The 108,220-nt window shown below is 64.3% G+C and carries 109 protein-coding genes and 1 riboswitch (1 of these 110 running past the window's edge); of the genes, 53 read left to right on the forward strand and 56 right to left on the reverse strand.

The window, feature by feature from the left end; genetic code table 11:
• On the reverse strand, positions 1–644 hold the 5' portion of the coding sequence (locus IVA74_RS00895) for a tlde1 domain-containing protein (protein WP_247338921.1). 421 nt of this gene lie to the left of the window's left edge; 644 of the gene's 1,065 nt are visible here — the first part of the coding sequence; it begins with the start codon at positions 642–644; the stop codon falls past the left edge of the window.
• A gap of 654 nt (positions 645–1,298) precedes the next feature.
• On the opposite strand from IVA74_RS00895, the gene IVA74_RS00900 reads away from it, so the two are divergent.
• Both IVA74_RS00900 and IVA74_RS00905 read left to right on the forward strand, forming a co-directional pair.
• A complete protein-coding gene (locus tag IVA74_RS00900; protein ID WP_247338934.1) occupies positions 1,299–1,823 on the forward strand; it encodes a FecR domain-containing protein in 525 nt (174 codons plus the stop codon).
• Between the two features lie 77 nt (positions 1,824–1,900).
• Positions 1,901–3,787 (forward strand): adenylate/guanylate cyclase domain-containing protein, encoded by a 1,887-nt coding sequence (locus IVA74_RS00905; RefSeq protein ID WP_247338936.1) that lies wholly within the window; start codon positions 1,901–1,903, stop codon positions 3,785–3,787.
• Positions 3,788–3,814: 27 nt separating this feature from the next.
• Here IVA74_RS00905 and IVA74_RS00910 read toward each other — a convergent pair whose 3' ends face one another.
• From IVA74_RS00910 to IVA74_RS00925, 4 genes are all read right to left on the reverse strand, one after another.
• Positions 3,815–5,317, reverse strand: a complete 1,503-nt coding sequence (locus IVA74_RS00910; protein ID WP_247338938.1) for a glycosyltransferase family 39 protein — start codon at positions 5,315–5,317, stop codon at positions 3,815–3,817.
• 6 nt (positions 5,318–5,323) lie between these two features.
• Positions 5,324–6,469, reverse strand: a complete 1,146-nt coding sequence (locus tag IVA74_RS00915; RefSeq protein WP_247338940.1) for a glycosyltransferase family 2 protein — start codon at positions 6,467–6,469, stop codon at positions 5,324–5,326.
• Positions 6,470–6,727: 258 nt separating this feature from the next.
• Entirely contained in the window at positions 6,728–6,931 is a 204-nt protein-coding gene (locus IVA74_RS00920) for a hypothetical protein (protein ID WP_247338942.1), read from the reverse strand.
• 91 nt (positions 6,932–7,022) lie between these two features.
• Complete coding sequence (locus tag IVA74_RS00925) at positions 7,023–7,403, reverse strand: hypothetical protein (protein ID WP_247338945.1); 381 nt, start codon at positions 7,401–7,403, stop codon at positions 7,023–7,025.
• A 113-nt stretch (positions 7,404–7,516) separates the two neighbouring features.
• Here IVA74_RS00925 and IVA74_RS00930 point away from each other — a divergent pair, with 113 nt between their 5' ends.
• Together IVA74_RS00930 and IVA74_RS00935 are read left to right on the forward strand one after the other, a co-directional pair.
• The gene (locus IVA74_RS00930; protein ID WP_247338947.1) at positions 7,517–8,338 is read left to right on the forward strand and encodes a DUF72 domain-containing protein; all 822 of its coding nucleotides are present in this window, start codon (positions 7,517–7,519) and stop codon (positions 8,336–8,338) included.
• 8 nt (positions 8,339–8,346) lie between these two features.
• Positions 8,347–8,808: a DUF488 domain-containing protein gene (locus tag IVA74_RS00935; RefSeq protein WP_247338951.1), complete on the forward strand. Its 462-nt coding sequence runs from the start codon at positions 8,347–8,349 to the stop codon at positions 8,806–8,808.
• A gap of 204 nt (positions 8,809–9,012) precedes the next feature.
• On the opposite strand, the gene IVA74_RS00940 is transcribed toward IVA74_RS00935, so the two are convergent.
• The 6 genes from IVA74_RS00940 to IVA74_RS00965 all read right to left on the reverse strand — a co-directional run bounded on the left by IVA74_RS00940 (position 9,013) and on the right by IVA74_RS00965 (position 15,212).
• Positions 9,013–9,927, reverse strand: a complete 915-nt coding sequence (locus IVA74_RS00940) for a PhzF family phenazine biosynthesis protein (RefSeq protein ID WP_247338953.1) — start codon at positions 9,925–9,927, stop codon at positions 9,013–9,015.
• 225 nt (positions 9,928–10,152) lie between these two features.
• Complete coding sequence (locus IVA74_RS00945) at positions 10,153–11,460, reverse strand: adenylate/guanylate cyclase domain-containing protein (protein WP_247338956.1); 1,308 nt, start codon at positions 11,458–11,460, stop codon at positions 10,153–10,155.
• Between the two features lie 29 nt (positions 11,461–11,489).
• Complete coding sequence (locus IVA74_RS00950; RefSeq protein ID WP_247338958.1) at positions 11,490–12,653, reverse strand: ABC transporter permease; 1,164 nt, start codon at positions 12,651–12,653, stop codon at positions 11,490–11,492.
• On the reverse strand, positions 12,650–13,582 hold the full coding sequence (locus tag IVA74_RS00955) for an ABC transporter ATP-binding protein (protein ID WP_247338960.1): 933 nt from the start codon (positions 13,580–13,582) through the stop codon (positions 12,650–12,652). Before IVA74_RS00955 ends, IVA74_RS00950 begins: the two co-directional genes overlap by 4 nt.
• Complete coding sequence (locus IVA74_RS00960) at positions 13,579–14,520, reverse strand: efflux RND transporter periplasmic adaptor subunit (protein WP_247338962.1); 942 nt, start codon at positions 14,518–14,520, stop codon at positions 13,579–13,581. The genes IVA74_RS00955 and IVA74_RS00960 overlap by 4 nt, the downstream gene beginning before the upstream one ends.
• The gene (locus IVA74_RS00965; protein WP_247338964.1) at positions 14,517–15,212 is read right to left on the reverse strand and encodes a TetR/AcrR family transcriptional regulator; all 696 of its coding nucleotides are present in this window, start codon (positions 15,210–15,212) and stop codon (positions 14,517–14,519) included. The genes IVA74_RS00960 and IVA74_RS00965 overlap by 4 nt, the downstream gene beginning before the upstream one ends.
• Positions 15,213–15,319: 107 nt before the next feature.
• On the opposite strand from IVA74_RS00965, the gene IVA74_RS00970 reads away from it, so the two are divergent.
• From IVA74_RS00970 to IVA74_RS00980, 3 genes are read left to right on the forward strand one after another with little or no spacing between them, the layout of a single operon-like run.
• A complete protein-coding gene (locus IVA74_RS00970; protein ID WP_247338966.1) occupies positions 15,320–15,655 on the forward strand; it encodes a metalloregulator ArsR/SmtB family transcription factor in 336 nt (111 codons plus the stop codon).
• On the forward strand, positions 15,652–16,116 hold the full coding sequence (locus IVA74_RS00975) for an SRPBCC domain-containing protein (protein WP_247338968.1): 465 nt from the start codon (positions 15,652–15,654) through the stop codon (positions 16,114–16,116). The genes IVA74_RS00970 and IVA74_RS00975 overlap by 4 nt, the downstream gene beginning before the upstream one ends.
• A 24-nt stretch (positions 16,117–16,140) precedes the next feature.
• Positions 16,141–16,554 carry a GFA family protein gene (locus tag IVA74_RS00980; protein ID WP_247338971.1) on the forward strand — a complete coding sequence of 138 codons (414 nt, stop codon included), beginning with the start codon at positions 16,141–16,143 and terminating at the stop codon, positions 16,552–16,554.
• Between the two features lie 166 nt (positions 16,555–16,720).
• Here the strand turns inward: IVA74_RS00980 and IVA74_RS00985 are convergent, their stop codons facing one another.
• The 10 genes from IVA74_RS00985 to IVA74_RS01030 form a co-directional block, all read right to left on the reverse strand.
• Entirely contained in the window at positions 16,721–17,131 is a 411-nt protein-coding gene (locus IVA74_RS00985) for a DUF2000 family protein (protein WP_247338973.1), read from the reverse strand.
• 65 nt (positions 17,132–17,196) lie between these two features.
• On the reverse strand, positions 17,197–17,586 hold the full coding sequence (locus tag IVA74_RS00990; RefSeq protein WP_247338975.1) for a DUF4189 domain-containing protein: 390 nt from the start codon (positions 17,584–17,586) through the stop codon (positions 17,197–17,199).
• 190 nt (positions 17,587–17,776) lie between these two features.
• The gene (locus IVA74_RS00995; RefSeq protein WP_247338977.1) at positions 17,777–19,381 is read right to left on the reverse strand and encodes a molybdopterin-binding/glycosyltransferase family 2 protein; all 1,605 of its coding nucleotides are present in this window, start codon (positions 19,379–19,381) and stop codon (positions 17,777–17,779) included.
• Positions 19,378–20,079 (reverse strand): XdhC family protein, encoded by a 702-nt coding sequence (locus IVA74_RS01000; protein ID WP_247338979.1) that lies wholly within the window; start codon positions 20,077–20,079, stop codon positions 19,378–19,380. The genes IVA74_RS00995 and IVA74_RS01000 overlap by 4 nt, the downstream gene beginning before the upstream one ends.
• 2 nt (positions 20,080–20,081) lie before the next feature.
• Entirely contained in the window at positions 20,082–20,405 is a 324-nt protein-coding gene (locus IVA74_RS01005) for an XdhC family protein (protein WP_007602422.1), read from the reverse strand.
• 9 nt (positions 20,406–20,414) lie between these two features.
• Positions 20,415–21,617, reverse strand: a complete 1,203-nt coding sequence (locus IVA74_RS01010) for a VWA domain-containing protein (RefSeq protein WP_247338981.1) — start codon at positions 21,615–21,617, stop codon at positions 20,415–20,417.
• Between the two features lie 70 nt (positions 21,618–21,687).
• The gene (locus IVA74_RS01015; protein ID WP_247338983.1) at positions 21,688–22,611 is read right to left on the reverse strand and encodes a MoxR family ATPase; all 924 of its coding nucleotides are present in this window, start codon (positions 22,609–22,611) and stop codon (positions 21,688–21,690) included.
• A gap of 62 nt (positions 22,612–22,673) precedes the next feature.
• On the reverse strand, positions 22,674–23,480 hold the full coding sequence (locus IVA74_RS01020) for a xanthine dehydrogenase family protein subunit M (RefSeq protein ID WP_247338985.1): 807 nt from the start codon (positions 23,478–23,480) through the stop codon (positions 22,674–22,676).
• A 32-nt stretch (positions 23,481–23,512) separates the two neighbouring features.
• A complete protein-coding gene (locus IVA74_RS01025) occupies positions 23,513–23,998 on the reverse strand; it encodes a (2Fe-2S)-binding protein (RefSeq protein WP_247338997.1) in 486 nt (161 codons plus the stop codon).
• A gap of 149 nt (positions 23,999–24,147) precedes the next feature.
• Entirely contained in the window at positions 24,148–24,594 is a 447-nt protein-coding gene (locus IVA74_RS01030; RefSeq protein ID WP_247338999.1) for a carbon monoxide dehydrogenase subunit G, read from the reverse strand.
• Positions 24,595–24,765: 171 nt separating this feature from the next.
• On the opposite strand from IVA74_RS01030, the gene IVA74_RS01035 reads away from it, so the two are divergent.
• The 3 genes from IVA74_RS01035 to IVA74_RS01045 all read left to right on the forward strand — a co-directional run bounded on the left by IVA74_RS01035 (position 24,766) and on the right by IVA74_RS01045 (position 27,443).
• The gene (locus tag IVA74_RS01035; RefSeq protein WP_247339001.1) at positions 24,766–26,121 is read left to right on the forward strand and encodes a 3-carboxy-cis,cis-muconate cycloisomerase; all 1,356 of its coding nucleotides are present in this window, start codon (positions 24,766–24,768) and stop codon (positions 26,119–26,121) included.
• A gap of 36 nt (positions 26,122–26,157) precedes the next feature.
• The gene (gene pcaD, locus IVA74_RS01040) at positions 26,158–26,940 is read left to right on the forward strand and encodes a 3-oxoadipate enol-lactonase (RefSeq protein WP_247339004.1); all 783 of its coding nucleotides are present in this window, start codon (positions 26,158–26,160) and stop codon (positions 26,938–26,940) included.
• Positions 26,941–27,050: 110 nt separating this feature from the next.
• The gene (locus tag IVA74_RS01045; RefSeq protein ID WP_247339006.1) at positions 27,051–27,443 is read left to right on the forward strand and encodes a carboxymuconolactone decarboxylase family protein; all 393 of its coding nucleotides are present in this window, start codon (positions 27,051–27,053) and stop codon (positions 27,441–27,443) included.
• Here IVA74_RS01045 and IVA74_RS01050 read toward each other — a convergent pair.
• Both IVA74_RS01050 and IVA74_RS01055 read right to left on the reverse strand, forming a co-directional pair.
• Entirely contained in the window at positions 27,405–27,929 is a 525-nt protein-coding gene (locus IVA74_RS01050; protein WP_247339008.1) for a hypothetical protein, read from the reverse strand. The genes IVA74_RS01045 and IVA74_RS01050 overlap by 39 nt on opposite strands.
• 186 nt (positions 27,930–28,115) lie before the next feature.
• Positions 28,116–28,286 carry a hypothetical protein gene (locus IVA74_RS01055; RefSeq protein WP_247339010.1) on the reverse strand — a complete coding sequence of 57 codons (171 nt, stop codon included), beginning with the start codon at positions 28,284–28,286 and terminating at the stop codon, positions 28,116–28,118.
• Between the two features lie 277 nt (positions 28,287–28,563).
• Between IVA74_RS01055 and IVA74_RS01060 the strand changes: the two genes are divergently transcribed.
• The 5 genes from IVA74_RS01060 (at position 28,564) to IVA74_RS01080 (ending at position 33,685) form a co-directional block, all read left to right on the forward strand.
• Positions 28,564–29,481 carry a branched-chain amino acid ABC transporter permease LivH gene (locus tag IVA74_RS01060; RefSeq protein WP_247339012.1) on the forward strand — a complete coding sequence of 306 codons (918 nt, stop codon included), beginning with the start codon at positions 28,564–28,566 and terminating at the stop codon, positions 29,479–29,481.
• Positions 29,482–29,492: 11 nt separating this feature from the next.
• Positions 29,493–30,812, forward strand: a complete 1,320-nt coding sequence (gene livM / locus IVA74_RS01065) for a high-affinity branched-chain amino acid ABC transporter permease LivM (protein WP_247339014.1) — start codon at positions 29,493–29,495, stop codon at positions 30,810–30,812.
• Positions 30,809–31,642 (forward strand): ATP-binding cassette domain-containing protein, encoded by an 834-nt coding sequence (locus tag IVA74_RS01070; protein WP_247339016.1) that lies wholly within the window; start codon positions 30,809–30,811, stop codon positions 31,640–31,642. Before livM ends, IVA74_RS01070 begins: the two co-directional genes overlap by 4 nt.
• On the forward strand, positions 31,639–32,382 hold the full coding sequence (locus IVA74_RS01075; protein ID WP_247339018.1) for an ABC transporter ATP-binding protein: 744 nt from the start codon (positions 31,639–31,641) through the stop codon (positions 32,380–32,382). Before IVA74_RS01070 ends, IVA74_RS01075 begins: the two co-directional genes overlap by 4 nt.
• A gap of 184 nt (positions 32,383–32,566) precedes the next feature.
• A complete protein-coding gene (locus tag IVA74_RS01080) occupies positions 32,567–33,685 on the forward strand; it encodes a branched-chain amino acid ABC transporter substrate-binding protein (RefSeq protein ID WP_247339034.1) in 1,119 nt (372 codons plus the stop codon).
• Between the two features lie 81 nt (positions 33,686–33,766).
• Here the strand turns inward: IVA74_RS01080 and IVA74_RS01085 are convergent, their stop codons facing one another.
• Positions 33,767–34,153: a response regulator gene (locus IVA74_RS01085; RefSeq protein WP_247339044.1), complete on the reverse strand. Its 387-nt coding sequence runs from the start codon at positions 34,151–34,153 to the stop codon at positions 33,767–33,769.
• 239 nt (positions 34,154–34,392) lie between these two features.
• On the opposite strand from IVA74_RS01085, the gene IVA74_RS01090 reads away from it, so the two are divergent.
• Together IVA74_RS01090 and IVA74_RS01095 are read left to right on the forward strand one after the other, a co-directional pair.
• Complete coding sequence (locus IVA74_RS01090; protein WP_247339057.1) at positions 34,393–37,203, forward strand: PAS domain S-box protein; 2,811 nt, start codon at positions 34,393–34,395, stop codon at positions 37,201–37,203.
• Positions 37,204–37,261: 58 nt separating this feature from the next.
• Complete coding sequence (locus IVA74_RS01095) at positions 37,262–38,260, forward strand: P1 family peptidase (RefSeq protein ID WP_247339059.1); 999 nt, start codon at positions 37,262–37,264, stop codon at positions 38,258–38,260.
• A 164-nt stretch (positions 38,261–38,424) separates the two neighbouring features.
• On the opposite strand, the gene IVA74_RS01100 is transcribed toward IVA74_RS01095, so the two are convergent.
• On the reverse strand, positions 38,425–39,231 hold the full coding sequence (locus IVA74_RS01100; RefSeq protein WP_247339061.1) for an EF-hand domain-containing protein: 807 nt from the start codon (positions 39,229–39,231) through the stop codon (positions 38,425–38,427).
• A gap of 252 nt (positions 39,232–39,483) precedes the next feature.
• On the opposite strand from IVA74_RS01100, the gene rpe reads away from it, so the two are divergent.
• The 3 genes from rpe (at position 39,484) to IVA74_RS01115 (ending at position 40,860) form a co-directional block, all read left to right on the forward strand.
• Positions 39,484–40,185, forward strand: a complete 702-nt coding sequence (gene rpe / locus IVA74_RS01105) for a ribulose-phosphate 3-epimerase (RefSeq protein ID WP_247339073.1) — start codon at positions 39,484–39,486, stop codon at positions 40,183–40,185.
• A gap of 249 nt (positions 40,186–40,434) precedes the next feature.
• Entirely contained in the window at positions 40,435–40,656 is a 222-nt protein-coding gene (locus tag IVA74_RS01110; RefSeq protein WP_247339075.1) for a hypothetical protein, read from the forward strand.
• 21 nt (positions 40,657–40,677) lie between these two features.
• Entirely contained in the window at positions 40,678–40,860 is a 183-nt protein-coding gene (locus IVA74_RS01115; RefSeq protein ID WP_247339077.1) for a hypothetical protein, read from the forward strand.
• Between the two features lie 25 nt (positions 40,861–40,885).
• On the opposite strand, the gene IVA74_RS01120 is transcribed toward IVA74_RS01115, so the two are convergent.
• The 5 genes from IVA74_RS01120 to IVA74_RS01140 all read right to left on the reverse strand — a co-directional run bounded on the left by IVA74_RS01120 (position 40,886) and on the right by IVA74_RS01140 (position 45,222).
• The gene (locus tag IVA74_RS01120) at positions 40,886–42,310 is read right to left on the reverse strand and encodes a bifunctional serine/threonine-protein kinase/universal stress protein (protein WP_247339078.1); all 1,425 of its coding nucleotides are present in this window, start codon (positions 42,308–42,310) and stop codon (positions 40,886–40,888) included.
• 5 nt (positions 42,311–42,315) lie between these two features.
• Positions 42,316–43,056 (reverse strand): metallophosphoesterase family protein, encoded by a 741-nt coding sequence (locus tag IVA74_RS01125; RefSeq protein ID WP_247339079.1) that lies wholly within the window; start codon positions 43,054–43,056, stop codon positions 42,316–42,318.
• Positions 43,057–43,170: 114 nt separating this feature from the next.
• Positions 43,171–43,776, reverse strand: a complete 606-nt coding sequence (locus tag IVA74_RS01130; protein ID WP_247339080.1) for a hypothetical protein — start codon at positions 43,774–43,776, stop codon at positions 43,171–43,173.
• Positions 43,769–44,455, reverse strand: coding sequence for a hypothetical protein (locus IVA74_RS01135; RefSeq protein WP_247339081.1), 687 nt, complete (start codon positions 44,453–44,455; stop codon positions 43,769–43,771). The genes IVA74_RS01130 and IVA74_RS01135 overlap by 8 nt, the downstream gene beginning before the upstream one ends.
• A complete protein-coding gene (locus IVA74_RS01140) occupies positions 44,452–45,222 on the reverse strand; it encodes a MotA/TolQ/ExbB proton channel family protein (RefSeq protein ID WP_247339082.1) in 771 nt (256 codons plus the stop codon). The genes IVA74_RS01135 and IVA74_RS01140 overlap by 4 nt, the downstream gene beginning before the upstream one ends.
• 199 nt (positions 45,223–45,421) lie before the next feature.
• Between IVA74_RS01140 and IVA74_RS01145 the strand changes: the two genes are divergently transcribed.
• The 3 genes from IVA74_RS01145 to IVA74_RS01155 all read left to right on the forward strand — a co-directional run bounded on the left by IVA74_RS01145 (position 45,422) and on the right by IVA74_RS01155 (position 47,896).
• On the forward strand, positions 45,422–46,792 hold the full coding sequence (locus IVA74_RS01145) for a histidine kinase (protein WP_247339083.1): 1,371 nt from the start codon (positions 45,422–45,424) through the stop codon (positions 46,790–46,792).
• Between the two features lie 7 nt (positions 46,793–46,799).
• Positions 46,800–47,450: a response regulator transcription factor gene (locus tag IVA74_RS01150; RefSeq protein WP_247339085.1), complete on the forward strand. Its 651-nt coding sequence runs from the start codon at positions 46,800–46,802 to the stop codon at positions 47,448–47,450.
• A gap of 143 nt (positions 47,451–47,593) precedes the next feature.
• Complete coding sequence (locus IVA74_RS01155; protein ID WP_247339087.1) at positions 47,594–47,896, forward strand: hypothetical protein; 303 nt, start codon at positions 47,594–47,596, stop codon at positions 47,894–47,896.
• A gap of 54 nt (positions 47,897–47,950) precedes the next feature.
• On the opposite strand, the gene IVA74_RS01160 is transcribed toward IVA74_RS01155, so the two are convergent.
• Positions 47,951–48,535, reverse strand: coding sequence for a TetR family transcriptional regulator (locus IVA74_RS01160; RefSeq protein WP_247339089.1), 585 nt, complete (start codon positions 48,533–48,535; stop codon positions 47,951–47,953).
• A gap of 518 nt (positions 48,536–49,053) precedes the next feature.
• Between IVA74_RS01160 and purB the strand changes: the two genes are divergently transcribed.
• Positions 49,054–50,361, forward strand: coding sequence for an adenylosuccinate lyase (purB, locus tag IVA74_RS01165; protein ID WP_247339090.1), 1,308 nt, complete (start codon positions 49,054–49,056; stop codon positions 50,359–50,361).
• 125 nt (positions 50,362–50,486) lie between these two features.
• Positions 50,487–51,659, forward strand: coding sequence for a M20 aminoacylase family protein (locus tag IVA74_RS01170; RefSeq protein WP_247339091.1), 1,173 nt, complete (start codon positions 50,487–50,489; stop codon positions 51,657–51,659).
• Between the two features lie 341 nt (positions 51,660–52,000).
• Here the strand turns inward: IVA74_RS01170 and IVA74_RS01175 are convergent, their stop codons facing one another.
• The 4 genes from IVA74_RS01175 to IVA74_RS01190 form a co-directional block, all read right to left on the reverse strand.
• Positions 52,001–53,809, reverse strand: coding sequence for a caspase family protein (locus IVA74_RS01175; protein ID WP_247339175.1), 1,809 nt, complete (start codon positions 53,807–53,809; stop codon positions 52,001–52,003).
• An 85-nt stretch (positions 53,810–53,894) separates the two neighbouring features.
• Complete coding sequence (locus IVA74_RS01180; protein WP_247339092.1) at positions 53,895–55,703, reverse strand: caspase family protein; 1,809 nt, start codon at positions 55,701–55,703, stop codon at positions 53,895–53,897.
• Positions 55,704–55,736: 33 nt separating this feature from the next.
• Positions 55,737–57,566, reverse strand: a complete 1,830-nt coding sequence (locus IVA74_RS01185) for a caspase family protein (RefSeq protein WP_249804519.1) — start codon at positions 57,564–57,566, stop codon at positions 55,737–55,739.
• Positions 57,567–57,756: 190 nt separating this feature from the next.
• Positions 57,757–59,664, reverse strand: coding sequence for an acyl-CoA synthetase (locus tag IVA74_RS01190; protein ID WP_247339094.1), 1,908 nt, complete (start codon positions 59,662–59,664; stop codon positions 57,757–57,759).
• 240 nt (positions 59,665–59,904) lie between these two features.
• Between IVA74_RS01190 and IVA74_RS01195 the strand changes: the two genes are divergently transcribed.
• Positions 59,905–61,002 carry a preprotein translocase subunit SecD gene (locus IVA74_RS01195; protein WP_247339095.1) on the forward strand — a complete coding sequence of 366 codons (1,098 nt, stop codon included), beginning with the start codon at positions 59,905–59,907 and terminating at the stop codon, positions 61,000–61,002.
• 249 nt (positions 61,003–61,251) lie between these two features.
• Complete coding sequence (locus tag IVA74_RS01200; protein WP_247339096.1) at positions 61,252–62,058, forward strand: cyclic nucleotide-binding domain-containing protein; 807 nt, start codon at positions 61,252–61,254, stop codon at positions 62,056–62,058.
• Between the two features lie 18 nt (positions 62,059–62,076).
• Here the strand turns inward: IVA74_RS01200 and IVA74_RS01205 are convergent, their stop codons facing one another.
• The gene (locus IVA74_RS01205; protein WP_247339097.1) at positions 62,077–62,718 is read right to left on the reverse strand and encodes a glutathione S-transferase family protein; all 642 of its coding nucleotides are present in this window, start codon (positions 62,716–62,718) and stop codon (positions 62,077–62,079) included.
• Between the two features lie 64 nt (positions 62,719–62,782).
• Positions 62,783–63,331: a cytochrome b gene (locus IVA74_RS01210; RefSeq protein ID WP_247339098.1), complete on the reverse strand. Its 549-nt coding sequence runs from the start codon at positions 63,329–63,331 to the stop codon at positions 62,783–62,785.
• Positions 63,332–63,504: 173 nt separating this feature from the next.
• Here IVA74_RS01210 and murI point away from each other — a divergent pair, with 173 nt between their 5' ends.
• From murI to IVA74_RS01250, 8 genes are all read left to right on the forward strand, one after another.
• Positions 63,505–64,302 carry a glutamate racemase gene (murI, locus tag IVA74_RS01215; RefSeq protein WP_247339100.1) on the forward strand — a complete coding sequence of 266 codons (798 nt, stop codon included), beginning with the start codon at positions 63,505–63,507 and terminating at the stop codon, positions 64,300–64,302.
• 61 nt (positions 64,303–64,363) lie between these two features.
• A complete protein-coding gene (locus IVA74_RS01220; protein ID WP_247339102.1) occupies positions 64,364–65,137 on the forward strand; it encodes an aldolase/citrate lyase family protein in 774 nt (257 codons plus the stop codon).
• Positions 65,138–65,196: 59 nt separating this feature from the next.
• Complete coding sequence (locus IVA74_RS01225; protein WP_247339103.1) at positions 65,197–65,580, forward strand: cupin domain-containing protein; 384 nt, start codon at positions 65,197–65,199, stop codon at positions 65,578–65,580.
• A 105-nt stretch (positions 65,581–65,685) separates the two neighbouring features.
• Positions 65,686–66,453 carry an acyltransferase gene (locus tag IVA74_RS01230; RefSeq protein WP_247339104.1) on the forward strand — a complete coding sequence of 256 codons (768 nt, stop codon included), beginning with the start codon at positions 65,686–65,688 and terminating at the stop codon, positions 66,451–66,453.
• Between the two features lie 198 nt (positions 66,454–66,651).
• On the forward strand, positions 66,652–67,269 hold the full coding sequence (gene rpsD / locus IVA74_RS01235; RefSeq protein ID WP_247339107.1) for a 30S ribosomal protein S4: 618 nt from the start codon (positions 66,652–66,654) through the stop codon (positions 67,267–67,269).
• Positions 67,270–67,383: 114 nt separating this feature from the next.
• Entirely contained in the window at positions 67,384–67,611 is a 228-nt protein-coding gene (locus IVA74_RS01240; protein ID WP_247339109.1) for a hypothetical protein, read from the forward strand.
• On the forward strand, positions 67,608–67,901 hold the full coding sequence (locus tag IVA74_RS01245; RefSeq protein ID WP_247339111.1) for a type II toxin-antitoxin system RelE/ParE family toxin: 294 nt from the start codon (positions 67,608–67,610) through the stop codon (positions 67,899–67,901). Before IVA74_RS01240 ends, IVA74_RS01245 begins: the two co-directional genes overlap by 4 nt.
• Before the next feature lie 26 nt (positions 67,902–67,927).
• A complete protein-coding gene (locus IVA74_RS01250; protein ID WP_247339117.1) occupies positions 67,928–68,995 on the forward strand; it encodes a threonine aldolase family protein in 1,068 nt (355 codons plus the stop codon).
• A gap of 19 nt (positions 68,996–69,014) precedes the next feature.
• On the opposite strand, the gene IVA74_RS01255 is transcribed toward IVA74_RS01250, so the two are convergent.
• Genes IVA74_RS01255 through grxD form a run of 4 tightly spaced genes read right to left on the reverse strand, consistent with a single transcriptional unit; the run spans position 69,015 to position 72,489 of the window.
• Entirely contained in the window at positions 69,015–70,274 is a 1,260-nt protein-coding gene (locus IVA74_RS01255) for a serine hydrolase domain-containing protein (RefSeq protein ID WP_247339121.1), read from the reverse strand.
• A gap of 1 nt (position 70,275) precedes the next feature.
• Positions 70,276–71,562, reverse strand: a complete 1,287-nt coding sequence (locus IVA74_RS01260; RefSeq protein WP_247339122.1) for a serine hydrolase domain-containing protein — start codon at positions 71,560–71,562, stop codon at positions 70,276–70,278.
• 45 nt (positions 71,563–71,607) lie between these two features.
• Positions 71,608–72,159 carry an O-acetyl-ADP-ribose deacetylase gene (locus IVA74_RS01265; RefSeq protein ID WP_247339124.1) on the reverse strand — a complete coding sequence of 184 codons (552 nt, stop codon included), beginning with the start codon at positions 72,157–72,159 and terminating at the stop codon, positions 71,608–71,610.
• Between the two features lie 3 nt (positions 72,160–72,162).
• Positions 72,163–72,489, reverse strand: coding sequence for a Grx4 family monothiol glutaredoxin (gene grxD / locus IVA74_RS01270; protein WP_247339126.1), 327 nt, complete (start codon positions 72,487–72,489; stop codon positions 72,163–72,165).
• Between the two features lie 240 nt (positions 72,490–72,729).
• On the opposite strand from grxD, the gene egtB reads away from it, so the two are divergent.
• Together egtB and egtD are read left to right on the forward strand one after the other, a co-directional pair.
• The gene (gene egtB, locus IVA74_RS01275) at positions 72,730–74,028 is read left to right on the forward strand and encodes an ergothioneine biosynthesis protein EgtB (protein WP_247339130.1); all 1,299 of its coding nucleotides are present in this window, start codon (positions 72,730–72,732) and stop codon (positions 74,026–74,028) included.
• 50 nt (positions 74,029–74,078) lie between these two features.
• Positions 74,079–75,050: an L-histidine N(alpha)-methyltransferase gene (egtD, locus tag IVA74_RS01280; RefSeq protein WP_247339131.1), complete on the forward strand. Its 972-nt coding sequence runs from the start codon at positions 74,079–74,081 to the stop codon at positions 75,048–75,050.
• 25 nt (positions 75,051–75,075) lie between these two features.
• On the opposite strand, the gene IVA74_RS01285 is transcribed toward egtD, so the two are convergent.
• Positions 75,076–76,269: a low temperature requirement protein A gene (locus tag IVA74_RS01285; RefSeq protein WP_247339133.1), complete on the reverse strand. Its 1,194-nt coding sequence runs from the start codon at positions 76,267–76,269 to the stop codon at positions 75,076–75,078.
• Between the two features lie 25 nt (positions 76,270–76,294).
• Positions 76,295–76,540 (reverse strand): BolA family transcriptional regulator, encoded by a 246-nt coding sequence (locus IVA74_RS01290; RefSeq protein WP_212487351.1) that lies wholly within the window; start codon positions 76,538–76,540, stop codon positions 76,295–76,297.
• A 204-nt stretch (positions 76,541–76,744) separates the two neighbouring features.
• On the opposite strand from IVA74_RS01290, the gene IVA74_RS01295 reads away from it, so the two are divergent.
• A complete protein-coding gene (locus IVA74_RS01295; protein WP_247339137.1) occupies positions 76,745–77,104 on the forward strand; it encodes a DUF427 domain-containing protein in 360 nt (119 codons plus the stop codon).
• 132 nt (positions 77,105–77,236) lie between these two features.
• Here the strand turns inward: IVA74_RS01295 and IVA74_RS01300 are convergent, their stop codons facing one another.
• A complete protein-coding gene (locus IVA74_RS01300; RefSeq protein WP_007612121.1) occupies positions 77,237–77,410 on the reverse strand; it encodes a DUF1328 domain-containing protein in 174 nt (57 codons plus the stop codon).
• Positions 77,411–77,595: 185 nt separating this feature from the next.
• Between IVA74_RS01300 and IVA74_RS01305 the strand changes: the two genes are divergently transcribed.
• The gene (locus IVA74_RS01305) at positions 77,596–78,774 is read left to right on the forward strand and encodes an acyltransferase (protein ID WP_247339177.1); all 1,179 of its coding nucleotides are present in this window, start codon (positions 77,596–77,598) and stop codon (positions 78,772–78,774) included.
• Between the two features lie 122 nt (positions 78,775–78,896).
• Here IVA74_RS01305 and purL read toward each other — a convergent pair whose 3' ends face one another.
• A complete protein-coding gene (gene purL, locus IVA74_RS01310; protein ID WP_247339139.1) occupies positions 78,897–81,107 on the reverse strand; it encodes a phosphoribosylformylglycinamidine synthase subunit PurL in 2,211 nt (736 codons plus the stop codon).
• Between the two features lie 183 nt (positions 81,108–81,290).
• On the opposite strand from purL, the gene IVA74_RS01315 reads away from it, so the two are divergent.
• Both IVA74_RS01315 and IVA74_RS01320 read left to right on the forward strand, forming a co-directional pair.
• Complete coding sequence (locus IVA74_RS01315) at positions 81,291–81,770, forward strand: PaaI family thioesterase (RefSeq protein ID WP_247339141.1); 480 nt, start codon at positions 81,291–81,293, stop codon at positions 81,768–81,770.
• A 74-nt stretch (positions 81,771–81,844) separates the two neighbouring features.
• The gene (locus tag IVA74_RS01320) at positions 81,845–82,801 is read left to right on the forward strand and encodes a DMT family transporter (RefSeq protein ID WP_247339142.1); all 957 of its coding nucleotides are present in this window, start codon (positions 81,845–81,847) and stop codon (positions 82,799–82,801) included.
• Between the two features lie 9 nt (positions 82,802–82,810).
• Here IVA74_RS01320 and IVA74_RS01325 read toward each other — a convergent pair whose 3' ends face one another.
• Complete coding sequence (locus tag IVA74_RS01325; RefSeq protein ID WP_247339143.1) at positions 82,811–83,785, reverse strand: tripartite tricarboxylate transporter substrate binding protein BugD; 975 nt, start codon at positions 83,783–83,785, stop codon at positions 82,811–82,813.
• Complete coding sequence (purQ, locus tag IVA74_RS01330; RefSeq protein ID WP_247339144.1) at positions 83,782–84,483, reverse strand: phosphoribosylformylglycinamidine synthase subunit PurQ; 702 nt, start codon at positions 84,481–84,483, stop codon at positions 83,782–83,784. Before purQ ends, IVA74_RS01325 begins: the two co-directional genes overlap by 4 nt.
• Positions 84,484–84,646: 163 nt before the next feature.
• Between purQ and IVA74_RS01335 the strand changes: the two genes are divergently transcribed.
• Positions 84,647–85,663 (forward strand): magnesium and cobalt transport protein CorA, encoded by a 1,017-nt coding sequence (locus tag IVA74_RS01335; protein ID WP_247339146.1) that lies wholly within the window; start codon positions 84,647–84,649, stop codon positions 85,661–85,663.
• A gap of 10 nt (positions 85,664–85,673) precedes the next feature.
• Here the strand turns inward: IVA74_RS01335 and purS are convergent, their stop codons facing one another.
• Positions 85,674–85,916 (reverse strand): phosphoribosylformylglycinamidine synthase subunit PurS, encoded by a 243-nt coding sequence (gene purS, locus IVA74_RS01340; RefSeq protein ID WP_007602264.1) that lies wholly within the window; start codon positions 85,914–85,916, stop codon positions 85,674–85,676.
• 12 nt (positions 85,917–85,928) lie between these two features.
• Positions 85,929–86,696: a phosphoribosylaminoimidazolesuccinocarboxamide synthase gene (gene purC / locus IVA74_RS01345; RefSeq protein ID WP_173015815.1), complete on the reverse strand. Its 768-nt coding sequence runs from the start codon at positions 86,694–86,696 to the stop codon at positions 85,929–85,931.
• A 320-nt stretch (positions 86,697–87,016) separates the two neighbouring features.
• On the opposite strand from purC, the gene IVA74_RS01350 reads away from it, so the two are divergent.
• Positions 87,017–87,340, forward strand: coding sequence for a DUF1476 domain-containing protein (locus IVA74_RS01350; protein ID WP_247339149.1), 324 nt, complete (start codon positions 87,017–87,019; stop codon positions 87,338–87,340).
• Positions 87,341–87,349: 9 nt separating this feature from the next.
• On the opposite strand, the gene IVA74_RS01355 is transcribed toward IVA74_RS01350, so the two are convergent.
• On the reverse strand, positions 87,350–88,309 hold the full coding sequence (locus IVA74_RS01355; protein WP_247339151.1) for a LysR family transcriptional regulator: 960 nt from the start codon (positions 88,307–88,309) through the stop codon (positions 87,350–87,352).
• A gap of 132 nt (positions 88,310–88,441) precedes the next feature.
• On the opposite strand from IVA74_RS01355, the gene IVA74_RS01360 reads away from it, so the two are divergent.
• Entirely contained in the window at positions 88,442–89,269 is an 828-nt protein-coding gene (locus tag IVA74_RS01360) for an isocitrate lyase/phosphoenolpyruvate mutase family protein (RefSeq protein ID WP_247339179.1), read from the forward strand.
• Here IVA74_RS01360 and cynS read toward each other — a convergent pair.
• Positions 89,256–89,744 (reverse strand): cyanase, encoded by a 489-nt coding sequence (cynS, locus tag IVA74_RS01365; RefSeq protein WP_247339153.1) that lies wholly within the window; start codon positions 89,742–89,744, stop codon positions 89,256–89,258. The two genes, IVA74_RS01360 and cynS, sit on opposite strands and share 14 nt — an antisense overlap.
• Positions 89,745–89,834: 90 nt before the next feature.
• The gene (locus tag IVA74_RS01370) at positions 89,835–91,403 is read right to left on the reverse strand and encodes an alpha/beta fold hydrolase (protein ID WP_247339154.1); all 1,569 of its coding nucleotides are present in this window, start codon (positions 91,401–91,403) and stop codon (positions 89,835–89,837) included.
• Between the two features lie 148 nt (positions 91,404–91,551).
• Here IVA74_RS01370 and mddA point away from each other — a divergent pair, with 148 nt between their 5' ends.
• Genes mddA through IVA74_RS01390 form a run of 4 tightly spaced genes read left to right on the forward strand, consistent with a single transcriptional unit; the run spans position 91,552 to position 94,741 of the window.
• On the forward strand, positions 91,552–92,322 hold the full coding sequence (gene mddA / locus IVA74_RS01375; protein WP_247339155.1) for a methanethiol S-methyltransferase: 771 nt from the start codon (positions 91,552–91,554) through the stop codon (positions 92,320–92,322).
• Positions 92,319–92,990, forward strand: a complete 672-nt coding sequence (locus IVA74_RS01380) for a helix-turn-helix transcriptional regulator (protein WP_247339156.1) — start codon at positions 92,319–92,321, stop codon at positions 92,988–92,990. The genes mddA and IVA74_RS01380 overlap by 4 nt, the downstream gene beginning before the upstream one ends.
• Positions 92,987–93,964 carry an NADPH:quinone oxidoreductase family protein gene (locus tag IVA74_RS01385; protein ID WP_247339157.1) on the forward strand — a complete coding sequence of 326 codons (978 nt, stop codon included), beginning with the start codon at positions 92,987–92,989 and terminating at the stop codon, positions 93,962–93,964. Before IVA74_RS01380 ends, IVA74_RS01385 begins: the two co-directional genes overlap by 4 nt.
• Positions 93,965–93,988: 24 nt before the next feature.
• Positions 93,989–94,741 carry a hypothetical protein gene (locus IVA74_RS01390; protein ID WP_247339158.1) on the forward strand — a complete coding sequence of 251 codons (753 nt, stop codon included), beginning with the start codon at positions 93,989–93,991 and terminating at the stop codon, positions 94,739–94,741.
• A gap of 113 nt (positions 94,742–94,854) precedes the next feature.
• Here IVA74_RS01390 and IVA74_RS01395 read toward each other — a convergent pair whose 3' ends face one another.
• Positions 94,855–96,054, reverse strand: coding sequence for a TrmJ/YjtD family RNA methyltransferase (locus IVA74_RS01395; RefSeq protein ID WP_247339159.1), 1,200 nt, complete (start codon positions 96,052–96,054; stop codon positions 94,855–94,857).
• Positions 96,055–96,388: 334 nt separating this feature from the next.
• Here IVA74_RS01395 and IVA74_RS01400 point away from each other — a divergent pair, with 334 nt between their 5' ends.
• Both IVA74_RS01400 and IVA74_RS01405 read left to right on the forward strand, forming a co-directional pair.
• Positions 96,389–97,600: an NADP-dependent isocitrate dehydrogenase gene (locus IVA74_RS01400; RefSeq protein ID WP_247339160.1), complete on the forward strand. Its 1,212-nt coding sequence runs from the start codon at positions 96,389–96,391 to the stop codon at positions 97,598–97,600.
• A gap of 92 nt (positions 97,601–97,692) precedes the next feature.
• Positions 97,693–98,187 (forward strand): DUF3455 domain-containing protein, encoded by a 495-nt coding sequence (locus tag IVA74_RS01405; RefSeq protein ID WP_247339161.1) that lies wholly within the window; start codon positions 97,693–97,695, stop codon positions 98,185–98,187.
• 20 nt (positions 98,188–98,207) lie between these two features.
• On the opposite strand, the gene alaS is transcribed toward IVA74_RS01405, so the two are convergent.
• Positions 98,208–100,880, reverse strand: a complete 2,673-nt coding sequence (gene alaS / locus IVA74_RS01410) for an alanine--tRNA ligase (RefSeq protein WP_247339182.1) — start codon at positions 100,878–100,880, stop codon at positions 98,208–98,210.
• A 222-nt stretch (positions 100,881–101,102) separates the two neighbouring features.
• Positions 101,103–101,193: riboswitch (glycine riboswitch) on the forward strand.
• Between the two features lie 166 nt (positions 101,194–101,359).
• On the opposite strand from alaS, the gene gcvT reads away from it, so the two are divergent.
• From gcvT to gcvP, 3 genes are read left to right on the forward strand one after another with little or no spacing between them, the layout of a single operon-like run.
• Entirely contained in the window at positions 101,360–102,508 is a 1,149-nt protein-coding gene (gene gcvT, locus IVA74_RS01415) for a glycine cleavage system aminomethyltransferase GcvT (protein WP_247339162.1), read from the forward strand.
• A gap of 10 nt (positions 102,509–102,518) precedes the next feature.
• Positions 102,519–102,887, forward strand: coding sequence for a glycine cleavage system protein GcvH (gcvH, locus tag IVA74_RS01420; RefSeq protein WP_247339164.1), 369 nt, complete (start codon positions 102,519–102,521; stop codon positions 102,885–102,887).
• A gap of 17 nt (positions 102,888–102,904) precedes the next feature.
• The gene (gcvP, locus tag IVA74_RS01425; RefSeq protein WP_247339166.1) at positions 102,905–105,769 is read left to right on the forward strand and encodes an aminomethyl-transferring glycine dehydrogenase; all 2,865 of its coding nucleotides are present in this window, start codon (positions 102,905–102,907) and stop codon (positions 105,767–105,769) included.
• 141 nt (positions 105,770–105,910) lie between these two features.
• Here gcvP and IVA74_RS01430 read toward each other — a convergent pair whose 3' ends face one another.
• A complete protein-coding gene (locus IVA74_RS01430) occupies positions 105,911–106,825 on the reverse strand; it encodes a hypothetical protein (protein ID WP_247339169.1) in 915 nt (304 codons plus the stop codon).
• Between the two features lie 114 nt (positions 106,826–106,939).
• Positions 106,940–108,007, reverse strand: a complete 1,068-nt coding sequence (locus IVA74_RS01435; RefSeq protein ID WP_247339171.1) for a hypothetical protein — start codon at positions 108,005–108,007, stop codon at positions 106,940–106,942.
• Positions 108,008–108,220 lie beyond the last annotated feature (213 nt).

Raw genomic sequence — 108,220 nt, forward strand, 5'->3', positions numbered from 1 at the left:
TTCGGCGCGATGGAAGCGGTCACGCTCGCATCGGCCGAGGCATAGGCGAGCAGGCCGCCGGACGGCTCACGCTTGCCCCAGAGCTTTTCCACCATCGACTGCCGCGGCCTTGTAACCGACATCACCGCGGCCTTGGCACGATCGGCGAACGATTTTGGCTTCGCCTCCGGCGCCGGCACGATTTCGGCCGGATCTGCCGAGGCAAGCTGCACCGGCGCGTCGGCGCGCTTGGACTTCGCAGCGTCAGCGATCTTGGCGGGACCTGACTTCAGGACTTCCGCGACCCTCGCGATCACGCTCGGCTTCGCCGTGGCTTCGGCTATCTTGGTTGCGGGCGCGGCGCTCGCTGCATTCGATGTCACGCCTTGGGTCGCAGCGGCGGCAAAGCGATCGTTGAACATCTCGCGCGAGATTGGCGCGGCCACCTGCAACCGGTCGGGCAAGAGCGCAAAGGCTTCCTTGACGGCCTCACCGGCTTCGCGCAGTGCGACCCTGGGCGCCCGCTTGATCACGGGCTCGTCGTAGGCGCTGCTGCCGACGGTCGGATAGACGCTGGCGGCAAAAATGTTGCTGTAGACGGTCCAGCCCGCACCAAGCACGACGCAGCCGATCACGGCGGCGCCAAGCGCGTTTTGGGTGGTCATTTTTCGGGAAGGCTTCCGATAAGAATTGCTCGATAATTCTTTGGACTTCCGTGCCGCGATACCTTGCGCAGCGATACTCGTACTCATTCGCCTTGCGTCCAGAACGGTGTCACTCAATCCCCCTTCGAAGCGCCGCTGGTCACGATCCGGGAACAGCATCTCGCAGAGGGTCGGAGCGTCATTAGGGCCACTTTTAGTTAAATGCGGATTAAGTTCGGGCGAATGTGGGGCAATGCATTAACGTCGTCCCATTTCGAGAAAAAAGCCCGCAGAACTACGGACTTAAGCGCATCTGTTAACTATAATTCTCGGCCGGATCGGTGCGGTCAGCGAACGTCTCCGACCGCATTTCTAAGCGCATCCAACCAAGTCGTTTTCGTGGTCTTCAATGCCGCCGACCATAGCGGCGAAGCGTTGCGCCAGGCTGGTGGACGCCGCCTTTGTCACTCCGCGCGTGATGCGATGTGCTTCGCCTCTCCCCGTCAGAACGGTGGGAGGAGAAAGACCCTGACCGAAAGTTGATCGCACCGGTCTGGAAAAAACCGTGCCGAGAAAATAGCTGCTGCCTCGGCACTTTTCAGCAGCCTCTGCGTACGATACGGTACCGTATCAACATCGCCTTGAACTGCGCCGGGCACGCAAACGGAGGCTGGCATGAGAGCGATCGCACGCGCTGGATTTTTCACTCTGGCATCGTCGTTTCTGTTGATCGGATCTGCGATTGCGCAGCCTGCTGCCAATGCCGGCTGCACCGCGTCACCGTCGGCCGCAGGCACACAGACCTGGCGTTGCGACAACGGCATTACGATCGTTGCGGAAAGCGGCGCCAGATTTGAACTTAAGGACGCCAACCGCGACGGACATATAGACTCCGTGGAGTTGAGCAGCAAAGCGCTGCTGGTCGAGGTCCCCAAGAAGCCCGGCGGCACCCCCTTCAAGGTGCTGACGCCGCAGGCGATCGCCGCGGTGCGCGGCACGAAATGGGCGGTCGATGTCACGGAGGCCAAGACTTCCGTCTTCGTCGCCGACGGCCGTGTCGGCGTCAGCCGCAGGAGCCGCGGACGCGGCGTCGTTTTAGCCCCCGGTGAAGGGGTCGACGTGGAAGCGACCGGTCCGTTGACCGTCAAGACATGGGGCCAGCCGCGCGTCGATGCGCTGATGGCAAGACTCGGTCAATAGGATTTGGCCAATAAGGCTTGGTCGACACGGCCCGATCAGTCAGGCCCTGACAACAGAGAAGATTGCAGTACGACGTGATGAAAAGACGCGTTCAGATCCTGGTGGCACTCGCCCTTACCGCCCTGTGGGGCGCGGGCATCTATGCCAGTCACGCCAACGGTCATCTTCGCTTTCTCGATCGCCTCGAGGCGACGCTGACGGATTGGCGGACGCAGGTCCGCGGCGTACAGGCTCCACCCGATCTCGTCACCATCGTCGCGATCGACGACACCGTGGTCAAGCGCGGCGGCAGCTATCCGCTGCCACGCGCCGATCTCGCCCGTGTCGTCGACACCATCGTGCAGTTCAAGCCGAAGGTCGTCGCGATCGACCTGCTGCTGGTCGACCGCAGCGCTGCGATCGGTGACGCCACGCTGGCAAATACGCTGGCTACCGGTCCCATGGTCCTCGCCGCTGCGGCAATCTTCCCGTCCGCCAGCGAGACCGTGGCACCCAGCAGTCAGGGCCCCCTCGCCGTGCTGCCGCAGGCCGAGCGCTTCCTGCTGCCCTTGCCGGCATTCGCCGACCACGCCGAGGTCGGCGTCGTCAACGTTGCGACCGGACAATCCGGTTCGCCGCTCTCGGTGCCGATGCTGTTCCGGACGAGCGACAAGGTCGAGCTGTCATTTCCGCTGCGCGTCGCGATACGCGCGCTCGACAAGCCGCTGACGATCGCGCCGGACCACCTCCTGCTCGGCGACCGCACGGTGCCGACCGACACCGATTTCGCGCTGCCGATCACCTATTACGGCCCGCGCCGCACCATCCGCACTGTCAGCGCGCAGAGCATCTTCGACGGCACGCTCAATCGCTCGGCGATCGAGAACCGGATTGTCGTGATCGGCGCCTCGGTCGCAGGCGGCGGTGACTTCTATCCGACACCGTTCGATTCCCTGATGCCCGGCGTCGAGGTGGTCTCGACCGCGATCACCCATCTCGTCGCCGGTGACGGCATCGTGCGTGACCGCAAGGTCCACATCGCCGACGCGCTCATCGCGATCCTGTTGCCAATGCTGCTGGTGGGCCTGCTCGCCTGGCGGCGCAGCGCGCTCGGCCTCGTCGCGGCGGCCGGGGTGATGATCGCCTGGGCCGGGCTCAATCTGTTCGCGTTCACGCACGGCGTCTGGCTGAATGCCGCGACCACGCTCGCCGCGGCAGTGCCGCCGGTGGTGGTCTTCGGCGGCGTGCAGCTGTGGGCGGGAGGCCGGCGCACGCAATATCTTGCCGCGAAGAGCCGGTCGCTCGCGCAATTCCAGGCACCCGCCGTGCAGGACTGGCTGGCGCGCGATCCGAATTTCCTGTCAAAACCCGTCCGGCAGGACGCGGCCGTGGTTTTCATCGATCTCTCCGGTTTCACGGCGCTGAGCGAGCGGATCGATCCGGACGAGCTCCAGGACATTCTGAAGGCGTTTCACGCATTGATCGACAAGGCCGCGGTCGATTGCGGCGGCATGATCAGCGGCTTTCTCGGCGACGGCGCCATGATCCTGTTCGGCCTGCCCGGCGCGATGCCCGACGACGCCGCACGCGCGCTGAAATGCGCGATCGACCTGCACCGCGGCGTCGAACGCTGGATCGTGTCATTGCCCCCTGCGATCAGGGATCAGCTCGACTTCAAGATCGGCGCGCATTTCGGCCCGATCGTCGCCTCCCGCCTCGGCGAAAGCCATCAGCACATCACGGCGACGGGCGACACCGTCAATGTCGCGAGCCGGTTAATGGAGGTCGCCGTCCAGAACGACGCGCGCCTCGCGCTCAGCGATGTTCTGCTGGATACGGCCGACTTCCACGGCGCTCCCGACGGCATTCTGACGGGCCCCCTGCTCACGCAGGTCCGCGGCCGCTCCGGCATCGTGACCGTGTGGTTCTGGCGCGACCAGAACAGGCCGAACCAGGCCATGACCAAGGCTGAGATGATCGACTGAAGGCTCCGCCGTCGTCCCGACGAAGAGCTACCGCGCTTCCGGCGGCGGCGAGCGGTCCAGCACGTCGCCCTTGGCGCCTTCGAGCAGATCGATGCCGTAGGTCTCGACCACGAGCGGACCGCGCTTGCGCTGCAATTGCGCAATTTGCGTCACCTTCGCAAAAAGGTCGTGGACGGCGGGATGGCCGTCGCTGCGCAGCTCGTCGACATAGATCAGCTTGCGTGCAAGCAGCTTTGGATCTGGCTCGGCCATGTTGACCCAGCGGATGCGCTGGTTCTGCTGGGCCACGCAGGTGCCGCGCGGCAAATAGAAAGCGAGCCAGCCCGTGGTGCCGTAGTCAGGCGCAAGCACGCAGGTCGCGCCATTGCGGGCGCGCACGGCTTCGATCTCCGCGGCAAGCTCGCGCCAGCCGACGCCGACGCTGCGCACGGTCGCATCGCGGCGATAGAGGGACAGCCAGCCGGTGTTGGCCTGCACGATCAGCGCGGCAAACATCACGATGCCCACGGGCGCAGCCCAGCGCAGGCAGAAATCCGCCAGGCGCCGCTGGCGCGGCTTCCACTGCACGAGATTGGCGGCGGCGGCGGCCGCGATAACGAAGGGCGGATAGACCGGCGCGAACCAGTTGGCCTCGACGCGGGCATGCAGCGAATGCCAGACGAAATAGGCGACAACGGTCCAGAACATCGTCTCGATCAGCACGCGCGAGGCCAGCGCGCCGGCGCGGCGCCAGGTCAGCGCGTGCAGCCCCATTGCGCCGAGGATGAAGACGAGCGGAGTTGCGAACGCGATCTGGGTCGGAATCAGCTCGGCGATAAAGACCGGCCGAAAGTCCTCGATCTTGGCGCGGCCGAGCTGCTTTGCGAACGAGACCCATTGATGGTCCGCATTCCAGAGGATCACCGGCGAGAACAGCGCGAGCGCAACGAGGCCACCGAGATAGGGCCAGGGCGACAGAAACCAATGCCGCAGTTTCGGCACGGTCGCGAGCCAGATCAGGATCGCCAGGCCAAAGAACATCGCGGTGTATTTCGACAACAGCGCCGCGCCGACGGCTACGCCGACCGCGAGCCACCAGGCGCCGCGACCGGTTTCCAGCACTTTTGCGAGAAAGAACAGCACGAAGCTGGAGGCAACCAGAAGCGGCGCATCGGGCGTGACGATCAGCGTTCCGACCGAGGCCAGCAGCGTCACGTTGAGCAGGATGGCGCTGGTCGCCGCCACCCGCGCGCCGCCGAACAGGATTGCGGCGGAGCGATAGATCGCGTAGCTCATAGGCAGCGCAAGCAGGATCGATACCAGGCGGACGCCGAGCTCGGTGTCGCCGGCGATCATGGTGCCGGCGCGGATGACGTAGGCAACCATCGGCGGGTGATCGTAATACCCCCCGGCGAGGTTCTTCGACCACATCCAGTAATAGGCTTCGTCGAAGGTGATCGGCGTGAATGCGGCTGCGACGAGCCGCAAGCCGACCAGCGCAAGGATCACCAGCGCCGTATTGCGGACGATCCGCGCGTCAGCCCCGCCCATCGTGAGCTACTTCTTGCGCCAGACGAACAGTCCGGACATCGCGTAGTTCCACACCACGCCCATCAGCGCACCGGCCGCACCCGCAAGCCACCAGATCGGCTCCTGGTCGTAGACCGAGAAGGCGACGCCGACATTGGCGAGCAGACCGACGCTGCACACGATGTAGAACGCGATCAGGCCGCGCAGCAGCGCAAAGCCCTTCAGCCGCTGGTCGCGATAGGTGAGGAAGTTGTTGAGGACGAAATTGCTGGTCATCGCGATGATGGCGCCGGAGGCCTGCGCTTCCGCGAACGGCTGCTTGAACAGCTCAAGCGATATGAACAGGGTGGTGAGATGCACCACGAGGCCGATGCCGCCGACCATTGCGAACAGCAGGAAGCGTAGCGAGACAGCATCGTTGGTGAACTTCGCCAGCACCAGGCCGAGAAAATCCAGCGCGACCATGGAATCGAGTTTGCTTTCGCCGTGCTGGCGCTCTCCGAACGTGTAAGGAATTTCGATGGCGCGCAAGGTGCCGTTCGCGCTCGCGACGAGGTCGAGCAGGATCTTGAAGCCGTGCACGGAAAGTTTCGGCGCGAGCTGCTCGAAGCGGTCGCGGCGAACCATGAAGAAGCCGCTCATGGGATCGGCGATCTCGACCCGCAGCGCCTTCCTGGCGAGTTCGGTCGCCAATGCACTGGCGCCGGCGCGCTGCTTGTTGAAGCCTTCGCTCTTGTAGCCCTCGATGTAGCGGCTGCCGACCACGAGCTCGGCCTGCCCGCTCGCGAGCAGCGACAGCATTTTCGGCAGCTGCGTCTCGTCGTGCTGGAGGTCGGCGTCGATCACGGCCGCATAGGGCGCGCTTGAGGCCAGGATGCCCTCGATGCAGGCCCCCGACAGGCCGCGGCGGCCGATACGGCGGACACAGCGCACGCGGCTGTCGCGCCGGGCCAGCGCGCGCACGACGTCCCAGGTGCCATCAGGCGAATTATCATCGACGAACACGACTTCCCAGGCGATGCCGGCCAGCGCTGCCTGCAGCCGCCGGTACAGCACCGTGACATTGTCCCGCTCGTTGAAGGTCGGGACGACGACCGACAATTCCGGCGATGGGGAAGCCGCCTGCGGGGCCTGCGGCGTGTTGTCGGAGCCCGGTCTGATCGCTTCGTTCATGAGGGCAGCGTATATCCGCCGCGTCTTGCGCTGCCAAGAACTTGCGCTACCAAGCCGGGGGTTCTCTGGAGAACGGCCCAAAAGGGGCCCTAAAATGCCAACGACCCCGGAACGGCGGGCCGCGCGTACATCCGGCGCAGCCTGAGCTATCCCAAGGTCGTTCCAGCGCCGGAGTTTTTCGCTCAACGTCGCCGTTAGAAACTAAATAGGAACGACAAAGCCGGTTTGCAAGGGGCGAAAGGCGCCCTTTTCAGGCCTTTATTGGTTCGGGACTTCCTTGATCACCGGCCCGCGTGGCGCGGGCGCGGCAGGGGCCGCCGGCGCCGTAGCCGAGGCCGGGTCAACTTTCACGGGCTTGGGCGGCTTGCCGTACTGGCCGATTGGCCCGAAGACGACGGCGACCGCAAGCACGATCGCCGCGACGATCGCCCCCAAAATGCCACCCACCGACTCAGACGACATGGAAACCCATCCCTGTTCCAGATGCCCCCACTGATACCATGGATCAGCGCACAGCCGGAAGGGCTTGCGGGACGCCAACGCTCAAGGGGGGCTATTTCTGGGGCGGCCTATGCTTGACGAAGGCCGTCACGATGTCCTTCTGCGCCGCTTCCACGGCCCTGTTCGCGGTGGCGAGATGGGCGCCGCCATCAATGGTCGGATACTGCGTGGTGAGAAAGTCGAGCAGCGCCACACGGTAATATTGCCGCTCCGACGGACAGGCGCCGGCGACCGAGCGGCCGAAATCCTGCTCCGACTTGCCCTGATTGCTATCACGCGAATATTCCCGCGCCAGGCAATGCCAGTAATCGTCGCGGCCCTGCATGGCGAGCTTCTGCGCACCCTTGGCATCGTCATCGTCGGCCATGACTGAAGATATCATGGCAGCAGATGTCATCATAACGAGCGCCGCTCCCACCATCAGCATCCGCATCTTGTTCTCCTTTTTTTGCGGGTCCTGTCGCGACCTTAGACGGGGCGTCGCAACTGGCCAATCACATCTGGTTTGACTAGGATGAGGTCCCTCCCCTCGATGCGAGTCCTCCCGTGGCCAAAGCAAAAACCGCGTCCAAAAAATCCGGCAACATCTTCATCGGCATCGGCGGCTGGACTTTCGAGCCCTGGCGCGGCGTGTTCTATCCGGAGAAGCTGACGCAGGCGAAGGAGCTATCCTACGCGGCCTCGAAGCTGACCTCGATCGAGATCAACGGCACCTATTACGGCTCGCAGAAGCCGGAGAGCTTTCGCAAATGGGCAGGCGAAGTACCGGAGGGTTTCGTGTTTTCATTGAAGGGACCGCGCTTCGCCACCAACCGCCGCGTGCTGGCGGAAGCCGGCGATTCCATCAAGCGTTTCTATGATTCCGGCGTACTGGAACTCGGCGATCATCTTGGGCCGGTGCTGTGGCAGTTCGCGCCGACCAAGAAATTCGACGGCGCCGATTTCGGCAAGTTCCTCGAGCTGTTGCCGCGCAAGCTCGAGGGGCGCGCACTGCGCCATGTCGTCGAGGTCCGTCACGACAGTTTTTGCACGCCAGACTTCGTCGCGCTGATCCGCGAATTCGAGACGCCCGTCGTGTTCGCCGAACACGGCAAATATCCGGCGATCGCCGACGTTGCCGGCGATTTCGTCTATGCGCGGCTCCAGAAGGGCAATGACGAGATCAAGACCTGCTATCCGCCGAAGCAGCTCGATGCCTGGGCCAAGCGGTTTCAGGACTGGGCCGAGGGAAGTGAACCCGATGACCTGCCGAAGGTCGACCAGGCCAAGCCGAAGAAGGAGCCGCGCGACGTGTTTGCCTATGTCATCCACGAGGGCAAGGTGCGCGCGCCGGCCGGCGCCATGGAACTGATCGCGCGAGTGACCTGAGGTGTTTCATGGCAAAGGCAAAAAAACTCTTCACCATCGGCTATGAGCAGACGCCGCCCAAGGCCGTGCTCGACGAGCTGGAGCGAGCCGGCGTCAAGCTCGTTGTCGACGTGCGCGCGGTGACGTCATCGCGCCGGCCCGGCTTTTCCAAGAATCAGTTATCCGCAGGCCTCGGTGAACGCGGCATCGCCTATGTCCATCTCGCCGCCCTCGGCACACCCAAGGAAGGGCGCCTCGCCGCCCGCAGCGGGCAATACGATGTGCTGGAAAAGATCTACGCAAAGCACTTGAAGACGCCGCAGGCCAGGGAAGAGATGGACGAGCTTGCGGCGCTCGTGAAGAAGGCAGGCCCCGTGTGCCTGCTCTGCTACGAGCGCGACCACACCCACTGCCACCGCCAGATGATCGCGGAGGTGATCGAGGAGCGGGATGGGGTAGAGGTGAGGAATTTGGCGGGCCGGCAGGTCTAGCCCTCTTCGCGCGGGAGGACGAAACGACGGCTTTAACCGTAGCCGTCATCCTGAGGTGGCCGCTTCCTCAGCGGCCCTCGAAGGACGACGGCGTGACGCCAATGCAGCAGCCGTGCATTCTTCGAGGCCCGCAAGTGCTCGCACCTCATGATGACGGGCTTAGCTTGGGCTGTGGCGCGAGCCCGAAATGACGGGTGGACAGGCCTATCCCTCACCCGCCAACCGGAACGTCCCTTCCATCATCTGCACGCAGCTGCCGCCGACATGGGCTGAGACGATCTTGCCGTCCTGCTTGCGCACGCGCGTCAGCAGGATGCTCGGCCTGCCCATGTCAAAGCCCTGGCCGACCGTCAGCTTCAATTCACCGTCGCGCGCTGAATCGAGATCGGCGAACAGCGCGGCGGCTGCGACCGTGGCACTGCCGGTGGCGGGATCCTCCACGAGGCCGCTGGCGCCGCGCATGAACATCCGCGCCTGGCGCTCGCAAGGCGCCTCTGCCGCAGGCACATCGCGCGTATAGAACCACGCCGAGAATGCGCCATCGCGCGGAAATACCCTGCCGAAGGCCGCCGCGTCGGGCCTCGCCCGTTTGAGCGCATCGCGCGAATGCACCTCGATCACCAGAAACGGCGTTCCAACGCTGACGACCTGCGGCGCGTGACGGTCGACCTTGATGTCCTCAGCGCTGAGCGAGATGCAGCGCGCGGCATCAGCGGCAGACAATTGCGACAGCCGAGACAGCGGCTGCGGCGCTGTGAGCTCGGTGCTGATGACCTGGCCCTGTTCTCGAAAGATATCGACCGGCACCAGCCCGGCCTTCTCCTCGAACCGCAGGCACGACTTCGGCTCCTTCGCGATCGTCGCCAGCACGAAGGCGGTACCGACATTGGGATGGCCAGCGAAAGGAAGCTCCCTGACCGGCGTGAAGATGCGCACCTCGGCATCATTCGCCTTGTCGCGCGGCGGCAGCACGAAGGTCGTCTCGGAATAGTTGAACTCGGTCGCGATCGACTGCATCTGCGTGGTCGACAACCTGCCGGCATCGAGCACCACGGCGAGCTGGTTGCCGCCGAAGGCGCGGTCGGTGAACACGTCGACGGTGATGTAGCGGCGCTGCATCTTCATTTCCTCATGCAAGTCGCGACCACAACCGACCGCATCGCCGGCAGTCTACAAGCCGGCGGCATCGCTCGTCATGCCCCAATATTCGGAGCAATCGGAGCAATCGCGGAGACGTGTTGGAAGCCGAGAAGCGGCTTCCACAAATGCAAGGGTAGTTCATCACGCGCCTTCACCGAAGCACGACCCGCTTCAACGAAAAGGCGGCTCGTATTTGTCGGTGCGTTATCCCAATTGAAACACCGCCACTGGCTGGTCATAGCCGCGCACCTCGACCTCGCCGAGCGCGACGGCATCGCTGCCGTCCTCGCCCAGCGCTTCGCGAACGGACGCGGAGATCAAGAGCTGCGAGCCGAACTCCTTGTTCAGGGCCTCCAGCCGCGAGGCGAAGTTCACGGTGTCGCCAATGACCGTATATTCCTTGCGCCGGGGCGAGCCGATATTGCCGGCGACGACCTCGCCGAAATGGATGCCGATTCCGATTTTGAGCGGCCAGCTCGTCTCGGCGTTGATGCGGCCCATCGCGGTCAGCATCTCGCGGCCTGCGGCGACCGCGCGATGCACGGCGTCGGAGGCCTCCAGCGGCGCGCCGAACAGTGCGAGAAAGCCGTCGCCCAAAAATTTGTTCACGATGCCGCCCTCGCGATCGAGGATATCGACGAGCACGGCGAAGGCGCCATCGAGCCGGTCGACCACCTCTTGCGGGGTGCGCGTCTGCGCGCCGGCAGTGAAGCCGCGGAAATCGACGAACATCACGGCGACGCGGCGAAGGTCGCCGCCTGCGCTGGTTCCCGCCGCCATCAGCCGCTCCACCACCTGAGGAGAAACGTGCTGGCCGAACAGGTTCGTCACCCGGTCGCGCGCGGTGGCAGCGGCAATGCTCGCAGCAAACTGACGCCGGAGTTGCGCACCGACCGCGCCCGCGAGCACGCCGCAGACCAGGATGATGGTGCTGCGCACCGCATGGAAATAGGTCTGCGGCTCACCGACGCCGCTGGCGCGATCGTAGATCAGCGCCACGGCGAGCAGCTCGGCTGCGGCGACAAAGCCAGTGAAGGTCGAAAGCCGAAAATCAAGCCGCAGTGTCGAGAGAATGATGAAGATGAAGTACATCAGCGGCACGGCAAAGCCGAGCGCCTGGCTCGCGCCCATGGTCCGGATCTGCAGGATCAAGATCAGCGTCGGCAGCGACGTTTCGATCAGTGCACCGATATAGCGCCTGATCACCGGGAGGTCGCGATCGAGCCGGAGGTTCCTTCTGATCTGGACGTGGACCCAGACCTCGAACAGGATGAAGCCGACCAGCAGGCCGTAGACCTCGGCCAGGCCTTCCGTCCCGCGCCAGACCCGGTTCACGACGGCTGGATCGACCAGATAGATGGCAGTGAGAAACACGGTCATGACGCAGCCCGTGAGGATCAGCGTCCGCACCCGCAACAGCTCGGTGCGCAGCACCTCTCGCGTCAGCTCGCGCTCAAAATCCTCCGATAGCGCGGCGTGCTGCCGCGTCTTCCTGCTCGCGAACCTGACCATTCCACCCCTCGATTCCGGGGCATTGTGCCTTAATCCAACGTGCGGCGGAAGCGCGTCACGGCAATGGTCATGGCGAGCAGCATCAGGACCGCTAATGCCAGCGCATCGAAACGCAAATTCTGCATGGTCGCGCCCTTCAGCATGATGGCGCGGACGATGCGCAAATAGTGCGTCAGCGGCAGGCACTCGCCGACATATTGCGCCCAGACCGGCATGCCCGCGAACGGAAACATGAAGCCCGACAACAAAATGCTCGGCAGGAAGAACATCATCGACATCTGCATGGCCTGGAGCTGGTTCTGCACTAGGGTCGAGATCGTGTAGCCGATCGCAAGATTAGTGCTGATGAACAGGGTCGACAGAACGGCCAGCAGGAACAGGTTGCCGAGTATCGGCACGCCAAACAGGACGACGCCGATGCCGATGATCAGGAAGGCCTGGACGAACCCGACCAGCACGTAAGGGATGATCTTGCCGAACATCACCTCGACTGGCTTGATCGGCATCGACAGCAGGTTCTCCATCGTGCCGCGCTCGACTTCGCGCGTGACCGAGAGCGCGGTGAAGATCAGCATGGTCATGGTGAGGATGGTGCCGACGAGACCGGGAACGATGTTGAGGCTCGACGCCGCGGCGGGGTTGTAGCGCGCATGTGCGCGGATCTCGAACGGCATCTCCGGGGGATCGCCGATGTAGAGATCGTGCTTGAGTGCGGTCTGCACGACCATGCCGAGTGAGCCGATCGCCGCGCTCGCTGCGACCGGATCGGTCGCGTCGGCGGCGACCAGCAGCGCCGGTCTGTCGCCGCGCCGCACCGCCCGCTCGAAGCCGCGCGGAATCTCGACGCCGAACAGAACCTTGCCGGATTTCAGGAGATTGTCGAAATCCTCGACGTCGTGCACCTCGTAGAGGAAGCGGAAATATTTGGTGTTCTCCAGCGCCTTCAGAATCGAGCGGGCGAGATCAGAGTCCTCCTGGAGCAGCACCGCACTCGGCAGATTGTGGGGTGTGGTGTTGATGGCATAGCCGAACAAGAGGAGCTGCATCACCGGCAGCATCACGATCATCGCGAACGACACGCGATCGCGCTTGAGCTGGATAAACTCCTTGACCAGCATCGCATAGGAGCGTGTCCAGAAACCAAAGCGCTCCCGGATCGCGTGCTGTGGTTCGGGATGATCGACGGCGCTCATTGGAAATTGTCCTTGGAACGGCCCATCAATTCGATGAACACGTCCTCCAGTGACGGCGACGATTTATTCCAGTGCAGCCCGCTTTTCGCCTGCCACGGCGCGACGCTGGCTTCGAGCGCGGCGACGTCGCGCCCCGAAACGTGCAGCGAGGTGCCGAACGGCGCCACCATGTCGATTCCGGGCTTGCCGGTGAGCCCGGCCGCGAGCTCGTTCAGCCCCTCGCCTGTCACGGTGTAGGTCGTCAGCGCGGATTTGGCGATCACCTCCTCCACGGTGCCGTGCACCAGCAGATGGCCATAGGCGATGTAAGCAATCTCGTGACAGCGCTCGGCCTCGTCCATGTAGTGGGTCGAGACCAGCACGGTGAGACCGTCGGCCGCGAGCGCATGGATCTCGTTCCAGAAATCGCGCCGCGCCTTGGGATCGACGCCGGCGGTCGGCTCGTCCAGCAGCAGCAATTTTGGACTGGACAGCGTGCAGGCGCCTAGCGCCAGCCGCTGCTTCCAGCCGCCGGAGAGTTCGCCCGCGAGCTGCTCCTCGCGGCCCGAGAGCCCCAGCCGCTTGATCATGTCGCGCGCGGCGCCGCGCGCATCGCGAAGGCCATACAGCCGCGCGACGAATTCGAGGTTCTCGCGGACAGAGAGATCCTGATAGAGGCTGAAGCGCTGGGTCATGTAGCCGACCTGGCGCTTGATCTTGTCAGCGTCGCGCCGGATGTCGTAGCCGAGACAGGTGCCCTCGCCGCTGTCGGGCGTGAGCAGGCCGCAGAGGATGCGGATGGTCGTCGTCTTGCCCGAACCGTTCGGGCCGAGGAAGCCGTAGATCGAGCCGCGCTTCACCTGCATCGACAGATCGTGCACGACTTCGCGTCCGCCGAACGACTTGGTCAGGCCCTTGACGTCGATCGCGATGCCGTTGTCGCCGCTCATCGCTTGTCCGCCACGGGCGTTTTTGGAGTGAGATAGACGTCGATCGGCTGTCCGACCCGCAACGCGTCGGGCCGCGACGGCCGCGCCTGAATCAGGTAGACGAGCTTGTTGCGCTCCTCGAGGCTGTAGATGACGGGCGGGGTATATTCGGCCGAAGTCGCAATGAAATAAATCTTTGCGGTGAGATCGGCCGCGCAATTGTCGCACGCGATCCGCACCGTGTCGCCGATCGCAAGCTTCGGCAGCTCGGTCTCCGGCACGAAGAAGCGCAGCTTCATGTTTCCGGGCGGCATGATCGAGAGCACGGGCCGCTGCGCCGCCACCATCTCGCCCTCACGAAAATAGATCTGCTGGACGGTGCCGGCGACTGGCGCAAAACCTTTGCGCCGCGCCATCCGCGTCTCCGAGGTCGCCACCCGTGCCTCGGCAACGCGCAAGGAGGAGACCGCGGAATCGAGATTGGCCTGCGTGCCCGAGCCGGTCTTGCTCAGCGAAGCCGCGCGATCATAGGTTTGCTGCGCATTCGCCAGCGTCGCCTTGTTCTGGTTGAGGTCGGCAAGCTGGAGATCGTCGTCGACGGAATAAAGGTGATCGCCGACCTTGACCTCGTCGCCCTCGCGGATGTTCAGCTTCGTCACGCGGCCGGCCTCGTCCGGGCTGACATAGATCATGTCGGCCTCGACCCAGCCCTGGAAGCCGGGATCGCGCTTCTCCTTGCAACCGGCAAGTCCGGTTGCGAGGGCTAGAATCGCGATCGAACAGAACCGCGCCGAAAACTGAATCGCGTTTGGCGGCAGCAACCGCTGTCGACCGCTCAACCTGAGGAGCCGCGAAGCGGCGTCTCGAACGGCGAAGGGCCACAGCCGGGCCTGCATCCTTCGAGACGCGCGTTCCGCGCTCCTCAGGATGAGGTGAGAGATGTTCTGCGACGACCTCATGTCGTCCTCCGTTCGCCAAAAATCAAATCGAGATGGACCCGCAGCATGTCCTGCGCATCAAGCGGCGCGTGCCGCGCAAACAGGCTCTGCCAGATCACCGCGATCATCGCCGGCGCGACCAGGATTTGCGGGTAGCGCGCGAGGTTCTTCTCGCGGATCTCGCCGCGGGCAATGCCGAGCTCGATCAGCGCGCGCATGCCGGCCATTCCGCGCGAGACGACCTCGCGGTAGTAGAAGTCGGCGACGGAAGGAAAGCGCGGCCCCTCCGCTACGATCAGCCGCACGAGATCGCCGCGCCTGGTGCCGATGACCTCCTTCAAAAAATTGCTGGCAAAAGCCTCGACGAGATCGCGCACCGAGCCTGTCGGCGGCGGCAACGCATTCAGCTTCGTCACGACGGGCACGATCACGGTGCGCACCAACTCCTCGAACATCGATTCCTTGTCCTTGAAGTGCAGATAGATCGTGCCCTTCGCCACGCCCGCGCGCTTCGCGATGTCGTCGAGCCGCGTCGCGGTAAAGCCGCGCACGATGAACTCCTCCATCGCCGCGTCCACGATCGCCGCGCGCCGTTCCGCGGCACGCGTGGCGCGGCTCGACGCGGGCGCCTCGTCGCTTCTGGCGACCACAGAGGCCTTCGCATTGGCTCGAGCTGCGGACGGGGTGGCGGTTTTGGTCGGCTTCCTTGTCATGCCAGATTTGTGACTGACTAGTCAGTCATTGTCAAGTCAGGGCCAGACGTAAACTGGCTAATGAATTAGTCTTGACTAATTCATTAGCCGATGCTAATTGAACTACTATGATTGAAACCGCCCGAAACCCAGTCACCAGCGTCATGCGCGCCCTCGCCGATCCAACCCGGCGCGCGGTGTTCGAGCGCGTGTTCGAGAGCAAGGAGATCAGCGTCGCCGAACTCACGCGCGGCAGCGGCGTGACCCAAGGCGCGATCTCGCAACATTTGAAGTCCCTCAAGCAGGCCGGCCTGGTCGCCGAGCGCGCCGAGGGCCGCAACGTCTATTACCGCGCCGCGCCGCAAGGACTCGAGCCGCTGGTCACCTGGATGGACCATTACGGCGTGTTCTGGCGCGAGCGTTTCCAGAACCTGCGTGACCTCTTGAAGGAGATCGATCCGTGAGTGCTGTTGAATTGAAAGCCGAGACAAAAGACATCGTCATCGACGAGGTGCTCCCTCACGCGCCGGAGACGATCTGGAAGGCGCTGACCAGCGCCCAGCTGATCGCGCGCTGGCTGATGCCGCCGACCGGTTTCGAGGCCGTCGAAGGCAACACTTTCACCTACCAGACCACGCCGGGCGGCGCCTGGGATGGCGTCATCCATTGCCGCATCCTGGAAGTCATGCCGAACCGGCGCCTCGTCTATGCCTGGAAGGGCGGGGATGAGCGCAACACCGGCTACGGCGCGCCGCTCGACACTGTCGTGACGTGGTCCCTCACCCCGGTCGAGGCCGGCACGCGGATCCGTCTGGTTCATGCGGGCTTCGTCATACCCAGGAACGAATCGGCCTACACGGGCATGAGCGGCGGCTGGAAGAAGGTCGTCCGCCAGCTCGACGAGATCAGCGGCGAAGACAGGTAAGAAGACAAGTAAGGAGTTATCGCAATGACCAAGCCCTTTACCGGCGGCTGCGCCTGCGGCTCGATCCGCTATTCGATTCTGGGCGAGCCCCTGTTCAGCAATCACTGCCAGTGCCGGGACTGCCAGCGGGAAAGCGGCAGCGGCCATGGCTCGTACATGACCTTCGCGCGCGCCGGTGTCACAGTGATGGGCGAGGCGAAGCACTGGGACATGGTCGGCGACAGTGGCAACGTGAAGACTCGCGGTTTCTGCTCCGTCTGCGGCTTGCCGGTCTACATGACCTTCGCGGCGATGCCTGACATCTTCACCATCCGCGCCGCAAGCCTCGACGAGCCCGCCCGCTACAAGCCGCAAGTGGTGACCTACGCCGCGCGCGGTCATGACTGGGATCGCCTCGACCCGGACCTGCCGAAGTTTGAGGGCATGCCGCCGGGGTGAGGCACTGGCCCCACGTGGGGGTGTGCTCCCTCTCCCGCTTGCGGGAGAGGGTTGGGGAGAGGGTGTCTCACCAACGGGACAATCCCCTAGTGGAGAGAACCCTCACCCGGCGCGTTGCGCCGACCTCTCCCGCAAGCGGGAGAGGTGAAACCAACCAGCACCTACGTCAGCTATGGAATTTCAAGCCATCGACGATCTTGTCGATCACCTTGCGCTCGGCGCGCATTGCGAGACCGACGAGATTGAGGTCAGTGCGCGCCACCGCCCTCACCGCCTCGCGATTGGCGGCATCGTGCGTGGTCCTGAACATGTCCTCGGTGTAGACCGCCGCCGCGACGTTGCGCGTCAGGGCCCGATCGAGCGCGCGCGCGAGCGCCTGACCGTCGGCGCCGTAGATCAGGATCGGCTGGCCGATCAGCGCGTGATATTTGGTGCCTGATGCATCTTCATAGGGTTCGCCGATGCATTCCGGAAAGGCCGCGGCGATGCCGCTTGTGAGGAAGGACGCGACGTTGAGCTTCTGCCAGGCCGCAAGATCGGCGCGGATCACGATGGCGACCTTGGTATCGAACTGCATGCATATCCCTAACTGTTATTCCGGATACGATGCTACGCATCGCCCCGGAATGACAGCAAGAGGAATTACCCCTTGACGTCGCAGGCCCAGGCGCGGATCACACATTCCTTGCCGCCGAACTTGTAGCATTCGCGCGTCGCGGCATTGAGCGAGGCCGAGATCTTCGGCTTGACGGCATAGCCATAGGCGCCGCAGGGATTGGAAAGGTCGACCGACATCGCCGCGCAAGCACGCTTCATCGTCACGGTCGTGCAATCGCCCTTGCATTGCTTCTGCGCCGCCGCACGCGCTTCGTGCTCGGCACCATAATCGAAGGCTTGGCCGTAGGCGCCGCACTTGCCGACTGCAAATGCGCCGGCGGCGTGCGCATCCGTGATGTGGCGCGCGCCGGCGACAAAAACCGACAGCGCAAAGAAAAACATCGCGCAACGGCGCGCGACGACGTTCGAAGGCATGGAAATCCCCTCCCCCCAAGGCAGGTGAAGGCGACTGTAAGCCGCGGTCGTTTCCAGATGGTGAACGGGGGGTTGAAAACAGCCGTGCAGGGCGGATTGGCCGAGCGCAATCCACCAAAGTACCTCACCGCGGAAGCAGAAGTGGTGGGTTACCCTAGCGGACTGCGCTAGCGCGCAGCCGCAAGGCTAACTATCCCCGTCTTGCCGCTTCCAGCGCCTGCGGCGTGTCGATATCGAGGAAGGCACTCTTGCCGTCGACCGGCACTTCGGCAACCGCTTCGGTATGCTTGACGATCAGGTGGCGCGCGCCGACATCGCCGTCGAGCGTCATCAACTCCTTGAAGAAGCGGCGCGACCACAGCACGGGGTTGCCGCGGCGGCCTTCGCTGACGGGCACGACGATGAGATTGCCGCGGTCCGGCGCAAAGCCGTCGATGAGGCGGTCGATCAGGCCGGCATCGATCAGCGGCATGTCGCCGAGGCAGACCACAGCACCGTCGGAAGCCTCGGGGACGGCCGCGATGCCTGCCTTGACCGAGCTTGCGATGCCGCCGGCAAAATCCGGGTTCTTGACGAACCGCACCTTCAGGCCTTGCAGTGCCTGCTCGACCAGCTCGGTCTGATGGCCGGTGACGACGATCACCTCGGATGCTTTCGACGCCAGTGCCTGTTCGGTCGCAATCCGCACCAGCTTCCTGCCGTCGAGCTCGGCGAGCAGCTTGTTCGGTCCGCCCATGCGGGTCGAGCGTCCCGCCGCGAGCACGATGGCCGCGATATTGCTGTTGCCTTCGATCTCCGGCTTGGCGCGCGGCTGCGGCCGCGTCACGATCTCCATCAGAAGGCCGCCGACGCCCATGCCCATCAGCTCGGAACGCGTCACCTTGATGCCGGCAAGGAGCCGCATCAGCACCCAATCAAAACCGTTCTCGACCGGCGAACGCGCGCAGCCGGGCGCCCCCAGCACCGGCACGCTGCCGGCACGGGCGATCAGCAGCAGGTTGCCGGGATCGACTGGCATGCCGAAATGCTCGATCTCGCCGCCGATCCCGGTGACGGCCGCCGGAATCACGTCGCGGCGGTCGGCGATCGCAGACGCGCCGAACACGATCACGAGTTCAGCGCCAAGAGCGAGCAATTCCTTGATCGCGGCTGACAGCGCCTGCTCCTCGTGCTGGACCCGCCGCTCCGCGATGATGCCGGCGCCGGCCGGCGCGAGCCGCTCGGCGGTGACGCGCAACGTCTTGTCGATCACCTTGGAGGACAGGCCTGGCAGCAGCGTCGAAACCACGCCAACGCGCTTGATCACGTACGGCGCGATCTTCAGCACGTCGCGGCCCGCAGCCTTCACCGCGGCATCGCGCAAGTTTCCTTCGACGCCGAACGGGATGATCTTGACGGTGCCGACCATCTCGCCCTCGACCACCGGCTTGAAGGCGGAGAGCGTCGCGAAGGTGATGGCCTCGTCGATATTGTTGATGCGGTCGACCGCGCCGCGGTCGATCACCAGCACGCCCGGGCGAGCCGCAAACAGATTGGCGCGGCCGGTGAAGGCGCGCTCGACATGAATGCCCTCGCCGCCGACGGCGAGCGCGATGCCGGCGGCGGCAATGTCCTCGGAGACATCGCCCTCTTCCATCCGCACCACCACGACGTCCTTGATGCCGGCCCGCTCCAGCGCCTCGATCTCGGCCGGGCCGATCGTCGTGCCTTTCTTCAGCACCAGCGGTCCCTGGCGAAGGGTGTGGACGGTCACCCCGCCGATCGCATCCTTGGGGCTCGCCGGGCCGAATTTCATGCCGCTTCTTCTTTTTCTTTGGGCGGCAGGCGGAGCACCGCCGTGATCTCGGCCATGATCGACACCGCAATCTCGGACGGCGAGACCGCGCCGATTGCAAGCCCGATCGGCGCGTGGATGCGCGCGATGTCGGAGTCATTGGCGCCTTGCGCCCGCAGCCGGTCGCCGCGCTTGGCATGCGTCTTCCGCGAGCCGAGCGCGCCGATATAGAAGCACTTGCGCTCGAAGGCGTGCAACAGCGCGGGGTCGTCGATCTTTGGATCGTGCGTCACCGCGACGAAAGCCGTGTAAGCATCGACGTTGAGCGGCGGCAGCGCCGTGTCAGGCCATTCCGCGACCAAGGGAACGTCGGGGAAGCGCTCGGGGCTTGCAAAGGCCGTGCGCGGATCGACCACCGTGACGTCGTAGCCGAGCGAGCGCGCCAGCGGCGCCAAGGCCTGGCTGATATGGACCGCGCCGACGATGACGAGCTTTGCAGTCGGCGCGTAGACGTTGAGGAAAATCTTCTTGCCGCCGGCTTCGACACTGGCGCTCTTGCCCATGCGCAGTTGTTTGTCGAGCTCAGCTCGCAAGGGATCCTTGGCAAAATCGTTGGCCTTCACCAGGCGCTGCTCGCCGCTCTCGGTGTCCGTCACCAGAATGACTGGCCGGCGCGCGGCGCGCTCGGCATTGAGTTCGTGCAAAATTGCGAGCTTCACGGCTAGCCGACCTTCTCGACGAAGACGCGAATGGTGCCGCCGCAGGACAGGCCGACATTCCAGGCAGTTTCGTCGGCCACGCCAAACTCCAGCATCCTGGGCTTGCCGCTCTGGATCACATCCATGGCCTCGGTCACCACTGCGCCCTCGACACAGCCGCCGGAGACCGAGCCCAGGAACGTGCCCTCATCGTTGATGACAAGGCTTGAGCCTGCCGGGCGCGGTGCCGAGCCCCAGGTCTCCACCACGGTTGCGAGCGCGACGCCACGGCCGGCCTTTTGCCAGTCTTCGGCGGCCTTCAGAATATCCTCGTCGCGATCGAGCATGGCTACCTCTCAAGCTGCGGAGCGGATCAGGCTGCGGTGATGCGGCGGCAGCGGCCGGGAGAGCGTGCTGATCAGCTCGTGGATCGAACTCAAATTATGCACGGGACGGAATTCGTCAACGTGCGGGAGCATCATTTTGATGCCCTGCGCCTTGGCCTCGAATCCGCCGAACCGCAGCAGCGGGTTGAGCCAGATCAGCCGCCTGCAGGAGCGGTGCAGCCGGTCCATCTCGAAGGCGAGCTTGGAATCGGCTTCCCGCTCCAGCCCGTCGGAGATCAGCAGCACGATGGCCCCCTGGCTCAGCACGCGCCGCGCCCACAATTTGTTGAAATTGTGCAGCGAGGCCGATATCCGCGTGCCGCCGGCCCAGTCCTCGACCGAGGCCGAGCAGCTCGCCAACGCCTCGTCAGGGTCGCGCTGGCGGAGCGCCCGGGTCACGTTGGTGAGCCGGGTGCCGAACAGGAACACCGAGACTCGCTTGCGGGCGTCGCCGACAGCATGGAGGAAATGCAGGAACAGGCGGGTGTACTCGCTCATCGAGCCCGAGATATCCAGCAGCGCCACGATCGGCGCCGGTTTCTCGATCCGCCCGAGGCGATTGATGTCGATGATCTCGCCGCTGGTGCGCAGGGACGCGCGCAGCGTGCGGCGCAAATCGATGCGCAGGCCGTGGGGATCGGGCCGGTGCCGGCGCGTGAGCAGTTCGGCCTGCGGCAGCCGCATCCGCTCGATGGCGCGCAACGCCTCGGTAATCTCCGCCGCGCTCATCTGCGCAAAGTCCTTCTTCTGGAGGATCTCCTTGTCCGAGACCGACAGGCGCAAATCCTGCTCCTGGTGCTGCGGTGTCTCCGTCATGCGCGGCTGCGACATCGCCTCCTGCACGCGGCGCGAGCCGGCTTGCGGCTTCTTCTTGGCCTGCTCCGGCAACGGCACCGAATCCAGCATGTGCTTCCACTCTTCCGACGCGCGGAAGAAAAGGTGGAAGGCCTGTTTGAAGATCAGCGCATGCTCGTGGCGCTTGACGAAGATCGCCTCCAACGTGGTGAAGACGTCGGCGCGGTTGCCGATGTCGATTACCTGGAGCGCGCTCATGGCATCGATGACGGCGCCCGGCCCAACCGGCATGCCCGCCGAACGCAATGCGCGGGCGAAGCCGACGATATTGTCGGCGAACTGCTCGGTTTGCTCAGGTGCCAAGTGATTGATGGCCATGGTTCAGTACTCTCACTCGTCATCCCGTCGCGGCGCGCCGAATGACGAGCTCAGTCGTGACGCGGAAGCGTCAATTCTCGCTCGTCGCTTCCTTCAGCACCTTCTGCAAGGTGTCGCCCTGCATCCGCGTGATGTCGTCCTGATACTTGAGCAGCGCACCCAGCGTGTCGCCGACCACTTGCGGGGTCAGCGAGCGGGCGTCGAGCTCGGACAAAGCGGTGGCCCAGTCGATGGTCTCGGCGACGCCGGGAGATTTGTAAAAATCCTGGTTACGCAGCGCCTGGACGAAGCGCACGACCTGCTGCGACAGTTTTGCGGAGATGCCGGGCACGCGCGACTTGACGATCGCGAGCTCGCGATCGGCGTCGGGATAATCGACCCAATGATAGAGACAGCGCCGCTTCAGCGCGTCGTGAATCTCACGGGTGCGGTTGGAGGTGATGATGACGATCGGCGGGTTCGGTGCCTTCACCGTGCCGAATTCGGGGATCGTCACCTGGAAGTCGCTGAGGATTTCGAGCAGATACGCTTCGAATGCCTCGTCGGCGCGGTCGAGCTCGTCGATCAGCAGCACCGGCGGCCCGGCGACGTCAGGCTCGAGCGCCTGAAGCAGCGGCCGCTTGATCATGTAGCGCTCGGCGAAGATGTCGGACGACAATTGATCGCGATCGGTGTCGCCGGCGGCTTCCGCCATCCGGATCGCGATCATCTGCGCGGCGCTGTTCCACTCGTAGACTGCCGAGGAGACGTCGAGGCCTTCGTAGCATTGCAGGCGGATCAGCTTCCGTCCCAACGCCGCCGACAGCACTTTTGCAATCTCGGTCTTGCCGACGCCGGCCTCCCCTTCCAGAAACAGCGGCCGGCCCATGCGCAGCGACAGATAGGTCACCGTGGCCAGCGATCGCTCGGAGAGATAGCCGCGCGACGTCAGGAGTTCGAGCATCGCATCGACCGATGCCGGCAAGGCACCGGACGTATTGGCCGTTGAAGTCATGAAAAAGCCAGTCTCGCTACGCCCTCACCGGGGACAAGTTTGGGCCGAGGCGTGAGGATCACTCACTCCTTGGCGTTGGCGGCGTCGAGGGCACGCCGCGTCAGCACTCCGATGAGGTGCGCGCGGTATTCGGCACTGCCATGGATGTCGCTGTTGAGGCCGTCCGCCGGCACCTCGATGCCATCAAGCGCCTTCGCGGCGAAGCGCTTCTTCAGAGCTTCCTCGAAGGCGGTGACACGGAACACGCCATCCGAACCGGCGCCTGTGACCGCGACCCGCACGTCGGAGGGACGCCGCGCCACGAACACGCCGACCAGCGCATAGCGCGAGGCCTGGTTGCGGAACTTGATATAGGCCGCCTTCTTCGGCAGCGGGAACATCACCTTGGTGATGATCTCGTCGGCTTCGAGCGCGGTCGTGAACAGGCCCTGGAAATACTCTTCCGCCTTGAGGCGGCGCTTGTTGGTGACGATGGTGGCGCCGAGCGCCAGCACCGCAGCCGGATAGTCCGCGGTCGGATCGTTATTGGCGAGCGAGCCGCCGAGCGTGCCCTTGTGGCGCACGGCCGGATCGCCGATCTGGCTTGCCAGATCGGCCAGCGCCGGGATGGCTTCACCGACGATCGCGGAGCTTGCGACCTCGGCATGCCTGGCGGTGGCGCCGATCACGAGCGCGCGGCCCTTCATCTCGATCGTGTTGAGCCCCTCGATGTGGGAGAGGTCGACCAGATGCGGCGGGCTGGCGAGGCGCTGCTTCATGACCGGAATCAGCGTGTGACCGCCGGCGATCACCTTGGCGTCCTCGTTCTTCACCAGGAGGTTGGCGGCCTGCCGCACGGTCCCGGGGCGATGGTATTTGAAATCGTACATCTGAATGTCCTGATCGCAGAGTGCGCGCGCGGTTACGCGAGGTCGGATTTCGCCATCGCCTTGGCGCCGGCGGAGATCGAGGTGACGATATTCTGGTAGCCGGTGCAGCGGCAGAGATTGCCTTCCAGCTCCTCGCGGATGGTGTGATCGTCGAGCTCGTTGCCCTTGCGATGGACGAGGTCGATCGCGGTCATGATCATGCCGGGCGTGCAGAAGCCACACTGCAGGCCATGGTGCTCGCGGAAGGCCTCCTGCATCGGATGCAGCGGCGCGCCGTCGGCGGCCAGCCCCTCGATCGTCTTGACCTCGTGGCCATCAGCCATCACGGCCAACGTGGTGCAGGACTTCACGGCCTTGCCGTCGAGATGGACGACGCAGGCGCCGCACTGCGAGGTGTCGCAGCCGACATGGGTACCAGTCAGGCGCAGATTTTCGCGCAGGAACTGCACCAGCAGGGTACGGGGATCGACATTGGCCGTTACAGGATTGCCGTTCACGATGAGGGAGATTTTTGCCATAAGCACTCTCTATCAGCGCCCCGACGAGTCCCGTCGAAGCGGTTCTTATAATTATTCCAACCCATCATATGGGCCATTATGCCCCGGGGCAACATCACAGGGAACGCAAGGCGCCATGCCGAAAGGCGCAATGCTTAAGGTATCGGCCTTCAGCCCTGTACCGCCTTGGCGAAGTTCGCGAAAAATTCGTCGCCCAGTTTCTTGGCGGCGCCGTTGATCAGGCGCTGGCCCAGCTGCGCCAACTTGCCGCCGATCTGCGCCTCGACCTCGTACGACAAAAGCGTGCCGCCGTCCTTCTCCGCAAGCTTGACCACGGCGCCGCCCTTGGCGAAGCCGGCCACCCCGCCCTCGCCTTCGCCGGAGATCTTGTAGCCGTTCGGCGGGTCGAGATCGCTCAGCGTGACCTTGCCTTTGAAGCGCGCCGACACCGGGCCGACCTTCATTTTCGCGGTCGCACGAAAGCCGCCGTCGTCGGTCTTCTCCAGCTCCTCGCAGCCGGGGATGCAGGTCTTCAGCACCTCGGGATTGTTGAGCTTCTCCCACACGGCCTCGCGCGGCGCCGCAAGCTGGACTTCGCCGTTCATCGTCATGGCCATGGGGTGCCTCCCGGGATGCGTCACTATGATGCTGCTCAAGTAACGCACGGAGGCCACAAAGGAAAGGGTGGCACCCGGTCACGTGCAATGCATATTCGCACCTGCAAAAAGCCTGCGCCCGATGGTTGGGGATTGGCAGAGCCGAGGCATGGTGATTAGGTCCCGCACGATATGAGCACATCCCTCTCCCCCCTGCTCGCGCCGATGCTGTCGAGCGCGGCCATGCGTGCAGTCTGCGACGACCGGACGACCCTTCAGAATATGCTCGATTTCGAGGCAGCCTTGGCCCGGGCCGAAGCGGCCACGGGTGTGATTCCCGCATCCGCGGTGGGCCCGATCGAAGCCGCATGCAAGGCTGATACCTTTGATATGGCTGCGCTGGCCGAGGCCGCGACGCGATCCGGCAATCTCGCGATCCCTCTGGTCAAGACGCTGACCTCCAACGTCGGCAAGGCCGACGCGGAGGCCGCGCGCTACGTGCATTGGGGCGCTACCAGCCAGGACGTCATCGACAGCGCGACCATGCTCACGCTGCGCGCCGGCATCGATGCGCTGGACGCCGACCTCAGCCGCGCCATCAAGGGCTTTGCCGCGCTGGCACGGAAGCACCGCAACACCGCGATGGTGGCGCGGACCTGGCTCCAGCACGCGCTGCCGATGCCGTTCGGGCTGAAGGCCGCCGAATACGCCGCAAGCCTTGCCCGCGCCCGCTGCCGCCTGCGGCGGCTCTCCCGCGAGGGCCTCGCGCTGCAATTCGGCGGAGCGGCCGGAACGCTCGCAGCACTCGGCGACAAAGGGCTCGTGGTGGCCGAACGGCTGGCGCAGGAGCTGAACCTGCCGCTACCGGAAGCGCCCTGGCACACCCATCGCGACCGGATCGCGGAGGCGGCATCGAGCTTTGCGATTCTCGCCGGCAGCTGCGGCAAGATCGCGCGCGATGTCTCGCTGCTGATGCAGACCGACGTTGCCGAAGCGTTCGAGCCCGCCGGGGAAGGCCGCGGCGGCTCCTCGACCATGCCGCACAAGCGCAACCCGGTCGCCGCCGCGAGCGCGCTGGGCTGCGCGACCATGGCGCCGCAGCTCGCCGCGACGATATTCGCTGCTCAAGTGCAGGACCACGAGCGGAGCGCCGGGCCCTGGCATGCGGAATGGCCGACGCTGCCGCAACTGATGCTGGTCACCTCGGGCGCGCTGGCCGCGATCGTCGACATCGCCGAAGGGCTTGATGTCGATGCGGCGCGCATGCGCAGCAATCTCGATGCCACCCACGGCCTGATCATGGCGGAAGCGGTCACCTTTGCGCTGGCCGAGACAATCGGCAAGAGCGATGCGCATCATCTCGTCGAAGCCGCGAGCAAGCGCGCGGTTGCCGAGAGGAAGCATCTGCGCGAGGTGCTGTCGGCCGATTCGCAGGTCACCGCGCATCTTTCGCCGGAAAAAATTGCGGCATTGTTCGAGCCGATGGCCTATCAAGGGGCTTCCCAAACCCTGATCGACCGCTTGCTCGACAGCCTCGAGCGCGAATAGAGCAGCCCTGAGCGGAAACAAGACGGAGACGCCCGCATGCCCATGATCGATGCCGACGGTTGCCTGATCAACGTCTCCGTCGAGGGCCGCGACGGCGGGCCGACCTTGATGCTCTCCAACTCGCTCGGCTGCACGCTGCAGATGTGGGAGCCGCAGATGAAGGTGCTGACGCAGATATTCCGCGTCATTCGCTACGACCGCCGCGGCCACGGCAAGTCCAACGTTCCGGCCGGCCCGTACACGATGGAGCGCTTCGGCCGCGACGTCCTGGCGATCCTCGACGACCTCAACATCGAGAAGGTGCATTGGTGCGGCCTCTCGATGGGCGGCATGGTCGGGCAATGGCTGGGCGCCAACGCGCCGGAGCGGTTCGGCAAGCTGATCCTCGCCAACACCTCCTGCTACTACGCCGAGCCGACCAAGTGGCTCGAGCGCATCGACGCCGTGAAGAAAGGCGGTATCGCGGCGGTCGCTGATGCCGTTATCGCCGGCTGGCTCACCCAGGATTTCCGCGAGCGCGCGCCTGACGTCTCCGCCAGGATGAAGTCGATGCTGCTCGCCACTCCGGTCGAAGGCTATCTCGCGTGCTGCGAGGCGCTGTCGACGCTCGACCAGCGCGCGCTGCTGCCGAAGATCAAAAGCCCGACTCTGGTGATCGCCGGCCGCCACGACATGGCGACGCCGATTTCGGCGGGTGAATTGATCCGCTCGAACATTCCCGGCGCGAGCATGACCATCATCGACGCCGCCCACATTTCCAATGTCGAGCAGCCCCACGCGTTCACTGACGCGGTGGTGGGCTTCTTGACGCAGCGATAGCCACAGCCGTCATTGCGAGCGCAGCGAAGCAATCCAGAAAATCCCTCCGCGGTGACAGACTGGATTGCTTCTTCGCTTCGCTCCTCGCAATGACGAAGGAGGAGAACAGCATGGACGACCAGAAACGCCGCGATGCCGGCACGAACGTGCGCCGAAAGGTGCTGGGCAATGCCTGGGTCGACAAGTCGATCGCAGGTCGTAATGCGTTCAACACCGACTTCCAGGACATGATCACCCGCTATGCCTGGGGCGAGATCTGGACGCGGCCGCATTTCGACGAGCGCACGCGGCGGGTGCTGGTGATCGGCACCATGGTCGCGCTCGGGCAATGGGACGAATTCCGCCTGCATGTGCGCGCGGCGCTCGCCGAGGGCGGCTTCACGCCCGACGACATCAAGGAAATCCTGCTGCAGCAGGCGATCTATTGCGGCGTGCCGGCGACGAACCACGCCGTCAAGGAAGCCTCAGCGATTGTGCAGGAGCTCGGCCTGTTCAAGACCTAGCGGCGGAGTAGCCTCGACGGTCTGCGGGACCGCTGCCGGCCGCTCGATCACAATCACGATGGCGGCACCGAGCAAGAGCAGGAGCTCGGTGGCGTGCAGCCGCAGCGCGGCCATCTCGCCGACCTTCGAAGCCATGATCATGCTGGCAAACGAGATCAGGCTGCCGATCGCAAGCGCAATGCCGAGCGCCTCGTCGCTGCCGCCGTTCTTGCGAATGCGGGGAACGCAGAGCAGCGCGAGGTAGATCGCAAAGAACGCCACCACGGTCGCTCGGCCCAGCGCCAGCAGCCAGGCGGCGCGCACGGTGTCCATTCCCGCCATTTGAAGATGGTCGCTGAGGAAAAGAGCCACTGCGACGCTCGGCCGCTCATAGAGGCCGTGCACCGGCGCCACCATGATGTTGAAGGCAACGAGGGTCCAGGCCGGGATGAAATAGGCCGCCAGAAGTACGCCGTTGACCGAACCGATCCGCCAATTTCCGAACATGCCGCTTCCCGTTTCGCTTGGCCCGCGCCTTCGAAGGCTTTGCCGAGAGCTAACTCGCATCAGACCGTGGCGGCAATTTAAACCCTTTGTTTACCTTAACTGCCCGGCCGGGCGACGCGGCCCACGGAAAAAGCCCCGCCTCCCGGCGGGGCCTTCTGCGATGGCCATTGTTCTTGGCTCTCAACTCTACTTGTTGTCCTGACCGTGCTGGCCGGACTTACCACCCTGTTGCTGGCCCGGCTTGTCACCCTGGCGCTGCGGACTCTGTTGCTGCTGGCCCGGTTTCTGGCCGCCGCCCTGCTGCTGACCGGGGTTCTGGCCCTGCTGGCCGGGATTCTGGTTCTGCTGGTTCGTCATATCGGGAAACTCCCTTGTCGGACGTCCGAGGTGAGATAACGGCCGGCCCCGATTTTGGTTGCCCCGCGGAACCCGGTTCCTCGCGCGTGTCGGAACCGGATCATGACGTCCGTAACGAAATCAGTTCTGTACAAGCCTTTATGCCGAGGCGATGGCCAGTTGCAGCCGCCAGTTCCCTCCTGTTACAAAACCAGGAGAATGCTCAGGGGTTGCCGGGGCCCGAGAACTCTTCAAAGAGCTCCCTTTGAGCCCTCGTCAGGTTTGGTAACGGCAGCCCATGGATTATTTCGCCCAGCAGCTCATCAACGGCCTCGTGCTCGGCTCCATCTACGGCCTGATCGCGATAGGCTACACGATGGTCTACGGCATCGTCGGCATGATCAACTTCGCTCATGGCGACATCTTCATGATCGGCGGGTTCATCGCCCTCATCACCTTTCTGCTCCTGATCTCGACCGGCCTGACCGCGATCCCGGTGATCCTGCTGATCGTGCTTCTGGTCTCGATGGCGATCACGGCACTTTACGGCTGGACCATCGAGCGCATCGCCTACCGACCGCTGCGCCACTCCTTCCGCCTCGCTCCGATGCTGTCGGCGATCGGCATGTCCTTCGTGCTGACCAACTATTCGCAAGTGGCGCAAGGCGCCCGCGTCAAGCCGATCCCGCCGCTCATCACCGGCGGCTATACGCTGCATGAGAGCGCGGACGGCTTCGTGATCCAGCTCTCCAACATCCAGATCATGGTTGTCGTCACCACCATCGTGCTGCTGGCGATCTTCACCTGGCTGGTCTCGCGCACCCGGCTCGGGCGCGACATGCGCGCCTGCGAGCAGGACCAGACCATGGCGGCACTGCTCGGCGTCAACGTCGACCGCACCATCTCCATGACCTTCGTGATCGGTGCTGCGCTCGCCGCGGTGGCCGGCCTGATGTACCTGCTCTATTACGGGCTGGTCGATTTCTTCATGGGCTTCGTCGCCGGCATCAAGGCGTTCACCGCTGCCGTGCTCGGCGGCATCGGCTCGCTGCCGGGCGCGATGCTCGGGGGGCTCGCGATCGGGCTGATCGAGACGTTCTGGTCGGCCTATTTCTCGGTCGAGTACAAGGACGTCGCCGCCTTCTCGATCCTGATCGTCGTGCTGATCTTCATGCCGACCGGCCTGCTCGGCCGCCCCGAAGTCGAAAAAGTCTGACGGTCGCGCGCGTGAAAACTCCCTCGATCAATACGGCCAAAGCTCCATCGGGCATCCCCGCTCTCCTGAAGACCGCCTGCTTCAACGCGTTGATCGCGCTGGTGCTGTTCTCGCTGATGATCGGCATCCGCACCGAGGCGGGTTCCGACGGCCAGCTCACCTACTGGACGCGTTTCGGCGACCTCGCATCCATCGTCGCCGCCGTGTTCGGCGGCTCGATCGTGATCGAGCTGCTCAGGCAATGGATCGGCCCGACCGGCGCCGAGAAGCTGGTGCCGCCTGCGTTGCAAAGCGGCATGTCGTTCGTCGGCCGCTATCTCGCACCGGCGCTCCTGATCTTCACGCTGCTGGTGCCTGTGATCTTCTATGACCAGCGCTACATCCTCGACCTCGCAATCCTCGTGCTCACCTATGTGATGCTGGGCTGGGGACTGAACGTCGTGGTTGGCCTCGCCGGCCTGCTCGATCTCGGTTACGTCGCCTTCTATGCGGTGGGCGCCTATTCCTACGCGCTGCTCGCCACCAATTTCGGCTGGTCGTTCTGGGTCTGCCTGCCGCTTGCCGGCATCCTTGCCGCATTCTGGGGCGTGCTGCTCGGCTTCCCCGTGCTGCGCCTGCGCGGCGATTACCTCGCCATTGTGACGCTTGCCTTCGGCGAGATCATCCGCCTGGTCATCATCAACTGGCAGGACCTCACCGGGGGCCCCAACGGCGTCTCCAGCATTCCTCGCCCCTCCTTCTTCGGCATCCCGCTCGACAACAGCGACAACGGGCTCGCCGCCAAACTCGGCATCGAGTATTCGCCGACCCACCGTATCGTCTTCCTGTTCTATCTGATCCTGGCGCTTGCGCTCCTCACCAACTGGGTGACGATCCGGCTGCGCCGCCTGCCGATCGGCCGTGCCTGGGAGGCGCTTCGCGAGGACGAGGTCGCCTGCCGCGCGCTCGGCATCAACACCACGACCACCAAGCTCACGGCATTCGCGACCGGTGCGATGTTCGGCGGCTTTGCCGGCGCGTTCTTCGCAACCCGCCAGGGCTTCATCAGTCCGGAATCCTTCACTTTCCAGGAATCGGCGCTGGTCCTCGCCATCGTCGTGCTCGGCGGCATGGGCTCGCAGCTTGGCGTGGCACTCGCCGCGCTCGCCATGATCGGCGGCTTCGAACTGTTCCGCGGCCTCGAGAATTACCGCATGCTGGTGTTCGGCATGGCGATGGTGCTGATCATGATCTGGCGGCCGCGCGGCCTGATCGGCCATCGCGCACCGACCGTGTATCTGACCAAGGCGCAGGCGATCTCCTCCGACCTCGTCAAGGAAGGGCACGGATGAGCGCCGACGAGATTCTCAGCGTCGACCGGCTGACCATGCGCTTCGGCGGGATCGTCGCCGTGCAGGACCTGTCGTTTGCAGCCGAGCGGAAGAAGATCACCGCGCTGATCGGGCCGAACGGCGCCGGCAAGACCACAGTCTTCAATTGCATCACCGGCTTCTACAAGCCGAGCGGCGGCGCCATTCGCCTCACCCATGGCGACGGCAAGGTGATCGCGCTGGAGCGATTGAACGATTTCCGTATCGCCAAGCAGGCCAAGGTCGCCCGCACCTTCCAGAACATCCGCCTGTTTCCCGGCATGACGGCGCTGGAAAACCTGATGGTGGCGCAGCACAACGTACTGATGCGCGCCTCCGGCTTCACCTTCCTGGGCCTTGTCGGCGCCCCCGTCTATCGCGACGCCGAAAAGCAGGCGATCGATCTCGCCACCGACTGGCTCAAGCGCATCAATCTGCTCGATCGCGCCGACGACGCCGCTGGCAATCTCGCCTATGGCGACCAGCGCCGGCTGGAGATCGCGCGCGCGATGTGCACCGAGCCCGCGCTTCTGTGCCTCGACGAACCCGCCGCCGGCCTCAACGCGCGCGAGAGCGCGGCCCTGAGCGAGCTGTTGCTTTCGATCCGCAACGACCTCGGCACCTCGATCCTGCTGATCGAGCACGACATGTCGGTCGTGATGGAGATCTCCGACCATATCGTGGTGATGGACCATGGCGTGAGGATTGCGGAAGGCTCCCCGCGCGAGGTTCGCGACGATCCCAAGGTCATCGCCGCCTATCTCGGCACCGATGAGGAAGAGGCCGTGGCCGTGATGGAGAGCGGGTCGTGACGCCGGCCCCCGCTCCCCTGCTCGCGATCCGCAGCCTTCGCGCCGCCTACGGCAAGATCGAGGCGCTGAAAGGCGTCGACGTCGAGATCAACGCCGGCGAGATCGTGGCGCTGATCGGCGCCAACGGAGCCGGCAAGTCGACGCTGATGATGACGATCTTCGGCAAGCCGCGCGCCCGCGCCGGCCAAATCCTGTACGAAGGCCGCGACATCACCGGCGTTCCCACCCACGAGATCGCGCATTTGCGCATCGCGCAATCGCCGGAAGGCCGCCGCATCTTCCCGCGCATGAGCGTGGCGGAAAACCTCCAGATGGGGGCGGACGCGACCGAATGTACCGACGGCGAACGCGAGGCGACGCTCCAACGCGTGTTCGCGCTGTTTCCGCGGCTGAAGGAACGCTACGCCCAGCGCGGCGGAACCCTGTCCGGAGGCGAGCAACAGATGCTGGCGATCGGCCGCGCCTTGATGAGCCGTCCTCGCCTGCTCCTGCTCGACGAGCCTTCGCTTGGGCTGGCGCCGCTGATCGCGCGCCAGATTTTCGACGCGATCCGCACTCTGAACCGGCAGGACGGCTTGACCGTGCTGATCGTCGAGCAGAACGCCAACCATGCGCTCAAGCTCGCCCATCGCGGCTATGTCATGGTCAACGGCCTGATCACGCTGGCCGGGACCGGCGCCGAGTTGCTGCAGCGCCCCGAGATTCGCGCCGCCTACCTGGAAGGCGGGCGGCACGGCTGAGGCGCCCGAGAACGAACCCTCAAGAGCCAAGTCTGCGGACCCGCGTGCGGCTGAATGTGGCGAGATATCTGCGCCAATGCCCGTATTTTGCCGGTGACTTCTCCCAAGATTCATTCAAGAATGGCGCCGGTTTGAACCGGGCATGCCCGGCAACGTCCACAGGCGACCACCCTCGAGGTATCTCATGAAATCACTGAAGCTCATCGGTCTGGCATTCGGCGCTTCGATCGCGCTGTCGAGCGCGGCGTTCGCGCAGGATGTCAACATCGCAGTCGCAGGTCCGATGACCGGCGGCGAGTCCGCCTTCGGCCGCCAGATGAAGAACGGCGCCGAGATGGCCGTGGCTGATATCAACGCCGCCGGCGGCGTCAACGGCAAGAAGCTCGCGCTCTCTGTCGAGGACGATGCCTGCGATCCCAAGCAGGCGCGCTCGGTCGCCGAGAAGATCGCCAGTGCCAAGATGCCGTTCGTCGCCGGGCACTATTGCTCGTCGTCGTCGATCCCGGCTTCGGAGGCCTATGCCGACGGCAACGTGCTCCAGATCACCCCCGCCTCCACCAATCCGAAGTTCACCGATAGCGGACTGTGGAACGTGGCGCGCGTCTGCGGCCGCGACGACCAGCAGGGCCTGGTCGCCGCCCAGTACATCGCCAAGAACTACAAGGGCAAGAACATCGCCATCCTCAACGACAAGACCACCTACGGCAAGGGTCTTGCGGATGAAACCAAGAAGGCGCTGAACAAGGCCGGCGTTACCGAGAAGATGTACGAGTCCTACAACAAGGGCGACAAGGACTTCAACGCGATCGTCTCGCGGCTGAAGCGCGACAACATCGATCTCGTCTATGTCGGCGGCTACCACCAGGAGAGCGGCCTCATCCTTCGCCAGATGCGCGACCAGGGCCTCAAGACCGTGCTGATGGCCGGCGACGCGCTCGCCGACAAGGAATACGCCTCCATCACCGGCCCGGCCGGCGAAGGCACGCTGTTCACCTTCGGCCCCGATCCGCGCAACAAGCCGACCGCGAAGAAGATCGTCGACGCCTTCAAGGCCAAGAACATCGACCCCGAGGGCTACACGCTCTACACCTATGCGGCGATGCAAGTCTGGTCGCAGGCGGCCAAGAAGGCCGGCACCACCGACGCCAAGAAGGTCATGGCGGCCATCAAGGCCGGCAAGTGGGACACCGTGATCGGGCCGATCGAGTATGACGCCAAGGGCGACATCAAGCAGCTCGACTACGTCGTCTACAAATGGGACGCCAAGGGCGGCTACGCCGCGATCAGCGGCAACGGCACCTGAGCGCACTTGCCGGGCCCGAAGGCCTCCTCCAATCATCATCGCGCCCCGGGTTACCCCGGGGCGTTGCTTCCTGCGGCAAGGTCAGACGGCTGCGGGCAGTTCGCCGTCCGCCGCGGCCTGGGCCCTCCGCAGCGCTTGCAGAAGATCGTTCGGCCGAAATGGCTTTTGCAGGCAGACCACGTTGGCGAGGTGGGGCGATTGTTCCATGAAGTCCAGCGCGGTCATCCCCGACACGGCAATGACCGGGAGGCGCGGTGCAAGCTCGCGCAGAGTCGAGATGACCTCGACGCCGCTGGTGTCGCCGAGGAAAATGTCCACGATGGCCGCGTCGAAGGAGGCCGCGCTGAACGCTTTCACCCCTGCCGCGCCGCTGTCGGCCTCGACGACCTCGTAACGGTTGACGCGCAGCACGATCGCGACCATCGCACGGACGTCCTTCTGGTCGTCGATGATGAGAACGCGGGCCATAGGGAACAACTCCCGGATCCTGAAATCAAAATGCCTGATTCAAACCTGGAACCCATAGCAGTGGGAGGCATTATGGCACCGTCCAGTAAAGCGCATCTTACCCGATCCCTAGTGCGCGTTCCCAACAAGATTAAGTAAGCTGTAACCTTCGGTTGAGTCGCGGTGGGTTTTGTCATGATGCGTGCCCAGAACCAGCTACCATGGACGGAATTTCATTGGGCCAAATGAGACTGGCGAAGATGCTCAAGACCGATTCGCGAGAGCTGGACCTGTCCGCGACGACCGAGCGAAACACATTCCTGTCGACCTTGCCGGCCACCGCGTCGGACCGCACCGCAGCATTGGCGATCGTCGGCGTCGCCTCGATCCTGTTCGCACTGGCCGTACCGTTCGCAGGTATCCCGCTGCTGCCTGTGCCAGCCTTCGTCGCGAGCTATCAATCCGCCCTCGCCGCCGCGGACATCATCACCGCGCTCCTTCTGCTGTCGCAGTTTGCGGTGCTCCGGACCCGCGCACTACTCGTGCTAGCAACGGGCTATCTGTTCACTGCCGCGGCGGCCACATGCCATGCCCTCACCTTCCCGGGACTTTTCTCGCCGACGGGGTTGCTGCGTGCCGATCAGCAGACCGCGGTCTGGCTCTACATGATCTGGCACGGCGGCTTCCCGCTCTGCGTGCTGGCCTATGCCTGGCTGAAGGAGGCCGACGGCGGCACCAGGATCTCAGGCTCGGCAAGCAAGGCGATCTGCGCCAGCGCGCTCGGCGTCGTTGCGGTCACGATCGTCTTGACCTGGATCGTCACTGCCCAGCACGATCTGCTGCCGGTCCTGCTGCGCGATGGCCGTTATACGCAGCTCATGATCGGCGTGGTGTCCTTCGTTTGGTCCCTGAGCTTCGCTGCACTGGTCTCGCTGTGGTTCCGGCGTCCGCATTCGATCATCGACGTCTGGCTCATGGTCGTGATGTGCGCCTGGCTGTTCGACATCGCGCTGTCGGCGATCGTCAACGTCGCGCGCTTCGATCTCGGCTTCTACGCCGGCCGCTTCTACGGCCTCTGCGCAGCTACCTTCGTGCTTGCGGTGCTTCTGATCGAAAATGTCCGCCTCCAGGCCCACACGGTGGGCCTGGTCGGCAGGCTGCGCCAGCAGTCGGCATTGGATCGCGACTACTACGGCAAGCGCCTTGCCCTGTACGGCGCCGTCGTCGAATCCGCCAATGACGCCATCATCACGAAGACGCTCGACGGTGTCATCACCGGCTGGAACAAGGCCGCCGAACATCTGTTCGGCTATGCCGCCACGGAGGCCATCGGCAAGCCGATCGACATCATTGTGCCGGACGACCGCAAGGCCGAGGTCAGGGGTATCCTGAACCGGGTCGGCGGCAACGAAACGATCGCCCAGCACGAGACGGTCCGCATCCGAAAGGACGGCCGTCGGCTCGACGTCGTGCTCAATATTTTTCCGCTCAAAACAGCTGGCGGAGAGATCATTGGCGCCTCCAAGATCGCCCACGACATCACGGAGGAGAAGCAGTCACGGGAGAAACTGCGCCGCGAGATCGAGGAGCGGCAGCGCATCTTCGAGACCTCGCAGGATCTCATCCTGGTCACCGACGGTTTTGGCAATTTCGTCCAGGTCAGCCCCAGCGTGAAGGATATCCTCGGATTCGGTCCGGAGGACATGGTCGGACACAGCGCAACCGAGTTCATCCATCCCGACGATCTCGACAGGACACGAAGCGAGATGCGCGCGGCGCGGCGCGGCGCCGTCAAGCGCAGTTTCGAGGCGCGCTACTACCACTACGACGGTCACGAGGTCACGCTGAATTGGATGGGCACCTGGTCCGATCCGGTCAAGCGCCATTTCTTCATCGGCCGCGACCTCACCGAGAAGCAGGCGGCCGAGGCGCAGTTCAGGCACGTCCAGAAGATGGATTCCATCGGTCAATTGACCGGCGGTGTCGCGCACGACTTCAACAATGTGCTGACCGTCATCACCGGCACGATCGGCATTTTGGCGGATGCGGTCGCTGACCGTCCCGAACTCGCCGCCATCACCAAGTTGATCGACGATGCGGCCGAACGCGGCGCGCAACTGACCAAGCATCTGCTCGCCTTCGCCCGCAAGCAGCCGCTCCAGCCGCGCGAAATCGACGTCAACGCCCTGACGCTCGAGGCCGCAAAGCTCCTGCATCCCACCCTCGGCGAGCAGATCACCATCCTGCCGCAGCTCACCGAGGATGCATGGCCGGCACTGATCGACCCGGGTCAGCTTTCCACCGCGATCCTCAATCTCGCGCTGAACGCGCGCGATGCCATGCCCGACGGCGGCACGCTGGTGCTGGAGACCCGCAACATCTTCCTCGACGACGGTTATGCCAGCATGAATCCCGACGTGCTGGCCGGCAATTACGTGATGATCGCCGTCAGCGACACCGGCTCCGGAATCCCGCCGGAGTTGATCGACCGGGTGTTCGATCCCTTCTTCACCACCAAGGAGGTCGGCAAGGGCACCGGCCTCGGGCTCAGCATGGTGTTCGGCTTCGTCAAGCAGTCCGGCGGCCACGTCAAGATCTACAGCGAGGAAGGCCACGGCACGAGCGTGAAGATCTACCTGCCGCGCTCGAGCGGCGTGCAGGAGACCGAGTTCGAGGCGCTCCAGAACGCGCCCGTCACCGGTGGCGACGAGAAGATCTTGATCGTCGAGGACGACGCGCTGGTGCGGCAATATGTCGTGACCCAGATCAAGCGCCTCGGTTATGCCGCCCTCGAGGCCGGCAACGCGGCCGAGGCCCTCATCATCATCGACTCCGACAAGGACATCGACCTGCTGTTCACGGACGTCATCATGCCGGGCAACATGAACGGCCGCCAGCTCGCCGATGAGGCGGCGCGCCGGCGCCCCGACCTCAAGACGCTGTTCACTTCGGGCTACACCGAGAACGCCATCGTCCACCACGGCCGGCTCGATTCCGGCGTGCTGCTGCTGGCAAAGCCCTACCGCAAGTCCGAGCTCGCCAAGATGCTCAGGACCGCGCTCGCCGGTTGAGCCTGCGGCATCCCTGCGATATCGCTGAAGCGATCGCCTTTCAGCCTGCGGAGCCGTCTTGAAAAACCTTCTCACCGATATCGCCGGCGTCCGCGTCGGCCATGCCGAGGATGCGAAACTCGCCTCGGGCGCGACCGCGATCATCTTCGACCAACCGGCGGTCGCGGCGATCGACATCCGCGGCGGCGGACCGGGTACCCGCGAGGATGCCCTGCTCGATCTTGCCAGCACGCAAGAACGGGTCGATGCGATCGCGTTGTCCGGCGGCTCCGCCTTCGGGATCGAGACCGGCGGCGGCGTGCAGGCCTGGCTCGCCGAGCAGGGTCGCGGTCTTAATATCCGCGGCGCGGTGATCCCGCTCGTGCCGGGTGCGATCGTGTTCGACCTCCTCAATGGTGGCGACAAGGCCTGGGGGCGCTTCGCGCCCTATCGCGATCTCGGTTACGCCGCGGCCTTGGCCGCAAGCCACGATTTCGCGCTGGGCAGCGTCGGCGCCGGCCTGGGTGCCACCACCGCGACCTTCAAGGGCGGGCTGGGGTCAGCTTCCGCGGTCCTGGCCAACGGCATCAAGGTCGCCGCGATTATCGTCGTCAACGCGGTCGGCAGCGCCACCGTCGGCGACGGGCCGTGGTTCTGGGCAGCGCCATTCGAGGAGAACGGCGAGTTCGGCGGGCGCGGCCTGCCGTCCGCGTTCACACGGGACATGCTGGCGATGCGCATCAAGGGCGGGCTCGCCGCGACCGCGCGCGAAAACACCACGATCGGCCTCGTCGTCACCGACGCGACGCTGACCAAGGCACAGGCCAAGCGGCTTGCAATGATCGCGCATACCGGGTTTGCCCGCGCGATCTATCCGGTGCATGCCCCGACCGACGGCGACGTGCTGTTTGCCGCCGCGACTGGCGAGAAGCCGGTCGAGCCGTTGGTCGGCCTCACCGAACTCGGCACGGTCGCCGCCAACGTGGTCGCGCGCGCGATCGCACGTGGCATTTACAATGCGACAGCACTGCCGTTCGCAGGGGCACTACCGGCGTGGAAGGATCGCTTCGGCGCGTAAGTAGCACTCGCATCTCGCAACACGTCACACGTCATCGCCCGGCGAAGACCGGGCGATCCAGTATTCCAGAGACGATAAATGATTGAACCGAAAGGCCGCGGCGTACTGGATGCCCCGTCTCCGCGGGGCACGACGACGCAATTTGCGGAGGGAGAGCTTCTCGCTCACACGCTCATCGACATGGACGAGCCGGCAGCCGCTGAGGCGCCTTGCCCGTGCCCGCCTTGCCGCTGCATCAACTGCGCAAACAGATCATAAGCCGAATTACCGGAGGCGCTGGGGGCGCCCGGGACCGTTGTCGACATCTTGAAGCCGTCGGTATAGGTGACGGTGGTGGTGGACGAGCCGTCGGCGCCGGTTGTCGTGGTCGAGGTCGAACCGCCGCTCGACTGCGAGGAAGCATCCGAACCGGTGCCGGACGCATCGCCCGCACCTTGCGCGCGATGGTGGCCGTGATGGCCGCTCTTCAGCGCCTTCGACATCTCGTCGAGGCTGACGCTGCCGTCGGAATTCGAATCCAGCTTGGAGAACACGTCGTCGGCCTGCGCCGTGTTGGTGCCGCCGGCACCCAGCGCATTCTCGAATTCGGACTTGGTGATCTTGCCGTCGCCGTCTCCGTCGATCTGCGAAAAAAGGTCCTTCAGCGCGGCGTCACGGCTCGTCGAGGACGTCGACGTGGAGGACGTGGGGTTCGACGAGGTCGAGCTGGCTGTGCTGCTCGTACTGTCAGAGGACTGGCTCTGCGCGGCGAGCAACGCGTTCATCGTCTCCGGCGAGATCTTCGGATATTTGCCCGAATTGACCGAAGAGGTCGCGCCGCTGGTCGTGCTGTTGCTGCCGCTGTCGATCGCGAACGGATTGGTCGCGCCTTTCGAAGACCCCGTCTTCTGGGTCGACGAGGACGATTTCGAATTCGTCAGCGACTGGATCGCGTCGAGCGCACTCGATGCGGCACCAAGGGCAAACAACATCGCAAAAACTCCAACCGATGCGGCATGCCGCGGCCAATGTCCTGGAGGTGACGTCAGCAAGCGCCGTGCCAGCGAAAAAAGCTCAATGAAATCCGCCTTCGCCGCACTTTGCACGGCCCGGGAACACCGGCAATTCATGCCGATCGCGGCAGAAATTTCCGCCCACAGAAAGCTCGCCACCCCTGCATTGCCCGGCTGAGAGGCCCATGTTAGGCGAGTTCATCTTTCACGGCCGCCACGGGAAACCGCGCTATGACCCAAGCCTTCGCCCCCCGCCCCCTGGCAATCGCGCCCTCGATCTTGGCCTCGGATTTCTCCAAGCTTGGCGAGGATGTGCGCGCCGTGGACGCCGCCGGCGCCGACTGGATCCATCTCGACGTGATGGACGGGCACTTCGTTCCGAACATTTCCTATGGCCCCGACATCATCAAGGCGATGCGCCCGCATACGAAGAAAATCTTCGACGCCCATCTGATGATCTCACCGTGCGACCCCTTTCTCGAGGCCTTCGCGAAAGCCGGCTGCGACCACATCACCGTGCATGCGGAGGCAGGTCCGCATCTGCACCGCTCGCTCCAGGCGATCCGCGCGCTCGGCAAGAAGGCCGGCGTTTCGCTCAATCCAGGCACGCCGATCAGCGTGCTCGAATACGTCATCGACCTCGTCGACCTTGTGCTGGTGATGTCGGTCAATCCCGGCTTCGGCGGCCAAGCCTTCATCCCCTCCGCGATCGGCAAGATCCGCGATATCCGCGCGATGACGGCAGGCCGTCCGATCGACATCGAGGTCGATGGCGGCGTCGGTCCCGACGTCGCAGGTCTCCTGGCCGCGGCTGGCGCCAACGCCTTCGTCGCCGGCACGTCCGTGTTCAGGGGCGGCACGCAGGAAGCGTACAAGACCAACATTGCCGCGATCCGCAACGCGGCCGCAGGCGCACGCGGCGAAGCGATCTGAGGCGTCACGCGCTTTCCGCGAATGAGCGGCTTCTACGGATGCTGCGACGCGCAATGCCTAAAATTGCAATCTTGATCCGTACTCCTCCGGGCTTCCCTGATTCGCGCAAATCACCGCTAGTGATTCTTGCCTGTTTTCGCGGGAGCACATCATGACGACGACCCTGGTTTGGACTGGCGTGGCGTTGTGGCTTGGTTTCAGTGCGTTTGTTGTGTTTGGGCCGTCGGCCGGACCGGTGCAGGTCCCGGCATGTTCGTTGCGTACCACCCGTCGCCATTGGATCTGACGCAAGTGCAATTCGCGCTCGTGAAGCGTCAGCCGAAGCGCAGGCGCCGCATTCCGCGGCGCCCGCACCCGGACCTCGATTATTTCTTCGGCCGGCTCGAACGCTCCGAAGGCGAGATGCGCGACGACACCGGGCCCGAAGCGGCGGACCTGGATCACCCGCTCCGGTCGCCGCGCCGGCATTGAATTCTTTTCTGGACCAAGCACATGAAGCCGCACTGCCCGAACTGCCTGAAGGAAATGACCAAGGCATCCGCGTCGCGTAACCTCTTCAACTGCGAGCCCTGCCGCGAGCTCATCCAGTTCTTCGGCGGCAGCGCGGATCACGGCGAGCCCGGCCCCCAGTTCTCCTGGCCGATCCGCCGCAAGCGCTCCGCCCACGCGGCCTGAACCTTCCAGCATCCAGAGCACGGCCCTATCTGGCCTCCTCGCCCGCATCCGCAGCCAGCCGCGGCGGCCGCACCACGGTGACAGTGCAGGCCGCTTCCGAGGCCACCTTGGCCGAGACGCTGCCGAGCAGCGTGCGGCGGAACGAGCTCTGCCGCGCGCCGATGATGAGGTGGTCGACCTGGTTGACCTCGGCGAATTCCAGGAGCGCCGCAGCGGGATCGACCGCTTCCAGCACATGAACCGACAGCCGGCTCTCATCCAGCTTGAGCGGCGTCGCCCAATGCCTCAGCGCCACCAGGCGGTCAATATGCTTGTTGGAGCCCTGCTCGTCGAGCGTCCGATCGATCGCGATCCGGTTGAGCTTGAGCACGTTGACGCAAGCGAGCCGCGCCGACGGCAGCGTCGCGAGAATGCGCTCGGTGGTGACGCGCAGCGCCTCGTTCAGCTCCGGCGCGCCTTCCACCGTCTCGAGCGCAACCGCGAGGATCGGACTCGATGCGATTTGGGCTGCGACATCCGATTTCGCGTGGGGCGCCATGACACCCTGGTTGAACCGGCGGCGCCAGGCGACGCTGAGCGGATCGCGCTTCAGCCGCTCCGAACGCGCGGTGAGCTTGATCTGGTCGGGATGGGCGAGATCGAACGCGAGCTGTGACGCCGTCGGATAGCGCCACACCGGCTCGATCTCGAGGCACCTCAGCACGACCTCCTGGAGCCAGGGCGGATAGTCGGCGCGTAAGCCGCGCGGCGGGTACGGATCGCGCCACAGCCTCCTCCTCATCGCACGCAGCGTCTCGCCCTCGCCAAAGGGACGCTCGCCCGTCGTGAAGAAATAGAGCAGCACGCCGAGCGAAAACAGATCACTGCGCGGATCATCGCGCACGCCTGACAGCCGTTCCGGCGCCATATAGGGCGCAGTGCCGTAAGGCAGGCGGAATTCCTCCTGCAGCAGATCCGGCAGATGGTTGTGGTGCGACAGGCCATAGTCGATCAGCACGGCCTCGCCGCTCTCGCGGAACATGATGCTGCTCGGCTTGATGTCGTGGTGGATCACGTTCTGCCGGTGCAAATCGGCGAGCCCCGTCGCGATCCTGGCGACGAGCCGCCGCGCCTCGTCATACGGCAGCGGCAGGTCGGGCAATCGCTTGTAGAGCGTGGTCCCGGAGATGCGCTCGATCACGACATAAGCCTGGTGGGCGAAATCGCCGGTGCCGAAACATGAAGGTACATGCGGCCCGGCCAGCCGCGGCAGGATCATCATCTCCATCTCGAAGGAGACGATCGCCGCGGGGTCCTCGCCCTCCGACACCCGCGGTATCTTCATCAGCAGCGACACGTCGATGCCGGGATGGGTGACCGTCCACAGCGTCGCCATCCCGCCGGCATGGACGCATTCGCCGATAGTGTAGCCGTCGATCTCTGCGCCTGATTTGACCAGGGGTTTCGGCATCGCCTCTAGCGCCCCTGCGACAGCCGGTCGGCAAGCCAATGCGGCAGGCCGTTCTCGCGGATCCGGTTCGCGGCCGTCTCGACATCGTAGGGCGCGCGGCAATAGGTGATCTGGCAAGAGACCGTGTCGAACAGCACGAAAGCGGCGGATGGATCGCTATCGCGTGGCTGGCCGACCGAGCCGAGCACCGCAAGCCATTGCCGCCCGCGCAGCAGCGGTATGGAGACGTCGGTCTTGGGCACCAGGCCCGTCATCTTCGCCGTCACCGACATCGAATAGATCGCCGGACGGTGGATGTGGCCGCAGAACGTGACATGGGCCGGCGTCGCGATCAGGCTCTTGGCGGCGTCCGCCGTCGATCGGACATAGTGCCAGCTTCGGGGGCTGGAGGCTTCCGAATGCACGAACAGGCGATCGCCGTCCTGCACCAGCATCGGCAATTCCGCCAGGAACCGGCGCTGCGCGGTGTCGAGCCGGCCGCGGGTCCATTCGATCGCGATCTGCGCCTCGGCATTCATCGTCTCGGCCGAGGAATTGACCGCCTGGTCATGGTTACCGCGCACGGCGACGGCGCCTTGGGCAACCAGCTCCATCGCGGTATCCACCACCCATTCCGGATCGGCGCCATAGCCGACGAAGTCGCCGAGCAGGATGAAACGCTCGGCGCCACGCGCCCGCGCGACCTTCAGGCACGCCTCGAACGCCTGCCGGTTGCCATGGATATCCGAGAAGACAGCGAGAAGCACGCACCCTCCACCCCAAATGTCTTGTCGGAAGCCGATAAGGCCAAATTGAGGGACGTCAAGATGCCTCTGCGCGGTTCGGTTTTCCAGGGGGTCCCTGCGGCGAGGGTGAAGGGCCTATTGCTCGTCCTTGGGCGGCATCCGGGGTGGCGGCACAGGGGTGAAACCGGCGCCTTGCGCGCCGGCCTGCGGAGCGCTGAACTCGCCGGTCGAGGAATCGCCGCCGCTCGTCTCCATGATGGTCTTGGGCGTCACATATTCCCGGACCATGTCGATGAGGCTGCCGTCGCCGCCGCCGAAATCGGCGGCGCGGCCGCCTTGCGGATGTCCCAGCGCGATCTCGTTCTCCGCTGCATGGGTCTTGTCGGCCAGCCTGTCGTTGTAGGGGATGCGGAAGGCTCGGGGGATGCCGCTTGGGCGATTGTCCTCATCCAGTTGCTCGACCCACAGATAGATCGAGCCGGGATCGCCCTCCAACGAATGCGGCTCGACGATGCGGGACTTCAGCAGCTTGAAGTTCCCCGGCAGCCGATCGGCGCTGGCCCAGCCGAGCAGCCCGCGCATTTCCGTGAAGCTCACGACATAGAACGCACTGGTCACGACCACCGCGACTGCCTTGAACGACCAGTGCAGCCGCGCATAGACCAGCACGATCAGCAGCAGCGCGCCGATGACGGTGTAGGCTATCGATAGCGTGAGGATGATCGTTTGCAGGCTAGTCACGGCGCACCCTCGCAGCGTTCTTGCTCACACCGGTGCTCGGGTCGAGATCGGCGCCGTTGCGCCAGCCGCTGCGAAAGGTCTCGAGCAGCGATTTCGGCCGCTGGTCCACATTGACCACCTTGCCTTCGGCATCGAGCCGGAACCGCACCGCGGTCTTCTCGTCGCCGGTGTGATCGAGCATGAACTTGTTGTCGAAGACCACCTGCGCCGTCGGATTGAGCTTCTGCACCTTCACATTGGCCTCGACCGGGACGCCGGTCGTCGCCACGAAATGCGATACGTTGACGGTGTATTCGCCGGGAACGATGCCGCGCACCGTGACGATCTCCTCGCGGATCGGCGAGGCGATCTTCTTGCCGTTGACCATGATGAAGTCGTTGGCCCCGCCGCGGTCATCGCGGTCGAGCGTCAGGAAGCCGGCCTCGCGGTGGCGATACCAGGCGATGTTGCCGGCGGGATCCTGCACGAACAGGTCGAGATCGTCGGGATGGCTGTCCGGCCAGTCCAGCGTGATCATGAACTCGGCCTTGGAGTCGATCTTGCCGTCCTTGGCATCCGGCGAGACCGCGAGCAGTGCGAGGAAGAACAGGAACGCGATCACCTGGAGCGCCTTGAACAGCATCACGCCCAGGGGATCGAACGGCTCCTCGCGCGGATAGAGACCAAAGTCATCCATCATGACGGCGTTCCAGCGCCCTTGCGCTCCAGTACCGGCGTCACATAGGTCTCGGTCAGCACCACCGCGTCCGAGAACACCTTCTGGGTCGCGGCGTCCAGCATGTAATATTGGATGCGGACCAGGATCGAGCCGACGAGGCCCGCCAGCGTCGTGTACATCGCGACCGCCATGCCATCGCTCATCAGCCCCATCGAGGATCGCATTGCGACCTTGTCGGCGGCGTCGAGCCCCGCGATCGGCGCCAGCATGATGATGAAGCCGACGATGGTGCCGAGCAGGCCGAGCTTCATCAGCGTATCCGAGACGAAGGCCCCGAAGCCGTTTGACCCGCGCAGGCGATCGGCGAGCGTCCGCAATAACAGCGTCTGGTCGACCGGACGGTAGTCCTGCGCCGTGGCCTTGGTCACGAGACTCTCGATGTGGTCCCGCACCAGCCCGCGCGGCAGCGCGGTCGCGCCGGCGTCCAGCGCCTTGCCGCCCTCGGGCGCCGCGAGCACCGCGCGGCAGCGCCGGGCCGCCGCGCCCTCACGGGCAATTGCCCGCGTGCGCAGGAAGCAGTGACCGCAGGTGAGGACATAGAGCAGCGCGATCACGCTGGAAATGTAGGTGCGGTCCGACGACAACATCAGACGGATCAGGCCGAAGCGCCACAGCAGCACGACGGCGAAGACCGAAAGCCCGGTGAAGATCATCCAGAACAGGAGCGCGCTGCGCTCGGATGGGTCGGTCGCGGTCCTCGCGATCGGTCCAATCGTCATCGAACTCATGCTGCACTGCTCCTGGCCTGCAAAGATTGGCCTACCGCGATTTCCCGCCCATTAGATCAAAGCCGCCGCGCCCGGTCCAAAGAGCCATGCCCAATCCGGCTTGGGAAATTTGCCCGAGCTGCCATCTTGCCGATCCCCGCAATTGGCAAGGCGCGGCGGCGTTGTTAGGCTGACCTTACCAAAGGTTGAGGGTCATCGCATGCGCCTCGTGCTTGAGCTTGTCGCCCGTCTGCTTCTTATCGTCGCGCTCTGCCTTGGAGCGGCGACCGTCTGGGCGACGTTCGACGCCTATCGCAGCGTCGACCGGGCGACTGCGGCCTCGGCGCAGCGGGTCGCGCAGGCGCTTCAGGCGCTGTACTGGCACGAATTCTTGTTGCGTAGCAGCAGAACACGCGAGCAGCTTCTGCCGGTTCCGGAGTGGCGCACGCTGGAGACGATGAAGCTGATCTCGCCCGGCGTCTGCGTCGAGTTCCAGCCGGTCATCGCGTTCGAAAAGCCGCTCTGCGGCCAGAGCGAGGGGCTAGGCAAGACGCCGCCGCGCTGGTTCGCATCGATCGTGCCGACCTTCCTCGGCAGCCACGCCGAAGTGATACGGCCCGTCAGTCCTCGCGCGGCGACCGCCGGAACGGTGGTCGCGACGCCGGATGCCGCGGCCGCCATCTCGCTCGCCTGGGAGTACATCCTCAACGTGATCGACGTCGCGCTTTTGATGGCGGCGGCGATCGCGCTCCTGGCTTCGCTCGCGATCGCGCATGCGCTGGCGCCGGCGCGCACGATCGTGACCGCCTTGCAGCGCATGGCGCGCGGTCAGTATCGCACGAAACTGCCGCGCTTCCGCTCGATGGAGTTGGCGATGATCGGCAACGCCGTCGGCGAGCTCGGCGGCCGGCTGGAGGAAGCGACCGAACAGCGCGCAGCGCTGACGCGGCGCCTGATCGAGATCCGTGACGACGAACGCCGCGCGCTCGCTCGCGAACTGCACGACGAGTTCGGGCAAAATCTCTCGGCCATCCTCGCCTTCGCCAACACCATCGAGACGGCGGGCACGAAGGAAGACAAGGACAACGGCATCGCGCAGGACGCGCGGATGATCTCGCAGGCCACGCATCATCTGATGGCCTCGCTGCGCGACGCGCTGAAGCGCCTGCGCAATCCCCTTCCCGCAGAGCTTGGACTGGAGGCGAGCCTGGTGAATTTGGTGGATAGCTGGCGTTCGCAGAGCGCGGCGCGGCCGACGATCCAGCTCGATCTCAAGGGCGACCTCACCGACATCAGCGGCCCGGCCGCCACCACCGCCTATCGCGTCGCGCAGGAGTGCCTGACCAACGCATTGCGCCACGGCGCGGCACGCGAGATTTCCCTGCGCGTCGAGCGGCGCACGGGCGATGACGATGCATTGCTGATCAGTGTCGAGGACGACGGCGGCGGCGATGCGGTACGCGTGGCGCAGTCGGCCGGCTTCGGCCTCACCGGCATCCGCGAGCGCCTCGCTGCGGCCGGCGGATCATTGTCGATCCTGCCCGCCCATCGCGGCCTCAGCGTCGCTGCCACCATTCCGCTCGCCGCATGAGGCCGGCATGAACGAGATTGCGGCAACAGGAATCTCCGTGCTGCTGGTCGACGACCATCCGATCGTGCGGCAAGGCTATCGGCGCGTGCTGGAAAGCCAGGGCGATCTGCATGTCGTGGCGGAAGCCGATAACGCCGCGGATGCCTACAGCGCCTTCAAGGCGCGCGATCCTGACGTCGTCGTGCTCGATATCTCGATGCCCGGCGCGAGCGGGCTGGAGGCGATCCGCAACATCCGCGCGCGCAGCCCGCGGGCGCGCATCCTCGTTTTCACCATGCACAACGAGGCCGTGCTGGTGAAAGCCGCCTTCAGTGCCGGCGCCAGCGGCTTCGTCACCAAGAGCAGCGAGCCGTCCGCGGTCGTGTCCGCGATCCGCAGCGTTGCCCGCGGCGAACGCGCCATGAGCGACGACATCGCGCATATTTTGGCCGAGGACAGCCTCTCGGCGGGCTCGGCGCTGGATCAACTGGGAGAACGCGAGATCGAGATCCTGCGCCAGTTCGCCGGCGGCGCCACCACCGAGCAGATCGCGACGCATCTCAATCTCAGCGTCAAGACGGTGCAGAACTATCACTATCTGATCAAGACCAAGACCGGCGCGCGCACGGATGCGCAACTGGTGCGGCTGGCGGCGAGTTGTGGGCTGACGAAGATTTAAGTGTTCGCCCGTCCCTGGAGACAGGGCGCGCAGAGCCCTCCTCCGCACGCGGGGCCTCCAAGAATATTTCGATCGCCTTAGCGATGCGGATTGGAACGGAGGCGGTCGAACTCTGGTTAGTACCGGAGCGAAGGAGTTCCGCCATGAGTAAGGCTATCCGCGAAGCCACCTATCCCGCGATCATCACTGTCGGCGAGCTCATCGATGAACTCTGCCGCCTGCCAGACACAGCAACGATTCGATTCCACTGCCCCCTGCTCGGACAAGAGCTTGCATTCTACCGGCTTCGAAAGCGGGCGAAGGACCTTGTCGAAATTGAAGTCAATGCGTATCCGGAAAGCCCGCCGGTCGTGCCATTGGCCGGTGCCGCGCTTGGTGGGCGGAAAAAATCTCACCATCCGCGTTCGCTCCGCGATGGTGCCCTTGCCCATAAGGTGGGGGGATAACAAACGCCGGCCATGTCGGCTACCGCTGGCGTTGGAGCGGGTGGGTTGTTCGGCCTACGCCTTCAATCCGCGCAGCAGCAGCGCCAGCGTCGCATCGACGCGCGCCGGCAGATCGGCGTCCTTCCACTCGTCGGCGTGGGCCGGATGGTGGAAGCGGACGGTGGCATCGAACATGGCGCGCGCGGTTGCCTTGACGTCGCCAACCTCGAACACGCCCTGCTTCACGCCGTCGGTCAGGATCGCCCCGATCTGGTCGATCATGGTGTCCTTGTGACACCTGACGGCTGCGCAGGCCTCGCGCGCCAGGGTCAGATAGGTGTCGAACATCTCGGGGTCGTCGAGCACGCGCGAACGCTTGGCGTCGAACAGCGTGCGCAGCCAGCGGTCGAGCCTGACTGGCGCCGGACCCTGCTCCTCGGCGATCGCCAGCAACGGCGCGTCGATACGGTCCAGCCAACGTTTGGCAACGGCCTCGCGCAGCGAGGCCTTGCTCGGGAAATGGCGGTAGACGCTGCCGTGGCTCACATCGAGCGCACGGGCAACGTCGACCACGGTGGCCTTGGCAAGTCCGTAGCGCCGCAACACGTCCTCGGTGACTTCGAGGATCCGCTCCGGCGTCAAGATAACGGCTTCATTCATGCCAGCACCATGGTCCCGTTGAGGGCTCAGTTACCCGGCGATGGAGCTGCTTCCGAAGCGCCCGTGCCGGTCGTTTCGGAAAGCTCTCGCCTTAATGAGGCAGTTTTGCAGCCTGCGCCGCGATCTGGCGCGCCACCAGTAAATTGAGCCAATGCCCAATCGTCCCGGTCAGATTGATGATTTCGGTCGTCATTGTCTTAAGTCTCCAATCGTCCGCGGTTTCTCTTCGGGGAGAACCACGAGACGCCCAATCGGAGCGTCCAAGAACGGATATACACGTCTCGCTGACAGATTTCAATATCTGTCAGTCAATGATCCGTGATTGACAGCCGATTTTTGCGGGCCTCCTCTCCGGCCGCCCTTGGGCCGGCTGGTCCGGTGGATAGTTCGGCGATCTCCCTCTTCCCGGGCTCGGATCGTTTGTTTCGCCCTCTCCGCTCTGCTAAATCACGGCGTAAAAAGCATTTTGGCAGGTAGCGCTCTCTTGGGTCGCCCGCCCACCTTCCTGGAGCAGTCCAATGATCCCCCGCTATACCCGCCCGGAAATGGCCTCGATCTGGGAACCGCAGACCCGGTTCAAGATCTGGTTCGAGATCGAGGCGCACGCGGCTGACGCCCTCGCCGAGCTCGGGACGATCCCCAAGGAAGCCGCCAAAACGGTCTGGGCCAAGGCCAAGGACGTCACCTTCGACGTCGCCCGCATCGACGCGATCGAGCGCGAGACCAAGCACGACGTCATCGCCTTCCTCACCCACCTTGCCGAGATCGTCGGCCCTGAGGCGCGCTTCGTGCATCAGGGCATGACCTCCTCCGACGTGCTCGACACTTGCCTCAACGTCCAGCTCACCCGCGCAGCCGACCTGCTGCTCGCCGACCTCGACAAGGTGCTGGCGGCGCTGAAGAAGCGCGCCTTCGAGCACAAGATGACGCCCACCATCGGCCGCAGCCACGGCATCCATGCCGAGCCCGTGACCTTCGGTCTCAAGCTCGCTTATGCCTATGCCGAATTCACGCGCGCCAAGGAGCGCCTGATCGCGGCGAGGAAAGAGGTCGCGACCTGCGCCATCTCCGGCGCCGTCGGCACCTTCGCGCAGATCGATCCGCGCGTGGAAGAACACGTCGCCAAGGCCATGGGCCTTGTCCCCGAGCCGATCTCGACGCAGGTGATCCCGCGCGATCGCCACGCGATGTACTTCTCGGTCCTCGGTGTGATCGCCTCCTCGGTCGAGCGCTTCGCGGTGGAGATCCGCCACATGCAGCGCACCGAGGTGCTGGAGGCCGAAGAGTTCTTCTCCGAAGGGCAGAAGGGTTCGTCCGCGATGCCGCACAAGCGCAATCCGGTGCTCTCGGAAAACCTCACGGGTCTCTCACGCATGGTCCGCGCCTATGTGACACCGGCGCTGGAGAACGTCGTGCTCTGGCACGAGCGCGACATCTCGCACTCCTCCGCCGAGCGCATGATGGCCCCCGACGCGACCGTGACGCTCGACTTCGCGCTGGTGCGCCTCGCCGGCCTGATCGACAAGCTGCTGGTGTATCCCGCCAACATGCAGAAGAACCTCGACCGCCTCGGCGGCCTCGTGCACTCCCAGCGCGTGCTGCTGGCGCTGACGCAGAAGGGCGCCAGCCGCGAGGACGCCTACAAGCTCGTGCAGCGCAACGCCATGCCGGTCTGGCGCGGCGAAGGCGACTTCCTGCAACTGCTGAAGGGCGACGCCGAGGTGGAGAAATATCTCAGCGACGCCGAGATCGAGGAGCAGTTCGATCTCGGCTATCACCTCAAGCACGTCGACACGATCTTCAAGCGCGTGTTCGGGGAAAGCTGAGTGTCGCGTCCGTAGTGCGTAGCCTGGGTGAGCGCAGCGATAACCCGGGGAGCCACCAACAAAGATCCCGGATGTCGCTTCGCTCATCCGGCTACAACAATAACAACAACAGAGACGGAGCCCCCATGCCGATCGTCAACCGCGTTGCCGCCCTGTCCGACGAAATGGCCGCCTGGCGCCATGACTTCCATGAGAACCCGGAACTGCAATACGACGTCCATCGCACCGCCGGCATCGTCGCCGATCGTTTGCGCGAGTTCGGCTGCGACGAGGTGGTGACTGGCATCGGCCGCACCGGCGTCGTTGGTGTGATCAGCGGCCGCAAGTCGGCCTCCGGCAAGACCATTGGCCTGCGCGCCGACATGGACGCGCTGCCGATCATGGAGACGTCAGGCGTCGCCTACGCCTCCAAGGTACCCGGCAAGATGCACGCCTGCGGCCATGACGGCCACACCGCCATGCTGCTCGGCGCCGCCAAATATCTCGCCGAAACGCGCAACTTCGACGGCACCGCGGTTGTGATCTTCCAGCCCGCCGAGGAAGGTGGCGGCGGCGGCAAGGCGATGGTCGAGGACGGGCTGATGACGCGCTGGAACATCCAGGAGGTCTACGGCATGCACAATATGCCGGGCCTGCCCGAGGGTCATTTCGCGACTACGCCGGGTGCGATGCTCGCCTCCTCCGACAACATCCAGATCACGGTCCACGGCAAGGGCGGCCACGCCGGCGCGGGTCCGCACAAATCGATCGACAGCGTGCTGATCGGCTCGCAGATCGTCAACGCGCTGCAATCGATCGTCGCGCGCAACGTCGATCCGCTGAAGTCAGCCGTCATCTCGATCACGCAATTTCATTCCGGTACGGCCTTCAACATCATTCCGGAGATCGCCGAGCTCGGCGGCACCGTCCGCACGCTCGATCCTGAGGTGCGCGATCTGGTCGAACGCCGCATCGGCGAGGTCGCCGACAGCGTCGCCCGTGCCTATGGCGGCTCGGCGGAGACGAAATACACGCGCATGTATCCGGTGACGATGAACCATGCGCGCGAGGCCGGCCTTGCCGCCGACGTCGCCCGCGACATCGTCGGCGCCGACCGCGTCAACGACAAGTTCATTCCCATGATGGGCGCCGAAGACTTCTCGTTCATGCTGGAAGCGCGCCCCGGCGCGATGATCTTGGTCGGCATGGGCGACGGCAACGAGTGCCACCACCCGGCCTATGTCTTCAACGACAACATCCTCGGCCACGGCGCATCATATTGGGCACGCCTGGTGGAGACGCGGATGCCGGCGGGGTAACTCGGCGAAGAGTATCCCCCTATCGAAGCCCGTGGCGTCTGCATCAAACCACAATAGATAATCCTGCCGGTTTGGGGCGGCCTTGCCAGCCATGCCACCGCGAGGCTACCGCTTCAGATCAGTTGCAAACCTCTCTCTGCTGCCCAATACCGCCGCTCCCCTGCGATTGCCCCGTACCAATTACTTGCCGAGCTTGGGCGCGCTCTTGTAGGCGGAATTGCCGATCACGAGCGCGAAACGGCTCTCGGCCTGCGCGGCGGTACAGCCGAGCCAGTTTGCAAGAACAAGAGAAGCAAGAGCTCAGAGCCCGATGGCGGAAGTCCGGCAATTGTGCTTCGTCATCAATTGCATATTTCGGCGGGTAGCTTGACCGTAGGAGTGGCTGGATGATTGGCCGTCCCGAGCCGGCATCCCTTGGCGATCGGCCTGCATCCGGCGTTGTTGCAGATCATTTGCCCGGAGGCCTGCGGCGTCGACGGCGCAGCCTCCGTTTGCTTCCGGTCCGTATCCCGCCTCCTCGAATCCTCGCGCGTTGCGACCGGCTTCTTCTCCTGAATCTTCTCGCACTCGTTGTCGTCACCGACGTGGTAGCCGGCCCGGCAGGCGATCTTCGCGCATTGATCGCCGTCGGCCTTGAAGCCGAAATTGCATACGAGCGGACAGACGCGTCCCGGCTTCGCCTTCAGCGCATCGAGCGCGTCGACACTGGCAAGCTTTGCGTCAAACTGGGTGCCGGCATATTTGTTGAACAGTGTCAGCGAGCGCTGTGCGGCCGAATTCCATTCACCATCCGCAGCCGAGGCAAGACAACCGACGCGGCGCAATTCGCTCTGCACGGATTTCGCCAGATCAGCTGCCGACAAATTGGATGTCGGCGCCGGCGCGAGGGCTGCCACTTTCTGGCTCCCGGCCTCCGGTATCTGGCGATCGGCTGTCTGCTTGGCTGAAGCCTTCTCCGCCGCTTGTCTGGCGGCGAGTTCGGCTTTGGCCTTCTCCGCCGCCTGCTTCTCGGCCTGCGCTTTCGCGGCGGCGGCCTCGGCCACTTTGCGCTGCTGCTCGGCCGCCTCCGTCCTCGCCTGCTCGATCTGCTTCTGCTTCTCGGCCGCGATCCGCGCCTCTTCGGCGGCCTTCGCGGCCGCGGTCGCTTTGTCCTGCTCGACTTTCTGGGCGCGTTCGGCAACGAGCCTTGTCTTCTCCTGCTCGGCCGCCCTGGACTTTTGCTCAGCCGACGCGCGCGTCTCCTCGGCACCGATCTTGTTCAACTGGCCCTTGGCAAGATTCGCATAGAACCCCTCAGGATATTGCGCCAGAAACGCTTCCCAGCCGTCCCGCGTGCCGAGCTGGAGCGCGAGTTCATAGTCTCGCCTGAGCTCCGACTGGGGATTTGCCTGCGGACCGGTTGCAGCCGGCTTGGCAGGAACCAGCGGCACGTCATCACCGCCCAGCGAGCCATACACGAAGGGTTCCTGCTTGTTCGCGGTGCTCCTCAGCACATCATCGCGCACGAAGCCGAACGCCTTGCGCAGGTCCAGCCCGGGCTTTGGGAGGTGCTCGACAAGCGCCGTGGCGAACGGGCTGTTTCTGGTATCTCCGTCCGACGCCGTCGATCCCGCTTTTGCCGCGAAGGCGATCATGGTGTTGGGGCTGGTCGGCTCGACCTTGGCGAGCCCTCGGCCGATCGCGCGCGAGGCCACCGTGCGCTTCATCGTCTTGGAAAAGGGATTATCACGGCAGGCATCGAGAATGACCAGCCGAAGCTGTTTGGCCGACTCGATGCTCACCAGCACGCGGTCGATCGGCAGCGCCTCGTCGTAGACGTCGGTGTCGGTCTCGAGCGCAGCATCGATCGGAATCAGGTAGTTGGTGCCGTCCACCTCGAGACCGTGGCCCGCGTAATAGACGATCGCGACATCTGCGTCTCGCGTCCGCGCGCCGAACTCGCGCAGGGCCTTGCGCATTTCGGGCGCGTTCAAGTCCTGCCTGACGTCAACCGTGTCGAATCCCGCCTTCTTCAACATGCCGCCGATCAAGGCCGCATCGCCCACCGGATTGGCAAGTTTCGGCGCGCTCTTATAGGCGGAATTGCCGATGACGAGCGCAACGCGCTTGTCGGCCTGCGCCGGCGCGCAGGTGACGAGAAATACAAAAATCAAAGCACAGGAAAATCGAACGATATTCACACAGATCACCCGGGAGTCTTTGATGCACTGCATAGAACTGATCGGTTACGCAACACTAGTTGCACACCTCGACTTGTGACATGCCGGCGCTACCCGGCCTTGAATCTCGCTCAATGCGACACCCCTTGGCAACCGGCCTGCATCCGCCGCCGTTACAGATCATCTGTCCGGAGGCCTGCGACTTCGGCGCCGTGGACTCCGCACCCTTACGGTCCTGGTCGCGCTTCCTGGAGTCTTCGCGCGTTGCGACCGGCTTCTTCTCTTGAATTTTCTCGCATTCGTTATCGTCACCGACGCGGTAGCCGGCCCGGCAGGCGATCTTCGCGCATTGATCGCCGTCGGCTTTGAAGCCGAAATTGCATACGAGCGGACAGACGCGTCCCGGCTTCGCCTTCAGCGCATCGAGCGCGTCGACGCTTGCAAGCTTTGCGTCAAATTGGGTGCCTGCGTATTTGTTGAATAGTGTCAGCGAGCGCTGTGCGGCCGAATTCCATTCACCATCCGCAGCCGAGGCAAGACAACCGACGCGGCGCAATTCGCTCTGCACGGATTTCGTGATGTCGCCGGGCGGCGGATCACTTGGCGGCGGCGACAGCGCGGCGATTTTCCTACCCTCGGCATCGGCCGCCTTCTTGTCCGCGGCCTGCTTCGCTGCCGCCTCGGTCGCCGCCTTCTCGATCGCCCGCTTCTCCGCGAGCGACTTGGCCGCGGCAGCTTCCGCCGCCTTGCGATCTCGTTCGGCTGCCTCTGCCTTGGCCTGCTCGATCTGCTTGGCCTTCTCGGCAGCAATCCTCGCCTCTTCCGCGGCTTTCGCAGCGGCGGCCGCTTTCTCCAGTTCGGCCTTCTGGGCTCGCTCTGTCGCGAGCCTCGCCTTCTCCTGTTCGGCCAGTCGCGCCTTCTCGGTCGCTGCCGTGCGATCCTCCTCGGCGGCAATCTTCTTCAACTGCACGCGGGCGAGGTTGGCGTAAAAGCCCTCCGAATAGGTCTGGAGGAATGCTTCCCAGGCTTCACGCAGGCCGGCCTGAAGGGCAAGCTCGTAGTCTTTGCGCACACTGTCCTGTGGATTTGCCTGCGGACCGGCTGCGGCGGCCGGCCTTGCCGGCACCAGCGGCACATCGCTGCCGCCCAGGGAGCCATAGACATACGGCTCCTGCTTGTTGCCGGTCTTTTTCAAGACGTCGTCACGGACAAACCCGAACGCCTTGCGCAAGTCGAGCCCGGGCTTTGGCAGATGATCGGTCAGCGCCACCGCGAACGGGCTGTTCCGGGAGTCGCCATCGGACGCCGTCGACCCCGCCTTGGCCGCAAACGCGATCATCGTGTTCGGACTGGTCGGCTCGACCTTGGCAAGCCCGCCACCAATCGCGCGCGAGGCCAGGGTGCGCTTCATCGTCTTGGCGAAAGGGTTGTCGCGACAGGCGTCGAGGATGACGAGACGGAGTTGTTTGGCCGGTTCGACCGCATACAGCGCGCGGTCGAGTGCGATCGTCTCGTCGAGGACATCGCCATCGGTTTCCAGCATGGCATCGGTCGGAACGAGATAGTTGCTGCCGTCCAGCTCGATGCCATGGCCCGCATAGTAGATCACCGCCATGTCGGCATCGCGCGTCCTGGCCGCGAACTCGCGTAGCGATCGCCGCATTTCGCTGGCATTGAGGTCCAGCTTGATCTCGACCGTATCGAAACCCGCATTCCTGAACATGCCGCCGACCAGTCCGGCGTCGTTCACCGGGTTCGCGAGCCGCGGCGCGTTCTTGTAGGCGGAATTGCCAATCACGAGCGCGACGCGCTTGTCGGCAAGCGCAGATCCGCAAGCCAGCCAGACGGCGAAGGCCGATATCAAAAGAACTCGAAAGACGTTCATACAATCGCCCAGTCATCGCGTTTCGTCTCGACGCTAGTTGCAAACCTCATAGTTCCCGCCCGTCGCACCATTCGGGCTGGCCCTTCCGGGAATCGCCCCACTCACAAGCCGACATCCTTTTTGAACTGGCCGGCAACCCACAGAGCTGCAATAGATTTGGCCGCTTGCCTCCGGCTTCGATGGCGCAGCCTCGGTTTGCTTCCGCTCCGTATCCCGCCTCCTCGAATCCTCGCGAGTCGCGACCGGCTTCTTCTCGGGCACCTTCTCGCACTCGTTGTCGTCACCGACGCGATAGCCGGCGCGGCAGGTGATCTTCACGCATTGATCGCCGTCGGCCTTGGAGCCGAAATTGCAAATGAGCGGGCAGACTCGTCCGGGTTTTGCTTTCAGCGCTTCGAGCGCGTCGATGCTTGCAAGCTTCGCGTCGAGCTGGGTGCCGGCATATTTGTTGAAGAGCGTGAGCGAGCGCTGTGATGCGGCGCTCCAGTCGCCGTCCGCAGTCGTGGACAGGCAGCCCACACGGCGCAATTCGCTCTGTAGGGATTTTGTCAGATCAGCCGCCGACAATGCCGATGCCGACGTCGGCGAAAGGGCTGCAACTTTTTGCTCGACCTCAGGCATCTGCCGATCGGCCGTCGGCTTTGCCACCTGCTCCGCCTTCTCGGCTGCCTGCTTGGCGGCAAGCTCGGCCTTGGCCTTCTCCGCCGCCTGCTTCTCGGCCTGTGCTTTCGCCGCAGCAGCCTCAGCCAGCTTGCGCTGGTGCTCCGCCGCCTCGGTCCTCGCCTGCTCGATCTGCTTCTGCTTCTCCGCCGCGATCCGGGCCTCTTCGGCAGCTTTGGCCGCCGCGGCCGCCTTGTCCTGCTCGGTCTTCTGGGCGCGTTCGGCAATAAGCCTTGCCTTCTGCTGCTCGGCCGCATTCGCCTTTTGCTCGGCCGACGCCCGCGTCTCTTCAGCGGCGATCTTGTTCATCTGGCCCTTGGCCAGATTGGCATAAAAACCTTCGGGATATTGCGCCAGGAAGGCTTCCCAACCGTCGCGCGTGGCAAGCTGCAGCGCCAGCTCGTAATCCCTGCGAATAGAATCCTGCGGGTTGGCCTGCGCCCCAGACGCGGCCGGTTTGACCGCAACCAATGGCACGTCGTCGCCACCGAGCGAGCCGTACACATACGGCTCCTGCTTGTAGCCCGTGCTCTTGAGCACGTCGTCGCGCACGAAGCCGAAAGCCTTGCGCAGGTCGAGGCCCGGCTTCGGCAGGTGCTCGACCAAGGCGACGGCGAACGGGCTGTTCTTGGAGTCGCCGTCAGACGCGGTCGATCCCGCTTTCGCGGCGAAGGCGATCATGGTGTTGGGGCTGGTCGGCTCGACCTTGGCGAGCCCGCGTCCGATCGCGCGGGAGGCCAGCGTCCGCTTCATGGTCTTGGAAAACGGATTGTCGCGGCACGCGTCCAGGATGATCAGGCGCAGCTGCTTGGCCGGCTCGACCGCGAACAGCGCGCGCTCGACCGGGATGGTCTCGTCGAGCACGTCGCCATCCGTCTCCAGCGTCGCATCGGTCGGAATGAGATAGTTGGTGCCTTCCAGCTCGATGCCGTGGCCGGCGTAATAGATCACCGCCACATCCGCATCGCGGGTCCTGCCGGCGAACTCACGCAACATGCGCCGCATCTCGCTCGCACTGAGATCCAGCCTGACGTCGACGGAATCAAAGCCCGCCTTCTTGAACATGCCGCCGACCAGAGTGGCATCGTTCACGGGATTGCCGAGCTTGGGCGCGCTCTTGTAAGCGGAATTGCCGATCACGAGCGCAACCCGCCGGTCGGCTTGGGCCGGTCCGCAGGCAAGGCCGATGGCCAAAATCAACAAAGCAAATATCCGAAACGGAATCACTTGCGTCCCCCAGGATGCAATTCCGCGAGAATATCCGGGAGCGTGGCCGATTGCCAATTCTTCCTATGTGACAATTGTCACACAAGACCCTCTATCGGGGTATGAATAATGCGGCGAAGCGTCGCTCTGCTTTCGCAGCTGACGCCAAAGCCGGCTGTTGGGTCCGTTACATCTGCACCACCTCGTGGCGCATCACGAACGGTGCAAGCAGTGCGTGCACCTCGCTCGCAACCGCCTCGCGCTGATCAGCTGGCAGGCCCGCCAGCGTAACCGTGGCGATCGAGCCATGACTGCCGTGAGCGCCGACCCTGACCTTGCAGTCGATGCCGCGCTCGGCGAGCGGTGTCAGCACCTTCGTGAACACGCGCTGGGCTGCGTCCCAGCGCAGCTGCGGCTTGAATACCTTGCCGACGCCGGTGACAGGCATCGGGTCGATCGGAATGACCTGCACCGGAACGGCGGCGCGCTCCGGCGTGCGCTCGCGCACCCATGTCTCCAACTCGCCCGATTCGACAGTCGCACCCGGCTTCAGCTGCACGTAACCCACCGGCAATTCGCCGGCATAGGCGTCCGGCTGACCGACCACCGCGGCAAAGCCGACGGCGGGATGCCGGAACATGATCTCCTCGATCGGCGCCGGATCGATGTTGTGGCCGCCGCGGATCACGAGATCCTTGGCGCGGCCGGTGATCCAGAGATAGCCGTCGGCATCGAGCCGGCCGAGATCGCCGGAATTGACCCAGACCTCGTCGACGAAGGCGCCCTTGTTGTGCTCGTCGTTGAGATAGCCGCCGAACACGCCGGGCCCGGCCATGATGACGACACCGATCTCGTCCGGCGCGCAGTCGCGGATCAGCCGGCCGTCGGCATCGAGTTGCACGATGCGGACCCGCGCGTAAGGCATGGGCAGGCCGACCGAGCCGAGCCGGATCGGCCGCGACGGATAGGCCAGCGTGTGCACGCTCGAGGTCTCGGTCATGCCGTAGACCTCGACGACCGGCAGCTTGAGCTTGTCCTGGATCGCAGACCCCACCGCGACCGGGATCGCCGAGCCGCCGCCGGCTGCATATTTCAGGCTGGAGATGTCGGCATTACCGGGCGGCACCCCGAGCGTCGCGGCGAGCACCGTCGGCACGCTCGACAGCGCCTCCGGCTTGAAGCGCTCGACCAGTTGCCAGATATTCTTCACCGCATTCGGATTGCGCCATCCGCTCGGCGACAGCACGACCAGCGAACCGCCGGCGGACAGCGTCAGCAGCACCTGCGTCAGCGAACCCCCGACATGAAACAGCGGCATGCCGAACAGCATGTTGGCGCCCGGCTTGGACTTCAGCAGCAGATTGAGCGCCCAGGCCTGATAGACCTGGTTGGCATGGGTGTGCCGCACCAGCTTTGGCGTTCCAGTGGTGCCTCCGGTGTGGAAATAGGCCGCGATGTCGCTGCCGAGAATCTTGCGCCCGCTGATAAGCCGGTCCGACGGCTGCTGCGCGATCAGATCGCTGAAGGCAAAGGTTCCCTTCGCCGGATCGCCGCCGCCGAACACCTGCACGACCGCCTTGAGATGTTTGAGTCGTGGGCGGATCTGTTCGACCTTCTGCCAGATGTCAGTGCCGGGCATCGGCCCCAGCGCCACCAGAATTTTCGTGTTCGCTGCCTCCAGGATCTCCGCGATCTGGTGCGGCTCCAAGAGCGGATTGACGGGGTTGGCGATGCCTGCGGCCTCCGCGCCGAACAGTGTCACGAAGGCGTCAGGTACCAGCGGCAGCATGAAGCTGATGACGTCGCCTTTCTCGACGCCAAGCGCGTGAAACATGTTGGCGGCCTGCGTGACGCGCGTGATGAAATCGCGGTATGTCACAACGAGAGGCGTGTCGGCGGGATCGGCATTTTGCAGGAACTGGATCGCCGGCCCGTCGGGGTTGCCCGCCGCACCCAGCCTGATCGCGTCGTAGGTGCTCTCGGCCGCGACGCGATCGGCGTAAGGGACCTGCTCGAAGGCTCGAACCTCGGCGTCCGTTGCCAGGTCCGGATAGTCGCTGCCGATGAGCCGATCGAGCGCGTGGATGCCCGCCATGGAATTCCGTCCTCCCTCAGATGCATTCCCCGCGCCCTGTCTTTTGACTTTTTGGGTCGAGGAGGCCTCGACCGATGACCGGTCGAGCACGGACAGAATGATGGATGATTTGGCGTTCGTCCATGACCTAACGTCGCCTACGATCGGGCTCAGACCTTTGAACCTGCGGGCCAGATCCGGGGACCAAGAATTGGCATCAGACCATCATGCCAGCGCCCTGCCGCAAGACTTGAGGTGATCATGACTACGCCCCTGCGGGATTGCGCCACTCGGCCCTTCATCGCGCTCGCCATGACACTTGCGATCATGGCATCGGCGATCGCCCTGCCCCGCGCGGCACTCGCCGAGGACGGCCAGTTCGACAAGATGCGCGCCAAGATCGCGGCCTTCGTCGCCGACAAGATGGAGAAGCTCGGCGGGTCGCGCATCATCTACAAGGTGGACACCGATGGCCTGCGCGAGAGCGTCGTCACGGATTTGCGCGACGACGTCTACAAGAACTTGCGCGAGGGCCGGATCGCCTTCTCCGGTCTTGCGATCCGCGACGGCGGCGTCGAGTTGAAGATCGCCGACGCCAAGGGCCGCGAGCAGCTCGCGCGCAAGCTCGCGTCAGCCGCAGAGGGATTGCCGTCGTATGCACTCGCCGTGACCGACGGCGGCGACGGAATGGTCAGGCTCGCGCCGACCGATGCCGCGTCCTCCGCGCGGCTGCACGAGTTCGTCAAAGATGCCATCGCCATGATCGAGCAGCGTCTGAAGGAAGCCGGCGTCCAGCTCGCCAGCGTCCAGCCCGACGGGACCGATCGCATCCGCATCTTTCTGCCCGGTGTGATGGAGCCCGAGCGCGTCACCGTGATCTTCGCCCGAAGGGTCAAGGTCGGATTCCGGCTGATCGACCTCTCGATGCCGCCGGAGCAGGCGCAATCCGGGGCGCCGCCGGCAGGCACGGAAGTCCTGCCCGGCTTCAAGGACAAGAGCCTTTATCTGGTCGCCAAGGACAGCGTGCTCGACGGCGACGACATCAGCTATGCAGGCCCGGGTTTTGCAAGCGGCACGAAGGACCCGATCGCCTCGTTCCGCTTTAACGGCCGCGGCACGCGGCGTTTTGCCCACGTCACCGAAGAGAACATCGGAAAGCCCTTCGCCATCGTGCTCGACGGCAAGGTGATCTCCGCCCCCGCGATCCGCGAGCCCATCACCGGCGGCTCGGGCCAGATCTCCGGCAATTTCACCCTGGAGGAAGCGAACAGCGTCGCCATGATGCTGCGCGCCGGTTCGCTGCCGGGGCACCTGGGCCTGGTCGAGCAGCAGGTCGTGCAGCCCGCCGCCAAGCCCTAGGGCTGGGATCGCCCCACGCCCCCGCCCCGTCGGGCGCCGAGGTCCACCACGCCGAGGCTCGTACCCCGTGGGCCCGAATCACGGGGGCGCCACGGCCAAACAGGCAATTGCCGAAACCACCGATCCCGCTAAAATTTGCCTCTTGCGGCATGACGGCCGGAGGCTTCATTCAAGTGGTCGTCATTCGATTTCGGCTATACGGGTCGAGAATACCGACCAGGACTGAAGGCCTTACGCGGGGATAGTACCATGCCGTCCGGCAGCGCAGACATTTCGTCGATCCTCGACCGCATTCTCGATGCGGCGACGGATAACCTCAAGATCGCGAAGATCCTGGTCCAGATGGGCCTCGATCCGAACAACGTCACCTACGACGCGATTTTCAATCGGATGCTGGAGATCTTCGTCCACAACATCACGCTGGCCAATATGTTCGCCGCGGTCGGCGCAGGCTTCTTCGTCGCCACCCTCCTGATGCGGACGATGGTGCCGCTGCGCGTCGCCAACATGGTCGGTTGCGCGTTCTTCGCCGTTTTCGGCGCGCTCTCAGCCAACGTCTCCACGTTCCTGCTCTATCTGCTGCTGCTTCCGATCAACGCCGTGCGGCTGCGGCAGATGCTCAAGCTCGTCAAGAAGGCGCGCCATGCGGCCGAAGGCGACATGTCGATCGAATGGCTCAAGCCGTTCATGACCGAACGCAAATACCGCCGTGGCGACACGCTCTTCAAGCTAGGCGATCCAGCCAAGGACATGCTCCTGACCGTCACCGGCAAGTTCCTGGTCAAGGAGATCAATATCGAGATCATGCCGGGCGCGCTGATGGGAGAGCTCGGCTTCCTGACGCCGGGCAACCGGCGCACCGGAACGATCGAATGCATCGAAGACGGGCAGGTGCTGACGATTACCTACGACCGATTGCTCGAGATCTACTTCCAGGATCCGCAGTTCGGCTACTACTTCCTGGTGCTGACCAGCCAGCGCCTGCTGCAAAACATCGATCGGTTGCAGAAGCAGCTGGCCACGGAGCGGGCCGCCACCACGAACAGGATCGCGTGATCGATTGCGCGTCGCCGTTCAGTTCAAGAGCAACGCCATGCCCGGATCGCCCTTCTCCATCGCACGCCGATAGCCCGCCCGCGCGCTGATGCGGCCGAGATATTTGACCACGTTCGGACAGCGCGACAGGTCATAGGGCTGGAAGTAGCGCATCGTGGTGAGCGAGAAAGCTGTCATGATATCGGCGGTCGTGAAAGCGCTGCCCGCAAGGTATTCGGCCTCGCGAAGCCTTGCATCGAGAAGATCGTAGGCTCGATCGAGACGCCCCTTCATCGCGAGCAGGGTCGGATTGTCCTTGGCGAGATCGAGCCGGCTCAGGATCATCATCCGCCCCATGCCGGGTTGCAGGGTGCCATTGGCGAAATGAAGCCAATACAGAAACTGAGCGAAGGCGGGATCAGTGGGACCGAGCACGAGTCGGCCGTTGCCATATTTTGCAACGATGTAGTCGACGACCGCGCCGGATTCCGCGAGCACCAGCTCGCCGTCGGTGATGACCGGCGCCGTGCCAGCCGGATGCAGCGCCTTGTACTCGGCAGGAGCCAGCATGGTGACGGGATCGCGCGTATAGCGCTTCAGCTCGTAGGGAATCCCCAGCTCCTCGCACAGCCAGACGATACGCTCGGACTGCGATTTGCCGAGATGATGGACGGTGAGCATGGGGCCTCCTGAAGAGATGAAGCAGAACGTGGGATGTGCCACGAACGCACAGGCGTGGTTGCGATTACGCCTCGTCCGTTACCATCCGCGCCACGACGCGGTCGCGGCGGATGAAGTGGTGCCAGAGGGCCGCGATCATGTGAACCGCGATCAAGGCGAGCAGCACATAGGCGAAAAGGATGTGGCGGTCCTCATAGACGCCCGCCGCCGCGCGGTCGGGCGTGGTGAATTGCGGCACGTGAAACAGGCCGAAGAAGTCCGAATAGTCAGGCGCGTGCGCACCGGAATGGGCCCAGCCGAGCATGGTGACGACGACAACGGCGAGGTAGAGCGCGCCGTGGCTGACATGGGCCGCGATCTTCTGCCAGCGTGAGGTCTCGGCCGGCAGTGCCGGCGTCGGGTTGACGAGGCGCCACACCAGGCGCAGCACGGTGAGCAGCAGGATCACATAACCGATATCGGCGTGGATCGAGCGGTAGAAGAAGCGGTCGGGACGCGCCGGGATGTGGTTCATCCACCAGCCGAAGCCGATCATGCCGATAATGCTCAGCGCCAAAATCCAGTGCAGCCACCGGGAAACGCTGCCCCAGCCGTGACTGGTGTTTCTGATCATGTCGGCTCTCCGGAGTTTTGCGGGCCTGCCCCTGTCGGCACCGCAGTACGGCAGCTGATAGCGGGAACACGCGGCAATCGCGAAATTGAATCGTTCCAAATTGGTCCCAAACGCCCCTGCCGCAAAACCGCCCCAAAAACCGAATGGTAACCATGGCGGGCTAAGGTAACGACGTGATCAATTCTCCGACGATCCTGGTGTTCGATTCCGGCCTTGGTGGGCTCACGGTGCTGCGTGAGGTCGTGGCCGCATGCCCGGACGCGCATTACGTCTATGTCGCCGACGACGCCTTCTTCCCCTACGGCCACCACAGCGAGGACCAGATCATCGCCCGCGTGGTGCCGCTGATGGGGGAATTGATCGGCACGCACGATCCTGACCTCGTCGTCATCGCCTGCAACACGGCGTCCACCCTGGTCCTATCTCACTTGCGCGCCGCTTATTCCCTGCCCTTCGTCGGCACCGTGCCGGCGATCAAGCCGGCCTGCGCCCAGTCGAAGACCCGGCGCGTCTCCGTGCTCGGTACCAAGGGCACGGTGAAGCGCGAATACACCAAGGCGCTGATCCGCGATTTCGCGCTGGGTTGCGAGGTGACGCTGGTCGGCTCACCCGAACTGGCCTCGCTGGCTGAAGCTGAACTCAGCGGCACCCCGATCAGTGACGGCGACATCCTCGCCGAGCTTACCCCCTGCTTCGTCGGCGATGCCGCGGATGCGGGCGCGCGCACCGACATAGTCGTGCTCGCCTGCACGCATTATCCGCTGCTGCTCGACCGGATGAAAAAGCTCGCGCCCTGGCCGGTCGACTGGATCGATCCGGCACCCGCGATCGCCCGCCGCGTCTCGGATCTACTCGGCCCGCCGATCGGCGGCATCGCGCAATCCGGTGCCGAGATGATCTTCACCTCGAATCGCGTACATGGCCTCAGCGCCACGCTGACGCCATTCTTCGGCGGCCGCGCATTGGCCTGACTTTCCGCGGACACGGCACGCTGCTAGGCTTCGCCGTCGTCATCTCTCCGCAGGTCATCTCATGTCGATCCCCGCAATGCCGCTCAATCGCCTCCGCCAATTGTGGCGCGAGGGTCGTCCCGCGTTCGGGGCGATCGCGACGATCCCGAGCGTGCAGACTGTGCAGATCATGGCCCGCTCGCTCGACTGGATCATCGTCGATCTCGAGCATGGTCCGATTGGACTGACCGAGGCGCATGCGATGATCACGGCAACGACCGGCACGCCGTGCACACCATTGGTGCGGATCGCGGCCAACGAGCCGTGGCTGGCGAAAGCACCGATGGACATCGGCGCCTTCGGCATCAATTTCCCGATGATCACCAATCGCGCCGATGCCGAGAAAGCGGTGCGCAGCGTGCGCTATCCGCCGCGCGGCGATCGTCTCTGGGGTCCGTTCCACGCACCGTTCCGCTGGGGCCAGTCGATGCCGGACTACATGGCATCAGCCGATGACGAGATGATCTGCATGATCACCATCGAGCATGTCGACGCCGTCAACCGCATCGACGACATCATGGCGACGCCAGGCATCGATGTTGCGGTGATCGGCCCCGGCGATCTCGCGACGTCCATCAACAAGCGCGGGCAGATGGACGATCCCGAGCTGCTGGAGTTGGTCGCCCGCGCGGAAGCCGGCATCCTCAGAAGCGGCGTGCCGATCGGTGGCGTGGCGCGTACCGCAGACCAGGCCAACCAGCTGATCGACCGCGGCTACCGCGCGATCGCGCTCGGCTTCGACTGGTCGCTATTCCAGCGCGGCATCATGGCGGCGTTCGAGGGGATCAAGCGCTGAGCGGCGGGCTTGCCGGGAACTGCCGCGCTGCTAGGGTCGGCCGTTCCAGGGAGGAAACAATGCTCAAAAAGACTTTGCTCGCTCTTGCCTTCACCGGCCTTGCCGCTGCCGCCTTCGCCCAGCAGCCCGGCATCAAACGCACCCCACTCCAGAAGGTCGAATTTCCGGACGGCTACAACACCATCACCGCCATCGCGGAAGTCCCGGCGGGCGGCGCGGCCGGACGCCATACCCATCCGGGAATCGAGACCGGCTACGTGCTCGAAGGCGAGCTGAATCTTCTCATCGATGGTCAGCCGGAGAAAACCCTGAAAGCCGGTGATTCCTACCAGATCCCGGCAGGTGTCGTGCACGACGCCAAAGCCCACGGCGACAAGGCCATGAAAGTGCTTGGAGTTTACGTCGTCGACAAGACCAAGCCGCTGGCTTCGCCGGCACCCTGATGCGGCGAACCGACCGGCCCCAGGCGGGTTGGTTCGTGCTAGAGCAGGCGGCGAGCGGGAATCCGCTCGCGGCACACTGTCTAATCTACGGGAACCGAAAGAGCGATGCGCGGGAAAGCAAAGACCATTTCGCTGCCGCGCCGCCTGATTGTCGATCTCATGCGCGCCTCGATCGGCGTACCGTTCGTATCGCTCTCCCGTTCGCTCAATATCCGCCCTCTGCTGGACGCCCGCGCAGGCGCGATGGCGCCGGCCGGCTGGGCCGCGATGTTCGTCAAGGCCTTCGCTCTGGTGGCCAGGGACGAGCCGCTCCTGCGCACGGTTTACGCCAAATGGCCCTGGCCGATGCTCTATGAGCTGCCGAAGAGCGTAGCCTCGGTCGCCATCGCCCGGGTCGAGGACGGCGAGGAATGCGTGCTGTTGCAGCGGATCGCAGGCCCAGAGGCCATAGCCTTGGCCGAAATCGACGCCGAGATCCGGCGCGCCAAGACAGCCCCGATCGACGAAATTCCCATGTTCCGCAAGATCATGCGGGCGACCCGTCTGCCGCTGCCGCTGCGGCGCCTGTCCTGGGCGATCGGGCTGAATTTCGGCCGGCAGCGCGGCAATTGGTTCGGCAGCTTCGCGGTGAGCTCGGTGGCCGCCTATGGCGGGGGCGAGCTTCACCCCATCACGCCCGGCCCTTTCATCGTCAGCTATGGGGTGGTCGGGGCTGACCAGAGCATCGATGTCGTGATCCGCTGGGATCACCGGGTGACCGACGCTGCCCCCATCGCCAGGGTCTTGACCCGGCTGGAACAGGTCCTGAACACTGAAATCGCTGCCGAATTGCGGGCAGCCGGCCCCAAGCCGATCCGGGCGGTCAGGACGTGATTCCAGGGCCATTCGCATTGACAGCGAGCCCCGAACTCCCCTAAAAGCCGCTTGCTCGCGGGCCGATTTCGGCCCGCGAAGCGTTTCGCGACCCGTGGTCCTTTCCCCCACGCTTTGGGGATGGGACCTGTCAGTGCCGGGCTAGCCCGTCACACAGGAGGGCGCGTTTCCTCAAATCATGAACCTACAGAGGACGCGATGACTAAGCGCAGTGAAGCCAAGTACAAGCTCGACCGCCGTATGGGCCAGAACATCTGGGGCCGCCCAAAGAGCCCCGTCAATCGCCGCGAGTACGGTCCCGGCCAGCACGGCCAGCGCCGCAAGGGCAAGCTCTCCGACTTCGGCGTGCAGCTGCGCGCCAAGCAGAAGCTGAAGGGCTACTACGCCAACATCTCCGAGCGCCAGTTCCACAGCATCTATGTCGAGGCCAGCCGCCTCAAGGGTGACACCGGCGAGAACCTGATCGGCCTGCTCGAGCGTCGTCTCGACGCGGTCGTGTACCGCGCCAAGTTCGTCTCGACGATCTTCGCCGCGCGCCAGTTCATCAACCACGGCCACGTCAAGGTGAACGGCCGCAAGGTCAACATCTCAAGCTATCAGGTCAAGATCAGCGACGTGATCGAGGTCAAGGAAGCCTCCAAGCAGCTCGCCCACGTCCTCGAAGCCAGCCAGCTCTCTGAGCGTGACACCCCGGACTATCTCGAGGTGGACCACAACAAGATGACCGCGAAATACGTGCGCATCCCGCACCTCTCCGACGTGCCGTTCCCGGTGCAGATGGAGCCGCATCTGGTCGTCGAATTCTATTCGCGCTGATAGTTCGGCAGATCAATTCCTCAAAGGCCCCGGTTTCCGGGGCCTTTTTGTTTGAGCCGGCCATTTCCATGTCCCAGGCCATATGTGCTAGGATTGAGCATTGCGGAGTTGAGCATGACGCGTCTTCTGGAAGAGGCCTTTAGCAAAGTGTCCAGTCTGCCTGATTCAGAGCAGGACGAATTGGCGCGGACCCTGCTTGAACTTGCTGGAGTCGATCGGCCTCCGATCCAGCTGACGCCGGCGGAAGAGGCCGATCTCGCCGAGGCCGAAGCCGAAATCGCTCGCGGTGAGCTTGCCAGCGTCGACGAAATCCACGCGATGTGGGCTAAGCACGGGCTGTGAAGGTCCGCTACACGAAGCGGGCGCTCGTCCAAATCGACGAAGTTCTGACCTGCATCGAAGCGCGCTCGCCCCAAGGAGCAGACCACGTGCGTGACCGCGTTATAGCGCTCATCGCACTGCTTCAGGATCACCCTTATGCAGGGCGACCGACCACCCGTGCATACGTCCGTCGCTTGCCGGTCAACCCTTATCCGTATCTGATCGATTATCGTGTGACTGCGACAGAAGTCGTGATCATGCGTTTCGTCACGCCGCCCGGCGTCCACCCAGAACTCGCTGACCGCGAGTGAGTGCAATTCCCTCAGGGAGCAAGTTGATGCTCTATACCCCTCCCCCCATCGATCCCCAGGCACCGCCGGTGCGCATCAATCTGCTCTCGGACACGCAGACCAAGCCAACGGCTGCGATGCGCGAGGCGATGGCGCGCGCCGAAGTCGGCGACGAGCAGGTCGGCGACGATCCGACCGTGAATGCGCTGTGCGAGCGCGTCGCCGAGCTGCTCGGCAAGGAAGCCGCGGTCTACATGCCATCAGGCACGATGTGCAACGTCACCGCGACGCTGGTGCATTGTCGTCCCGGTGACGAGATCCTCGCCCATGAGAGCGCGCACATCATCGCGCGCGAAGGCGGCGCACATGCCGCCATCGGCGGCTTCCAGGTCACGCAATTGAAGGGACCCGACGGCCAGTTCACGCCGGAGACATTCCGCAAGGCACTGCACCCGCGCACGCGCTACCAGCCACCGCAGACCGTGGTCAGCGTCGAGCAGACCGCCAATATCGGCGGCGGCACGATCTGGAAGAAGGCCGCGCTCGACGAAATCGTCGCGATCGCCAAACAACACGGCCTCGTCACCCACATGGATGGCGCGCGTCTGCTCAATGCCACCGTGGCGAGCGGCATCTCCCCGCGCGACATGACGGCGGGGTGGGATTCGGCCTGGATCGACTTCTCGAAGGGCCTGGGCGCGCCGATCGGCGGCGTACTCGCAGGCTCCCGCGCCTTCATCGACGCGGTGTGGCAGTGGAAGCAGCGCCTCGGTGGCTCAATGCGGCAGGCCGGAATCTGCGCGGCCGCGTGCATCTACGCACTCGACCATCACGTCGATCGTCTCGCCGACGACCACGCCAACGCGCGCGCACTCGCCCGCGGACTGTCGCAGATCCCTGGCGTCGACGTGCAGGAGCCCGAGACCAATCTCGTGTTCTTCAAGCCCGATGGCGCCGGCATTGCCGGCGACAAGATGGTTGCGGCGCTCCGCCAGCGCGGCGTGACGCTTGCGATGATGGACGGCCGCATCCGTGCCTGCACCCATCTCGACGTCAATGCGACCCAGATCGAGGAGATGATCGGCTACGTGCGCGAGATCGTGCGCGGGGCTTAAGTCCCGCGAACCGCCGCGATCACCGCCCCATCGCCTGATAGATCAGCGTCTTCAGCGCCAGTTGAATCCGGCCGCGCTGCGACGGGGTCTGCACCATGAAGATCCCGAACAGATCGTCTTCGGGATCGATGAAGAAGAAGGTGCCGCCGACGCCGTCCCAGCGATATTCGCCAAGTGGCCAGGATGTGCCGGGCGGCACCGACGTGCGCACCGCGAAGCCGAGGCCAAACCCAGAAGACCCGCCCGGATAATAGTTCTGGTCACGTGCGACCTTGGTCTCGGGCCCGATATGATCCGACGCCATCAGCGCGATGGTCTCGGGCTTGAGATAGCGCCGGCCGTCATAGGTGCCGCCATTCAGCAGCATCTGTGCGAAACGGGCATAGTCGCCGACGGTGCCGACCATGCCGCCGCCGCCCGATTCCCATTTCGCGGGCTGCCTGATGTCGCGGACCTGCGTCGTCGGATTGATGTTGCGATCCTCCGGCATCGGCTCGGCAATGCGCGGGAATTTGGCGGGATCGGCGACGAAGAAAGCCGTCTCGGTCATGCCGAGCGGATCGAGCAGCCGTTCCTTCTCGAACTGAAGCAGCGTCTTTCCCGCGATAACCTCGACGACGCGGCCGAGCACGTCGGTGGAATAGCCGTAGTCCCACACCGTGCCGGGCTGCTCGACCAGCGGCAGCGTGGCGATCTTGGCGACGAAGTCGGCATTGTTGAGATTGCTGTTGAAGAGATTGGCCTCGGCATAGAGTTCGCGCACCATGCCGCCGCCATGATAGCCGTAGGGCAGCCCGGAGGTGTGGCGCAGCAGGTCCTTGATTGTGACCGGACGAATGACCGGCTCCAGCACCAGCGCGACCTTGCCATCTTCGGCCTTCTTCTCGAGGCCGACCTTCATGCCGGCAAAGGCCGGAATGTATTTCGAGACAGGATCGTCGAGCTTGAGCTTGCCCTCCTCGACCAGCATCATCGCCATGACTGACGTGACCGGCTTCGACATCGAATAGAGGCGGAAGATCGTGTCCGCGCTCATCGACATCTCGGTCGCGACGTCGCGGACGCCGAAATTCTCGTAATAGACCGGCTTGCCGTGCTGCTGGAGCAGCAGGATGGCGCCGGGGATCTTGCCGGTCGCGATCTCGTTCCGGATGTAGTCGGAGACTTTTGCCAGGCCTTCGGGCGAGAGATTGTGCGCGGCGCGCTCGGAGCCTGCCTTCACACCAACGACGCCTAACACAAGGACGAGCGCCGCGATCAGCGCGCGGCGCCCGCGCATGTCAGTTCTCCATTGCTTCATAGACCAGCTGCTTCAATGTCCGCTGCACGCGCTGGCGCTCGGTCGGGGTCTGCTCCAGCAGCACGAAGAACATGTCCTGCTTGGGATCAATCACGAAATAGCAGCCGGAGGCGCCGTCCCATTTCAGTTCGCCGAGATCGCCGGGCGGCGGCGGTTTTGCGTTGCCGGGGTCGGTGCGCACCGCGAGTCCGAGGCCGAAGCCAAAACCGTCGCCGGGGAAGTAGAAATAATCGCGATCGACGCCCGATTTGGGGCCGATCTGATCGGTCACCATCAGCTTGAACGTCTCCGGTTTGAGGATGGTCTTGCCATCGAGGGTGCCGCCGTTGAGCAGCATCTGCGCGAAGCGCGCATAGTCCGCCATGGTGGAGACCATGCCGCCGCTGGCGGACTGCCACTTCTTGACGACGGTCGGATCGTTGATCCGGCCGACCCGGAAATCACTGTCATTCGACACCGGCTGCGCCAGCAGCTTCTGCTTCTCGGGATCGGTGACGAAGAAGCCGGTATCGACCATGCCGAGCGGCACCAGCAGCTTCTCCCGCTCGATCTCGAGCAGCGGCTTTCCACTCGCGACCTCCATGACGCGCGCCAGGATGTCGGTGGAATGGCCGTACTGCCAGAGCGCGCCGGGCTGGTTGTGCAGCGGCAGCTTTGCGATGCGCTCGGCGAACTCGGCGAGGTCAAAATCGCCGGCATAGATATTGGCGTCGCGATAGGCTTTGCGGACCAGGCTGTCGCCGTAGAAGCCATAGGTGACGCCCGAGGTGTGCGTCATCAAATCGTGCACCGTCATCGGCCGGTTCGGTGGCACGAGCTCGAGCGACTTGATGCCGTCCTCGGCCTTCTTCTCGACGCCGACCTTCACATTGGCAAAGGACGGAATGTATTTCGAGACCGGATCGTCGAGCTTGATCTTGCCGTCCTCGACCAATTGCATCGCGACAACAGAGGTGATCGCCTTGGTCATCGAGAACAGGCGAAAGATCGTCTTGTCGGTGATCGGCGCCTTGCTCGCCACGTCCTGCACGCCGAAGGCTTCGCGGAAGATCGGTTTGCCGCGCTGCTGGATCAGCACGGTTGCGCCGGCGATCTTGCCGGTCGCGACCTCGTTCTTGAAGAACTCACTGATCTTGGCAAGCTTGTCCCGGTTAAAATGCGCGCCCGCCGGAATCTCGTAGGTGCCCTCCGCTCGCGCGAACGACATCGCGCCCAGCGACACCAGCGCGCCGCAGAGCAACGCACGCAGTCCAGACTGTAAGATCATATCCCCTCCCCGGAAAATCGCGGGCGGAGTGTACTGACCGCGGCATCAGGCACAAGGGCTGCTGTGTCGCGCAACCGCCTCGGCGTGGAGCTTGGCGCTCGGCTCGGCGAAGCAGCAGAACACCACGCGAGCGACGGATGGTGCGGCCGCGAGCCCTTCGATCGTGGTGCGCACGGCAATATCGGCCGCCCGGTCGGCAGGAAAGCGGAAAATGCCGGTCGAAATCGCGGGAAATGCCACCGAGGTCAGCTTGTGCTTCCCGCACAGCTCCATCGAGCGGCGATAGCTGGAGGCGAGCAGATCATCCTCGCCGAGCGTACCGCCGTTCCAGACCGGCCCGACGGTGTGGATCACATGGGCGGCCTTGAGCCGATAGCCCTTGGTGATCTTGGCATCGCCGGTCTTGCAGCCGTGAAGCATGCGGCATTCGGCGACCAGATCGGGCCCGGCCGCCCGATGGATGGCGCCGTCCACGCCGCCCCCGCCCAGGAGCGACGTGTTGGCCGCGTTGACGATTGCGTCAACGCTCAGTGTGGTGATGTCAGCAACCATAACCTCGAGTTCGGCGCCGCCGATCCGGCGCGTCAGCTCGGTCACGTATCAGGCTGCGACAGCGACACCCTTTTCGGAGAACAGCTGCTGCAATTCACCTGCCTGGAACATCTCGCGGATGATGTCGCAGCCGCCGACGAACTCGCCCTTTACATAGAGCTGCGGAATGGTCGGCCAGTTCGAGTAGTCCTTGATGCCGTTGCGCAGTTCGGCGGATTCGAGAACGTTGAGGCCCTTATAGCCGACGCCGACGTGGTCGAGGATCTGCACGACCTGGCCGGAGAACCCGCACTGCGGAAATTGCGGCGTACCCTTCATGAACAGAACCACGTCGTTCGACTTCACTTCGTTGGCGATGAATTCCTCGATGCTCATATCCGTGTCCTTATGGGGCTGAGCCCACTCCAATCGCTTCGGGCTGGCTCAGCCGATCTAACCCGATACCTGCCTATATATGTAGCCCAAACCGTTGTGCATCCAAAGTAAAATGGCGGCGACCGCCCCCTGCGCCGACGGTCTGGGCAGCGCCGGCCCATTGCATGATGGCACGAATATCATCGCCGGGGAGGACTTTCATACCGTCACGGAGCCCCTATCTAGGACGAACCCCGCGTTTTGGAACCGGGCAGCGCCAACAACGTTCTCTTGTCCTGTCTGGAGAAAAACGTGACGAAACAAGCCTCCGCTACGGCCCCCGCCCCGCTTTCGTCACCGTCGGCCGATTTGGGCGGCCTTGCGCGGAATCTCGAAGACGCGTTTCTCACCGTCCGCGACGAGACCGAGCGCCGGGCCTCGCCGCTGTCGCCGGAGGACCAGCAGATCCAGTCCATGCCGGATGCGAGCCCGACGAAATGGCACCGGGCGCACACCACCTGGTTCTGGGAGCAATTTCTGCTCGGCGAGCACTGTGCGAGTTACAGGCCCTTTCACCCTGACTTCGCCTTCCTGTTCAATTCCTATTACGTCAGCGCCGGTCCCCGCCATTCCCGCAATCATCGCGGCGACATCACCCGTCCCAGCGCCGATCAGGTCGGCGCCTACCGAAAATATGTCGACGCTGCGGTCGTAAAATTCTTCCGCGAGGCCGGCGAGGACAAGCTGCGCGAGATCGCACCGCTGGTCGAGGTCGGCCTCAACCACGAGCAGCAGCATCAGGAATTGATGTTCACCGACGTCCTGCACGCCTTCGCGCAGAACCCGATCCCGCCGGCCTACGATCCGGACTGGCGCTTCCCGACCGCGACGCCGGCCGGTGAGGATTGGCTGACGCTGAACGAAGGCATCCACACCGTCGGTCATGTCGACGATAGTTTTCATTTCGACAACGAAAAGCCGGCGCATCGCGCCCTCGTCGGCCCGGTCAAGGTCGCACGCAATCTCGTCACCAATGGCCAATGGCTGGCCTTCATGCGCGCCGGCGGCTATCGGACTGCAACGCTGTGGCTGATGGACGGTTTTGCGGCCGTCAACAACGAGGGCTGGGACGCTCCCGGCCATTGGCGCGAGATCGACGGCCAATGGCATGTGATGACGCTGGCCGGCCTCAAGCCGGTCGATCCCACAGCGCCGGTCTGCCACGTCAGCTATTACGAGGCCGATGCGTTTGCGCGCTGGGCCGGAAAACATCTGCCGACCGAGATGGAATGGGAAGTCGCGGCCCGCGCCGGCCAGCTCAACGATGCCTTCGGCATCGTCTGGCAGTGGACGCGATCGTCCTACTCACCCTACCCCGGCTATCGCGCTATCGAAGGCGCGCTCGGCGAGTACAACGGCAAGTTCATGGTCAACCAGCTGGTGCTGCGCGGCTCCTCGCTTGCAACCCCGGAGGGGCACAGCCGTATCACCTATCGCAACTTCTTCTATCCGCACCACCGCTGGCAGTTCACGGGATTGCGGCTCGCCGACTACGAATAACAATTATCCGACGACAACCGCGCGCCGGACAGCGCGTTCAGGAGAGTATCATGAATGTGCACGCCAGCGCTTTGGCTGAAGCCCATCTTCCCGACGCTCAGACCACTGCCTTCGCCCGCGAGGCCATCGGGGACCTCTCGCAGCAGCCGAAAAAGCTGTCGCCGAAATATTTCTATGATGCAGCCGGATCTGAACTGTTCGAGGCAATCACACGCCTGCCGGAATATTACCCGACGCGCACGGAGCTTGCGATCCTGAAAGAGCGCGGCAGCGAAATCGCGAAAATCATTCCGGAGCACGCGGCGCTGGTTGAGTTCGGCGCGGGCGCGACCACAAAAGTCCGCCTGCTGCTCAACCATTGCAAATTCGCGGCTTATGTGCCCGTCGACATCTCCGGCGACTTCCTGAAGGAGCAGGCGAACGGCCTGAAGCGGGATTTTCCGTCACTCGGCATCCACCCGGTGGCGGCCGACTTCACCACGCCGTTCGAGCTTCCCAAGGCGGTGGCATCCATGCCCAAGGTCGGCTTCTTCCCGGGTTCGACCATCGGCAATTTCGAGCCGCATGAAGCGCAGGCCTTCTTGAAGAGCGCGCGAGCTATTCTGGGCCGGGGCGCGCAGATGATCATCGGCGCCGATCTCGAAAAGGAAGAGCGCGTGCTTCACGACGCGTATAACGACGCGGCCGGCGTCACCGCGCGCTTCAACCTCAATGTGCTGGTGCGCATCAACCGCGAACTCGGCGGCAATTTCGATCTCTCCGCCTTCACCCATCGCGCGATTTACAATCGCGAGCGGCACCGCATCGAGATGCACCTGATCAGCAAGAAGAGCCAGACCGTGCGCCTGCTCGGTACCAGCTTCTCGTTCCGTGCGGGCGAGAGCATCCACACCGAGAACAGCTACAAATACAGCCTCGACCGCTTCGCTGCGCTGGCGCAAGGCGCAGGCTGGCAAGTGCGCGAGAGCTGGACGGATACGGCGAAGATGTTCTCGGTGCACGCGCTGGAGGCGGCGGAGTAAGCGCTCCGGCGACAACGGCGCCGGCTCAATGCTCTTGGGCCTCTTCCGGGGTGGATCGCAGCGAGATTGACTCCCACACCGCCACCACGATCATGATCACGGTCGTCGCGACCGACAGCCATAAGGGCGACAGTTCCGCAGCGAACCAGCTCAGCACCAGAAGCAGGACGATGCCGATGCCGTGCGAGAGCTGGAGGAAGCCGCGGATGGCGTGCTTGAACAGGATGGTGCCGACCAGAAACACCAGCGGCCCGCCGATCGTGCTGACCATGGTCCGGATGTCAGAATGGCCGGTGGGATGTTTCAGCACCAGTTCGTCCGCCACCGCAGTCAGGATGATGCCGGCGACGATCGGCATGTGCAGATAGGTATAGCCAAGCCGCGCCAGCCGGCCGGATTCGGCGGTCTTCGATATCCGCTCGGAGCCGGCCTCCGCGCCCTTGTGGAAATAGATCCACCACATCGCGATGCTGCCGACCAGCGCCGAGACGAAGGCGAGGAGGTTGTCGGCGGTCCAGTCCAGCTCGGCGAAGGTCGCGCCGTTGACGACGACGGCTTCACCGAGCGCGATGATGATGAAGCCGGCGAAGCGCTCGGCCATGTGACCGCCTTCGACGGCCCAGGCCTCGACCGACGAGAATCCCAGCCTGGGGACCCAGAATCGGACCGCGGGTGAGACATATTCGATCGTGAGTGCCACGATCCAGAACCACAGCCTCTCCTCCTCGTGCACCAGACCGCCGAGGATCCAGAAGATCGCGGAAGCGGAGAGCCAGACCAGGATGCGGATCGCGTTGTGCCGAACGGCGGTGCGATGGCGCGGGGTCGCGAACAGCCAGAAGGCCGTGCGTCCGACCTGCATCGCTGCGTAGGCGATCGCGAACCACAGGCCGCGTCCCTCAAAAGCGGTCGGGATCGTCGTCGACAGCACGAGGCCGCCGAGCATCATCGAGAAGAGCATGACGCGGATCGGGGTCAGCTCGGGGTTGAGCCAGTTGGTGACCCAGGCGGTGTAGACCCACACCCACCACACCGCGAGAAACAGCATCGTCACGTGCAGCCCGCCCAGCGGCGTGAAATGGTGCAGCAGCGTGTGCGAGACCTGCGTGATCGCGAAAACGAAGACGAGGTCGAAGAACAGCTCGGCATTGGTGACGCGGCTGTGCTGGTTCGGCAGGATGACGCGAAACATCGCGCCGCGAGGATTGTCCGCAGCCATCGTCATCCCCCGTCACACGATCAAATCAGGCCCCGGGCGCCCCAGGCACCCCGGTCTGCAGCGCCAGCGCATGCAGCACGCCGCCCATCTGGCCGCGCAGGGACTGATAGACGATCTGGTGCTGCTGGACGCGGGACTTGCCGCGGAAGGATTCCGAGATCACGGTCGCGGCATAGTGGTCGCCGTCGCCGGCGAGGTCACGGATGGTCACCTCGGCATCGGGGATCGCCGCCTTGATCATCGCCTCGATATCGTGAGCGTCCATGGGCATTCGGGTCGTACTCCTTGTCGCGGCTGCAATCAGCCTTGTCGTCGAATCGCTGCCGGGGTCCGGATCTGCAAAGCCAAACTTGCCGGCAGGGACAAACTTAGCGTGAACGGCCTTCTACGTCACGCCTTCCGGCACTATATCCCATCCTGATAAAGGCACGACAAAGTGCCACGCACGGCAGATTGATCGAAAAGGCGTGAAGTCATGAAGCTTCCAGGGCCCGACCACCCCATCACCATCACCCAGAACCCCCGGCGCGTCCGCGTTACGGCGGGCGATATCGTGATCGCCGAGACCAGCAAGGCGCTGATCTTGAAGGAGGCCAAATATCCGGCGGTGCAATATGTCCCGAGACAGGACGCCAATATGGCGCTGCTGGAGCGCACCGATCGCGTCACCCATTGCCCCTACAAGGGGGACGCGAGCTATTACAGCGTCAAGGCCAACGGCCAGACGCTCGACAACGCGATCTGGACCTACGAGACGCCTTTCCCCGCGATGACCGAGATTTCCGGTCATCTCGCCTTCTATCCGGACAAGGTGAAGATCGAGGAAGTGGGGTAGCACCGACACGGGCCTGCCGTCAGGGCCGGGCTTGTCCCGGCCCTCCACGTTCTTGGCTGCCGCGGATACAAAAGGACGTAGATGCCCGGGACAGGCCCGGGCACGACGACTGGGAATGCTGGAGCAGCCCCGCTATGCCCTGAAGATCGTGAGCCCCAGGATCAGCAGCACCAGGAAAATCACGACGAACACGTAGAACAGGAAGCGGGCGATGTCGGCGGAGGCGGCCGAGATGCCGGTGAAGCCGAGCACGCCGGCCACGATCGAGACAAGTAAGAAGATCAGCGCCCATTTCAGAATCGTCATCGCCAGCTCCGAAATTGTACCGCTTGTCGCGGTCCTCGCCCTCTTGGCGAACGCTAACTTCGTCGCAGGGAACTGGTTCCTAGCGGTGTCGGGACCTGCGGACGTCTCAAACGACCCTTGCTGAATCTGGTTCCCGGCGGCAAAGTCCGGCCGACAGAAGCGCGACCGGGGCGGCCACGATGACGATGTCACATTCAGCGACGATCGGCGCAGACGTGCACGCCGCGCCGAGGAGTAAGGCGCGCAATCTGTCGCTCGATCGCGCCCGCACCTTCCTCACGCTGGTAGTGCTGCTGCACCACGCCGTCATCCCCTACACCTATTTCGGGCACACCGATCCGACCTCCTGGATCGGTTTCGACATCGTCGTGCTGGCCACCGACAGCTTCTTCATGGCGATGTTCTTCTTCCTGTCGGGACTGTTCACGTGGCCCGGCATCGCACGTAAGGCGCCGTCGGTCTTTCTCCGCGATCGCCTGTTGCGGCTGGGGTTGCCGTTCGCGATCGCGGCCTTCACCGTCATCCCGCTCGCCTATTACGCTATCGCGCTGCGGCACGAGCCCGAGCTGAGCTTCACGGCGTTCTGGTGGAAGACGGTGACGGTTGGTCCGTGGCCGAGCGGGCCGATCTGGTTCGTGTGGGTGCTGCTGGCATTCGACCTGAGCGCGAGCCTGCTCTACCGGGTCTCGGCCCATTTGGTCGATCCGGGCAACCGTATCTCGCTGCGCGGATTTGAGCAGCCGGCCGCATTCTGGCTGATGCTCGTGGTCGTCACCGCCCTCGTCTACGTGCCGTCGCTGCTCTATTTCGGCGGCAGCAAATGGTTCGAACTCGGGCCGTTCTCGGTACAGGCGAGCCGCATCCTGCTCTACTTCGCCTATTTCTTCATCGGCGTCAGCGTTGGTGCGGCGAACTTCGATCGCGGCATCCTCAGCGCCGACGGCCAGTTGCCGAAACAGCGCTGGCTATGGGTGTTCGCGACGCTGATCCCGTACTGCCTGATGTGGGGCATGATCTACATCAAGCGTGAAGTTTTGGGGAATCCCGACCCGCAGCCGCACTGGTACCAGGCGATCTACAGCACGTTCTTCGTGCTGTTCTCGGCCTCGATCCTGCTCGCGATCCTCGCCTTCTTCCTGCACCAGAAGGCGCCCGGGCCGAACCTGCTCGACCGCATGCAGGCGGATGCCTACGGCATGTTCCTGGTGCACTATCCGATTGCGCTGTGGATTCAGTACGCGCTGTATGACTACTCGCTGCCGGCGATCGTGAAGGCCGCGATCGGCTTCGTGCTCACGGTGATCCTGAGCTGGGCACTGACGGCGGGCTTACGTAAGATTCCAGGGGCGTCGCACGTGTTGTGAGACCAAGGCCTCTCCGCTCGTCATTGCGAGGAGCCCTTGCGACGAAGCAATCCAGACTGCCTCCTCGGTGAGACTCTGGATTGCTTCGCTACGCTCGCAATGACGGAATGTGCGGCAGCCCCTCAGGCCGCCTTCCCGCCCATATACTCCGGCAGCCAGCGTTCGAACGAGGTCCGCAGCGCCTCGATCGTAACCGGCGCTTCGCCTGCGATCGCGACGGCGTCACCACCGGTGGTGCCGATCCGCACGCAGGGCACCTCGCAACCGCGCATCTTGGCGAGCACCCGGCCGGCTTCCGTTTCCGGCACGGTGACGAGATAGCGCGCCTGGTCCTCGCCGAACCAATAGGCCTGCGGCACCAGCGCGGTCGGCGCCGCGAGCAGTTCTGCGCCGATGCCGCTCGCCATCGCCATCTCGGCGAGCGCGATCAGAAGACCGCCGTCGGAGAGATCGTGCACGGCGGTCGCGGTGCCCGCATGGATCATGCCACGCACGCAGTCGCCGTTGCGCTTCTCGGCGGCGAGGTCGACCGGCGGTGGTGCGCCCTCCTCGCGACCGCAGATGTCGCGGAGATACACCGACTGGCCGAGCCAGCCATGGTTCTCGCCGATCAAGAGGATCGCCTCGCCTTCGGCCTTGAAGGCGAGCGAGGCTGACTTGGTGAAATCATCCAGCAGGCCGACGCCGCCGATCGAGGGCGTCGGCAGGATCGCGCGGCCGTTGGTCTCGTTGTAGAGCGAGACATTGCCGGAGACGACCGGGAAGTCGAGCGTGCGGCAGGCTTCCGAGATGCCCTTCAGGCAGCCGACGAACTGGCCCATGATCTCGGGCCGCTCGGGATTGCCGAAATTGAGATTGTCGGTGATCGCGAGCGGCTTGCCGCCGACGGCGGTGATGTTGCGCCAGGCTTCTGCCACCGCCTGCATGCCGCCTTGATAGGGATCGGCCTCGCAATAGCGCGGCGTCACGTCGACGGTCAGCGCCAAGCCCTTCGGGCCGTCCTGCACGCGCACCACGGCGGCATCGCCGCCAGGACGCTGCATGGTGTTGCCGAGAATGACGTGGTCGTACTGCTCCCAGACCCAGCGTTTGCTGCACAGCTCGGGCGTGCCGATCAGCTTTTCCAGCGCAGCGCCGAGACCCATCGGCGACGGCACCTCGCGCGCGTGCACGACCGGCAGCGCGGTCGAGGGGACATGCGGACGGTCATAGAGCGGCGCCTCGTCGCCGAGCTCCTTGATCGGCAAATCGGCCATGACGTCGCCGCCGTGCTTGACCACAAAGCGCTTGCTCGGCGTGGTGTAGCCGACCACGGCGAAATCGAGGCCCCACTTTTTGAAGATCGCCTCAGCTTCCTTCTCTTTCTCGGGCTTGAGCACCATGAGCATGCGCTCCTGGCTCTCCGAGAGCATCATCTCGTAGGCGCTCATGCCGGTCTCGCGCGTCGGCACAGCGTCGAGATCAAGGTCGACGCCGAGGTCGCCCTTGGCACCCATCTCGACCGCCGAGCAGGTCAGGCCAGCCGCACCCATGTCCTGGATCGCGATGACGCAGCCACTCTCCATGATCTCGAGGCAGGCCTCTAACAGCAGCTTCTCGGCGAAAGGATCGCCGACCTGCACCGTTGGGCGCTTCTCCTCGGACTTGTCGTCGAACTCGGCCGAGGCCATCGAGGCGCCGTGAATGCCGTCGCGGCCGGTCTTGGAGCCGAGATAGACGATCGGCATGTTCACGCCGGAGGCGGCCGCATAGAAGATCTTGTCGGTATCGGCGAGGCCGACCGCCATCGCGTTGACGAGGATGTTGCCGTCATAGCGGGTGTGGAAACGGACCTGGCCACCGACCGTCGGCACGCCGAAGGAATTGCCATAGCCGCCGACGCCGGCGACGACGCCGGAGACGAGATGCCGGGTTCTGGCATGTTCGGGCGCGCCAAAACTCAGCGCGTTGAGGCAGGCGATCGGACGCGCGCCCATCGTGAAGACGTCGCGCAAGATGCCGCCGACACCGGTGGTCGCGCCCTGGTAAGGCTCGATGTAGCTCGGGTGGTTGTGGCTCTCCATCTTGAAGACCACGGCCTGGCCGTCGCCGATGTCGATCACGCCGGCGTTCTCGCCGGGACCCTGGATCACCCAGGGCGCCTTGGTCGGCAGACCCTTCAGATGGAGGCGCGAGGATTTGTACGAGCAGTGCTCGTTCCACATCGCCGAGAAGATGCCGAGCTCGGTGAAGGTCGGCTCCCGCCCGATCAGCTTCAGGATGCGCTCATACTCGTCGGGCTTGAGCCCGTGGGCGGCAATCAGCTCGGGGGTGATCTTGGGTTCGTTCTTCATGGAATTTGGGCTTTCGGCAGCAGTTGGCCGTTCTTAGGAACATCGGGCGGCTTGGAAAAGCCCTTTATGGCGCATTTTCCCGCTGTCCCACGTTTTGCGGCCGTGGGCTGCGGGAACAGGAATTGCACAGCGCGGACAGATCGGATTTAAGGGCAAAAGACCCGCAATTGAAGGCCCATTTCCTTGCATGAATTGACCAAAGCGCCCCCGCCGCGCCGCCCCGACCTCCACATCGCCACCGATGGGGAATTCCAGGGCTGGCGAACCTGGATTCGCGACAGTTTTGAGAGCCACATCGGCCCGTTCTGGCACAAGATCGAGGACGACGGCAGCGTCCGCTCGGCATTCCGGGTCGAGAAAAAGCACCTCAACGGCTCCGGAAACGTCCATGGCGGCTGCTTCATGGCGTTTTCCGATTATTGCCTGTTCGCGATCGCCACCCACGAACTGGATGGGCCGGCCGTGACCACCAATTTCGCCTGCGACTTCCTCGACGCTGCACGCGAGGGCGAACTGATCGAATGCGTCGGCGAAGTCTCACGCGCCGGCGGCTCGCTGATCTTCCTGCGCGGCAAGCTGACATCAGGCGGCCGGCCCCTCTTCACCTTCTCCGGCACGATCAAGCGGGTGAAGCGGAAGCCGGCACCGCAGCCAAACGCATAGCTCGCCGCCTTCCCTTTTGGTGCCCCCTCGCCCAGACTTGTGTCCAGCGCTGTCGCGCGGGGAGCAACATCAAGGTGCCGCAGAGCACATCGCCGACAGGTCGCGCCACGGCATCGCAATTGCCGTCCATGCCCGCCGCCGGCGCGCGCAACTGGCGTGACTATGCGCTGCTGGTCGCGCTCGCCTGCTGCTGGAGCTCAACCTATCCGCTGGCCAAGCTCGCGCTGGACACGATCCCGCCTGTTACCTTCATCTCGGCACGCTCGCTGATCGCGGCCGCCTTCCTGTTCGCGATCCTGTGGATGCGCGGCGTCAAGATCCCGACCGACGCCAAGGCCTGGAAGCTGTTCGCGACCCAGCAATTGATCAACTCGACCTTCCCGTTCCTGATCATCACCTGGTCGCAGCAATATGTGCCGGCGTCGAACACGGTGGTGCTGGCCTCGACGACGCCGATCTTCGCCTTCCTGATCACGTCGCTGATCACGCGGCGCGAGCCGGCAACGCTGTTGAAGCTCGCAGGCGCGATCCTCGGCCTTGCCGGCACAATCGTCATTGTCGGCCTGGATGCGCTGCGCGGCTTCGGTAGCGAGATCGTGGCGGAGATCGCGATCCTGCTCGCCACCATCTCCTTTGCCTGCGCCACGATCTTCGGCCTGCGGCTCTCCGAATACGACCCGATGGTAGTGGCTGCCGGCTCGCTGCTGTTCGGCGGCCTCTTGCTGCTGCCGCCTTCGCTGATCATCGACCAGCCCTGGACGCTGCACCCGACGCCAACGGCAATCATAGCCACCATCGTCATGGGCATCGTCTCCAGCGCGCTCGGGCTGATGCTGTTCTACATGTGCTTGGGACGGCTCGGCACGCTGACGACGAACGCGCAAGGCTATTTGCGCATTCCGATCGGTGTTGCCTTGTCCGTGCTGCTGCTGGGCGAGAGCGTGCCGTCGAATTTGGCGCTGGGCCTGCTGCTGGTGATGGCGGGTGTTGCCGCGATGACGGTGCCGGCGGAACGGTTGAAGTGGCGCTAGCGTGAAACGCTATTGCTTGGCGTCGTCAGCCAGCATCTTCCGATACTTCTCGACGTCGCGCGTCACGAGCTGCTCAAGCAACTCCGGCGCATGCTCGTTGTCGTCGGGCGCAACGGTCGAGAGATCGGCAAAGCGCTTCTTCACCGCATCGGTCTCCACCGCCTTGCGCGCGGCGGCGTTCAGCCTGGCGATCACGGCGGGTGGGGTGCCCTTGGGCGCGAACAGGCCGTTCCAGCCCTGCGCCTCGAATTCAGGCAGGCCGGCTTCGGCTGATGTCGGCAGATCGGGCAGCGTGGCAAGCCGCACATTCGAGCCGACCACGAGGCCCCGCACCAGCTTCTCGTTGACCGATTGCGAGACGGAGGCCGCCGCATCGCAGACGCCGTCGATCTGGCCGCCGATCGCGTCCGTGAGCGCAGGCGCGGCGCCGCGATAGCCGACCAGCGTCGCGTCGATCCCGGCGGCGGTGACGAAGCTTTTGCAAATGAGGTAGTTCGACGAACCGACACCGGCGTGGCCGAGGTTGATCTTGCCGGGGTTGGCCTTGGCGTAGGCGATGAGCTCCTTGAGGTCCTTTGCCGGAAAATCCTTGCGCACGGCGATGATGCCGAACGTCTTCGCCACCATGGCGATCGGCACGAAGGAGTCCGGCGTGAACGGGAGTTTCGGATAGATCGTATAGGTCGCGGCGTTGGTGCCGGCATTGCCGATCGCAACGGTGTAGCCGTCAGGCTCGGCGCGGGAGGCGCGCGCCAGTGCGGTCGAGCCGCCGGCGCCGGCGACGTTCTCGATCACGATGGTCTGGCCGAGCGCGATGCCCATCTGCTCGGCAACGGTGCGCGCGATCACGTCGGAAGTGCCGCCGGCCGCGAACGGCACGATCATGGTGACGGGACGCTTGGGGAAATCCTGCGCGAACGCGACGGTCGCGAACGCAACGACGGCGACAGCGGCCGACAGCCGCTTCAGCACGAACGCAATCACGCGGCCTTTTCCAGATGCGCGGTGAGGCCGGCGAACAGGCCGCGGCCGTCGGTGCAACCCATGATGTCTTCGACGTGGTTTTCCGGATGCGGCATCATGCCGAGCACGTTGCCCTTGTCGTTGACGATGCCGGCGATGGATTGCGCGGCGCCATTGATGTTGCTGATATCGTCGATCGCGCCGTCGGCGGAGCAATAGCGGTACAGCACGCGACCCTCGCCTTCGAGCCGCTTGATAATCTCTGCGTCCGCCGCATAATTACCCTCGCCATGCGCGATGGGCACGCGGATCACCTGCCCTGCATTGTAGCCACGCGTGAACGGCGTGTCGGAGCGCTCGACGCGCAGATGCACGTCGTGGCAAATGAATTTCAGCCGTGCATTGCGCATCAACACGCCAGGCAAGAGGCCGGACTCGCAGAGGATCTGAAAACCGTTGCAGACGCCGAGCACGAGGCCGCCCTTGGCCGCATAGTCGCGCACCGCGTCCATCACCGGCGCCCGCGCCGCAATCGCGCCACAGCGTAAGTAATCGCCATAGGAGAAGCCGCCGGGTACCACCACGAGATCGGTGCCGTGAGGCAGCGACGTCTCGGCGTGCCACACCATCGCCGGCTCATGGCCCGAGATCAGCTTCAGCGCGCGCGCCATGTCGCGCTCGCGGTTGATTCCGGGAAACACGAGGATGGCGGCTTTCATGGCGGAGGTTCCGAACGAGATTGGAATGGGCTGGCACGGCGGCCAAATCGCCAGCAGACATAACCATTTGACGGGGATTTTACCAGTGCTAGCCTTGCCAGCGAGCGTTGTGCACAGGCCATAGCCCGCCATTCGGCTGATCGACTTGCCCGGGATTGAAGCCATGAATGTCCCGTCGCTGCCCGCATCCCTCTCCGAGCCGGTGTCCGCCGAGGGTGTCGTCGCCGCCGGCGCATATGTCGACGGTCGGCGCGTCGCCAATATCGCCATCAGCGAGGCTTCGAGCTGGCGGGCAAAACCCGGCCACGTGGTCTGGATCGGGCTGCACGAGCCCGACATGGCGCTGCTCAGCGCGGTGCAGAAGCAGTTCGATTTGCACGAGCTCGCGATCGAGGACGCCAACAACGCGCACCAACGGCCGAAGATCGAGCAATATGGCGAGGCCCTGTTCATCGTGGCGCGGACGGCGCAACTGATCGAAGGCCGGATCGCCTTCGGCGAGACGCACATCTTCGTCGGCGAAGGCTATCTGGTCTCGGTGCGCCACGGCGCCTCGACGTCTTACACGCCGGTGCGCGAACGCTGCGAGAGCTGCCCGCGGGCGCTCGCGCGCGGCGAGGACTACATCCTCTACGCCATCCTCGATTTCATCGTCGACAACTACTCGCCCGTGCTCGAGAGCATTCACGAAGAGGTCGAGAGCATCGAGGACGACGTGCTCTCCCAGCCGATCAGCAAGGCCCAGATCGAGCGGCTCTACATGCTGCGCCGCGACCTGCTGCGGCTCAGGACTGCGATCGGCCCCCTGGTCGAGGTCTGTCGCAGGCTGGAGCATGACGAGTTGGCGATGGTGCGCGCGACGATGCAGCCGCTGTTCCGCGACGTCACCGACCACGTCAGGAACATCCAGGAGCGGATCGATTCGATGCGCGAGGTGCTGGCCTTCGCCTTCGAAGCTAGCTTGCTGGTCGGCCAGGCTCAGGAGACGGCGGTCTCCAAGAAGCTTGCCTCCTGGCTCGCGATCATCGCGATCCCGACCGCGCTTGCCGGCATCTACGGCATGAACTTCAAGCACATGCCGGAGCTGGACTGGGAGTACGGCTACTACACGCTGCTCGGCGTCATGCTGACGGCATGCGGCGCGCTGTACTGGCGTTTTCGCAGGGTCGGATGGCTGTGAGCCATCCCGTTCACCCGATCAGCTCCACCCGATAATTCTCGATCACGGTGTTCGCGAGCAGCTTGTCGGCGGCGTCCTTCAACGCCGCCTCGGCCTTGGCCTTGTCCGCGCCGGCGAGCTCGATGTCGAACACCTTGCCCTGCCGGACGCTCGCGACGCCGTCGACGCCGAGCGACTTCAACGCACCCTCGATCGCCTTGCCCTGCGGGTCGAGGATACCCGTTTTCAACGTAACGGTGACACGTGCCTTCACGTCAGATCCCTCTTAGCTCTTCACCAGGACCGGGCCGGAGCCCTGCGGACGCTCGTTCTCCATGAGAATGCCGAGACGCTTGGCGACTTCGGTATAGGCCTCAAGCAGCCCGCCGAGATCCCTGCGGAAACGATCCTTGTCGAGCTTCTCGTTCGACTTGATGTCCCACAGACGGCAGGAGTCCGGCGAGATCTCGTCGGCGACGATGATCCGCATCATCTCGTTCTCGAACAGCCGGCCGCACTCCATCTTGAAGTCGACGAGGCGGATGCCGATGCCGAGGAAGAGACCGGTGAGGAAGTCGTTGACACGAATGGCGAGCGCCATGATGTCGTCGATCTCCTGCGGGGTCGCCCAGCCGAAGGCGGTGATGTGCTCTTCCGACACCATGGGGTCGTTGAGCTGATCGTTCTTGTAGTAGAATTCGATGATCGAGCGGGGCAGCTGCGTGCCTTCCTCGATGCCAAGGCGCTGCGACAGCGAGCCGGCGGCGACGTTCCGCACAACCACTTCCAGCGGCACGATCTCGACCTCGCGAATCAACTGCTCGCGCATGTTGAGGCGGCGGATGAAGTGGGTCGGCACCCCGATGTCGTTGAGGTGCTGAAACAGGTACTCCGAGATCCGGTTGTTGAGGACACCCTTGCCCTCGATCACCTGATGCTTTTTCGCGTTGAACGCGGTGGCGTCGTCCTTGAAGTGCTGGATCAGGGTACCGGGCTCCGGGCCTTCATACAGAACCTTTGCCTTGCCTTCATAAATGCGACGCCGACGGCTCATGGGGATGTACCGTGTTTTGTTGAAATCCATGTATTTGGTGTGCTCCGGTTACTAGGGATTACGACCCACAGCGGAGCGGCTGTGAATGGCCTGGAACCGATCTGCAACCCTTGGAAACAGAACGGGAACCGGACCTTCAGGCAACCTATCCGATTGGCTGTCCCAGCACAATCGATCCGGCTCATCCGATGCCAACTTATACCGCCTTGCCTGCGGCTTAACGGCTCGTTGTTTTGCCGATTCGTGCCCCCTATCTAGGCATGCGAAGGGGCCGTCGCAACGAGGGCGCCGGGTCCAGTCAGCAGGGAATTGGAAAAGGCATGAGCACGTTCGACAAGCGCCAGGAAGGTTTCGAGAAGAAATTCGCCCTCGACGAGGAGCAGAAATTCAAGGCGGAGGCCCGCCGCAACCGGCTGCTCGGCCTGTGGGCAGCCGAGCAGCTCGGCATCACCGGCGACGCGGCGACGGCCTATGCCAAGGACGTGGTCGCGGCCGATTTCGAGGAAGCCGGCGACGCCGACGTCCTGCGCAAGGTCGCGGCCGATTTCGCTGCCAAGAACGTGTCCGTCACCGAGCAGGCGATTCGCGCCAAGATGAACGAGCTGATCGCGGTGGCGGCGGCCGAGGTGAAGGCGGGGAAATAGCGCCCGCTCCTACGCGTCCGGCCGGCGTGCAGAATTTTTGCGCGCCGGCCGTTTTATTCCCCGACTTCGCGAAGCGCCATAGCCGCCTCGAATGGCGTCCAGCAGACGTTGCGCGGCTAGGCTCAGAAAGCCGTCGCGCCGGGTGACGATCGCCACGTTGTGGCTGGCAGAGAGATCACCGACCGCAATCGTCGACATCGCGCCCGAGCCGAGTTCTTCTGCGACATGACTTTGCGCGAGCAGCGCCAGCCCGAACCCTGACTCCACCAGCCGCTTCTGGGCGGTCAGGCTGTCGACCGCAGTCCACACCACGTCACCCAGGCCCTGCGTCAGAAACAACGCGAAGATATGCGCGGCCGCGACCTCGGGTCGGCCTTGTAGCTCGGGAAAGGCGATCCAGCGCTCGCTCGCGAGCTGAGCCAACCGCTTCACCCGGCGTCCGGCGAGCGGATGGTCGGGGGCGCAGACGATTTGGAGCTTCTCGGACAGGATCGGCTCGCAGTCGAGATCGCGCGAACGGTCGAGGTTGTAGCGCAGGCCAATCGTCGCCTCGCCACGGCGGACGAGCGCGCTGACCTCGGCGCTGGTCGCCGTGCGCAAGGTGAGCGCGACACCCCGATGAGCCCTCGCAAATCCCTTCATGATCCCTGACAGGCGGCTGTCGGCAAGCGTCCCGGTCACAGCCAGCGAAACCGGTCCCGATGTCTGCTTGGTCAGCGCGCGGACGGCTTGCTCGGCATCCTGTGCGGCCGCAACGGCCCGCTCCGCATAGGGGATCAGAACACGCCCCGCATCGCTGAGAAGCGTGCGCCCCGCCAGACGTTCGAACAGCGGCACACCGAGCTCCTGCTCCAGCAGCGCAATGCGGCGGGAGATCGCCGGCTGCGAGCGGTGCAGGAATCTTGCGGCATTCGAGATTCCGCCACGGCGATGAACCGCAAGGAAAGTGTCGAGCGCATCGCTGTCCATGAGGTCATCCCATGCAAAAAACTGATGATATAGAGAGAAATAACAAATTTGGTGGATGTCGTGAAGTCGCCTATGGCTGCACCGAACCGACCATCCCGCGCGGAGCAAAGAGACATGGCTACTCAAAAAGACATGGCGACCCAATTGGAGAAGGCGAAAGCGTTTCAGAACCTGCATACCCGGCCGGGCGCCTTCATTATTCCCAACCCGTGGGATGCCGGCACCGCGAAGCTGCTTGCCGCGATGGGTTTCGAGGCGCTCGCAACCACCAGCCTTGGGCTGGCCAACACGCTCGGGAGTTCGACCGTCAGCCTGGATGCCATCCTCGACAATTGCCGCGCGATCGCCGAAGCGACGCCACTACCCGTCAGCGTGGACCTCGAAAACTGCGGCGCGCATGAGCCGCGGCGCGCGGCGGACGCGATCCGGCGCGCCGCCGAAGCTGGCGCGGTCGGCGGCTCGATCGAGGATTCGACGGGAGACCGGAGCCGGCCGATCTACGATTTCGCACGCGCCGTCGAGCGTGTGCAGGCCGCGGTGGAGGCGGCGCGCTCCCTGCCCATTCCGTTTACACTGACGGCCAGAGCCGAAAATCTTCTGCACGGCCGCAACGATCTCGACGACACGATCAAGCGCCTCCAGGCATTCGAGGCCGCCGGCGCCGACGTGCTCTACGCGCCCGGCGTGCACGATCTCGCGACCATCAAGACGGTGGTTTCGTCGATTGGAAAGCCATTCAATCTCGTGATGGGCTTTGCCGATCCGACCCTGACGCTGGCGCAGCTGTCGGAAGCCGGCGTCAAGCGCATCAGCGTCGGCGGCGCGATGTCGCGATTTGCGCTCGCGGCATTCCTGACGAGCGCACGCGAGATGAAGGAGCACGGCTCCTTCACCTATGTGCGCGAGATGGCGCCGATCAAGGAATTGCGCGACGCGTTCGCCGCGGTCAGCCTTCCTTGAAGCCATACTCCGGCACGTTGCCGCTGGCGCCGTAATATTTGTACGGCAGGAATTTGCCGCTCATGGTGAACTTGACGCGGTCGCCCTTCGGGTTGGCGACGCGCTCGATCGCCATGTCGAAGTCGATCGCCGACATGATGCCGTCGCCGAACTCCTCCTCGATCAGCGCCTTCCACGCGGGGCCGTTGACCATCACCATCTCGTAGAAGCGGTAGATCAGGGGATCGGTCGGCGGCATCGGCGTGCCGGCGCCGCGCATCGGCACCTCGTTGAGCATCGCAGTCTCGGCCTTCGACAGGCCGAACAGCTCGCCGGCGTTCGCGGCCTGCGGTTTTGTCAATTTCATCTGACCGAGGATCGCGCCGACGATCAGCACCTCGGCATAGCCGCCGATCTGCTCGCAGATATATTTCCAGCTCCAGCCCTTCTCGCGCTTGATGTCGAGCAGCTTCTCGATGAGGTCTTCGCGTTTCATGTCAGGATCTCCCTTCGCTAAGCACTGTGTCACGTCGTTTCGTGCCGCTTTGGGAGGCACGAAACGTGCCAATAAATGAGGCTTAGGGCTTCACCGCCTCGATTTCCCTTCGCGTGGCAAAGCCTCTGCAAATCGCTTGATCGCATCGAGCACGGGCTGCTGATCGCCGGCAAAGAACCAATGATCATTGCCGTCGAGCTCGACGAATTCCGCACCATTGATCCGGCTCGCCACATCGCGGCCGGCCGCGATCCGTACGGCCTTGTCGTCCCGACGATGCAGCACCAGCGTCGGGACCGCAATCTGCGCCAGAAGATGCCGCACGTCGGCGTCGCGAAACGCCTCGAGCACCGCCGAGATGCCGCCGGGACTGGACGCCGCGCGCAGCAGCCCCGCCCACCAGGCGCGCGCCTTGGGATCGCCGGCAAGGCTCGGCGCGAAGGTTTCAATCCCCACCGGGCCGCCCCATTGCGCGATGAGGTGCTTGCTCCAGGCATCGTACTGGCTGGCGCGCAACGCGTGCGGATAGTCCTGTGACCAGCAGCCCTTGGCCAATGCGCCGAACAGAATGAGCCCGGCCACGAGACGCGGCTCGTCCACCGCAAATTTGATGCAGGCCGGCCCGCATTCGGACGCGCCGAACAGCACGACACGGCGCGCATCCGCCGCCCGCAGCACGGTGCCGATATCCTCCGCGGTGACGTCGATGCCAGGCGCCGATCCGACCCGGTCGGACAGCCCGATGCCGCGGCGATCGAAAACGATCAGCCGCCCCAGCTTCATCAATGAGGCCAGGAACGTCCGGCTCGCGGGATGCTCCCAGGCGCGTTCCACATGCGACACGAAGCCGGGCATGACCAGGATATCGAGCGGGCCGCTTCCGTAGGTCTGATACGCCAGATGCACGCCGGCACCCTTGACGTAGCGCGTCGTCGGAACGGCGGCGAGCGACGACGCCGCGCCGGGGCCCATGAGCGCCTCGGTCTCGGCTTCAGGCGCGACGCCAAGCTCGTCGCGCAGCCGCTGCGTCAGTGCCGCGTGATGCCGTTCTGCCGCGCTTCGGTCGCCGGCCAGCAAAAGGCTGCGCACCAGATGCCGGCCATACACCTCGCTCAACGGATCGAGCTCGACCAGACGTCCCGCGTGCACTGTGGCGGCAAAATGGTCGCCGGCAGCATTCTTGTCCTGCACGAGGCGCTCCAGCGCGTGCACGAGCCGTCCCCGCAGCGCCTCGCGGCGAAAAAACGCCCAATCGTCGAATTCAGGGCAATGGTCCGGAGCGAAGCCCGCGAGGAAGTCACCCCGATACATCTGGCAGGCTTCCTCGAAGGCGCCGCGATCGCACGCACTCTCGAACTGGTGCGTGTCGACCTTCAGCGCGACCGCCGGGGACCATCGCACGCTGGTGCGGTCGGTCTCGAAAACCGGCTGGCCGAGCGTGAGCTCGATGCGATGAAGCAGGCGCCGCAGCCGCGCGAGGCCCGTCTCGCGGGGAGTTTCGGGCCACAGCAGCGTGGCGATCACGTCTCGCGCGACCGCGCCCTTGGCCTCCGCGAGATAGATCAGCAGCGCAAGTCCCTTGCGCAGGTTCAGCTTGATCGGGCGGTCGTCAGCGTGGATCTCCGGGAACCCGAACGTCCCGAGCGAGACAGCCGTCATGGAAGTCCTCTCTCCCCGGTCGGCGTCCCCGTGGGACGCGCAGGGGACGGTCCGCCGTTACGAGTCGGACAAGATCGAGCCTGGCCCCCAGCGAGCGCATCAACCTCCCGCATGCGGCACCGCTGTATCAGGCACAATAGGAAAAAACATGTTCGCGCGCCTCGCAATCCTGCTCTACGCCATCGTCAGCTATGGCGTATTCACCCTTTCATTTCTCTACGCGCTCGGTTTCGTCGGCAATTATGTCGTGCCGAAGTCGATTGACGTCGGCAGTCACACGAATTTGAGCGAGGCCATTGTCGTCAACCTGCTGCTGCTGGGCCTGTTTGCCATCCAGCACAGTGCCATGGCGCGTCCATCCTTCAAACGATGGATGACAAAACTCCTTCCCGCGGCCTGCCAGCGCAGCACCTACGTGCTGCTCTCCAGCCTGATCCTGCTGCTGCTGTTCTGGCAATGGCGTCCGATCCCGACACCGATCTGGCAGATTGACGGAATTGCCGCCTGGTTGCTGATCGGCCTGCATTGGCTCGGCTGGGTGATCGTGTTTGCCTCGACCTACATGATCGATCATTCCGATCTGTTCGGCCTGCGCCAGGCTATCTTCGCGCTCCGCGGGGCGGAGATGCCGGGTCAATCGTTCAGGACGCCGCTGCTCTACAAGATCGTGCGGCATCCGCTCATGCTGGGCTTTCTGCTCGCGTTCTGGGCCACGCCTGAGATGACCGCCGGTCATTTGCTGTTCGCGCTAGGGAATACAGTCTACATTCTGGTCGGGTTGCAGTTCGAGGAGCGGGATCTGATCGCCGAGTTCGGCGCGACTTATCAAGAGTATCGCCGCCGCGTTCCCATGTTGGTGCCGCGTCCCTTCGCTCGTCGCCGGACGGAAGATCGTCGGCCTGCTGGCGCTCCGCAATGAACGCGCTGTTTCCTTTCCCCCGAATGTCCGTGGATGCCGCCACATTCGCCGACACGCTCGATGGGCTCGACGTCGGCCTATATCTCGTCGACGCGCACGCGCGGCTCGTTCACGCCAATACGGCCGGCCAAGCCATCCTCGATGCGCGCGACATCTTGCTTGAGATCCGCGGACATCTCGTGGCCAGCGATCCAGCGGTCAACCAGACTTTGCAACATTTTTTCACGGTGGCCGGGCAAGGAAACGCCATCCTGGGCACCAGCGGAGTGCCGATGCTCGGGAGGGATGGGCAACGTCATGTCGCCCACGCTTTGCCGTTGACTTCCGGTAGGCGCCGAAGTGCGGGCGTAGCGTACAGCGCCGTGGCGGCCTTGTTCGTTCGCAAGACGGCGCTGACGATACCGCCGCGTTCCGAATTGATCGCCAAGGCATTCAAATTGACGCCGACCGAGTTGCGCGTGCTGCTCGCGATCGTCGAGCTCGGCAGCGTTCCCGAAGTCGCTGCAGCGCTCGGCGTTGCCGGCACGACGGTCAAGAAGCATGTCCGCCATTTGTTTGAAAAAACCGGTGCAGCGCGACAGGCCGATTTCGTCAAGCTCGTGGCGGGATATGCGACGCTGTTGAGAGAACCTGCCGAATATAGGCAATCCGCTGGAGCGACAAGATGAGAGCAGTTCTATGCAGCTCGTTCACCGGACCAGGCGATTTGCGCCTCGGCGAGATCGACGAGCCGAAGCCGGCCGCCGACGAAATTCTCATCGACGTCCACGCGGCCTCGGTCAGTTTCATGGACCAGTTGCTGGTCTCGGGCCTCTACCAGATGCGTCCGCCGACGCCCTTCGTGCCCGGCACGGAAGCATCCGGTGTCGTCGTCGCGGTCGGCGCAAAGGTTATGACATTCGTGCCCGGCGATCGTGTGGCATGCAGCGCCTGGACCGGCGGCTACGCCGAACAGATGACAGCGAAGGACTCGAAGAGCGTGCTTCTGCCTGACGGCGTCGCGTTCGAAGTCGCGGCGACCGTCCTGCACAATTACGGCACGGCCTATTATGCGCTGGTCGAGCGGGCACGGGCGCAACGCGGCGAAACCGTTTTCATTACCGGCGCGGCCGGTGGAGTTGGGCTTGCCGCCGTCGACCTCGGCCGCCATCTGGGCTTGCGCGTCGTCGCCGGTATCGGCTCCGACGACAAGGCCGCCCTGGTGCGAAGCTACGGCGCCGGCGAAATCGTCAACTATCGCAGCGAAGATCTGCGCGACCGGATCAAGTCGATCACATCAGGAGAAGGCATCGACATCGGCTTCGACAATATTGGCGGTGCGATCTTCGAGCAGATGGCCCGGCTGATGAAATGGGGCGGACGGCTGATGCCGATCGGCTTCACCAGCGGCGAGATTCCACAGCTCCCGATGAACTTGCCGCTGCTGAAGAACTATTCCATCCTCGGTGTCTTCGTCGGCGCTTGGGCGGAGAAATTTTCCGCCGAGGCCGCGCGCATGAACGCCACGCTGATGCAATTGCTGGCCGAAGAAAAAATCCGCCCGCACATCGATCGCGTCCTCCCTTTGGAGGAGGCCGGAGAAGCCATGCGTGCCGTGGCCAACCGAACGGTTCAGGGGCGAATTGTCCTCAAGATCAGGTAAAGTGCACCGGGAAGAGAGAGACCGATGACACCGATCATCATCGACAAGCGCTATTGCGGCCCGCCAAACTCCGGGAATGGCGGCTATGTCTGCGGCCGTCTGGCCCGGCACATTCCCGGGGCTGCGGAGGTGACGCTGCGCGCACCGCCTCCCCTGGACACGCCACTTGATGCGATCGCGACGGACGACGGCACATGGGAGCTTCGCGATGGCGGCAACATCGTCGCGACCGGGCGACCGGCAAATGTCGAGCTTGCACGTCTGGAAAAAGCCAGCTTCGAGGAAGCCTGCGCCGCCGAATTGCTGACCCCGGTCAAGCCGCACGAGCATCCCCTGCCGACCTGCTTCGTCTGCGGTCCCGCAAGGGCGAAAGGAGATGGCCTGCGCATCTTCGCCGGATTGCTCGCGCGTCACTCGCAGAGCGCCGTTCTCGCCGCGAGCTGGACACCGGATCCAAATCTGGCCGCCGATGACGGCCTGGTCGCGCCCGAATTTCTCTGGTCGGCACTCGATTGCCCCACCGGCTTTGCCTGCAACTGCGATCAGCAGAGCGGCGTCTTCGACAAGACACCGCTCCTGCTGGGGCGGATGTCAGCGCGGATCGAAGCCCGCCCGCGCCCGGGAGAGCGCTGCATCATCACAGCCTGGCCGACAGGCCGCGAGGGCCGCAAACGCACAGCCGAGGCGGCCGCGCATGATGAAGCCGGGAAGCTGCTGGCGGTGGCCCGGACGACTTGGATTGCGGTCGAGCGCGAGGTGCAGCTCGGGCGGGGGTGATATAAGCTCGATCTCGTAGGGTAGGCAAAGGCGCGTAGCGCCGTGCCCACCATTTCTGTCTCAGTTTTGTTGCGACATGGTGGGCACGCTTCGCTTTGCCCAACCTACGAGACCTATGAGCTTTGCTCGATCATCCCCTGAAGCCGCGCCAGCTCCGCGTCCAGATCGCGCTCGACATCCGCTGCCCGCATCTCGATCACACGATAATTCCGCGCTTCCAGCCACGTCCGCCGGCCTGCGCGGTCGGCGGCGATGGCCTCGCCCTCGCCCGGGTTCACCAGCTCGATCGCGATCCGGTGCGGGAACGAGACGAAATCAGGGATGTGGCGGCCGACCGGGGTCTGGCGCTTGAACCCTCCTGCGAAGCGGCGATCGCGGGTCAGGGCCTGCCAGAGCAGGCGCTCCGCATCGGTCGGGTTGCGGCGGAGCAGGCGCGCAAGGCCGCGTACGGTCGAGCCGCTGTCGGAAACACCGCCGCCCTGCCCGTGCTCGGCCAGAAGGGCGCGCAGCCGCGTGGCCTGCTCGCCGTCGAGCACGCCGCCCTTGGCCGGGCCCTTGCGGCCCTCGGCGATCGCCATCACCACCCCGTGCAGGGTGTGCATGTCCTGCTTGGTCGGCTCCATCCGGCTGAAGATGTTGCGCAGGTTCACCAGCATGGTGTCGCGCTTCTCGGCCGGGCGCAAAAATTCGACCCGGTCGAGCTCGCGGATGAGGTTGTCGAAGAAGGCATGCATCTGGTGCTGCGAGGCGCGCTCGGAGCGTTCCGGCATGGCGTGTGGCAGCTCGCCCGAGGTCGCCCGCTTGAACCATTCGTAGCCGACCAGCAGCACCGCCTGGGCGAGGTTGAGCGAGGCGAAGCCCGGATTGACCGGGAAGGTAATGATGCGGTTGGAGAGCCCGACCTCCTCATTGGTCAGGCCCCAGCGCTCCCGGCCGAACATGATGCCGGCCTTGCCGCCCGTGGCGACGTGCCCAGAGATCTCCGCCGCAGCCGCCTCCGGCCCGACCACCGGCTTGGCCTGGTCGTGCGGCCGGGCGGTGGTGGCGAACAAGAGGTCGAGATCAGCGACAGCCTCGCCGACCGTGTCGAACAATTCGACCTTTTCCAGGATGTGATCGGCGCCGGCGGCGGCGCGCTGGGCGGCAATGTTGGGCCAGCCGTCGCGGGGGTTGACGATGCGCAAGGCGCCGAGCGCAAAATTGCCCATGGCGCGCGCGGCCATGCCGATGTTTTCGCCCAACTGCGGCTCAACCAGGATCACGATGGGACCGTCGAGGGAAAGGCCGGCCTTGCTCTTGTCAGTCCCCGACATCTCGTCTCGCTTTCACGCTGGTTCTCAAGGCCTTGTGGGAGCCGCCTCAGGAATTGATTCAGGCCGACCCGGCCGGCTGCCCCCTCCGCCTGTCGTTTGCCTGTCCTGACAAAATTCTCAAGGGAAATAACGGGTTGGATTCGACTTTTGAATCTCGCCTGAAACTTCACCCCGGCCCCCGCGGCAGGGCCGCTTCCCGCCCCCCATCTGCGGAGGCTGGATGAGCTAAAAGTGCATAATCCCTTGGCTTTCGCCGGCCGCGTCCCGGTGCTAAGAGGCGGCGGATATTCCCGTGGCGCACCAAAAGCGCCGTTCCCAAGAGGCTTCCCCGAACATGGCAAAAATCAAGGTGTCCAACCCCGTCGTCGAACTCGATGGCGACGAGATGACCCGGATCATCTGGCAGTACATCAAGGACAAGCTGATCAACCCGTTCCTGGATGTCGAGCTGCAGTATTTCGACTTGGGGATGGAGTACCGCGACCAGACCAACGATCAGGTGACCATCGACGCCGCCGAGGCGATCAAGAAGGTCGGCGTCGGTGTCAAGTGCGCCACCATCACCCCGGACGAGGCCCGGGTGAAGGAGTTCAACCTCAAGCAGATGTGGAAGTCGCCGAACGGCACCATCCGCAACATTCTCGGCGGCTGCATCTTCCGCGAGCCGATCATCTGCAAGAACGTGCCGCGCCTCGTTCCCGGCTGGAGCAAGCCGATCATCATCGGTCGCCACGCCTATGGCGACCAGTACCGCGCCACCGACATCAAGTTCCCGGGCAAGGGCACGCTGTCGATGAAGTTCGTCGGCGAGGACGGCAGCATCATCGAGAGGGAAGTGTTCAAGACGCCCGGCGCCGGCGTCGCCATGCAGATGTACAATCTCGACGATTCCATCATCGACTTCGCCCGCGCCTCGCTGAACTACGGTCTGCTGCGCAATTACCCGGTCTATCTCTCGACCAAGAACACGATTCTGAAGGTCTATGACGGCCGCTTCAAGGACATCTTCCAGGACATCTACGACCGCGAGTTCAAGAAGGAATTCGAGGCCAAGGGCCTGACCTACGAGCACCGCCTGATCGACGACATGGTGGCCTCGGCCCTGAAATGGTCCGGCGGCTATGTCTGGGCCTGCAAGAACTACGACGGCGACGTGCAGTCCGACACGGTCGCGCAGGGCTACGGCTCGCTCGGCCTGATGACCTCGGTGCTGCTGACCCCCGACGGCAAGACCGTGGAAGCCGAAGCCGCCCACGGCACGGTGACCCGCCATTACCGCGAGCACCAGAAAGGCAAGGAGACCTCGACCAACTCGATCGCGTCGATCTTCGCCTGGACCCGTGGCCTCGCCCACCGCGCCAAGCTCGACAACAATGCCGAGCTCGCCAAGTTCGCGAACACCCTGGAGAAGGTCTGCGTCGACACCGTCGAGGACGGCTACATGACCAAGGATCTCGCGCTCCTGGTCGGCGCCGACCAGCGCTGGCTCTCGACCACCGGCTTCCTCGACAAGGTCGCCGAGAACCTCGAAAAGGCGATGGCGTAAGTCGTCCGCGATTTCGCCCGACTGGGCCGGACATCTCACGGGTCGCGCCAAAGCGCGGCCCGTTGTTTTTTGCGACCCTTGGAGACGCGACCATGTCGATCAAGCTTGCCGTGCCCTGCCTTCTGTTGCTTGCCGGGCCGGCTGCGGCCGCGGACCCGCTCCCCGCCGCCATCGCCGCCCCCGGCGAGACCGTCGTGCTCAGCGTCCACGCCGAGGGCGCGCAGGTCTATGAGTGCAAGGCCGGCACCGACGGCAAGCTCGCCTGGGCATTTCGCGAGCCGATCGCCACCCTGCTTTCCGAGGGCAAGACGGTCGGCCGGCACTATGCCGGGCCGAACTGGGAGCATGCCGACGGCAGCGCCGTGGCCGCCAAGGCCGCCGGCAACGCGCCGGGCGCGACGTCGGCCGATATTCCCTGGCTGAAGCTGGAAGTGAACGCCCACCGCGGCAGCGGCGTCCTCACATCAGCCACGACGGTTCAGCGCATCAACACCCATGGCGGCAAGCTCGACGGCGCCTGCGACAAGGCCGGCGAGTTCAAGAGCGCGCCCTATTCGGCCGAATACGTCTTCCTGAAGAAGGGCTGAGGAACGAGGAGAGACGGCCCTTACGCGCCGGCTATGGCTTTTTGGATCTCCGACAGGGCGTCCAGAGCCTTTGCCCCATCAGGCCCGCCGCCTTGCGCCATTTCGGCTCGGCCGCCGCCGCCCTTTCCGCCCACGACAGGCACGCCAATCTTGACAAGGCTTGCGGCGTCGAAACGGGTTGATAGATCCTTGGTCACGCCGACAACGAGGCTGGCTTTTCCGTCAGCCGTCGTATTTGCAACCGCGACAACGCCCGACTTGATCTCTGCCTTGGCTTGATCAACGAGGGATTTGAGTTCGTCGCTCGGCAATCCCGTCACGTGAAGTTTGTAAAACTTGACGTCACCGATTTCCACGACGTTGGAATTTCCGCCGTCGCCGGCACCGCCGCCCATCGCCAGCTTCTTGCGGGCGTCGGAGAGCTCGCGCTCGAGCTTCTTGCGCTCGTCCATCAGCGCACTGATGCGCGCCGGCACGTCGTCGATCGAGGTGCGCAGCTCGTTGGCCGCGGTTTTCGCCAGCGCCATGGTGTCGTTGGCATGCTTGCGCGCGTAGTTGCCGGTCAGCGCTTCGATGCGGCGCACGCCGGAGGCGACCGCGCTCTCGCCCGTCAGCGTGATCAGGCCGATGTCGCCGGTGCGCCTGACATGAGTGCCGCCGCAGAGCTCGACCGACCAGCCGAGCGCGTTGGTGCCGCGCTCACGCGCGGTCCGGCCCATCGAGACGACGCGAACCTCGTCGCCGTATTTCTCGCCGAACAGCGCACGCGCGCCGGCCTCGCGGGCCTCGTCCACGCCCATGACGCGGGTCGAGACCTCGTCGTTCTCCAGCACCACGTCGTTGGCGATGTCCTCGACGCGCGCGAGTTCTTCCGCGGTGATCGGCTTCGGATGCACGAAATCGAAGCGCAAGCGGTCAGGCGCAACCATCGAGCCGCGCTGGGCGATGTGATCGCCGAGCACCTGACGCAGCGCCTCGTGAATGAGATGCGTGGCCGAATGATGCGCGCGGATCGACGAGCGCCTGCTGTGATCGACCTCGAGCTGGAGCGCGGTGCCGGGCTTCAGCTCGCCGCTCTCCAAGGTGCCGACATGAACGAAGAGATCGCCAAGCTTCTTCTGCGTCTCGGTGACGCGGAATTTGATGCCGCCCTCGCCGACCAGCACGCCGGTGTCGCCGACCTGGCCGCCGGACTCCGCATAGAACGGCGTCTGGTTCAGCAGCAACGCACCGCTGTCGCCGGCCTTGAGGCTGTCGGTTTCCTTGCCATCCTTGATCAGGGCCGAGACGACGCCCTCAGCGATCTCGGTCTCGTAGCCCAAAAATTCAGTCGCGCCGAGCTTCTCGCGCAGCGGGAACCAGATCGCCTCTGAGGCCGCCTCACCCGAACCCGACCAGGACGCGCGCGCCTTCACGCGCTGACGTTCCATCGCATCGGCGAAGGAAGCCTGGTCGACGCTGATGCCGCGCGACTTCAGCGCGTCCTGCGTCAGATCGAGCGGAAAACCGTAGGTGTCGTACAGCGTGAAGGCGACGTCGCCGTCGAACATGTCGCCCTTCTTCAAGGACGCACTCTTCTCGTCGAGGATGGCGAGGCCGCGCGTCAGCGTCTTGCGGAAACGGGTCTCTTCCAACCGCAGCGTTTCCTCGATCAGGTTTTCCGCGCGCATCAAATCGGGATAGGCCTGGCCCATCTCGCGCACCAGCGCCCAGACCAGGCGATGCATCAGCGGATCTTTCGCGCCGAGCAGTTGCGCATGGCGCATCGCGCGGCGCATGATCCGGCGCAGCACATAGCCGCGGCCCTCGTTCGAGGGCAGCACGCCATCGGCGACGAGGAAGGCCGACGAACGCAGATGGTCGGCGATGACGCGGAACGAGGCGACGGTCTTCTCGTCCGGTCCGCTTCCAAGAGCGGACGCGGTCGCGTCGATCAGATGACGGAACAGATCGGTCTCGAAGATGCTGTCGACGCCCTGCATGATGCTGGCCATGCGCTCCAGGCCCATGCCGGTGTCGATCGAGGGACGCGGAAGCGCTACGCGCTCCTCCTTCGTCACCTGCTCGTACTGCATGAACACCAGGTTCCAAAATTCGAGGAAGCGGTCGCCGTCCTCTTCCGGTGAGCCCGGAGGGCCGCCCCAGATGTGCTCGCCGCGATCGATGAATATCTCCGAGCACGGCCCGCACGGGCCGGTGTCGCCCATCGCCCAGAAATTGTCCGAGGTCGGGATGCGGATGATGCGGTCATCTGAGAAGCCCGCGATCTTCTTCCAGAGGCCCGCCGCCTCGTCGTCGGTGTGGTAGACCGTGACGAGCAGCTTGTCCTTCTTCAGCCCGAATTCCTTCGTGATCAGCGTCCAGGCAAGCTCGATCGCGCGCTCCTTGAAATAGTCGCCGAACGAGAAATTGCCGAGCATCTCGAAGAAGGTGAGATGGCGCGCGGTGTAGCCGACATTGTCGAGGTCGTTGTGCTTGCCGCCGGCGCGCACGCATTTCTGCGAGGTGGTGGCGCGCTGATAGGGCCGCTTCTCGACGCCGGTGAAGACGTTCTTGAACTGCACCATGCCGGCATTGGTGAACATCAACGTCGGGTCGTTGCGCGGCACCAACGGCGAGGACGACACGATCTCGTGGCCGTTCTCGGCAAAGAAGTTCAGAAAGGTCGACCTGATCTCGTTGACGCCGCTCATGTTCATCCAATCGGGTGTGCTTGGACCCGCCATACGCCATCCAAACCGCGAGTTTGGGCTGATATCTGCGGGCCAAAGCGCTTTTAGACAAGGCCAGCTTCGCTGTCCAGAAACTGTGCAACCGGATCAGTGGGTTGCCGCAGGCGCGCAATCCCGTTGGAAAGCCGCTGATGCCGCGTTGACAGGCTTGGCCAGCTTGTGGTCTCTACCCATCTGTATCGTACGGCCACGTCGGGAGAGACCGGCTTTGGGTAGCCGGCGCCGAAGGAGCAACCGCCCCGGAAACTCTCAGGCAAAAGGACCGCGTGGCTTTGACAGCATCTGGAAAGAGGCGCCGACGGGCCTAGACCTTTTAAAAGAAAGGGTTGGTCCGGACAGCGTCCGCCGACGGGATAATACTCTCAGGCACAGCGACAGATGGGGCTTCGACTGGTTGCTTCCGGGGAATCATCCCCGGGGAACCACCGAGGGCCCCTGTGATGCTTGCGCGCGACGACCGAGATTCCCTTAAGAGCACGCCCCTTCACGGGCTTCATTTCTCCCTCGGCGGCAAGATGGTGCCGTTCGCGGGCTATGACATGCCCGTGCAATATCCCGCGGGCGTGCTGAAGGAACACCTCCATACCCGCTCGTCAGCCGGCCTGTTCGACGTCTCCCACATGGGCCAGATCGCGCTTCGGCCGAAGTCGGGCAAGGTCGAGGACGCCGCGCGCGCGCTGGAGCGGCTGGTGCCGCAGGACATCGTGGCTATTGCGCCGGGGCGGCAGCGCTACGCCCAGTTCACCAATGCCGAGGGTGGAATTCTGGACGATCTGATGGTCGCCAATTTCGGCGACCATCTGTTCCTGGTCGTCAACGCCGCCTGCAAGGCCGAGGACGAGGCGCATCTGCGCGCGAAGCTGTCGGACGACTGCATCATCGATTCGCTTGCCGACCGCGCGCTGATCGCGTTGCAGGGCCCGAAGGCGGAATCGGCGCTGGCGAAATTGTGTGCAGAAGCACCCGCCATGAAGTTCATGGATGCCGGCCCGCACAAGGTCGCCGGCATCGACTGCTTCGTCTCGCGCTCCGGCTACACCGGCGAGGACGGCTTTGAAATTTCGGTTCCTGCTGGCGAAGCCGAGCGCCTCGCCAAGACACTCCTGGACAATCCCGACGTGCTGCCGATCGGGCTTGGCGCCCGCGACAGCCTGAGGCTCGAGGGCGGGCTTTGTCTTTACGGCCACGACATCGACACCACGACCACGCCGGTCGAGGCCGGACTGGAATGGTCGGTGCAGAAGAGCCGCCGCACCGGCGGCGCGCGCGCCGGCGGCTTTCCCGGCGCCGAGAAGATTCTCGCTCATTTCGACCACGGCGCGGCCCGTCGCCGCGTCGGCCTGCGCACCGAGGGCCGCGCGCCGGTGCGCGAGGGCGCGCTGCTGTTTGCGGACGCGACATCCAGCGAACCGATCGGAAAGGTTACCTCCGGCGGCTTCGGCCCGAGCCTGAATGCGCCGGTCGCGATGGGCTATGTGCCCACCGCATCGAGCGCGATCGACACAAAACTCTTCGCCGAGGTGCGCGGCCAACGCCTGGCCGTGCAAATCGCCACCATGCCCTTCGTGAAAAACACCTACAAACGCTGAGGACAAGAAAATGACCACGACGCTGTACACATCCGACCACGAATGGCTCGCCATCGACGGCGACGTCGCCACCGTCGGCATCACCGACTACGCGCAGTCCCAGCTCGGCGACGTCGTGTTCGTCGAACTGCCCAAGCTCGGCCGCGCCCTGAAGAAGACGGAAGCCGCAGCCGTCGTGGAATCCGTGAAGGCCGCCTCGGACATCTACGCGCCTGTTACGGGCGAGGTCACCGAAATCAACGACGCCCTCGCCGCCGAGCCGGCGCTGGTGAATTCGGATGCGCAAGGCAAGGCGTGGTTTTTCAAGATCAAGATTGCCGACAAGAGCGAGCTAGGCGGCCTCATGGATGACGCCGCCTACAAGGCCCACACGGCTTAAAGACGATGGAGCAAGCGATGACCGCGCACCGCAAATCCAACGGCGATACCGCCGCTTTCGTTCGCCGCCACATCGGCCCCTCGGCACGCGACGTCACTGCAATGCTCGAGGCCGTCGGCGCGAAAAGCGTCGAGGCGCTGATGGCGGAGACGTTGCCGGCCTCGATCCGGCAGGCCGCCCCGCTCGATCTCGGCAAGCCCTTGAGCGAGACCGAGGCGATCGCGCATATGGGCGAGCTCGCCGCGCAGAACCAGGTCTTCGCCTCGCTGATCGGCCAAGGCTATTCCGGCACGATTCTGCCTGCGGTGATCCAGCGCAACATTTTGGAGAACCCGGCCTGGTACACGGCGTACACGCCCTATCAGCCGGAGATCAGCCAGGGCCGGCTTGAGGCGCTGCTCAACTTCCAGACCATGATCTGCGATCTCACCGGGCTCGATGTCGCCAACGCCTCGCTGCTCGACGAGGCGACGGCTGCCGCCGAGGCGATGGCGCTCGCGGAGCGGCACTCGCGGGTCGAAGCAAAGGCCTTCTTCGTCGACAAGGACGTGCATCCGCAGACGCTCGCGGTGATGCGCACCCGCGCAGAGCCCCTGGGCTGGACCCTGGTCGTCGGCGATCCCTTCACCGATCTCGACAAGACCGACGTGCTTGGTGCGCTGCTGCAATATCCGGGAACGTCGGGCGCCGTGCGCGACTTCAGGCCCGCGATCGCAGCACTGAAGGCGAAGGGCGCACTCGCGATCGTTGCCGCCGATCTGCTGGCACTGACCCTGCTCGCCTCGCCAGGCGAACTCGGCGCCGACATCGCGATCGGCTCGGCGCAGCGTTTTGGCGTGCCGATGGGTTATGGCGGGCCGCACGCGGCCTATATGGCGGTGCGCGATGCGCTGAAGCGCTCGCTGCCCGGCCGCATCGTCGGCCTCTCCGTCGATTCCCGCGGCGCGCCCGCCTATCGCCTCGCGCTCCAGACCCGCGAGCAGCACATCCGCCGCGAGAAGGCGACCTCCAACATCTGCACCGCGCAGGTGCTGCTCGCCGTGATCGCCTCGATGTACGCGGTCTATCACGGCCCCGAAGGCTTGACGCAGATCGCCCGTAACGTGCACCGCCGCACGGCGGTGCTTGCCGCCGGCCTGCGCAAGCTCGGCTTTGCGCCGAGTAGCGAAAACTTCTTCGACACGCTCAGCATCGATGCGGGTGCGAAGCGTGCCGAGATCGTCGCTCGCGCGGTCGCCGAGAAGATCAATCTCGGCATCGGTGATGGCGCTTTGCGTATCGCGCTCGACGAGGCCACCACGCCTGCGACGGTGGAAGCGGTCTGGCGCGCCTTCGGCGGCACGCTTGCTTACGCCGAGATCGACGCCACCACGCGCGAGGCGCTACCGGAGACGCTCAAGCGCGCGACCTCTTTCCTCACCCATCCGGTGTTCCACGCGCATCGCTCGGAGACCGAGATGCTGCGCTACATGCGCAAGCTCAGCGACCGCGACCTCGCGCTCGACCGCGCGATGATTCCGCTGGGATCGTGCACCATGAAGCTGAACGCGACCACCGAGATGATGCCGCTGACCTGGCCGGAATTCGGCTCGTTGCATCCCTTCGCCCCGCGCGAGCAGGCACGCGGCTATCACGCGCTATTCGCGCGCCTGGAGAAGTGGCTGTGCGACATCACCGGCTATGACGCGATCTCGCTGCAGCCGAATTCGGGCGCGCAAGGAGAATATGCCGGGCTGCTCGCGATCCGCGGCTATCACGCCGCGCGCGGCGAGACGCACCGCAAGATCTGCCTGATCCCCTCCTCCGCCCACGGCACCAACCCGGCTTCCGCTGCGATGGTTGGCATGGACGTGGTGGTGGTCGCCTGCGAAAAGAATGGCGACGTCGACGTCAATGATCTCAGGGCCAAGGCGGAGAAGCACTCCAACGACCTCGCTGCGGTCATGATTACCTATCCCTCGACGCATGGTGTGTTCGAGGAGCACATTCGCGAGATTTGCGACATCGTGCATGGCCATGGCGGCCAGGTCTATCTCGACGGCGCCAACCTCAACGCGCAGGTCGGCTTGTCCCGGCCCGGCGATTACGGCGCCGATGTCAGCCATCTCAACCTGCACAAGACCTTCTGCATCCCGCATGGCGGCGGCGGCCCGGGCATGGGCCCGATCGGCGTGAAGGCGCATCTCGCGCCGTTCCTGCCAGGTCATCCGGCGGCGAATGGGGATGCGCCGGTCGGCCCGGTCTCGGCCGCGCCGTTCGGCTCGGCTTCGATCCTCACCATCTCCTACATCTACATCCTGATGATGGGCGGCGAAGGCCTCAAGCGCGCCACCGAGATCGCGATCCTCAACGCCAACTATGTCGCCGCGCGCCTCGATGCGCATTTCCCGGTGCTCTACAAGAACGAGAAGGGCCGCGTCGCGCATGAGTGCATCGTCGATCCCCGCGCGCTGAAGACGACGTCCGGCGTCACCGTCGACGACATCGCAAAACGCCTGATCGACTATGGCTTCCACGCGCCCACCATGAGCTTCCCGGTGCCGGGCACGCTGATGATCGAACCGACCGAATCGGAATCCAAGGCCGAGCTGGACCGCTTCTGCGACGCGATGATCGCGATCCGGAAGGAAATCGCCGAGGTCGAGGCCGGCCGCTTCAAGATCGAGGCATCGCCGCTCCGTCACGCCCCGCACACCGTGCACGACATCGCCGACGACGATTGGAATCGCGCCTACACCCGTGCCGAGGGCTGCTTCCCCGCGGGCACCTCGCGCACCGACAAATATTGGAGCCCGGTCGGGCGCGTCGACAACGTCTATGGCGACCGCAACCTGGTGTGCTCGTGCCCGCCGGTGAGCGATTACGCGGAAGCGGCGGAGTAGGACCCCGACGGAGGTTTCGTAGGGTGGGTTAGCGGGCGGCTGCGCGAAGGCGCAGACCGCCGGCGTAACCCACCGCTTTAGCTTCCGCGGCGACAAAGATGGTGGATTACGCCTTCGGCTAATCCACCCTACAGCAATGATTTACGGCGCAATCAGCAATCGGGTTTCGCGATCCCACCGCCAGAGCCGTTCGTTGGTCAATTCAGTCCCGCCCCACCAACGCTTGATCGGGTTGTGGCGCCACAAGTCATCTTCTCGGGCGACAAGGGAACGTCCGAGTTCAGTTAGCGTGACCCTCCACTCGCTCCTGCCGAAGTAGCGATCCTCATTGTCGAACGCCGGATCGCCCAACAGAACGGGCGGCGCCGAATGTTCCGCCAATGCGATCAAGGCATCGCTCGCCTCACCCTCTTCGAACACATCGCGATACCACCTCGCTTCGGAGATGTATTTTGGGTCGGTGTGCCCTTCATTCACACAGCCCAGCATATCCATCTCGCTGGCACCAAGCCCCGTCACCTTGTCCGGAAGCTCTTCAAGCAGCGCAATGAGCGCCGATCGAAGTCTCGGAAAGATCATCAGATCCGTCATCAGCAGATCGAAACAGGATTTTGGCGTTTCAGCCCGATAGGCGCGCCAGGCGCGGCTTGCCATCACCAAATGATCGTCGGCGACCTCGAAGGCCGGCAACTTCCATTCTGCGACGGACTCCGCAGCATAGTCCGCAACACTGTCATCCGTGTGCACCAGGCTCAGCTTCGTCGTGATCTCCTTGTAAGGGCGAAGCAGGTCGAGCAACCAGACAAGCACGAGCTGATCGTTGGGCTGAGGATCGATCCACACTTCGATCGAGTCGAACTTCGCACAGAGCTCTAAGAAACCGATATCGCGCGTGCCGAAACCTTCCAGCCAGTCTCGACAAACCTCGTCGAGCCAGTGATCGCCTGGATTGCAGTGCTTTGCCGACCGCCGCTCCAGCCCCATCAAAAGCTGCTCTGCGGAGGGCAATTGGCCGAAGACGAAGCGCATGCAGAAGCCGAGCGCGATATTCGCCAATTTGGTCTGCCGAAGCGTAGCTGCCGCAAGATGGTTCGTGGTCAGAATCAAATGTGACACAGTGGCCTCGCGATTAACAAGCAATACCAAAACACCTCGAGCAGCACGCACGCATCAGACAGGAGAAAGCAATGCCCGGCTGTCGCGATCCCAACGCCAGAGCCGATCGCTGGTCAGGTGGGTGCCGCCCCACCAGCGACTGATCGGGTTATGGCGGCAGAAATCCTCTTCTCCCGCCAGCACCGCTTTCCCGAGGTCAGTGAGCGACAAGCGGGATTGCTTGTACCGCGCGTGACGGGAGGGATCGACATGCATGTCCAGCGAGAACGGTCCCTCCTCCAACCCCGATATGGCCGGCACCGGACAACGTGCGAGACCATCAAGCAGCGTGCCGACCTCCCAGTAATCGAAAACGCGCCGCTCGTTGCGCTTCTGATCACCCGGAAAAACTTCAAACGGCTGTACCTCGCCCGGTGCGATTAACTCTAGAATCCGCATTTCCGTAGCTCCAAGACCAGTTGTGACGCTCGGAAGCTCTTCCAGCAGGCCAATTGCGGACTGCTCCAGCTGCGGAAGCAGGCTTAGATCCGTTTTGAGGAGGTCGACCCAAGCCCGCGGCGTCGGGGAACGATAAGCCCGCCATGCACGGCCGGCCAGTTCAACGTGACCTTGCGAAGGATTAATAGTCCGCGGATTTTGCTCCGCAAGTCGCTCCGGATCAACATCACCAGCGGCAACGTCCAGCTGACGTATCACGAATCTGGAAACCGCCACTCTCTCGCCGCCACAATGGTCGAGGAGCCAGAGCAGAAGCAATTGTGCGTTTGGGTTTGGCTCTATCCACAGTTCGGCCGATTCGCATTCGAACAACAGCTCGATCAATCCCCGCCCCTTCACTCCCGGCTTATCGAGGCGCCAAGCCGGCGTGTCATCCAGCCAATGAAGGCCGGGTAGCTGTGTCGTATGCGGAGCAAAGAACGCTTCAAGCTCTGCGCCGGATGGCGGCGCACCCCAGACAAATCGACGATTCATCGCGAGCACGAGATCGCCCAGGCTGGCCTGTTCGAGGGCGCCGGCCAACTTGGCAGTCTCGAACTCTCGGGCCGTGATACGCGCGACATGAATGTGCGGCTCGGACGCGGCGAGATCCTCACCGCTTTCTATCATCAGATCGGATGCCACAAGTCGACGTCTAAGCTTTCGCACCAGCGAGGAGCAGGAGCTGAGGTAGGGTCTGTTGGGATTCAGGATTCTCATCGGGGCTTGGTTGTGATTCAAGCTTGGGATGGACCGATTCGTTTTGACTGACGCCCAATGGGCGAAGATGGAGCCGCATTGTCTTGGCAAGCCGGGAGATCCGGGCCGCAGCGGCAAGGACAACCGACTGTTTGTCGA

It is taken from the genome of Bradyrhizobium sp. 132 (assembly GCF_023074185.1).
GTDB lineage: Bacteria > Pseudomonadota > Alphaproteobacteria > Rhizobiales > Xanthobacteraceae > Bradyrhizobium.

What these genes read in the sequence shown, in the direction of transcription:
- IVA74_RS01190 (WP_247339094.1), bottom strand. Translation starts at nt 59,664, where the DNA reads ATGGCGGGCATCCACGCGCTCGATCGGCTCATCGGCAGCGACTATCCG.
- pcaD (WP_247339004.1), top strand. Translation starts at nt 26,158, where the DNA reads ATGCCCATGATCGATGCCGACGGTTGCCTGATCAACGTCTCCGTCGAG.
- IVA74_RS01020 (WP_247338985.1), bottom strand. Translation starts at nt 23,480, where the DNA reads ATGTACGATTTCAAATACCATCGCCCCGGGACCGTGCGGCAGGCCGCC.
- IVA74_RS01055 (WP_247339010.1), bottom strand. Translation starts at nt 28,286, where the DNA reads ATGACGAACCAGCAGAACCAGAATCCCGGCCAGCAGGGCCAGAACCCC.
- grxD (WP_247339126.1), bottom strand. Translation starts at nt 72,489, where the DNA reads ATGAGCATCGAGGAATTCATCGCCAACGAAGTGAAGTCGAACGACGTG.
- IVA74_RS01145 (WP_247339083.1), top strand. Translation starts at nt 45,422, where the DNA reads ATGCGCCTCGTGCTTGAGCTTGTCGCCCGTCTGCTTCTTATCGTCGCG.
- IVA74_RS01285 (WP_247339133.1), bottom strand. Translation starts at nt 76,269, where the DNA reads ATGGCTGCGGACAATCCTCGCGGCGCGATGTTTCGCGTCATCCTGCCG.
- purC (WP_173015815.1), bottom strand. Translation starts at nt 86,696, where the DNA reads ATGAGCCGTCGGCGTCGCATTTATGAAGGCAAGGCAAAGGTTCTGTAT.
- IVA74_RS01070 (WP_247339016.1), top strand. Translation starts at nt 30,809, where the DNA reads ATGAGCGCCGACGAGATTCTCAGCGTCGACCGGCTGACCATGCGCTTC.
- IVA74_RS01195 (WP_247339095.1), top strand. Translation starts at nt 59,905, where the DNA reads ATGACTACGCCCCTGCGGGATTGCGCCACTCGGCCCTTCATCGCGCTC.
- IVA74_RS01300 (WP_007612121.1), bottom strand. Translation starts at nt 77,410, where the DNA reads ATGACGATTCTGAAATGGGCGCTGATCTTCTTACTTGTCTCGATCGTG.
- IVA74_RS01225 (WP_247339103.1), top strand. Translation starts at nt 65,197, where the DNA reads ATGCTCAAAAAGACTTTGCTCGCTCTTGCCTTCACCGGCCTTGCCGCT.
- IVA74_RS01140 (WP_247339082.1), bottom strand. Translation starts at nt 45,222, where the DNA reads ATGAGTTCGATGACGATTGGACCGATCGCGAGGACCGCGACCGACCCA.
- IVA74_RS01290 (WP_212487351.1), bottom strand. Translation starts at nt 76,540, where the DNA reads ATGCCCATGGACGCTCACGATATCGAGGCGATGATCAAGGCGGCGATC.
- gcvP (WP_247339166.1), top strand. Translation starts at nt 102,905, where the DNA reads ATGACCGCGCACCGCAAATCCAACGGCGATACCGCCGCTTTCGTTCGC.
- IVA74_RS01160 (WP_247339089.1), bottom strand. Translation starts at nt 48,535, where the DNA reads ATGAATGAAGCCGTTATCTTGACGCCGGAGCGGATCCTCGAAGTCACC.
- IVA74_RS01155 (WP_247339087.1), top strand. Translation starts at nt 47,594, where the DNA reads ATGAGTAAGGCTATCCGCGAAGCCACCTATCCCGCGATCATCACTGTC.
- alaS (WP_247339182.1), bottom strand. Translation starts at nt 100,880, where the DNA reads ATGAGCGGCGTCAACGAGATCAGGTCGACCTTTCTGAACTTCTTTGCC.
- IVA74_RS01120 (WP_247339078.1), bottom strand. Translation starts at nt 42,310, where the DNA reads ATGCCGAAACCCCTGGTCAAATCAGGCGCAGAGATCGACGGCTACACT.
- IVA74_RS01210 (WP_247339098.1), bottom strand. Translation starts at nt 63,331, where the DNA reads ATGATCAGAAACACCAGTCACGGCTGGGGCAGCGTTTCCCGGTGGCTG.
- gcvT (WP_247339162.1), top strand. Translation starts at nt 101,360, where the DNA reads ATGCTTGCGCGCGACGACCGAGATTCCCTTAAGAGCACGCCCCTTCAC.
- IVA74_RS01350 (WP_247339149.1), top strand. Translation starts at nt 87,017, where the DNA reads ATGAGCACGTTCGACAAGCGCCAGGAAGGTTTCGAGAAGAAATTCGCC.
- IVA74_RS01085 (WP_247339044.1), bottom strand. Translation starts at nt 34,153, where the DNA reads ATGGCCCGCGTTCTCATCATCGACGACCAGAAGGACGTCCGTGCGATG.
- purQ (WP_247339144.1), bottom strand. Translation starts at nt 84,483, where the DNA reads ATGAAAGCCGCCATCCTCGTGTTTCCCGGAATCAACCGCGAGCGCGAC.
- IVA74_RS00960 (WP_247338962.1), bottom strand. Translation starts at nt 14,520, where the DNA reads ATGAGGTCGTCGCAGAACATCTCTCACCTCATCCTGAGGAGCGCGGAA.
- IVA74_RS01080 (WP_247339034.1), top strand. Translation starts at nt 32,567, where the DNA reads ATGAAATCACTGAAGCTCATCGGTCTGGCATTCGGCGCTTCGATCGCG.
- IVA74_RS01205 (WP_247339097.1), bottom strand. Translation starts at nt 62,718, where the DNA reads ATGCTCACCGTCCATCATCTCGGCAAATCGCAGTCCGAGCGTATCGTC.
- IVA74_RS01240 (WP_247339109.1), top strand. Translation starts at nt 67,384, where the DNA reads ATGACGCGTCTTCTGGAAGAGGCCTTTAGCAAAGTGTCCAGTCTGCCT.
- IVA74_RS01035 (WP_247339001.1), top strand. Translation starts at nt 24,766, where the DNA reads ATGAGCACATCCCTCTCCCCCCTGCTCGCGCCGATGCTGTCGAGCGCG.
- purL (WP_247339139.1), bottom strand. Translation starts at nt 81,107, where the DNA reads ATGAAGAACGAACCCAAGATCACCCCCGAGCTGATTGCCGCCCACGGG.
- rpsD (WP_247339107.1), top strand. Translation starts at nt 66,652, where the DNA reads ATGACTAAGCGCAGTGAAGCCAAGTACAAGCTCGACCGCCGTATGGGC.
- IVA74_RS00980 (WP_247338971.1), top strand. Translation starts at nt 16,141, where the DNA reads ATGACCAAGCCCTTTACCGGCGGCTGCGCCTGCGGCTCGATCCGCTAT.
- IVA74_RS00950 (WP_247338958.1), bottom strand. Translation starts at nt 12,653, where the DNA reads ATGAGCGCCGTCGATCATCCCGAACCACAGCACGCGATCCGGGAGCGC.
- IVA74_RS01010 (WP_247338981.1), bottom strand. Translation starts at nt 21,617, where the DNA reads ATGGCCATCAATCACTTGGCACCTGAGCAAACCGAGCAGTTCGCCGAC.
- rpe (WP_247339073.1), top strand. Translation starts at nt 39,484, where the DNA reads ATGACCCAAGCCTTCGCCCCCCGCCCCCTGGCAATCGCGCCCTCGATC.
- IVA74_RS01090 (WP_247339057.1), top strand. Translation starts at nt 34,393, where the DNA reads ATGCTCAAGACCGATTCGCGAGAGCTGGACCTGTCCGCGACGACCGAG.
- IVA74_RS01395 (WP_247339159.1), bottom strand. Translation starts at nt 96,054, where the DNA reads ATGTCGGGGACTGACAAGAGCAAGGCCGGCCTTTCCCTCGACGGTCCC.
- IVA74_RS01370 (WP_247339154.1), bottom strand. Translation starts at nt 91,403, where the DNA reads ATGACGGCTGTCTCGCTCGGGACGTTCGGGTTCCCGGAGATCCACGCT.
- IVA74_RS01100 (WP_247339061.1), bottom strand. Translation starts at nt 39,231, where the DNA reads ATGTTGTTTGCCCTTGGTGCCGCATCGAGTGCGCTCGACGCGATCCAG.
- IVA74_RS01135 (WP_247339081.1), bottom strand. Translation starts at nt 44,455, where the DNA reads ATGATGGATGACTTTGGTCTCTATCCGCGCGAGGAGCCGTTCGATCCC.
- IVA74_RS00970 (WP_247338966.1), top strand. Translation starts at nt 15,320, where the DNA reads ATGATTGAAACCGCCCGAAACCCAGTCACCAGCGTCATGCGCGCCCTC.
- IVA74_RS01200 (WP_247339096.1), top strand. Translation starts at nt 61,252, where the DNA reads ATGCCGTCCGGCAGCGCAGACATTTCGTCGATCCTCGACCGCATTCTC.
- IVA74_RS00925 (WP_247338945.1), bottom strand. Translation starts at nt 7,403, where the DNA reads ATGCGGATGCTGATGGTGGGAGCGGCGCTCGTTATGATGACATCTGCT.
- mddA (WP_247339155.1), top strand. Translation starts at nt 91,552, where the DNA reads ATGTTCGCGCGCCTCGCAATCCTGCTCTACGCCATCGTCAGCTATGGC.
- gcvH (WP_247339164.1), top strand. Translation starts at nt 102,519, where the DNA reads ATGACCACGACGCTGTACACATCCGACCACGAATGGCTCGCCATCGAC.
- IVA74_RS01030 (WP_247338999.1), bottom strand. Translation starts at nt 24,594, where the DNA reads ATGGCCATGACGATGAACGGCGAAGTCCAGCTTGCGGCGCCGCGCGAG.
- IVA74_RS01390 (WP_247339158.1), top strand. Translation starts at nt 93,989, where the DNA reads ATGACACCGATCATCATCGACAAGCGCTATTGCGGCCCGCCAAACTCC.
- IVA74_RS01405 (WP_247339161.1), top strand. Translation starts at nt 97,693, where the DNA reads ATGTCGATCAAGCTTGCCGTGCCCTGCCTTCTGTTGCTTGCCGGGCCG.
- IVA74_RS01115 (WP_247339077.1), top strand. Translation starts at nt 40,678, where the DNA reads ATGAAGCCGCACTGCCCGAACTGCCTGAAGGAAATGACCAAGGCATCC.
- IVA74_RS01150 (WP_247339085.1), top strand. Translation starts at nt 46,800, where the DNA reads ATGAACGAGATTGCGGCAACAGGAATCTCCGTGCTGCTGGTCGACGAC.
- IVA74_RS01005 (WP_007602422.1), bottom strand. Translation starts at nt 20,405, where the DNA reads ATGCTCGATCGCGACGAGGATATTCTGAAGGCCGCCGAAGACTGGCAA.
- IVA74_RS00955 (WP_247338960.1), bottom strand. Translation starts at nt 13,582, where the DNA reads ATGAGCGGCGACAACGGCATCGCGATCGACGTCAAGGGCCTGACCAAG.
- IVA74_RS00945 (WP_247338956.1), bottom strand. Translation starts at nt 11,460, where the DNA reads ATGGTCAGGTTCGCGAGCAGGAAGACGCGGCAGCACGCCGCGCTATCG.
- IVA74_RS01180 (WP_247339092.1), bottom strand. Translation starts at nt 55,703, where the DNA reads ATGAACGTCTTTCGAGTTCTTTTGATATCGGCCTTCGCCGTCTGGCTG.
- purB (WP_247339090.1), top strand. Translation starts at nt 49,054, where the DNA reads ATGATCCCCCGCTATACCCGCCCGGAAATGGCCTCGATCTGGGAACCG.
- IVA74_RS01335 (WP_247339146.1), top strand. Translation starts at nt 84,647, where the DNA reads ATGAATGTCCCGTCGCTGCCCGCATCCCTCTCCGAGCCGGTGTCCGCC.
- IVA74_RS01220 (WP_247339102.1), top strand. Translation starts at nt 64,364, where the DNA reads ATGTCGATCCCCGCAATGCCGCTCAATCGCCTCCGCCAATTGTGGCGC.
- IVA74_RS00940 (WP_247338953.1), bottom strand. Translation starts at nt 9,927, where the DNA reads ATGCAGCGCCGCTACATCACCGTCGACGTGTTCACCGACCGCGCCTTC.
- IVA74_RS01360 (WP_247339179.1), top strand. Translation starts at nt 88,442, where the DNA reads ATGGCGACCCAATTGGAGAAGGCGAAAGCGTTTCAGAACCTGCATACC.
- IVA74_RS01050 (WP_247339008.1), bottom strand. Translation starts at nt 27,929, where the DNA reads ATGTTCGGAAATTGGCGGATCGGTTCGGTCAACGGCGTACTTCTGGCG.
- IVA74_RS01355 (WP_247339151.1), bottom strand. Translation starts at nt 88,309, where the DNA reads ATGGACAGCGATGCGCTCGACACTTTCCTTGCGGTTCATCGCCGTGGC.
- IVA74_RS01385 (WP_247339157.1), top strand. Translation starts at nt 92,987, where the DNA reads ATGAGAGCAGTTCTATGCAGCTCGTTCACCGGACCAGGCGATTTGCGC.
- IVA74_RS01230 (WP_247339104.1), top strand. Translation starts at nt 65,686, where the DNA reads ATGCGCGGGAAAGCAAAGACCATTTCGCTGCCGCGCCGCCTGATTGTC.
- IVA74_RS01045 (WP_247339006.1), top strand. Translation starts at nt 27,051, where the DNA reads ATGGACGACCAGAAACGCCGCGATGCCGGCACGAACGTGCGCCGAAAG.
- IVA74_RS00905 (WP_247338936.1), top strand. Translation starts at nt 1,901, where the DNA reads ATGAAAAGACGCGTTCAGATCCTGGTGGCACTCGCCCTTACCGCCCTG.
- IVA74_RS01255 (WP_247339121.1), bottom strand. Translation starts at nt 70,274, where the DNA reads ATGCGCGGGCGCCGCGCGCTGATCGCGGCGCTCGTCCTTGTGTTAGGC.
- IVA74_RS00965 (WP_247338964.1), bottom strand. Translation starts at nt 15,212, where the DNA reads ATGACAAGGAAGCCGACCAAAACCGCCACCCCGTCCGCAGCTCGAGCC.
- IVA74_RS01110 (WP_247339075.1), top strand. Translation starts at nt 40,435, where the DNA reads ATGTTCGTTGCGTACCACCCGTCGCCATTGGATCTGACGCAAGTGCAA.
- IVA74_RS01025 (WP_247338997.1), bottom strand. Translation starts at nt 23,998, where the DNA reads ATGGCAAAAATCTCCCTCATCGTGAACGGCAATCCTGTAACGGCCAAT.
- IVA74_RS00995 (WP_247338977.1), bottom strand. Translation starts at nt 19,381, where the DNA reads ATGAAATTCGGCCCGGCGAGCCCCAAGGATGCGATCGGCGGGGTGACC.
- IVA74_RS01170 (WP_247339091.1), top strand. Translation starts at nt 50,487, where the DNA reads ATGCCGATCGTCAACCGCGTTGCCGCCCTGTCCGACGAAATGGCCGCC.
- IVA74_RS00915 (WP_247338940.1), bottom strand. Translation starts at nt 6,469, where the DNA reads ATGAACGAAGCGATCAGACCGGGCTCCGACAACACGCCGCAGGCCCCG.
- IVA74_RS01380 (WP_247339156.1), top strand. Translation starts at nt 92,319, where the DNA reads ATGAACGCGCTGTTTCCTTTCCCCCGAATGTCCGTGGATGCCGCCACA.
- IVA74_RS01260 (WP_247339122.1), bottom strand. Translation starts at nt 71,562, where the DNA reads ATGATCTTACAGTCTGGACTGCGTGCGTTGCTCTGCGGCGCGCTGGTG.
- IVA74_RS00910 (WP_247338938.1), bottom strand. Translation starts at nt 5,317, where the DNA reads ATGGGCGGGGCTGACGCGCGGATCGTCCGCAATACGGCGCTGGTGATC.
- egtD (WP_247339131.1), top strand. Translation starts at nt 74,079, where the DNA reads ATGAATGTGCACGCCAGCGCTTTGGCTGAAGCCCATCTTCCCGACGCT.
- IVA74_RS01400 (WP_247339160.1), top strand. Translation starts at nt 96,389, where the DNA reads ATGGCAAAAATCAAGGTGTCCAACCCCGTCGTCGAACTCGATGGCGAC.
- IVA74_RS01015 (WP_247338983.1), bottom strand. Translation starts at nt 22,611, where the DNA reads ATGACTTCAACGGCCAATACGTCCGGTGCCTTGCCGGCATCGGTCGAT.
- IVA74_RS01060 (WP_247339012.1), top strand. Translation starts at nt 28,564, where the DNA reads ATGGATTATTTCGCCCAGCAGCTCATCAACGGCCTCGTGCTCGGCTCC.
- IVA74_RS00985 (WP_247338973.1), bottom strand. Translation starts at nt 17,131, where the DNA reads ATGCAGTTCGATACCAAGGTCGCCATCGTGATCCGCGCCGATCTTGCG.
- IVA74_RS01305 (WP_247339177.1), top strand. Translation starts at nt 77,596, where the DNA reads ATGTCACATTCAGCGACGATCGGCGCAGACGTGCACGCCGCGCCGAGG.
- IVA74_RS00990 (WP_247338975.1), bottom strand. Translation starts at nt 17,586, where the DNA reads ATGCCTTCGAACGTCGTCGCGCGCCGTTGCGCGATGTTTTTCTTTGCG.
- IVA74_RS01295 (WP_247339137.1), top strand. Translation starts at nt 76,745, where the DNA reads ATGAAGCTTCCAGGGCCCGACCACCCCATCACCATCACCCAGAACCCC.
- IVA74_RS01250 (WP_247339117.1), top strand. Translation starts at nt 67,928, where the DNA reads ATGCTCTATACCCCTCCCCCCATCGATCCCCAGGCACCGCCGGTGCGC.
- IVA74_RS00920 (WP_247338942.1), bottom strand. Translation starts at nt 6,931, where the DNA reads ATGTCGTCTGAGTCGGTGGGTGGCATTTTGGGGGCGATCGTCGCGGCG.
- IVA74_RS00900 (WP_247338934.1), top strand. Translation starts at nt 1,299, where the DNA reads ATGAGAGCGATCGCACGCGCTGGATTTTTCACTCTGGCATCGTCGTTT.
- cynS (WP_247339153.1), bottom strand. Translation starts at nt 89,744, where the DNA reads ATGAAACGCGAAGACCTCATCGAGAAGCTGCTCGACATCAAGCGCGAG.
- IVA74_RS00935 (WP_247338951.1), top strand. Translation starts at nt 8,347, where the DNA reads ATGGCAAAGGCAAAAAAACTCTTCACCATCGGCTATGAGCAGACGCCG.